Below are 114941 nucleotides of genomic sequence, written 5' to 3' on the forward strand. Positions count from 1 at the left end.
CCCGAGGAGTTTTCCGCAGAAGTGATCCTCCAAGCCCGCGCGAATGATCTGCTTGCCGTCGTAGAGGTACTCGGGACCGATGAAACCGACCACCGTGTTGACCAGCAGCGGCTCGAGATCTCGAGCCACGGCGTATGCCCTGGTCTCGAGTGTCTGCTGATCGACCGGGGCTCCGCCGGTGCCGTAGTGGGCACCTGAACTGAGGGCGGACCCCTGCCCTGTCTCGAGGTACATGACGTTGTTGCCGACCGTTCCGCGGTTCAAGGAGCGTCCGGCCTCGTTACCTTCGCGCAGTAGCGGAATGTTCACTCCGAAACCGGAATTGGCGCCTTCGGTACCGGCAATCGATTGGAAGACAAGATCGACCGGCACCCCCGATTCGATCAGTCCGATCGTGGTGGTCACGTGAGAGAGCACGCACGACTGAGTCGGGATCTCGAATCGCTGACGGATGTCGTCGAGCAGGTGGAGCAGATCCGAGGTGGCCTGGGGTGAATCCGTCGCGGGGTTGATGCCGATGACGGCGTCGCCACATCCCATCAGGAGACCGTCCAATGTGGCCGCCGCAATGCCGCGTGGATCGTCCGTCGGATGGTTTGGCTGGAGTCGGGTGCTCAGCCGTCCAGGCAGTCCGATGGTGGTGCGGAACCCCGCGGTGACCGTGATGGCCTTGGCGACGGCGATCAGGTCCTGATTGCGCATGATCTTGCTGACCGCGGCAACCATCTCGGGGGTCAGACCGGGACTCACGGCGGACAAGCGTGCTGAAGCTTCCGGCGCCGACGCAGTCTCGAGCAGCCAGTCCCGTAATCCGCCAACAGTCAGGTGGGCCACTGGCGCAAATGCGAGGCGATCGTGGCTGTCGATGATGAGCCGGGTGACCTCGTCGTCCTCGTACGGAACCAACAGATCTTCGAGGAACACAGTCAACGGAAGATCAGCCAGAACCCATTGGGCAGCAGCACGTTCGGCGTCGGAGCTTGCCGCGCAACCGGCTAGTTCGTCACCCGACCGCAGTGGTGTCGCTTTTGCCATCAGATCGACGAGACCGTCGAACGAGTAGTTGGTTCCGGATACCTGCTGGTGATACTTGGCCATCCCGCGACTCATCCCAATTCTTCTTCCGCCTGTGCAAGTACAGCAAACTCCTCGTCCGGCGAGTTGGCAACAAGGTGGTGACGACTGTAGAGACCGAAGTACGCCATCAGAACTCCGAAGGCGACCAACGTCAGCAATGCCGCAACGGGATCGACCAGGAAGGTGGCCACCACCGACACTGCCGCGATCACGAGCGCAAACGAGGTGGTGGCGATACCGCCGGGCGTGCGGTACGGGCGCGGCATGTTCGGCTCACGCTTACGAAGAACGATGTGACTCACCATCATCAGGACGTAGCTGACTGCCGCGCCGAACACCGCCATGTTGAGCAACATGGCACCTTCACCGGTGAGTGAGAGCGCGAAGCCGATGATTCCGGGAACGACGAGCGCGAGAGTGGGGGCCTTGCGCTTGTTGGTCACCGACAGGTTCTTCGGCAGGTAGCCGGCGCGGGAGAGCGCAAACGTCTGACGTGAGTAGGCGTACATGATCGAGAAGAAGCTCGCGACCAGACCGGCAAGTCCGATGTAGTTGACGGCCTTTGCCGCTCCGCTGTCCCCCAGAGCCTCGACGAGCGGATTTCCGGAGGTGGACAGGGCATCGGCGCCGAGCGCACCGGTGGCGAGGAAGAGAACCGTTGCGCCTGTGACGATCAGGATCAACATGCTGATGATGATGCCGCGGGGGACGTTCTTCTCCGGTTCACGCGCTTCCTCGGCGGCCAGCGGCACACCTTCGACGGCAAGGAAGAACCAGATCGCGAAGGGCACGGCGGCCCAGATTCCGAGCAGACCGAATGGCAGGAACGACGAGGATCCGACTGCGCTGGTGTCGACGGCGATATCGGTGAGGTTGGACGAATCGAAAAGGCCGACAGCCGAAACCGCGAACACGACCAGGCCGACGAGTGCAATGGCGGTGATGATGAACATCGCCTTGAGTGCCTCACCGGCGCCGGTGAGGTGAATGCCGATGAAGATCGCGTACACCGCGAGGTACACCCACCACCCGTCGGTGATCCCGAACAGGTTCAGGGACTCGACGTACGCACCGATGAAGGTCGCGATCGCTGCGGGTGCTATCGAGTACTCGATGAGAATTGCTGTGCCGGTGGCAAATCCGCCCCAGGGCCCCATGGCCCGTCTGGCAAACGTGTATCCACCACCAGCGGCAGGAAGTGCCGACGACATCTCGGCCATACCGAGCACCATCGCCAGGTACATCCCCGCGATGACGACGGCCGCGATGAGAAGGCCACCGAAACCACCTTCGGCCAGACCGTTGTTCCAGCCGGCGTAGTCACCGGAAATCACATAGCTGACACCCAACCCCGCAAGCAGCACCCACCCTGCTGTTCCCTTTCGGAGTGTTCGTTTCTCCAGATACGAATTGTCTTCCGCATGGAAGTCTGCGCCGTCGTGGTGTGCACCCGCGGCACCGGCGTTTTTGCCGGTTGCGTGGTCGGAAAGAGACATGTCCATCCTCTGAATCGGTCAAGAATGAGACGACGCACGGTGGATGCGTCGCGTGAAATGAACGGTATGTGGGCGATGTACGGAGAAGGTCGCGTGAAGATGACCGTGCTGTTAACTGGCTGTCATGTGAGCGGCCCCGAGTCTGTTCAGATCTTCTTCAGGCGGCCGTTCTCAGGATCGGGCGGCCGCGCCTGGCACCGGGCAGGCATCGACGGCCTCGGCGACGACCTGGGGAACCGTCGGGGGCGATGGACGCACGCCCGCTTCCCAATCAGCGCCCACGAGAATGCTCGACGCGCCGAGTGCTTCGTTTTCGTCCGGTGTGAATGCCCTTGCTCGACTGAGGAATCTGAATCCTTCAGGAGACTCCAGGCTGAATCCGCTGCCGCGGCCGGGCACGACGTCCAGCACCAACTGGGTGTGCTTCCAGGCTTCGAACTGTGATCCGGAAATCCAGACCTGTACAGCGTCGGTTCCGGTGGGAAGGTCTTCGGGAATCTCTCCGACAGCAAGTCGGAGATCGACGATTCCGAGTAGTACGTCACGGTCCCCGACGATGAATTCGCCTGAGGGATAACACATCGGGGCCGAGCCGTCGCAGCATCCGCCGGATTGATGCATCATCAGTTCGCCGTGAGTCCCGCTGAGGCGGCGTAGCAGGTCAGCCGCCCCAGCGGTGGTCACCAACCGGGGTGGAACGGCGCCGGTATCGGGTGTGTCCGTGGCGCTCATTCCAACCTCCGTGTGTTTGTGCAGGTTTCGCGTGTTGCAGTCTTGCGCACCGGCACCCGCAGCGAGGGGCTCACGGGTGCCGGTGGGTCGATCAGAAGAAGCCCTGAGCCTTCTGGGCGTAGCTGACCAGGAGGTTCTTGGTCTGCTGGTAGTGCGAGAGCATCATCAGGTGGTTCTCGCGGCCGATGCCGGACTGCTTGTATCCACCGAAAGCGGCGTGTGCCGGGTACTGGTGGTACGTGTTGGTCCAGACGCGACCGGCCTGGATGTCGCGGCCTGCTCGGTACGCGACTCCGCCGTCGCGGGACCAGACACCGGCGCCCAAACCGTAGAGCGTGTCGTTGGCGATTTCGATGGCCTCGTCGTAGTCCTTGAACGAGGTGACCGAGACGACGGGTCCGAAGATCTCTTCCTGGAAGATGCGCATCTTGTTGTTGCCGGTGAACACCGTCGGCTGGACGTAGTAGCCGCCGGACAGGTCTCCGCCGAGTTCGGCCCGCTCACCACCGGTGATGACCTTGGCGCCTTCGGCCTTGCCGATCTCGATGTACGAGAGGATCTTCTCGAGCTGATCGTTGCTGGCCTGGGCACCGATCATGGTGTCGGTGTCGAGCGGATCCCCTTGGCGCACAGCCTTGGTGCGAATGGCGGCCATCGCGAGGAACTCGTCGAAGATGTCTTCCTGGATCAGCGAACGTGACGGGCAGGTGCAGACCTCGCCCTGGTTGAGGGCGAACATCGTGAAGCCCTCGAGTGCCTTGTCCTGGTAGTCGTCGTTGGAGGCGAGGACGTCGGAGAAGAAGATGTTGGGGCTCTTGCCACCGAGTTCGAGGGTCACGGGGATGAGGTTCTGCGACGCGTACTGCATGATCAGGCGACCTGTGGTGGTTTCACCGGTGAACGCGATCTTCTTGATACGCGGGCTCGACGCGAGCGGCTTTCCGGCCTCGACGCCGAAGCCGTTGACGATGTTGAGCACACCGGCAGGCAGCAGGTCACCGATGATGCCGATGAGGTGCAGGATCGAGACGGGTGTCTGCTCGGCAGGCTTGAGCACGATGGCATTGCCGGCAGCAAGGGCGGGTGCGAGCTTCCACACGGCCATGAGGATCGGGAAGTTCCACGGAATGATCTGGCCGACTACGCCGAGCGGCTCGTGGAAGTGGTACGCCACGGTGTCGGAGTTGATCTCCGAAAGCGAACCTTCCTGTGCGCGAATAGCTCCCGCGAAGTAACGGAAGTGATCGATGGCGAGCGGAATGTCGGCGTTGAGGGTCTCGCGGATCGGCTTGCCGTTGTCCCACGACTCGGCGAGTGCGATGGATTCGAGGTTCTCCTCCATCCGATCAGCGATCTTGTTCAAGATGATCGCGCGCTCGGCGACCGAGGTCTTGCCCCAGGCCGGAGCTGCTGCGTGCGCTGCGTCGAGAGCGAGCTCGATGTCTTCTGCGGTGGAACGAGCCACATCACAGAAATTCTGTCCGGTCACCGGTGTCGGGTTCTCGAAGTACTGACCCTTGACCGGAGCAACCCATTCGTTGCCGATCCAGTTGTCGTATCGAGACTGGAAGGACATGATCGCGTCGGCGGTACCTGGGCGGGCGTACACGGTCATTGCAAGCTCCTATGTAAACGTGATCTTCCTGGGCGCACCCACCAATTCGGTGACTGCAATCCCACCCCCCGGTGGGGTGTGATTCACAACACTAGGAGTTGCAACGTTGCAAGTACGTTGCGTGCGAGAAACGCAGATGATTCTCAGATGCCCAATTGGCGGTCGAGGAGATCAATTCTTGCCTGGACCTGCGAATACAGCGGAGATTGAGGATCCAACGTGGACAGGTAGGCCTCCCACACGACGGAGTCTTCGCGCCCATGTACGGACGTGGTCCACCGGGCCAGAAGGTTGGCGTCACCTCCACGCAGCAGAGCCGCCTGAACCCTGGTGCGTAGTTCTTCCCGCACCTCTTCGATTCCCGGGGAGGCCGAGCCTGCCAGTACCGGGCCCGAATACAGTTTCATCGCCGTCGCCGCGTCTCCGCGATCCAACGCTGCCCGCACGTCGCCGACGTCTGTCGTGAACTCCGTGATGATCCGATAAGGACGCGAAGCCAGCCGGTCGGCGCCGAAAACCTTACGAAGCCGCGACATTTCCGCGCGAATGGTCACTGCGTCGAGCTCCCCCTCGTCGAGCAGGACCGCAAGGCGGTCGGAGCTCAGACCCTCCGGATGTTCGGAGAGCAGAAGGAGAATCTCGGCGTGACGCTGCGAAATCGGGATGCGGTCACCACCGCGAACCAGCGTCGGCCGGCCGGCACCGAATGTTTCGAGGCGCGGAGCCGTGGCGCTGAGCGGGATAGGCGAGTTCAAGAGGTGGAATCGCAATTCCGATTCGGCGGCCGCAACAGTTGCACGGATCAGCGACAGCACTTCGGGAACCGCGACCCTGGGACCACCGGTGATGTCGATGGCACCAAGGATTTGCCCAGTGGTGGGATCGTGGACGGGTGCGGCCGAACAACTCCAGTCGTGCACGGTTCGGTTGAAATGCTCGGATCCGAAAATCTGTACGGAGTGGTCGAGAGCAAGCGCCGTTCCCGGCGCATTGGTGCCGACACGATCTTCGCTCCAGTCGGCGCCTTCGACGAAGTTCATGGACAACGCTTTGTCCTTGGCCGAGTTGTCACCCTCCACCCAGAGCAGTCGACCGTGTGCGTCGCTGATCGCGATCAGCAATCCGGTCTCGGCAGCATCTTCCACCAGGAGTTTCCGAATCACCGGACGGATCAGTGACATGGGATGCGCGGACCGATATTTTTCGAGTTCCAACCCCTCGAGCATCTCAGGATTGCCGACAACGTCAGGATTTACTCCCTTGTTGCGGCTCCGCATCCAGGACTCGAGCACGACCGAACGGACATGGGAGTCGTCGGTCAGCCCTTGGCCGGGCACGCCGCGGGCATCGATGAACGACTGATGGGCAGACGAAAGTCGCCGCGCGAGTAACGCGACGTCATCGCCTGGCCTGACCGCCACCCACGGGTTGCCGGACACAGCCTGTTCACGTGCCATATTTTGCGTTCCTCCGCTCCGTGGACCACTGTAACGCCGATCACAGCCCATAGGCGAGAACGACCATTCGGTATGACTGTCGACCTAGCCTGCTGCCCCTCGCGGCCACTCGTCACCGAGCAGGATGGCGCTTGCTCGTTCCGCGACCATCACCGCGGTCGCGTGTGGGCCGCGGGTCGGGATCGTCGGCAGGATTGACGTGTCAACAATACTGAGTCCTGCCGCGCCGATCACACGGCACCGATCATCGACGACTGCGAACAGGTCCGATTCGGCACCCATCACGCAGCTACCGGACATGTGCAAGGACGTACCGAGGCGAGATTCGATCCACTCGTCTGTGTACTCCACGACGGGGCGATCGATCAACCCGGTGTCGGCGATCGACTCGAGAAGGTTCTCGGCGATCTGCATTCCTTCCCGAATGGCTGCTCGATCGTGCGTCGACGCGACGTAGTTGTATCGAATACGCGGTGCCCCAGCGGGATCCCCCGATGCCAGTTCGATGCTCCCACGACTGCGCGGCGCCATGAGGACCACCCCGACGCCGTGATCCATGCGAGGCACACCGGGAACCAAGTCTGTGAAAGATGCGGTGTACGGACGGATTTCAAGCTCGGCGAGATTGAGCGCAGTCTCCAGCACCGGTGTCTGCGAGCGAATCGTACGAGGCGTCGAAAAATGGTACGGCAGCAGCACTTCCGGATGGTCGACGAAGTTCTGGCCGACGCCAGGCCGATCGAGAATGACGGAAACTCCTTGCTCTGCAAGTTGTTCCGCCGGACCAACACCGGAATTCAAGAGAATGTGCGGCGTCGCCACCGCACCCGAACACACGATCACGTGGTCGGCACGAATGCGTCGGACGTTGCCGTCGTCGAGAACGTCGACGCCGATCGCACGGGTTCCCGAGAATACGATGCGAATGACGTTCACTCCGGATTCCACCCGCAAATTCGGGCGGTGCAACGCCGGCATCAGATACCCGATCGCAGTACTGATCCGACGATGATCCGCCACGTTCAGTGGCACTCGGCCGACGCCGAACGAGTCCGGCGCATTCTTGTCGACGTCGTCGGGAAAACCTGCTCCGAGCGCTGCCGCATGAAACTCACCGCTCAGTGGATGCAGTTGGTCCCACGCTCGACGCTCGACCGGGATCGGACCGGCGGTCCCGTGGAACTCGCCCTCGAAATCACGATCCGTCTCAGACTTCTTGAAGTACGGCAAGACGTCGTCGTATCGCCAAGCACTCGGCCAGTTCTCGAAATCTGCGCGGGTCGCTCGAGTGAAGTACGCACCGTTGACGGCCCCGGACCCACCGAGCGTCCGCCCGCGCGCAATCGTGGACGCCCGACGCGGTGTCAGTTCGACCGGATACGTCCACGTGTATTCGCTCGCAGGTCCGACCGGCAGTCGGTACGGATCACCCAGGACGTCCGGAAGTTCGAGCGCCGAACGATATCCGCTTCCCGATTCGAGGAGCATCACCGTGGCGGATGGATCTTCACTGAGCCTAGCTGCGACGACGCAGCCACACGTGCCACCACCGACAACCAGGAAGTCTGCGTAGTCGGCTTCTGTCACTTGGTGATTCGAGGTTTCAGCGCCGCCCAGTCGCGAGCGTCGAACGCGCCCCGCCAGAGTCCGACTCCATACGCGATGTCATCTGCTCGTTTGAAGAAGACGTACCGAACCGGACCCAGCCCGCCTGGCTCACGGTGGCGATACCAGTCCACCAAACCTTCGGTGACTGCCGCAGCGACGGCCAGTCGCCGAATTCGACGGGAAGCGATCACCGCCAGAAGAGTCACCGGCCAGTAGTGACGACACATCGCCGAGGCGAGTTGCCAGAATCCTCCGACAAACCCCTGCGCAGTGAGGATCGCTGCGATCCGGGTGGGCTGACTCAGCCCGTTGAACATCTTTCGCAGGCGATACACCGTGAAGAGCAGAGCACCCAGCGCACTCGCAAGACCGGAACGGGTCAGTGTTGCGGCGGCGATGCACGCGAAGAGCGTCGAGAACGACATCGCCATCGGCGGAACCGAACCCTCGTGTCTTGCAGCCAACGGCGCCGCGCCCGTGCCGTAGAACGCTCTCCTGGCGAACCACTTGTCGAACTGAACTCGATGATCGTGGGCGACATGCGCAACCGGTTCGTACCTCAGTCGCCAACCCGCAGCCTGCAGTCGCCAGCAGAAATCGACGTCCTCGGCCACTTCGAGACTCTCGTCGAAACCGTTGCATTCGAGTGCCACGTCGCGCCGGACGATCACGGCCGCGCTGGGAACATAGGCGACCGGACTTCCCGACTTCACCGCAGCTTCTTTGCGTCCGAGGTCGAGAGACGATCGCATGTTCTCGTACCGCGCCAGCGCCGTCCCGTACGGATCGAGGGCGACGATGCGGGGCGCAACAAGGGCAACCCCTGGATCGCTGAAGTGGCCCAACATCAACTCGAGCCAACCGGCACGCGGTATGACGTCGGAGTCGAGGAAAGCTACGAAACGTGTTTGGGCCGAACGCAATCCCGAGTTTCTCGCTGCCGAGGGTCCGCGGGCGCTCTCGTGCCGCACCACTGTGATGGTTCCGGTGCCCGGGCAGGCGCGACGGGGCTCCACCGGCACTTCCGAACCGTCGTCGACAACGATGACGGTCAGATCCTTGAGGACGGGCAGTAGGCGTTCGACGCCGGCCTGGTTGTCCTTGACCGGAATCACGACGGTGACATCTGCAGCAGACGGTGTCGACATCGGACGAGGATTCGCGACGCCTGAATCGAGAAGGTGACGAGCAACCGCAGCGCTCTGCTGGTCGACCACCTCGAGGAAGCCGTCACCGATCATCGCCGCAGCCGTCGGAGCCAGCTTGAGCATCCGTGTCGGAGAGCCGCCGATGAGCACCCGGCCGCCCGAGTACGTGCGCACCTTGGGGTCCAACCGAATGCCGAAGCCGTCGGGGAGTCTTGCTGGTCGCATCAGATGATCGTAAGGGACGTAGCCCGTCGTGCTGCAACTCGTCGCAGCCTCGAAAGCCGTCGCAGGTGGACCGTCCGCCCCCACTCGGTCGTGGTCGTCACCGAAGCCTCCCATCTGGACCAGGCTCCCACCGGGCCAGTCCATCCGTCACGCGTCCTACCAACTCACCGAAGATGTATGCGCCGTCTTCGGCGGTAGCCCCGACTGGATTGCCGAGAACGCCGTTTTGCGACACAGCGACCATACCGCCCGAACGCATTCCTGGCATCAGGTCCGCGATAGGAGACAAATTTCCTGTCTCAGCAAGGCTCATGTGCACCAAATCGGGCGAAAGGTGCAGCAATAGGCTCGTTTCAGTGTGCCCCGCGTGCGCATCGGCACCCGCAACAGCGCACGGCACCCAAGCGGCGTCACGTCCCTCGTATCGAAGAAGTGCCACAGCTTTGGCCAGCGCGGGACCATTTCCGCCGTGGCCGTTGACGAACAGCACCCGCTTCGTCCACCTGAACGCCGACCTTCCGTATTCGACGACGAGGGTTTCCATAGCCTCGGCACCGATCGAAATCGTGCCGGCAAACCCTTCGTGTTCGCCGCTCGCCCCGTATTCGATGGCCGGGGCCACGACGACGTCGGGCAGGGCCTGTGCGACTGCTCTCGCGATCCGGGTGTCGGTATCGAGAGGCAGGTGCGGTCCGTGTTGTTCGAAAGAACCGACCGGGACCACGACGGTGAGCGCAGTGCCCTCGAGCGCAGGACTCGGGATGGCAGCAAGGTCACGCGGAGAACTCATCCCCCGATCGTATTGGTGCCGGCTCCTCTCACCGCAACACAGCATGCGGATACACCGGGGCATGGTTGTGCCCCGGTGTATGAGTTTTCAGTTGTCGCGGTTCACGCCGCTGTCGGTGGACTGTTCCCGCCGATCGGATGCTGATACGGATCGATCGACATGGGCGGATAGAACACCGACTTCCGATCCGGACCGATCTCCACCCGCCACTCCGTGTGGTGCATCGTCCGATGATGATGACCGCACAACAAGATCAGATTGTCGAGATCCGTTGGGCCACCGTCATTCCAATGAACAATATGGTGAGCATCGCACCACCCCGACGGCGTCCCACACCCCGGAAACGCACACCCACCATCACGAACCGCCAACGCCCGCCTCTGCGGCACCGTCGCTGTTCTCGCTTCCTTGCCGCAGTCGAGCGGAACACCGTTCTCATCCAACAAAATCCGCGTGACCGTGCAGTCGCACGCCAGCATCCGTGCAGTGTCGATGCTGATCGGGCCCACCCAATCCGCCCACGCAAATCCCAGCTCCTCGGTGGACGGCAAGAGGTCTTTCAGAACTTTAAGGTCCGTCATGTCTTTCGCCGACGCAGTCACCGTGATGTGCGGTTTCACGCCGCCCTCGATCGGACCCAACCCCGCCCGCTCATACCGGCGCAACAACTCGCAAAACCCGTCCGCACGCCGTAATGCCGGAGTACGCGTGTCCTTGACACCGTCCTTCTCCGGCGTCGGCGCCGACAAACTCGACAACAACGTGATCAACCGCGCCCCGTTCACAGCATCCAGATCACCCTTCACAGTCACTCTGCCGTACAAGCCTTTCGAGGCGTAGAACTCATTACGCTCCGAATCCTCCCCGACCGGAACACCGTCCTCACGCTTGCCGTACTGCTTCTCGATCCGCCGAATCGCTGCCCGCACCGCATCACAATCGGCAATGTTCTTCGACGCCAACCCGAGCAGAATCCCGCGAGCCTTGTCCACATCCGCCAGGGTCATGTTCTTCGGCGGATGCTGACAAAACGACGCCACCTGACGCGCCTTCAACGCATCCACATCACCCCGGTGAAACGCATCCGCCACAACAGGTTCGAGCATCAACAACCGCGCCAACCCGACCAGCAGACTGCACTCACCGATCTCCAAATTCGTCGAACCATGCAACCACTGCGCGATCGCCCGAAAACCCTTCCCACCGAGAACCTCACGGGAAAACATTTCCACAATCAGCAACACCATCCGCGACTGCAACTCATGCCGGACACGCACCAGATCGAGAACCTCACCCTTGAGGCCCTCGCCATCCAGCTGCCATGCTTCCCGACTGTTCATACCGAAAGTTTAATCGAACATACTTTCGAGAACCAGAGACAAAACGGACGACTTATATCGCCAACGCAGCCCGATGCCCCTCAATGACCGCTGCGTGCGAACGTCTCGGAGACAAGGCGTCACCGATGCGAAATATCTCGAAAGAACTTCCCCGCAAGGAGTTCCACAACTCGTCTACAGGTTCCTGCTGTGTCGCGAAGACCACCCAGTCGACCGCAACTTCCTCGACCACACCCGTCGGAAGGTGAACCAAGCTCACGAGCGGCGAGGCTCCAGTGCTCACCGAAGTCACCATCAGATCCGTCCGTTGCACGATCGACTTCTCGAACGCCCGGCGGTTCCACCCCTCGAAATCCAGGGTGACGCTCAGATCTTGGGCAACCACCATACCGTTGGTCGCGATCGTGACAGCGCAACCTCGATCAGCCAGGAATTCCGCCACCGACGTACCTTGATGGAATCCCAACTCGTCGTATACGAGCACCGTTCCGCTCGGTAGAACCCTGCCGTCGAGCACGTCCCGTACGCCCGCCACTCGGCTCGACTCGCTCGCCCATGCTGGGCGCACGGGCCGCGCCCCGGTTGCGATCACTACCACGTCGGGCGCCCTTTCCTCCACAATCACAAGGTCAGCTCCAACACCCAGCTCGATCGTCACACCGCTTCGGCGACACTCCGATTCGAGATTTCGGACGAGGTCGGCGAGCTCCCGTCGAGCGGGGACCACCGAGGCGGTAAGAATCTGTCCGCCAAGTCTTCGTTCACGCTCGAACAGCGTCACCGCATGACCTCGCTGGGCCGCGGTGGCCGCAGCTTGCAGGCCGGCCGGGCCGCCGCCAACTACCATCACCGTGCGGCCCCGTCGCCGCGGCATCGGCAGTGGGACCGATTCCCGACCGGCGCGCGGATTTTCGGTGCACCCCAACCAACGCCCCAGACCCATCCGCCCGACGCATTCCTGGTTGCAGGACAGGCAGGTTCGCACCTGTGACGATTGACCGGCACGCGCCTTGTTCACGAAATCCGGATCGGCGATCTGCCCGCGAACTACGCCCACCAGATCGCATACACCGTCCTCGAGTGCAGCTTCGGCTTGCTCCGGCGTCTTGAAACGGCCGACTCCGACGACTGGAAGATCGACGACCTCCCTGATCGCAGACGGGACGAAGTTGGCGTAGCCGGTGGGTACAGCCATCGATGCTTCGACCAGATGCAGTGTTTCCGTGGCCATTCCGACGGTGGTGTTGATGTAGTCGACGTGACCGTCAGCTTCGATCAGTTGGGCGGTGGTTACCGCGTCGGACAGTTCGATGCCACCCCGCGTTCCTTCGTATCCACTCAGGCGCACACCGAGCACACGATCCGGGCCGATGGCCTTACGCAGTACCCCGAGCACTTCGAGAAGGAAACGCGCACGATTCGCCACGCCCCCGCCGTAGCGATCGGTGCGCAGGTTGGTCGAGGGTGCGAGAAACGCGCGCACGATGGACGACTGCGACGCCTGCAATTCCACCCCGTCGAAGCCACCGGCGACGCAGTTGCGCGCAACAAGGGCGAACCCTGCGAGAATCTCGGCGATGTCCGCGTCGTCGACAGCTTTGGGCACCTCGCGGAACAACGGATCCGCAACGGCGCTCGGCGCCAACAGCGGCGATCGCGAATAGGTTCCAGCGCCCTGACCCCCATTGTGGTTGATCTGCGCGAGAATCGACGAACCATGTGCATGAACGGCGTCGGTGATCCGCCGGTATCCCTCGATCGCTTCCGGCCGATAGCCCGCAATCATCTTCTCGTACGGTCGATCCGAAGGATGCGTCGAGTGCTCCTCGGTGATGATCAGACCCGCACCGCCGCGTGCCCGCGCCTCGTAGTAGCTCGCGTGCTGCTCCGTCGGCAACCCGTTCTCCGCGTAATTGGTCAGGTGTGCGGAGAACACGACCCGATTGCGGAGTGTCAGGTTGCCCAGGCGCAGTGGCGCGAAGAGGCGCGGGTACGGCGTCATCAGACCTTGGAGTTTCCTTGATCGAGAGCGATATGACTTGCCGTGACGGTGCGTGAACCGTCACCCGCGAGCCACAGAACGGTATCGGCGATCTCGTCGGGTTCGGCGAACGCGATGTCCGAGAGGATCGGAGTGAAGTTGGGAAGGTACTGCGGGAACTTGGCAAACACCTCGAGCGCACCCTGGTCGACACCCATCGGCGTATTTACTCCGTAGGGATGGATCGAGTTGACCCTGATCTTGTACTCCCCCAGTTCCTTTGCCGCGGCCTGTGTCAGACCGACGAGACCGAACTTGGCGCTCGCGTAGTGCGCCTGTCCGGGCAGCGCCTTGAGTCCGGCCACCGAACTGACCACGATGATCGATCCACCGCGCCCACCTTCGATGATCGCCGGCACCGATGCCTTCAGAGTTTTCCAGACTCCGGTCAGGTTGATGTCGATCAGGGTTTCCCACTGCTCGTCCGACATTTCCCAGAATCGATTCCAGTTACAGACCCCGGCGTTGGCGACCACGATGTCGAGGCGTCCGAACTGCTCGACACCGTCCTTGACCACCGCGGTGAGCGCTGCGCCGTCACGGACATCTACCTCGCGGGCGAGGATCTTCCCACCCTCCGCTTCGACCAGACGTATCGTCTCGGCAAAGTCCTCGGAAGTTGCTGCGTCGTAAGAATTGTCCGACGCCACCGACGCGCACACGTCGACTGCGATGATCGCTGCTCCCTCGCGCGCCATCTTGACTGCGTGCGCACGTCCTTGGCCGCGCGCTGCGCCGGTGATGAAAGCAACGCGACCTTCGAGCGAACGAACTGAACCCTGTGTCATGAGATAGCCCTCTCTGCAGAATTGAAACTCGTTCTAGTAGTAAACCCTGCAAAGCGCCCTTCGCGGATGGATTCGAGAACAGTTCTCGGGGCAACCGAGTCACCCACCTGGATGTCGGCCGCTTCCTTCAGCGTTTCGTTCGGCAGACGAGGCGAACAGTCGATCACCACTTCACACTCGAGCTGTGACCGCTCGCCGGTATGAGCGTGCTCGACGCAGACGGCCCCTGAGGCGATTTCGATGACACGGGACGCGAGCACCCTGGTGACCCCGGCCTGCTGGATGCGCGTGTTGGCGCCGACCAGATCCCCACTCGCACCGAGCCTCGAACCGACGATGCTGTCCGGGGTCACAATCGAGACGGAGACGCCCTCGGCCGCGAGTGCTTCTGCGAGCGCCACCGCGATCGGTCCACCGAGCGGATCGATCAGCGCGACCGGACCCGGCCCCACGGTGGTCAACTTCCCGAAGGCTTCCGACGCATCCAACCACCGAACCGAGTCGTCGACCGGATACGTCGGCGGCCGCGCAGCACTACCGGTGGCAACCACAACCAGCTCGCCCCGACTACGTGCATCACGCAGGTCCTGCGCGTCGACCGCCGCCCCGGTCCGCATCGTCACGCCGCTACGACGGCATTCGTCCTCGAGCCACTGTGCGAGGAGTGTGAACCGGCTGCGGCCGTCACCTCGCGCAAAAGTTCGGATCATGCCGCCGAACTGCGATGAACTCTCGACGAGTGTGACCGAGTGCCCCGCCACCGCCGAGATCCGCGCGGCTTCCATCCCGGCGGGGCCACCCCCCACGACCAGCACGGCTCCCGGTGCCGAAATCTGCTCTCGCTCATCGGGGTCCACCGTCTCGAAACCCGCGCTCGGATTCCCCACGCACGTCACGACCGGGTTGCGAGGATCACGCACGAGGCACGTCTGATTGCAGAGCACACACGGCCGTGGACGATCACCGCGCGCGGCTTTCACGACCAGGTCCGGGTCCGCGATCTGGGCCCTGGTCATCTCGACGAACTCGGCCACTTCCAGCGCTGCACGAGCGTCGGCAATGTCCACGACGCTCCCCTGCACGACAACCGGAATCGAGACCGCGGCCTTGATCTCACGGCACAGATCGAGGTTGAAGTTCGGCGGGCAGTGAAAGTCGGGTCGGTACCCCTCTGACGAATAGAGTCCGCCACGAACGACGACAAGGAGATCGAGTAGTGGCGACAGATCGCGTGCAAAACCGGCGGCGAGATCGGGTGTCAGTCCCGCCCATGGTGCTTCCTCGTCGCAGGACAACCGCAGGGAGACAACGTGGTCCGACCCGACTTCCTCGCGCACTGCCGAGATGATCTCGCGAACAAGGGCAACGCGATCAGTGCCGTATCGGTCTTGCCGAGTGTTGGTCAGACCCGAAAGGAATTGTCGCAAAATGCTTCGAGGACCGGCATCGAGTTCCACTCCGTCCATTCCCGAAGCGATGGCCATTGCCGACGCTTCACGAAATCCGGCTATCAGCTGGTCGATTTCCGGCTGCCCCATTGCCATCGGCAACTCACGCGTCACCGGGTCGGCCACTCTTGACGGTCCCCACAGCACCGACTGGGAGTAGGCGCTCGATCCCTGCATCCCGGTATGACCGAGCCCGGCAAGAACCAGCGTTCCGTACGGAGCACATGCAGCCGCGATCGACTGCCACCCCGGGCCGCACTCCGACGCCAGCGGTGCCCGCTCGTACGGCCAGTCGTTCTCCAATACCGAGGCCACTTCGGTGACGACGATTCCGGCTCCACCCTCGGCGCGGCGCTGGTAGTACGCACGGTGCCGATCGGAAAGTGATCTTCCCACAGCAAGATTGGTCTCATGCGGACCGAAAACAACCCTGGACCGGACGAAGCGTCCGGCCAGGGTTGTGTGTTCGTCGAGTGTCAATTCACAGCTCTATCGGAACCGCAATCTCAGCTGGCGCCCAGTGAGCGTGTGAAGCCTTCCGGGATCACCAGGTCTGCCGGGCTCAGTTCCGTGACGGACGAGTGGCCAAGGCCCATCAGCCCCGAGTCGATGCCCATCCGCATCAGGTCGAGCACGTTCTCGACACCGGCCTGGCCGTTTGCCGAGAGACCCCACAGGTAGGCGCGCCCGAGCATAACGGCCTTGGCTCCGAGTGCTAGCGCCTTGACGACGTCGCCGCCGCGTCGAATGCCGCCGTCGAGAACAACTTCCACCTGATCGCCCACGGCCTCGGCAATGCCCGGGAGCACGCGGATCGGCGCCGGGGTGCCGTCGAGGTTGTTACCACCGTGGTTGGAGACCGAGATAGCGGAGACACCGGCGTCGACAGCTCGCTTGGCGTCGTCGATGCGCATGATGCCCTTGAGCATGAACGGTCCACCCCACTGCTCACGAAGCCAGGCGATGTCTTCCCACGTCGGAAGCGGGGTCTGCATCCACTCGCCGTACGCGCCGAAGAACGTCGGTGCCGGCTGGCCGGGAGCCGCGAGGTTGGGTGTTGTCAGGTCGGGGATCTTGCCGGTCTTGGCGAACTCCAGCAACCACTTCGGGCGCATGATGCCCTCGGGAGCGAACTGGAACATCGCCTTGAGGTCCATCTTTTCGGGGATGGACGGGCTGCCCCAGTCGCGACCGTACGAGAAGGACCAGTCGGTGGTGATGATCAGGCCCTTGGCACCGGCAGCGCGAGCGCGCTCCATACGCTGCAGGAGCACGTCGCGGCTGCCGACCCAATACATCTGGAAGAAAACCTGCGGGTTGGCCGCGGCAACTTCTTCGATGGACTTGCTGGCGAAAGAACTCAGTCCGATGGCTGTTCCCCGTGCTGCAGCCGCACGAGCTACCGCTACCTCACCGTCGGGGTGCACTGCCTGCACACCTGTCGGTGAAATCATGACGGGCAACGAAATGTCCTGGCCCATAATGGTGGTGGACATCTCGCGCTTGTCCGACAGTCCCGCAGCGTGAGGAGCGAAACCCAGTTCGCTGAATGCCGCGACGTTGTCGTCGACCGTCAGCCCTTTCTCGGATCCCGCCACCAACGCCGCGTACACGGACTTGGGCAACCTCTTCTTCGCACGGCGCTGTGCTTCTGCCACCGTCTCGAAGAAAGCATTCTTAGCCATTGAACTGACCTCTCTGGGGTGCAGCTTTCGCCGCACTGTCGGTATCGCGCAGTAGTTACTGCATTCCCGCAAGCGGGTTTTCGTCACAAATCTTGGCGGGCGGACGCATCATCAGTGTCAGTGGCACCGATGCACGTGGGGTCTTACGTTGACCGGAACGGGAGTGATCGACGCTGGACTTCGGGACCTCTCCCGCCGACGCCAATGCCATTTCACCGTTGCCGATGACGCATTCGGGGTCAGGTCCGTCCATCGGCAGTCCGGTGAAGAACTTGGCTGCCATGCAGCCACCCCGGCAGGAGTCGTAGTGATTGCACTTGCTGCAGGCGCCACCGGTCTGCGGCGAGCGCAGCTCCTCGAACAGGTCCGAGTGCTGCCAGACTTCCTGGAATCCACCGTCTTTCACGATGTTTCCGGCGAGGAACTGCTCGTGAATCGCGAACGGGCATGCGTACACGTCACCGACCGGGTCGATCAGGCACACGACGCGGCCCGCGCCACAGAGATTGAGACCGGGCAGTGCATCGCCGAACGCGGAGAGGTGGAAGAACGAGTCGCCCGTCAGGACGCCTTCGCCGTTGGCCACCAACCAGTTGTAGAGCTCACGCTGCTGCTCCAGGCGTGGGTGCAGGTCGTCCCACACATCGGCGCCGCGACCCGAAGGGCGCAGTCGAGTGATGCGCAGGGTCGCGTCGTACTTGTCCGCGAGAGCCTTGAACTCGTCGAGCTGACTGACGTTGTGCCGCGTGACGACCACCGAAATCTTGGCGTCCTTGAAGCCGGCTTCCTTCAGGTTCGCGAGAGCCCGCTCGGCCATTGCGAACGAACCAGGCCCGCGCACAGCGTCATTGACCTCAGCGGTGGCACCGTCGATGGAAATCTGCACGTCGACGTAGTCACTGGCCGCAAGCCGTGCCGCGACCTTCTTGTCGATCTTCACGCCGTTGGTGGAGAACTTCACGCCAACCTGGTGGTCCGTTGCGTAATCGACGAGCTCCCAGAAGTCGGAGCGTACCGTCGGCTCGCCGCCACCGATGTTGACGTAGAAGACCTGCATACGTTGCAGCTCGTCGATGATGGACTTGCACTGTTCGGTGCTCAGCTCGTTGGGGTCACGGCGACCCGACGACGAAAGGCAGTGCACGCAGGACAGGTTGCAGGCGTAGGTGAGTTCCCACGTCAGGCAGATGGGGGCGTCGAGTCCGAGTTCGAACTGATCGACGAGGCGACCCACCTTGGCGGGCGGAGAGGGCTGTTCAAGAACTGAGGTCATGGCTGTGTCCTCGCGAAGAAATGAAGCGGGCGAACGTGCAGAAGGGCTGTTCCGCACGTGGGGGCGAGCGTCTGGCTCAGACAGGCACGATCATGTGCGAATCGGCGAGAGTGCTCAGCGCGCGGGCATATTGGGGAGCCGCGTCATCTTCGATGCCTTGCGCACGTAGTGCGGACCTGACATCAGGATGGTCTGGCAACGCCTTGACCACCGCAACGATGGTCGTGTTCTTCAGGAACGACAGCTTGCGCGTTCCGAAGTGGTAGAGCAACGCCCCGAAAGGTTCGGGGCGAAGCGCTACCTGCGGGTGGAGTTTCCACCCCGCATCGAGATCCAAAGCAGACACGGTCAGTACACGCCGCACATGCCGTCGATGGAAACTTCCTCAACGAGGGACTCCTCGACGAGGTCGTTCTCGAGCGCCTTGTTGTCACGATCTGACATGGATTCCTCCTGCGGTCGCACTCCGTCTGGAAGTCTGTAGATCAGACTTCCAACCTGGGAGTTGGTGGTCACTAGTGGGACTTCACTGTGACTCGGTTCACCACTGTAATGGCATCGAGTGCAGAATGACACACATGGAGCGAAAAAAGTATGCGTAGCCGCAAGAAACCGTCCGCTCGGATAGGTCGTCGCCCCTCCACAACGAGGGAGGGAATCAGCACGATCGGCATCGAACTGTTCTCCACCGTCGGCTTCAACGAGGTGAGCGTCGACCAGATAGCCGACGCCGCCGGCATCGCGCGCCGGACTTTCTTTCGCTACTTTCCGTCCAAGAACGCCGTCCCCTGGGGCGACTTCGACGGACATCTCGACGAGATGCGCGAGCACCTGGATTCACTGCCCGCTGACATACCGTTGGTCGACGCACTCGAATCCGCATTGTTGACGTTCAACACCTTCCCGCCGGAAGAGACTGCGGTACATCGCAAACGGATGGAATTGATCCTCGAAGTTCCGACGCTTCAGGCATACTCTGTGGTGATGTACGAAGGTTGGCGGCAGGTGGTCGCCGACTACGTCGCACGCCGAATGAATCTCGAGCCGACCGATCACGGCCCACGCACGGTCGGCTATCTTCTGCTCGGGGTCGCCATGTCGGCGTACGAACAGTGGCTCACCGACGATTCACTCGAGCTACCGGAACTCTTGAAAACAGGTACGCAGTCCTTGCGGACCGGCATCACCACCTGAGAAAGGCGATCATGTCCACCATCACGAACGAACCGGTCCTGGATTCACTGGCACCGTCGACGCCGGGCTTGTGGTCGTTCGGGCATGTCACCGTCGAACGTGTCGATTCCGGTCCGATCTCGCTCGATCGTCGAGGCGGCAGACTCCACGTCAGGCACTCCCTCACTCCCGCCGATCTGAGCGAGCGACTCGTAGCCGGAGTCACCTCGTCGATCCAGGACGCGGAGTTCGGTCAGGACGAATTCGAGTTGACGATGGTCGGACTGGTTCGGTCCACCGTGGACGGCGCTCTCGAATCCTGGACCACCTACTACCGGAACTCCCTTGCCGAACTACTGGACGGCACTGCAGATTTCGCGCCGATTCACGACAAAGCCGAAGAACTGGTTCGCGGTTCCGTACTCGATCTGGGTTCCTGCTTCGGTTTCCTGCCCCTGCGGCTCGCGCGCGCCGGAATGGACGTGACCGCCACGGACATCCTGCCCGGAACGATGATCCTGCTCGACGCGGTAGCCCCCGAACTCGGCATCACGATCGACACGGTGATCTGCGACGCGGGTGAAGTACCGGCACCGGACAACAGCGCCGACACCGTCACCGCAATTCATCTCCTCGAGCACGTCGACGACTCGGTCGGCGAAGCCGTGATCGCGCAGGCACTCCGAATCGCACGTCAACGGGTCGTCATAGCCGTCCCCTTCGAAGACGAAGCCACCGCGTGCCACGGCCACATCCGTACGTTCGATCTCGAGTCACTGCGTGCGGTCGGCCGGCAGACCGGTGTGCCGTTCGAGGTATTCGAGCATCACGGCGGCTGGTTGGTGCTGGACGCATCGGCCGCCTGAAAAGAACTAGCCTTCTTTCAGCGTATGGGCGACAAGTGCATTCGCGTGCCCATGCCCCATCCCGTGCTCCGACTTCAACCAATTCACCAATTCCATGTGCTTGGTGAGGTCTGAGCTTTTGATCAGCTCTTGCCACTCACCGATCGGCCGACCGTATTTCTTCTCGATCGACGGAAAATACGACGCCGGGCCTTTCACGGGTTCAGTCATGACCGGAATCTACCTCCACCGCCCGACAATATTCGCGCACCTGCGGTGCCCGCATGTCCGCACCTGCGGAATCGCTGGGTAGATACGCGACCATCGGATTATGGTCGAAGTACACCCACCCCAGAGCACAGGAGTTTCAGAGATGCGACTGTCCACACGAAATCAACTCACCGGCACCATCACCGAGGTCAACCTCGGCACCGTCATGGCAACGGTCAAGGTGAAGTTGGACGGCGGCAACCAGATCGTGACTTCGTCGATCACCCGCGACGCCGCACTGGATCTCGACCTCGAACCAGGCCAAGCTGCAACGGTATTCGTGAAGTCCACCGAGGTGACGATCGGCGTCGAATAACTGGTGATCGCTGCGATCAGGGCCGGGTGAGATGCGTGGTCATCGTGTAGTTCTTGCTCGGCCCCGTCACGGTCCAGACGACCGCCCAAGCCGATCCATCTACTGCAGTGACGTCGATTCGCCCGCGGTAGGTGTCCGCACCGCACAGGTGCTCGACTTCCTCCCCCGGTGCCCAGTCGTGGAACTCTCTGCCGTCTTCGAATGTCACGGCCCATTCGAGGCCGCGCTTTGCAATGAACAGAGTGCGGAACACTGGCAATTCCAGATCGCCGTCACGCAGAGTGCCACTCTCGTACCAGCGCATCCGACCGTCACCGGCGTCGGAGATAGTGGTCTCGCCGAAGACATGCTTGGTGGAACCGGAAAGGCGGTCGACTATGTCGCGCTCGAAGTGCCACGTTCCTGCCAGCGCCCTCGGCTCGATCTTCGCGTCGTCAACCATGTGACGATTCTAGTGACCCTGGACAAGGACTTGCGAAGGGGCCGAACGCACTGCGGGGAGTATGTTCCGAGTACATCCGGAACACGCAGGAGATTCACACAGACATGAACGATTCGGCCGCCCTTCACCAACGCACAGTGTTCGCAGAAGATCTCGAGATCGGCCAAGTGATCCCATTGGGCTCGTATTCGGTGACCGAAGAGGAGATCGTCGAGTTCGCAACCCAGTGGGATCCCCAGTGGTTTCACATCGACAAGGAAGCCGCCGGGTCCGGGGTCTTCGGCGGGTTGATCGCCAGCGGGCTGCACACCCTGTCGATCTGCCAGAAGTTGGTGGTCGCCAGTCTCTACGACCAGTGGAACGTGATCGCCGGAAAGTCCATGCGCGACGTGAGCTTCCTACGTCCACTTCGCCCCGGTGACACCCTGAGCGGAAAGGTCACCGTCGACAACGTCGTGTTCGACAATCGCGCGCGGGGATTGGTCACCATCACAGCGAAATTGGTCGATGCAGACGGCAATCGCGTTCTCGACGTAGTCACTGACGCCTACCTGCACTGTCGCCCGACTCGCGGACAGTGAATTATCGGTAAATTCCGCACCGCATTGTCTGAATTGCCGTACTTTCAGTGACGTTGCGACGCAACAGTACCCATCCCCGCAAACAGGAGTTCCTCACACATGAGCAGCCTCGGCGAGATCAATCCTCTCGGCATTCTTCAGATCCTCATCTACATGCTCTTCGGTGGGTCGTCCAGCACTCCCGAGTAGACCCTAGCTTGCCATAGCCATAGTCAGCATCTAGGGTGCTGACTATGGCAATTAATAGTCAGGCGTCCGCGACGGTATCGCCGTCGACCGACGCAGCGTGTCATCACACCGAATTCGACTCCAGCTGGCGGAGTTTCGACGGCATTCAGGGCGGACTCGCCGTTGCACGGATGCTGCGAGTGGCTGCCGACGCGTCCGGAGCCGAACCTCTGGCAGTCACGGCGCACCTGGACCGCCCCGTCCCTCCGGGGCCGGCCGAGCTGACTGTCGACGATATGCGGGGCGGGCGGACCGTCAGTTGCCACGTCACGCTGACCGGTTCGGGATCCGCTCTCGTTCGGCTAGCCCGCGACACAGGAGGCACAACGATGTCCGCCCCTGTCGCCGAACCGACTCCGGCCGACCCGTCAACCCTGCCGCCGCTGGAGATCCCGGTGGATTTTGTGCCGTTCTCCCAGCACCTCGACATCCGGCCGATCAATTCCGCGAGGCCGTTCGCCGGTGGCGACGCCCCGGAATTCGACGTCTGGATCCGATTGCTCACAGACCTCGATTTCACGGCCCAAGAGCGCGCCGCGGTCCTTCTCGACGCGCTTCCGCCCGGATTGTTCGCAACACTGACGATGCCCGTGGCTATACCCACTATCGAGTTCACCGCGCATTTCACACCGGAGCACCTCACGGCAGATCCCCGAACACTGTCACCGTGGTATCGCCTACGCCACGGGACCGCCTGGGCGACAGACACTCTCTGTGTTGACGAATCCGAACTATTCGACTCGACCGGACGGCTCGCCGCTCGGGCTCGCCAGCTTCGTCGAATTCTGGGTTGAACTCCCAATTGAGTTCAGTCCTACTACCCCTGGAGGTCGCGACGACGGAACGCAACAAGCGATGCTGTCGATAGCACTACTGCCACAACGATCATTGCCAGCAGCGGTAGAACTGTCACTGGCTCGGCGGGGGCACCCGGCACGTGGGTGAAGGGTGACAGATCCAGCACTAACTGTGGAAGCTTCAGCAACGTTCCGAGTTGCCCGAGCACGATGCATGCCGCCAAGATTCCCCAGGAGAGCGCCGACGCGTAGGTCGGAAACAGTCCGAAAGCCAACGACACCAACCCCACGACTACAAGCACTGCAGGTAGATAGGCCAAGGCAGCGCCTGTCATGCGAAGTGTGTTGCCGCCGATGTCGTCCGTGACGAGCCCGAAGGCAAATCCGGTGAAGGCACCCATCAAGACGTGCGCGAGGATCACCCCGCCCACAACCACACCCAGGTGGGAAAGCATCCACCTCCACCGCGACAAAGAGGTTGCCAGCAACGGTTCGAGCCGTCCCGATGTTTCCTCGCCCCGCATCCGGAGAAGACTCTGGACCGAATATGCCGCGATCACTATCGAGGTGAGACCGAGAGCAGTGGCCAAGTACGAATCCACCAGATCCGTACCGCCGCCACCAAGTTTCTCGAACATCTCCGCGGTCTGCTGCGACGATCCCACCATCGCGTCGATCTCGTTGCCCACAGCGCCGTAGGCGAACCCGAGAATGACAACGGCAAAGATCCACCAGAACATCGTCATTCGCTGCATGCGCCACGCCAGGCCCCAAGCCGACGGCAACCACGATGCTGCGGTCGGCGGGCCGGGCCGGGGCTGCACGAGCCCCGCTCCCTGATCGCGATGGCCGATGAGAACAAACGCCACCACCACGTGCACAACCGCAAATCCGATCAGCAACAGCAGGATCCACCAAGCGTCGTCGTCGAAAGGTCTGATCTGTTGCGCCCATCCGATCGGCGAAAGCCACGACAACCAACCGCTCACCACGCGAGTTCCGTCGTCGACGACCGTACTGTTCACGTCGCCGATCGCGCGCAGCATGAAGGCAACACCGATCGCGGCACCCGCCAGACCGTTGGCCGTACGAGCACCGTCGGTGATCTGCGCAGTCACCGCCGCCACGCCGGCAAACGCGATTCCGGCCCCACCTATCGAGGCACCCAACGCGAGCGAACCAAACACCGGCAAACCGACGGCGATCGATCCCAGCGCAATTCCCAATGTCAGAACCAGGTTTGCACCGACCGTGACAATCAGTGCGGACGTCAGAAGCGCTCGCCGACCCACCACCGCAGCACCGATCATCTCGGCACGGCCGGTCTCTTCGTTCTGTCGTGTATGACGAACCACCGCAAGGGTGCTCATCAATGCCGCCACCAACGCGAACACGAGCACCGACTGACTGGCGACTATCGCGCCCTGCGAATCGCCGGACACGATTCCGTTGGTCGCCAGCGCCACCGGCGATACCGCAGAACTGACTGCGATGTTTCGTAACTCCTCGGGGGTCGAGTACAGCCCGGTCACACTGGCGACAACCAGCAGCATGAACAGGACGATCGAGATGACCCACACGGAAAGCTGAATTCGGTCCCGTCGCAAAGCCAACCGGACCAGTCGGCGCGTGCCGGTGAATTGACTTGCCGAGGCCGGTACCGGTGGAGCGGCCTCGACAACAACGGTCATGGCCGTACACCGGTCTCGGCTCGCAGGTGGACCGAAGTCTCCCTGGCGCGCTCGTCACCGTAATGACGCAAGAAGAGTTCTTCGAGTGTCGGCGGAGTGGAAGTGAGCGCCACGATTCCGAATCCGACCAAGTACGTCATGAGTGGTCCGAGTTGCGCGCTGTCAACTTCGCAGGTGACGTGGTTACCGTCGATCACCGCGTCGTGGACACCGCCGAGCCCGTCGAGTCCGCCGATCTGGCGCTGTGTCTCCGCCGAGATGGACGTGCGCGTGAGATGCCTGAGTTCGGACAGCGTTCCCTCTTCCACCGTCCGCCCGTCGCGGATGATGCTCACGCGATCGCACAGCGCTTCGACCTCGGCGAGGATATGGCTCGACAGCAGGACCGTCTTTCCGGCGTGAGCCACCTCTTCGACGCAGTCCTGAAACACCGCTTCCATCAACGGGTCGAGCCCCGATGTCGGTTCGTCGAGTACGTAAAGGTCGACGTCGGACGAAAACGCCGCCACGAGTGCAACCTTCTGCCGATTACCTTTCGAGTACGTCCGCGCCTTCTTGGTCGGGTCAAGTTCGAAGCGATCGAGCAACTCGCTGCGGCGTTTTCGGTCCAAGCCACCGCGCAGACCCGCCAACAGATCGATAGCCTCCCCGCCGGTGAGGTTGGGCCACAGATTCACGTCGCCAGGCACGTAAGCGAGACGTCGATGCAAGGTAACAGCGTCTCGCCACGGATCGCCGCCGAGAACAGTTGCGTCTCCGGAGTCCGAGCGGAGCAGGCCGAGGAGCACCCGAATAGTGGTCGACTTTCCAGAGCCGTTCGGTCCCAGGAATCCGTGCACTTCACCTGCTGAGACTTCGAGGTCGAGGCCGTCCAGCGCGCGGGTGGTACCGAAGGTCTTGACGAGGCTTTTCACTGAAATTGCCGCACCCATGAATTTGACCGTACGCCGATTTCACAAATGTGTGAAGATAGAAAAGAAGAAAGATCGAAGGGTTCCGATGACCGACATCAGCCGCACCGTTGCACCGGACGAGAGCCGACATTTTGTCGAGCGACTCTCACTCGTTCTGAGCGACATGGGTTTTCCGCCGATGCCTGCACGCGTCTGGGCCGCGTTGATGACCAGCGAGACACCCTCGTCCACGCCAGGAGATCTCGGATCCCGATTGGGAGTGAGCCCCGCCGCCATTTCCGGAGCAGTCAGATACCTCCAGCAAGTCGGATTGATCGAGCGAGTGGCCGTCCCCGGATCGAGGCGTCAGCACTACTGCGTCAGCGTCGAGATGTGGGCCGACGCGTTTGTCACGAAACAATCGTCCCTCTACCAGGTCTCGGCAGTTGCGGACGAGGGCATTCGGGTCCTCGGTGAAGGCACTACGGCCGGCGATCGTATGGAAGATCTGCGCGACTTCTTCGACTTCATGGCCGCGGAAATGCCGCGCATGCTCGCGGACTGGCGCTCCCAGCGAAAAGACCGGACACCTGGAAGGTAACTTCAGGTTTACCCGCATTTTCGGTGGGGTACCTCAATTCTCGTTCCAGCATGATGAGGTGCGCTGTACCCGAGGAGTTGTTGATGAAGCTGTCGATCAGGGGCGCGAAGACTTCACCGACGCCACCCTCCGCACGAACCGCTTCACCCGAAACCTGTGAACAATCGATTTCCTTGAACCGCAACGCCGCCGGGGCATTCGCCGGCGATCATCACGCACTGTCGAAACTCCTGGCCCGATTGCACCCTCGCGTCGTTCTCTACTATCGCGCCAGGCTTCTCGGGACGCCTGTCGCAACATTCGCCGACGATCTCGCCCATCAATGCACCCTGGACGTCGTCACACGAATGTCCGAAACGATCTCGGCCGACACACGAATCGAGAACTTCGCCTACGAGTTGGCCTCGCAACGGATTGCGTCAATTCCCCAGTCACGCAACATCGACGGACAATTCAAATGCCCACGTCGCCTCACCGACGACCAACGTGAGGTCCTGGTATTGCGAATCGCAGTGGGTCTGACTGCCGAGATGACCGCGTCGACTCTGCGCACAACTCGATCGAGCGTGCTCCTCGTACAGCATCAGGCGCTGCGCGCCTGGGCGGTCTCCGAGCGGAGCTAGATCAGACCTTGCTTACTCGCGGCGTAGACGGCCTCTGCTCGCCGACTCACCTCGAGTTTGCGCATGATGTTGCTGACGTGGAACTTGACCGTGGTCGGCGAGATGAACAGTCGCTCACCGATCTTGATGTTGGACAAGCCGTTTGCGAGCAGTCTCAGTACTTCGAGTTCACGATCGGTCAATCGTTCTTTGGATGACGACTGCCCGTTGAGCGATCGGACGACAGCCGATGCGCTGCGAGAATCGAACGCACTCTCACCCCGCGAGACCGCCCTGATCGCACGCACCAATTCGGTGGTGTCGACGTCTTTGACGACATAGCCGCGAGCACCCGCGTGTACCGCTCGCACCACCAGTTGATCGTCGAGAAAGGTGGTGAGAACCAACAGTCCGAGCCCGGGATGCGCCGTAGACAACTGGCCACAAAGGGTCAGTCCCTCGTAGTCGGAACTGGCGGAGAGTTTCAGATCCATCAAGACGATGTCCGGACCCACCTTGTCGACCACGGCAAGCGCCTCGGCGAGAGACGAAGCCTCCCCCACGATCTCGAGGTCGCTTTCGCGCTCGAGAACCGAGCGGAGCCCTTGCCGCAAAATTGCATGGTCGTCGACCAGGACGATTCGAACCAATCCCTGAACCGGCGATGCTCCGCGGGTGATGACGGGACGCGCAGTGGTCATGATTCCTCGCTCTCGATTTCAGTGGTGGAGCAAAGATTGTCGACATCCGCCTGGAGCGGAAGTGCCTGTGGCAGTGGTAGTGGCAGTCGCACGAGAATCTGAATTCCACCGATCCGCGCGCGCCGAACTTCGAGCGCACCACCCAACTCGAGAGTTCGTGTCTGCATGTTCGCCAGTCCGCGATGACGGCCGTCGACGTCGTTGGTGGCTGCGAGTTTGAGGATCAGACGCATCCGCGCAGGGTCGCCGTCACCGTCGTCGGAAACCGACAGCAGCACCGTATCCGCTCGATAGGTCAACCGCAGGACCGCTCGACTCGCATGGGCATGCACCGCAACATTGAACAGCGCCTCCCCCGCGATCCGCAGAAGAGCGTGTTCGGCATCGCCTGGAAGCTCGGTCGGGGTGCCGCCGACGCGAACGCTGACCGCCAACTCGTCCGGCATGTGAACCACGCCGAGCTGCTCGAGCATCTCGGGCAGCGACGTCCGGTCCGCGTCCGAGGAATGATTGAGCGCGTAGATCGCCGAGCGAAGCTGCTCGACCGCCCGCCTGGTCAAATCCTTTGCCAAGTCCAGTCTTTCACTGCGTTCCGCCTCCGGGATGTCGCTCCGGCAGACCTCGATCTGCATGCCGGCCGACAACACCGCCTGTGTCACGCTGTCGTGAAGTTCGCGGGCGATCCGGTGCCGTTCGTCGTCGACCACCTGGTGCCGGTGAGCCACTCCGAGTTGACGCTGCGTGGACTCCAATTCACTGTTGCGCACCGCGAGGTCGGCTGCAGTGCGGTTGGCCTCCGCATATGCGTCTTCGGCTCGTTCGAGCAGTAGTTGTCCGCGCTGATAGAGCGCCGAGTTCTGCAGAGCCACGGCAGTCTGGCTGGCCAGAATGCTGAGCACAGCACCGTCCGTCGTGTCGAGCGTCCGGTTGGCCGGCGTCCAGGCCGCAAAGGCGCCGACCACACCGCCGCCGAGCACGATCGGCACAAACGCGTAGTGAGCGTCGATCACCGAGTTGGATTCGATTCTTCCGCAGCGGATGTCGTCGAGGCATTCGACTACATCCTCCGGAAGTGGTGGCCCCTCCACGTTGTCGACCAGAAATGGGGTGGCGTCCGGGCCGAGAACCAATCGCCGTGGTCCGGCGTCGGGCAATGTTCCGTCGGCCAAGGCGAAGACTATCCAGTTGGCACTCAGATGAGCACGGGCAGCTTCCGCCACCGCACAGACGAGGGTTTCCGGCCCCTCGACGGTCCGCACCAAAGCCCGCGAGATCAATTCCAACGCATGTACGACGCGTTCGAGACGCTCGGCAGCGCCGCGGTACTGCGGATAAAACGAACTCTTACCCGAACGTAAACCGGTGAGTCGCGACAGGTCCGCGGTCATCGTCTGCACCGCTTCACCCTGCACCGCATCACCCTGCACCGCATCACACTGTCCCTCTTCACAACGCACCTCGGAACAACGCCACCATCTGCTCCTGCGTCGCTTCCCTGGGATTGGTGGACATGCAGGCGTCGAGCAACGCGAAGCTGGCAAGTCGACTGAGGTCTCCCTCGCGAACACCCAACTCCCCCAGCCCCTTCGGAACCCCAACCTCCCGGGCGAGACGTTCGACCCGGTCGGCCACCGCCAGCGCTGCTTCCTCCGGGGTGCCGTGCTGTTCAGGAAGGCTCAGTGCCGCAGCGATGGCGACAAAGGGGGCAGCGTCCGTCGTGGAATTGAATCGGATGACGTGGGGCAACAGAATTCCGTTGATGACGCCATGTGGCAGATCAAGCATGCCGCCCACCTGATGGCTCATGGCGTGCGCGGCTCCGAGTATCGCGTTGGTGAACGCCAACCCGGCCTCGAGACTCGCCTGCGCCATCACCGATCGAGCTTCCATCTCCATCGGGTCCTGGATCGTGTTCACCAGATTCTCCGTCACGAGGCCGACCGCGCGGAGCGCGTGATGATCGGTCAACGGATTGTGCGCCAGTGAGACGAAGGCTTCGATTCCGTGCGTCAGTGCGTCCAATCCCGTTGCAGCATTGAGCCACTCGGGCATCGTCGTGAGCAACCGCGGATCGATGACCGTCACATCTGGCACGAGGGCACGGCCGATGATGGTGATCTTGGTGCCGCGGGTCGTGTCCGTGACGATGCAGAACTGCGACACGTCAGCGCCCGTTCCGGACGTGGTGGGAACCATCACCAACGGCGGGATCGGTTTTGTCGCCTGATCGACACCCTCGTAGTCGAGTATGTTGCCGCCGTTGGCAGCGAGGACGGCTACACCTTTAGCCGCGTCGATGACGGAACCGCCACCGAGCGCGATGATGACGTCGCACTCGCCTTCCTGGTACACCTCGAAACCGGCCGCGATCTCGAAGTCCTTGGGGTTGGGCGTCAGCCCTGACCACACTGTCGCGGTCAAGCCCTGCTCCGTGAGATGGTCCTCGAGTTCGCTGACCCACCCCGCGTCGATCAAGCCGGGATCGGTGACCAGAAACGGGCGGAACCCGCCGAACCGCAGAGTCGCGTGTGCTGCCTCGACCAGGGAACCGATACCGAAGACGATCTCGGGGGCGTGAAATTTGACCAGTCGAGCAGCAGTGCCGCGGCGATGAACACCGTGGTTCACAGCATCCGGATATGCCACGGACACGACCCCACTCTCCTCTCGCGCGGCACCGAGATCACCGCTTCGCGAATTCCCAGCTCGCTCGCCCGAGCACCAACTGGTGTGATCCACCTTACAAGTGCTGGCCCCGAGCCTACGCGGACAGCAGTCGGGGCACACCCACCGAAGGAGAGGCACTTACCTACCCGTTCGGGCAGGTAGTCGTCGCCGGAAAATAGATGGCGCGGCAATCAGATCCCGTTGTACTTTCGGTTCTGGCCAGAGCGGCCCGTAGTACCGATCCAGAAGGTGTTTATGACCCAGCCCGCGCCGAGCGCGCCTCTCGCCCCTGCACTGCCGGCAACCTCGAGGGTCACTTGCTGATCCCCGAAACGACGGACTGACAGCCGCGAGGCCCACTCGGCCTGCTCCTACCTGCTTTGTTCACTCAGCTAGGAGTTCTCCAGTGCCTCAATCACACAATTCCATCTCGAAAACCGACACCTTCTCGTGCATTCAGTGCGGACTCACCGTCATGACGTACGGCCCCGATGGTGATCGCCGAAACCACTGCCCCAGTTGCCTGCATTCCCGACACCTGTTCGACCAGGTGGAAGGTGGACCGTCGGACTGCGGAATGCGGATGGCCCCCATTTCGATCGCGGTGCTGCGAAGCGGCGATTGGATGATCATCCACCGCTGCGCACAGTGCCTCGAACTCACCTCCAACCCCGTCAGCCGTGACGACAACCAGTTGTTGTTGATGAGGATGGCGGTGCGGCCGCTCGCACAACCACCCTTCCCGCTCGAAGCCTTCGGCGACTTGTGAGGGGTGAGAAAGCAGATGCCACGTAGGAATCCCAGCACCCGCGCGCGGCGGGCACCGCAACGGACCAAGCACGTATTGCACGGAATCGGCGGCGAACAAGGATCGAGCTTCCGTTGTCTCACATGCCGTTTGGACATTTCCACTGCGGCCCCGGGTACCGCACATCGGAACCATTGCCCGAACTGTCTGGCCAGCCGCCACGTCGATGGTCGTGTTCCGGGTGACCGGGCACAACAGTGCAGAGGTGCCATGGCGGCGCTGTCCCTGTCGGTCCGGCAAGACGGTGAGTGGATGCTCGTTCACCAGTGCATCGAGTGCAATACGTTGAAAGTCAACAGGATCGCCGGCGACGACAACGCCCTGGTCTTGCTGCGGTTGGCGCTACGCCCGTTGGCGGATCCTCGACTGAGCTCGCGCGCGTTGCTAGCGCTCTGATCGATCGTCCGGCGTAATCGCGCGGTCCTGCGCGCGATTACGCCGGACGAACACCACGAACACGATCCCGGCAAGCAAGCCGACCGCCGTCGGTCCGAGGACCAGTCCCGAATACAGCCACGGAGCAGGTTCTGCCGGAAAGAGGTCCATGAATATGGGCCCGGTGTATGTCGGCTCGGCAAACGGCTCCCGATAGGACCCGCCGGTGAGAATGTGAGGTGATGCCAACGAGTTCCACCACCACTGAAACACGCCGAGCGCCACCAACCCACACACGGCGCCGAGCACTGTCAGCGCCGCGATCGGCCGCCAGATCGATCCCCTGATTTCGGACATGAGATCAAACTAGTTCACGACGGATCGCGCAGTGACATCGGTGAAGTGCAGTGACATCAGCGAAGTGCGTGCCCCAGTTCAGCGGCCTTTGCCATCAGTTGCGCGGCATCTCGGGCAACAACAACCTCGTCGCAGATCTCCGAATACTCCGGCATCGCGCACGATGCCTGGTTCCAGTAACGCTGAGGTTCAGGCGTGATCCAGGCCAGACGGTGAACCTTTCGGCGGAGTTCCTCGAGCTTGTCCACCTGTGGGGGCAACCCGTTGCACCGACCGTCGCCCACGATGATGACAGACGTCCGTGAGTTCAAGGCGTTTCCGTGCTCGTCCAACAATTCTGTGAGCACCCGCCCGTAATCGCTGCTGGCTTCCAGATCCAGACCCGGGTGCGCGAGTACCGCAGCCAGTGCGCCGTCACCGCTACTGGCGAGAAGGGTGTCGGTCACGTCGACCGGACGATCGACGAATGCGAGGACTTCACAACGATCTGCCCGGCGATGCATTGCCTGAGCCAACCGCAGAGTGAACGCGGTGATCGGGCGCACGGACAGCGACACGTCTGCGATGAGAAGTAGTCGAACACGATCGGGGCGAGGAGCTTTCACGACCAGATGGAAGGGAATTCCGTCGGTGCGCAGACTCGAACGCACCGTGCGTCGCATGTCGAGATGCCCACGAGAGCGCTCCCGAGGACGAGGCCTGGACGGTCCTCTCATCCGCCGAAGCACCTCGTGGCACGCGAGTTCGATGTCGTTGTGCGTTGCGCCCGCAGCAGATTCGCTGTCGGGCGCATCGGGAGCGCTTTCGGCGAGTGCAGCGGCCGAGAGTGCTTGCACGAACGCTTCGACCGCCTCGACGAGCCGGTTCAGTTGCGCCTGCGTCAGCGGCCCGTCGTCGGAGACGTCCGCATACGCTTTGCTCGGGTCGTATGCATCCAGCCAGGCGAGGATCGACGTCGGATCGTCCCAGGACAACGAACCGACTACTGCTGCAGCAACACTGGTGCTCAAGTCACCGACCACTGCCGATGCGGCACGGTCCACGTCGACCGTGTAACTGACTCCGCGTCGACCGGTCTCCGAACCGGTATCCACCGACAGTTCCGCATCGCTGGACGTCATCGACACATCGTCGTCGTCCTTGTGCGGGTTGAACCCCTTCTCCGCTTCCGGAGTGTCGAAGTAGTCGCCGACCTCGGCCGCGCGCTCGTTGTACTCGGCATACCGGCCTACTTCTTGATCCTCGTCGATCCCCAGCGCGGTGGGCAGACCGTCCGCCACCTCGGCGCGCGAAGCCATCCGCTCGGCGTGCGCTTTGCCTGCGGCCGGCCGGAACAGCGCGTCGAACGCCCGATCGAAACCGGCCTGTTCGTGAGAATACTTGGCGCACACTGCCCGAAGACATGCGCGCAACGTCTCACGATCCGAAGCTCCGACCATCGCGAGTACACGCCGAACCTCGATGACCTCGGCCGGTGACGCGGAAACCCCGGCTGCCCTCAGCAATCGGCCGAAACTCGCGGACACCACGTCGAGAACAAACGACGGTTGCCACACGGCGAGGCCACCGAGCGTCGTCATCGCGTCGAACGGATTCCGCTGCCGCCGCGGATTCCCTGTTGATGGGGGTCACGTCCACCCGTGCCCCGGAACACGGCCGTCGTCGTGTTGGCGGGTTTGCTTGCCACCGTGGATCGCTCGATCGGCTCACCACCGTCACGCGACGGCGATTCGAGAAGCTTTCCGCCGAATCGTTCCTTGGCCAGCGTCACATCCGACGAGTACTTGAGCAACGCCGTGAGCAGGATGTCGCGCACCTTGGCGTCGGAAGCGGTGTCGAATCCGCTGGCGGCGAGCACAGTTGCCGCTCTGGCCGCGTCGATGACCTCCGAGATGGACGGGCTCTTGCGCAGCGGGAGATCACGCAAGATGCGAGCCAATTCGACAACCTCGGTGGCCGTAGCCGTATCCACCTCCGGCGCTCGGGCCGTGACGATCTCGCGTTCACGCTCCGACGTCGGATAGCCGAGATGATAATGCAGACAACGACGCTTGAGCGCGGGTGAGAGCTCGCGGGTGTCGTTGGACGTCAGGATGACCCAGGGCTGCGAGCGGGCAACGAACGTACCGACCTCGGGAATGGTGATCTGCTGTTCGGCGAGAATCTCCAGGAGCAGTGCTTCCATCGATTCCTCGGTGCGGTCCACCTCGTCGACCAGAAGCACTACCGGATCGGGTGAGAGGATCGCTTCGAGCAGCGGCCGCACGGACAGGAAGTTCTCGGAGTACAAACCGAAATCCTGATCGGCCAAAAACTTCGACGCTTCGGCGACGCTGTCGAATTCGGAAACCTGATCGCTGATCCGGTCGCGGAGCATCTGCACGTGCAGGAGTTGCTTCGCGTAGTCCCATTCGTAGAGGGCCCGATTGTCGTCGAGCCCTTCGTAGCACTGCAATCGCACCAGTTTGCGGCCCCCGATCGCAGCCAGAGACTTCGCCAGTTCCGTCTTGCCGACACCGGCCGGCCCTTCGAGCAGGAGCGGACGCCCCAGCGCCGTCGCCAGATGAACGACTACCGCGAACTCGTCATCGGCAATGTAGTCCTGCTCTCGCAGAGCATCTTTCACTTCGATTCCGCTGGAGAAACTGGGACCGGACATGGAATACCTTTCGATAGGGGCACAGCCCCTGTGCGCGCTCGAGGAGTCTCTGGACTCCTTAAGCGCGCACGGGGCCGAAGGCCCTGCTAGAAGTACGACTTGTTGATCGCGTGATCGACAACCGGGATCATCGACTCCACAGTGACCTCACGGGGGTTACCCGGGGTGCACCAGTCGTCCTGAATGTGCTCGGAGATGGCGCGCACAGTCTTCTCGTCACCCTTGATGACATCACCACGACCCTCGTACTTCTTGGTGTTCATCTGGTTCTTCGCGTACGAGTCTGTGCGAACCTGACCGAAGTTGTCGGGGATACCGACGTCCTTGGCCAGACGGATGGCAGCCTCGACGGCAGCATCCGCGGCCTGAACCGTGGTGAGGTTGCGAGTGTCGACACCGAGTGCGCCGGCCAACTGGGCGTAGCGCTCGTAGCGCGAAGGCAGGTTGTACTCCCACACACGCGGCAAGGCGATGGCGTTGTTCAAACCGTGGTGGCTGTCGAAGAATGCACTGACCGCGTGCGAGATCGAGTGAACGATGCCGAGGCCACCGGAGTTGAAGGCCTGTCCGGCAATGTACTGCGCGTTCATCATTCCCTCGCGGGCCTTGAGGTTGCGCGGCTCGAAGACGGCCTCGCGCAGGTTCTTCGCGACCAACTCGACCGAGTAGATCGCGTTACCGAGCGAAGGCGCGAAATCGAGACGAGACACGAAAGGCTCACTGCCGTGCGCGAGTACGTCGAAGCCGCAGTACGCGGTGAAATGCTGAGGGCAGGTGTAGTAGAGCAGCGGATCGTCGATCGCCAACGTGACGATGGTCGCCTCGTCGAAGCCCACCCACTTGTGCGGGTTGTTCATGTCCGAGGTGTCAGTGATGACGTATGCCCACGACGTCTCGGAACCCGTTCCAGCCGTGGTGGATACGGCGATGTGCGGCGGGTTCTCCTTGTTGGTGGACTTGGCGAAGCCCTCGAACTCGTTGATGTTGCGACCGTCGTGTGCGATCACGACGCGAGCACCCTTGGCGGCGTCGTGGCTCGAACCACCGCCGATCGAGATGATCGAGTCGCACTTCTCCTTCTGATAGAGAGCCGCGGCCTCCATGACGTTGTAGTCCTTGGGATTCGACTCGACCTTGTCGTAGAGCACGACCTCGACACCCTGGTACTCGATCTTGCCGACGAGTTCCTCGATGATGCCCGAACCGCGCAGACCGGTCGTCATCAGAAGGGTGCGCTTGAAGCCGAGATTCTTGGCCTCCACACCGATGATGTCGTGAGCGCCCACACCCATCAGGGCGCGCGGGAAGGGGTGGAACTCCTTGATCGGAAAGTCCCAGATCTGGTTGAGCTCGATAGCCATCGGTATCTCCTCATGGATGTGCACGAATGTGACTGCGGGAGGGATTCGAGCCGATTCTTTGTGACCGGCGTCTCACCTGGTTCCCACTGTGTACCGACAAACACCCCGTGCACAGACTTCGGCAGCTCAACCGCCCGGACGCCGCCCGCGAACCGCCCGTTCGGGCAGGTCGTCGCCACCCCGGACCGCCAGGAAGGCCGGATCAGACTGCCGTGGTTCCCGCTGATCGGGAACGTGTTGCTCGGCGACTACGATCCCCAGTAGCTTTTCATCACTGCTAACATTGAACTAGAACACGTTCTAGATGTTGCACTTCACTGACCTGCGCTTTACCCAGCTTCACGAGAGGACTAGCTTCGCGATGACGACAGTCGAGGTACCGCACAGCTCGCGATCGGCGGTACTCACCGTGTCCGGAGTCATCGAAGAGACTTCCGACGCCCGGTCGCTGGTGTTCGAGATTCCCGCAGAACTGAAGGACAAGTTCGACTACAAGCCAGGTCAATTCCTGACCCTGCGCATCCCGAGTGATCAGACCGGCTCGGTCGCACGCTGCTACTCCCTGGCCAGTTCACCCTTCACCGACGACGCCCCCAAGGTGACCGTCAAGCGAACCGTCGACGGCTACGGCTCCAACTGGTTGTGCGACAAGCTCCAGGTCGGCGACACCATCGAAGTGCTGCCGCCGTCAGGTGTCTTCACGCCCAAGTCGCTCGATCACGACTTCCTGCTCTTCGGTGCAGGCAGCGGAATCACTCCGGTGATCTCGATCCTCAAGTCCGCCCTCACGCAGGGCAGCGGCAACGTCGTGCTGATCTACGCGAATCGCGACGAGAAGTCCGTCATCTTCGGCGCCGAACTTCGCGAGTTGGCAGCGCAACACCCCGGCCGCCTCACCGTGGTCCACTGGATCGAAACCGTGCAGGGACTCCCCGCCGTCTCACAGTTGGCGACACTGGCCAAGCCATTTGTCGCCTACGAGGCCTTCATGTGTGGTCCAGGCCCCTTCATGGACGCCGTCCACAAGGCACTGGCAGAAGCGGGCATGCCCCGCACGCAGGTTCACGCCGAGGTCTTCAATTCACTCGCCGGCGACCCGTTCCGTGACGTCGAGGTAGCCGAAGTCTCCGACGAGGAAGCTGCCGACGCCGCAACCGTCGAGGTCGAACTGGACGGTGAAACCCACACCCTCGTCTGGCCGCGCAAGCAGACGCTCGTCGACATCATGCTCGCCAAGGGTCTCGACGTTCCGTACTCCTGCCAGGAAGGTGAGTGCGGGTCGTGTGCCTGCACCGTCACCGAAGGCGAAGTTCAGATGGACAACTCCGAAATCCTCGACGCCGAGGACGTGGCGAACGGCTACATCCTCGGTTGCCAGGCGAAGCCGATCACCGATCGCCTGAAGATCGAGTTCTGAACCCTGCTTCGATGCATGACGGCCCCTGATTCCCTGCGGAATCGGGGGCTTTGTCATCTTCTGAGCCATCATCCGCGCCATCTTCCGAGTCCCGCCCCGTAATCCACTCCGGCGCCGTTGTGGGCAACCGCCACAGCGCAAGAATCAGCACCAGGGTCACGATCAGGAAGCCCTCACGAAGGACCAACCCCAGAGGAAGCAGCAGCGGCGACGTCTCGATGAACTGCTGCCCCATACTCGGCCCGCAATAGACGACGGCCAACCCCACAGCGGCCGCACCGAACTGCAGCGGCGATCGAAGCCGAAAGAGAACCGTGACGGCAGCAGGCACGAGATACACCCAGTGATGAATCCAGCTGATCGGCGAAAGGATCGGCGCACTCAATCCGATCACCAACGCCGCATCGACCGCACGACCGACGCGATGTACATCTCGGGCGACCCAGAGCGCTACCGCCGCGCACAGCACGGTCAACGGCATCGCCAGAGACGCCGTCCATGTGCCCAGTGCCGCAAGTCCGCCCTGCAGTGAACTGTTACCGGCACTCGCGATCGCCTGCCCGCTCAAGTCCACCCGGTCACTGAGGTTCCAGACGACGTCCGACCAGAAGGTCCAGCTGACGGCCGGGTCCACCATTGCTGCGACGGCGGTCGCCGCGGCAAATCCGATCGAACTCCAGATCGCGAGTCGCCACTGCTTCGTGACGACGAAGTAGACGATGAACAGCGCCGGCGTCAGCTTGATCGCGGCTGCGACGCCGATCAAAAGTCCTCGTGGAAACCACCGGCCGAATCTCGAATCGCCTCTGCGGGTCACGTCGAGCAGTACGAGCACCATCAGCACCAGGTTCACCTGGCCGAAGGAGATGTGCGCGCTGACGATGGGTGTCACCGACACGGCCAGGACCAATGCCGCCATGACGAGCGGCCGCTTGGGGACGCGAGCGGGAGTGAACTTGGCGACTGTCCACACCACCGCCGCGATGCACAACGCCGACCACAGCAGATAGGCCGTCCACCAGTCGGAGAGAACAGTCGGCCAGAGGAAGATCACCGCGAACGGGGTGTAGGTGAACGGCATGCCCTCGTCGACGATCAACGGGCCGACAAGGTTGCTCTCGTAGATGTTCGAGCCTGCGGCAAATGCCTGGGCAGCGTAGCGGTAGACGAGAAAATCAACGGGTTCGACGGCCCGAACGGAGTACACGAGATAACACAGAGCTGCGACGCCGGCAGCGATCAGTGAACCGATCGTCACAATTCGAGACGCCTCGACACGGGTGGCGGGCATACCGAGAATCGTCCCACAACCTACCGAGCGGTACTTCGCTAGCGGGCCGCCCGGAAGTGCGCTCGCTCGTCTGCGGTCAGGTGTTCGCACGCGTAGCTCAGCGCCGTGCGTCCCATGTCTGCTGCATTCTCAGTAAGGAAGCCGGTCAACAAATCCCGATCCACCCGCTTGCCCACCTCGCGGAGCATCCAGCCCATCGCTTTCTGGGTCAGGTCTCGTCGATCACCCAGCACCTGAGCGGCAAGCTCGAGCGTGGTCGACGCGTCGCCGCGAGTGATGAATCCGTACGTCGTCAGCAGCGCCACCCGTCGTCGCCACAGGTCACCCGAATCGGAAAGCTCGAAGATCAGCCGGCGATCTCGGTCGTACAGCCAGCCGCCGAGGATCTGTCCGGCGGACGAATCCACCAGATCCCAATTGTTGACCCGCCCGTCCTCGACAGCGGTCAGATAGAAACCTGCGATGCGAGCGCGGCCCTCGTCGTCGAAAAATTTTGGGCGACTGACTTTTTCGAATTGAGCGACCAGGATCAGCAGCCCGGCCAATCGGTGCTCGTGAACGTCACTGTCGAGAAGGAGACGTATCTGAGGCAACGCGAGTCCGACGTGCTTCTTCACCACCGATCGCGTCTTCGGTACTCGCACGCCGATGAATACGTCACCCTCGCCGTACTCCCCCGGCGCTGTCTTGAAGAACCGCTGCAAGTGGACGGCATCTGCGGGATCCGCGAGGTCGGCCAACTGCTCGATCACGTCCGGGGCACTCGATTGCGTCACCCCAGAACCTTCTCACGGGTCGTCTGTGCGGACTCTTCGATTCTCTCAGCGTCCTCACACCGTGTGCCCTGCTCGGCCACAGGTCGGCAGACGACACTCGAGGACAGTCAGTGAAAGGACCACCCATGATCACCGCCGCTATCGCATTCACCACTCTCACCCTCATGGCACTCTCGGGACAAATCGCGGCAAGCGCGCCGCGCGGGCTCGTGGCCATCCGGACGAATGGTCACAAATCTTGATATTCGAGCCTCCCCATCGCCTCTAACTGCAACGCGAATGCAATTGGCGGAGAGTTGATCTCGATCTTCCGCGGGCGTGTACTACAGGTGGACACACTCTCGTCTTTGGAGGTCTCGTCATGAAGTCGTGGAATCGAATGCAAGATGCCGTCGCGGTGGTTCTCGGCGTCTTTGCGGCTCTCTCGCCGATGTGGCTCGACACCACCGATCGGGCAATGTGGTCACTCGTCGTCCTGGGTGTCCTGGTTGCACTGTCGGGTCTGGCGCACATGGCACGTCCGGACATGACCATGGCGGATTACGCGATGGGTGTTTTCGGCGTCTTGATGTTCATTTCACCCTGGGTGATGAACTTCGACGCTCTGCGCGGTGCGTCGTGGACGGCCTGGGTGGTCGGGGTTCTGACCGTTGTGGTCGCGGTGAGTGCGATGCCGGTGATGAGTGCGCGGATGCATCACGGGGGTCACGGCGGCGTAGCCGCCCATTGACAGAGCGGTTTAGCCGCCCATTGACAGAACGGCTGGATCAGGCTTTGATCGCGCCCAACAACCGCCCGGCGTCGAAGGCTTCGGCGCTGGGCGGTAGTGCGCCCGGACGACCGCTCACAAACACCTCGACGGTTCCCGATCCTTCGCCCACGGCACCGAGCCCGTCGATCCGCCGCAGAGTCTGTCGTGCAACGGCTTCGGCGCTGTCGAAGAGTGTGACGCCGGCGGGTAGCCGTGCTGCGATCTCGTCGGCGAGCAGTGGGTAGTGGGTGCACCCGAGGACAACGCCGCTGACGTCGTCCGGCGTCCGGGCAACCGCGGAATCGATGGCAGCAAGTGCGGCTGCGCGATCACCGAGATCTATCGAATCGGCCAGGCCGTGGCACGGCACTCCGACGACCTTGGCGCCGTTGCCGAACTGCTCGATCAGATCGGCTTGGTACCGGCTGGCCGTCGTCGCGGCTGTAGCCCAGATCGCCACTGAATCGCACGCGGCAGCGGCGGGTTTGATCGCGGGCACCGTTCCGATGACCGGTACTTCCGGCCCGACCAGTTCTCGCACGTGTGGCAGCGCGGTGACGCTGGCGGTATTGCATGGAAGAACGATGACCTGAGCCCCACGATCGAGGCTCCGCCGCACCGCACCGAGTACCCGGTCGACGACCCACGGCTCAGGCTTGGGGCCCCAGGGGGCGCCGTCCGGATCCAGGGAGAGCACCAGATCGAGATCCGGGCGCAGGCGTCTGAGCCACGCAGAGGTAGGGAGCAGGCCCAGTCCCGAGTCGATGAGTGCAACGATCACCGCACAAATCTATCGCCTCGGAACCGGTCCTGCCTCATCCGTTCAGGCCGGTGTGGACTCCAACACGTCAGAGATGGGCGTGCCGGCTGCGATCTTGGCGCGCATCTTCATCACCGCTCCCGCGCTACCTCCGCCGACGACAGCTGCCAGCACACCGTCGCGCTCGTAGTAGGCGACGAACTTTCGGCCGTCGTCCTTGACGATGTGAACGGTGTCCGTGGGTGCGACGGTCCCCAACGCCTGGATCTTGACGTCGTACTGATCGCTCCAGAAGTAGGGAACCTGCGCCGGCGCATCGGGATCACCCGTTCCGGTGAGCGCTCCCGCCAGGATCTTGGCCTGGTCGCCCGCATTGGTCCAGTGTTCGACGCGCTTGCGTCGATCACCGATCTGCCAGGACGCGACGTCGCCGACGGCCCAGACGTGGTCGGTACTGGTGCGGCCGACGCCGTCGCAGAGCACTCCGTTGTCGAGTTCGATTCCCGAACCGTCGAGCCATCCCGTGACCGGCACCGAACCGACTCCGATCGCCACCACGTCGACCGGGATCTCCGAACCGTCGCTCAAGGTCGCAGTGGCAACCGCTCCGTCGCCGGACAACGAGGTCAAGCCCGTGCCGACGCGGACATCGACGCCCTCGTTCCGATGCAGACGTTCGACGAGGGCGCCAACGGTGGGGCCGAGCACCGACGCCAGCGGTGTCGGCTGGGGTTCGAGCAACACGACGTCGACGCCGTGAGACTTCATGCTGGCGGCCAGTTCGCAGCCGATGAAGCCGGCCCCGACGATCAGCGCACGCTTGCCGGGAGCCAGCTCGGCGCGAAGGGCCAGCGCCTCCTCGATGGAGCGCAGAACGTGCACTCCGGACAGCTCCGGAAGGCCGGCAATGCGACGCGGAGTCAGTCCGGTCGCGATGACCAACTCGTCGTAGTCGAGGGTGGATCCGTCCGCGAACGCCACCGACTTTGCGGCAGTGTCCACCGAGGTCGCGGGCGAACCGAGCTTGAGATCCACCTTGTTCTCGACGTAGAACTCTGCCGGACGCAGCGTCGTCTCGTCCTTGTCGCCGCGGATCACTTCCTTCGACAGCGGCGGCCGGTCGTATGGCAGATGTGTTTCCCCACCGGCGAGCGTCAATTCACCCTCGAAGCCTGCTCGTCGCAGTTCCTCCACGGTCCGCAGCCCCGACAACCCCGCACCCACGATCACTATCCGTGCCACCACGTACCACCCTGTCCGACCCACGTCACTAGCAGCGCTCACTATGAACGCCGTCACTATTTGCCCCCGACTCTGCCATACCAAATGCCGGAGTAGGTGTGGTGCATCCCGCATGGCCACCTACCAGTCACTACAGTTGGAGGTACTTCAGACGCACGCACTGACACATGAGCAGGGAGCCCCCATGACCAGCGATTCCAGTGAAAAGAACAGCGTCCGATTCGGCGCCGACGGTGGCGCGGAACTAGTCAGCACCCAGGGCAAGACGATCATCGCCGACGCCGTGGTCGCCAAGATCGCCGGTATCGCGACCCGCGAGATCAACGGCGTGTACGACGTCGGTGGGGGCACCGCGCGCGCGGTGGGGGCACTTCGCGACCGCATTCCGGGCGCCCGCGTCAACCATGCCCAGGGCGTCGCGGTGGAAGTGGGCGAGAAACAAGCCGCCATCGACATCGGCATTGTCGCCGAATACGGCGTCGCACTCCACGAATTGGCGGTAGGTATCCGCCGAAACGTTATTGCCGCAGTCGAAAGCATGACGGGTCTCGAGGTCACCGAGGTCAACATCACCGTCTTCGACGTCATGCTCTTCGAGGATGCAGAGAGCGGCGGCAGTACCGATCCGGAAGCCAAGCCGAGGGTTCAGTGAGTACCGCCGACGCCGGCCGCGAGATCGACGCGGCCGAGATCGTCGCCGACGCAGTTCTTGCGATCCCGGAAGTGGCAGATCTGCACGGCGGGCAATTCGGTGAGGTGGGAACCTACCTCCCCGGACGTCGAGTCACCGGCGTCGTCGTCGACGAAAACTCTTGTGCGGTACACATTTCCGTTCACTATCCGGCCGATGTTCGCGGCGTCGCCGAACGCGTCCGAGCGGTGGTGGCACGGTTGGTCGACGTACCGGTGAACGTGACCGTCGGAGACTTGTCGACAGCGGGATATCCACCCGAAAATTCCGAAGATGCAGTCACCGAGCTTTCCGCCGTCACCGAGATCGCACCGAACATTCGAGAAGGGAACTGACATGAACAGCACCACCGTCGGACTGCTGGTCGGTCTGCTCCTCGCGCTCGCCGGAATCATGGGCGGATTCAGCGGATTCGTCTTCGCCGTCCTGCTCGGCGCCGCCGGTATGGCGATCGGAGCACACCGCGACGGACATCTCGATCTCGGCGCGATCCTCCGAAGCCGTGGCCGTGGCTGAGCCGACCACTCCGAACGCGGCAGACGATCCCGGCCTACGAGGTTCACTGGTCATCAAGGACCGGGCGATGGCCAAGATAGCCACTGCCGCAGCGGTGAACGTCCCGGGGGTGGTCCGCCAGTCCGGCGGCTTGACCCGCCTGACCGGGCGCGACCTTCCGCGAGCCGACATCTCGATGGGCAGCGACGCCGTGGCCATCAATCTGTTCCTCGCTGTGTCCTGGCCATGTTCGGTCACCGAACTGACCGGTCGCGTGCGGGCAGAAGTCGGGCGCAGCGTCGAGTCGCTGACCGGCCTGCCCCTCCACGACATGAACGTCATGATCGCGGCAACCGAGGGTTCTGACGAATCCTGTGTTTCCGGCGTCGAAATCGCAGAAGGCCCCGCACAGGAGGCACTCTCGGATCCAATTCCACCCAGAGTTCCCTCCGCGAACCCCGCCGCCGCGGTGTCAGCCGTCGTCATCGCGTGCGGTCTACTCGCACTCGCTTTCGTGGTCTCGCGCGAATGGTTCATCAACCGCGGAACCTTCGATTCGGCGCCCTGGATCCGGAACTCCGTGGAGTGGACGTCGCGTCTGCACTGGCAACCGTGGCTGCTTCCGGTGGCGATCGCTGCCGTCGTCGCGGGCGTTGTCCTGATCATGTCCGCCCTCAAACGCCGGGCGAAAACCCATGTGCCGTTGGGTAACCCGAGTGCATCGACAGTGTGGATGCGACCGACGGACATTGCACGTCTGTGCAGTAGCCACGCAGCGGTCGTTCCCGGCGTCGACTCGGCCCACACCAGCGTCGACCGCAAACACATCAAGGTCCACATCGAATCCACCGGCGGCGATCGAACCGAACTTGCCGCGGCCGTCGACGCGGCAGTTCGGCCTCATCTCGCGATACTCCAGCAGCCACTGCAGCTTTCGGTAGTCGTGAGAGAAACGCCAGTACGACGAAAGGACGCCTCGTGAACCGCTGGATCTCCGCGGTCGATCGGACCATCGTCCTCATCGTCGGAATCGCACTCCTCGCGGCGGGCGCATACGCCATCGCGTGGGACGCGGGTGCCTCACTGATCAGGACCTGGGTGTCACGACTCGATCGTGAGGTCCTCTTCGGTCTTCCGGAGGAGCCTTGGTGGCACTGGGTGCTGTCGGGCACCTTCATCCTCTGCGTCTTCGCCGGTTTCGGGCTGTTGTACCTGAACCTTCGTCGACGCCGAACGAGCGCAGTCACATTGCGGCACAACGAGTCCGGTACCGACGTCAGTGTGGATCTGGGACCAGTCGCCGACGGCGTAGCGGCAGAACTCGCCCAGCTGAGCGGCGTGCGCAGCACCAGAAGCAAAGCGACGATCGATCGCGGACTGCCAACGCTGTCGATTGTCGTCACCGCAGACCCGGCGATCGATGTCGTCGGCTTCACCACTTCGGCCGAACACATCGCCCGTGCAACCAGGCGAAGCCTCGACGGCTCACCTGTCGCGGTACAGGTTCTGTTGCATCTCGACCGGGTAGAAGCCTCCAAGTAGAAGCACCCCGAACAACCGATCGCAGACCACCTGGCCATAGACACAGAAAAGGCGCTCACTCCCCGAAGGGAATGAGCGCCTTTCCTAGTGCTGTGAATCAGCTAGCGAGACAAGAGTCTCACTTGATGATCTTGGCAACCTTGCCGGCGCCGACCGTACGGCCGCCTTCGCGAATTGCGAAGCGCAGGCCCTCGTCCATGGCGACAGGCTGGATGAGCTTGACGGACATCTCGGTGTTGTCACCGGGCATGACCATCTCGGTGCCCTCAGGCAGCGTCACGACGCCCGTAACGTCCGTGGTACGGAAGTAGAACTGCGGGCGGTAGTTGTTGAAGAACGGGGTGTGGCGGCCGCCCTCGTCCTTCGACAGGATGTATGCCTGGCCCTCGAACTCCGTGTGGGGAGTCGTGGTGCCCGGCTTGACGACAACCTGTCCGCGCTCGACATCTTCGCGCTTGATGCCACGAACGAGCAGTCCGACGTTGTCGCCGGCCTGGCCCGAGTCGAGCAGCTTGCGGAACATCTCGATACCCGTGACGGTGGTCTTGGTGGAGGTCTCCTTGATGCCGACGATCTCCACCTCCTCGTTCACGTTGACCGAGCCACGCTCGATACGACCGGTGACAACCGTGCCACGGCCGGTGATCGTGAAGACATCCTCGACGGGCATGAGGAAGGGCTTGTCCGTCTCGCGGACCGGGTCCGGGATGGACTCGTCGACTGCAGCCATCAGGTCGAGGATGGACTGCGTCCACTTCGGGTCACCCTCGAGTGCCTTGAGTGCCGAGATCGGAATGACGGGGGCTTCCTCGTCGAATTCCTGAGCGGCCAGCAGTTCGCGGACCTCCATCTCGACGAGCTCGAGGATCTCGTCATCGTCAACCATGTCGGCCTTGTTCAGGGCGACGAGGATGTAAGGAACGCCAACCTGGCGAGCGAGCAGGACATGCTCGCGCGTCTGGGGCATCGGGCCGTCGGTAGCTGCGACGACGAGGATAGCGCCGTCCATCTGAGCTGCGCCGGTGATCATGTTCTTGATGTAGTCGGCGTGACCCGGTGCATCGACGTGCGCGTAGTGGCGCTTTTCCGTCTGGTACTCAACATGCGAGATGTTGATCGTGATGCCACGAGCCTTTTCCTCGGGAGCCTTGTCGATCTGATCGAAGGCCGAAGCCTCGTTCAGGTCGGGGAATGCATCCGCGAGAACCTTGGTGATGGCCGCCGTCGTCGTGGTCTTGCCGTGGTCGACGTGACCAATGGTGCCGATGTTCACGTGCGGCTTCGTCCGCTCGAACTTCGCCTTCGCCACTTTGTGTCCTCCTGGACTGTTGTTGCTTGCCGTATGCAGCAGTGCGGTTGGTTGTTACTTGGTCGTGCTTCGTGCCGGAAGCAACCGAGGTCACTTGCCGGCGCGGGCTGGGGAGCTCGCTGTGCTTACTCGCCCGTCGCCTTGGCGATGATTTCCTTCGAGACGTTCGCGGGAACCTCTGCGTAGGAATCGAACACCATGGAGAAGTTCGCACGGCCCTGGGTCTTCGACCGCAGGTCACCGATGTAACCGAACATCTCCGAGAGCGGAACCAGCGCCTTCACGACACGGGCACCACTGCGTTCCTCCATGGCCTGGATCTGGCCACGGCGGGAGTTGAGGTCGCCGATCACGTCGCCCATGTATTCCTCGGGCGTTGTGACCTCGACAGCCATGAGCGGCTCGAGAATGACGGGGCCGGCCTTGCGGGCGGCTTCCTTCAGTGCCTGCGAACCGGCAACCTTGAACGCCATTTCCGAGGAGTCGACGTCGTGGTAAGCACCATCGAGCAGCGACAGCTTCAGGTTCACGAGCGGGTAGCCGGCGAGAACACCGTACTGCATCGCGTCCTGCGCGCCGGCATCCACGGAGGGGATGTACTCGCGCGGGATACGTCCGCCGGAGACCTTGTTCTCGAACTCGTAGGTAGCACCGTCTTCGCCCACGAAAGGCTCCAGAGCGATGATGACCTTTGCGAACTGGCCCGAGCCACCCGTCTGCTTCTTGTGGGTGTAGTCGTGCTTCTCGACCTTCTTGGTGATGGTCTCGCGGTACGCAACCTGCGGCTTACCGACGTTCGCCTCGACCTTGAACTCGCGACGCATGCGGTCGACGAGGATGTCGAGGTGGAGCTCGCCCATACCGCCGATGACGGTCTGACCGGTCTCTTCGTCGAGTTCGACCGAGAAGGTCGGATCCTCTTCGGCGAGCTTCTGGATCGCGACGCCCAGCTTTTCCTGGTCGGACTTGGTCTTGGGCTCGATGGAGACCTGGATGACCGGCGCGGGGAACGACATCGACTCGAGGACGATGGGGCTCGCCTGATCGCACAAGGTGTCACCGGTGGTGGTGTCCTTGAGGCCGATCATTGCGTAGATGTGGCCGGCTACGGCCTCGTCTACCGGGTTCTCCTTGTTGGCGTGCATCTGGAAGAGCTTTCCGATGCGCTCCTTCTTGCCCTTGGTTGCGTTGAGCACCTGAGCGCCCGGATCGATACGACCCGAGTACGCGCGGACGAAGGTCAGCTTGCCGAAGAACGGGTGAGCAGCGATCTTGAAGGCGAGAGCCGAGAACGGCTCTTCCTTGCTCGGCTTGCGAGTGATCTCTACTTCTTCGTCACCGAGCTTGTGGCCGACGACCTCGCCGATGTCCAGCGGGTTCGGCAGGTAATCGATGACTGCGTCGAGCATGGGCTGAACGCCCTTGTTCTTGAACGCGGAGCCACAGATGACCGGGTACAGCTCGGAAGCGACCGTCATCTTGCGGATGGCGCCCTTGATTTCCTCGACCGTGAGCTCTTCGCCGCCGAAGTACTTCTCCATGAGAGCTTCGTCGGACTCGGCAACGGTTTCGAGCAGCTTCTCGCGGTACTCTGCAGCCTTCTCGACGAGGTCCGCGGGGATCTCTTCGATGGTCGGCAGTGCACCGGTCGGAACTACGCCGCGCCAGGTGATGGCACGCATCTCGACCAGGTCGACGACGCCGTCGAAGTCGTCCTCAGCGCCGATGGGCAGCTGGAGAACGAGCGGCTTCGCGCCGAGACGGTCGATGATGGTCTGGACTGTGAAGTAGAAGTCCGCGCCCATCTTGTCCATCTTGTTGACGAAGCAGATGCGCGGAACGTCGTACTTGGCAGCCTGACGCCAAACCTGCTCGGACTGCGGCTCGACACCTTCCTTACCGTCGAAGACAGCAACTGCGCCGTCGAGCACGCGCAGCGACCGCTCCACCTCGACCGTGAAGTCGACGTGGCCGGGGGTGTCGATGATGTTGATCTGGTTGTTGTTCCAGAAGCAAGTCACGGCGGCAGACGTGATCGTGATGCCGCGTTCCTTCTCCTGCTCCATCCAGTCCGTCGTCGACGCACCGTCGTGCGTCTCACCGATCTTGTAATTGACACCGGTGTAGAACAGGATGCGCTCGGTGGTGGTGGTCTTGCCGGCATCGATGTGCGCCATGATGCCGATGTTGCGGACCTTGTTCAGGTCAGTCAGCACTTCCTGTGCCACAGGTTTCTTCCCCGCTCGTTGCTTGGTTTTCGGGTGTCGGCCGTATCCGGTGTGTTCCACCGTCAAGGCCATGGTCTTTCAATTATGTCTCTGCCGAGGCGAACCTGGCCACCTGCGTCCGGAAACCGGCGAGATGATCAGGTCGCCAACGGCGACAAGCGTCGGAGCCCCACCCGATGGCAGTTGCTCCGACGCTTTACATCACCAGCGGTAGTGGGCGAATGCCTTGTTGGCTTCGGCCATCTTGTGAGTGTCTTCGCGACGCTTCACAGCTGCACCGAGGCCATTGCTGGCATCGAGGAGCTCGTTGGCGAGACGCTCGACCATGGTCTTCTCACGACGTGCACGCGAGAAGGTGACCAGCCAGCGCAGTGCCAGCGTGGTGGAACGACCGGGACGAACCTCGACCGGCACCTGGTATGTAGCGCCACCGACGCGGCGGCTACGAACCTCGAGTGCAGGCTTGACGTTGTCCAGGGCGCGCTTGAGAGTGACGACCGGATCGGTGCCGGTCTTCTCGCGTGCCTGCTCGAGAGCCTGGTACACGATTCGCTCTGCGGTGGACTTCTTGCCGTCCAGCAGGATCTTGTTGACGAGCTGCGTCACCAACGGGGAACCGTAAACCGGGTCGTTGATGAGCGGGCGCTTCGGAGCGGGGCCCTTACGTGGCATTAGCTCTTCTCCTTCTTGGCGCCGTAGCGGCTGCGTGCCTGCTTGCGACCCTTGACACCCTGGGTGTCCAGGGAGCCGCGGATGATCTTGTAACGGACACCCGGGAGGTCCTTCACACGACCGCCACGGACGAGCACCATGGAGTGCTCCTGAAGGTTGTGACCTTCACCGGGGATGTACGCGGTGACCTCGACCGAAGTCGTGAGGCGAACACGTGCGACCTTACGGAGCGCGGAGTTCGGCTTCTTGGGGGTGGTGGTGTACACGCGAGTGCACACGCCACGACGCTGCGGGCTGCCCTTGAGGGCTGCCGTCTTGACCTTGGCGGTCTTGTCGCGGCGACCCTTGCGGACCAGCTGGTTGATGGTTGGCATTTACCGGCTTTCTTGTGACGAACAGACTGCTCGAGCGAACTCGGGCCGTTCGAAAACGTGGCTGTTCTGAAATTAGGGATCTAGCAGTTGGAGCAAGAGAGCTGCTGCTCCTCACCCACCTCAGAGTCTGTACTCAGCACTTTCATGCCGCGCACTGCCCCCGAGGTCGGGCGTGTCGCATACCCCCACACAGGCAGCCGGATGCTCGTTCATCAGCAGTTTCTGCTCGAACGCGCGCACGGCAATACCTAGCTAGGCACACAGATCGGCCCGGGCATGCCGGACACGACCCATAACGATACCTGTCGGCGCGCCACGAGGTCAAAGCGAGGCCACGGTGATAGTGACCTCACGCTCTGACCAGACACTCTGGCTGCAAACTCAGACCACGCAGCCGGACCGGTCACGATCAGATGCTGCGGTTCAACGTCAACGCGCCGAGCTTTGCCGCGGCCTCGCACGGATCCGCGCCGCCCTGCGGCTCGGTGACCCACCACCCGAACACTCCCCCGGCCGGTGCGCTCGCGCTCACGCCGCAACTCTGCGGATCGGCCGGCTGGCGAACCTCGTAACCGCCACTACCGTTGATGTCGATTTTCGCCACCACGTATCCCAGATGTTCGAAAGCAGCGCGCTCGTGATCGAGGGTGCCCGTCTCGAACCAGTTGAAGGTGATCTTGATCGGACCCGCGGCCCCGATGCCGTCCCAACGGCAGATGGCGCCGAAGAACCCACGCCCGACGGCGTCGGCACCCACGGCACCGGCGATCTGCTCGTCGGTGACGGCTTCGCATTCTTGGAGGACGTTCGCGAATTCCTGGCTGTCACTACCGCCGTAGCTGCCCTCCGCACGGGGAGTCCCGGTGACCACGGAGCCGCACCCCGTGAGTAGAACCAGCGACCCAGCCAGGGCGAGCCCGATCCTTACGCGCTTCACGGCGCCCTCGAACTTCACTGTGCCCTCGAAACTGTTTTTTCCATCAGATCCCGCGCCACCGTGCATGGATCCGCGGTCGGTGGCAGCAAGCCGTAGGTGATCGACCAGTGCACGAAGTCTCCGCCGAACGCGATACCCAACTCGCACAACGAACCTGCCGTGGACGCGATGAAGCCTTGATGACCGCCGATCGTGATGTCGTCGGCAGGACGTCCGAGCAGGTCGGACCCTGCCCGTTCGCGGCCGATCGGGCTACCGCGGTACCAGGAGAAACTGACGCTCGGACCGCTCGAACCAGCGACCTCCCACTGGCAACCGACACCGTTGCGCGTCGTCGTCGCAAAAGCGCCGAGGTTGAAGGCATTGACAACTTCTTCGTCGGTCACCGAGCCGCATTCGGCGAACATCGGACCGGGATCGGTGGGTGCGAGTGCCTGCGAACCCGCGCCGTCGCCCGGCTGATCGACGGCCCCGTCGTCGGAGCTGCAGCCGACCACCGCCGAAAGCACGGCAGCCGAGACCAATACCGAAGTCCCGATCGAAGTGAGGGTGCGTGCGGCCATGGAGCCGACTGTACTTCTCGGTGGCCCCCGACACACGCCACGTGCGCACCTCGCTCATCGGTCCCGCCACGCCGCTACCGATTCAGGGAGTTGCGACCGGTACCCGAACCAGCGTGGAATCCAATTGCGCCGCCCACTGTTTGACCACCTCGGTGCGTCGACGCGAGTCGTCGGTCAAGACGTCTGCCAGCCCCAGCCCGCGGGCCAGGTCCAGGGTCGCCTGTACCAAACGGTGCGTCACCGGATCGGAGTCGTCGACGCCCAGACTCTCGACGGCCATGCGGTGCGCGATGCGCCCGAACCGTTCCTCGAGGGGCAACACGCGGGCCCGCAGGTCGGGGTCGGAGGCAGCGGCCGTCCACACCTGCAGTGCTGCTTTGAACAGAGTCCCGGTGTAGTACTCGACCAACCGCGAAATGACCGCCTCGGTTCGTCCGGCACCCACCGGAAGGTCGGTCGATTCCTTTCGTGCCTGATCCATCCTGGCGTCGAACATCACCTCGAGCGCCGCGGTGATGAGGTCCTCGCGGGTCGGGAAGTGATGCTGCATCGCACCGCGGGACACCCCGGCACGCTGGGCGACGACGCTCATCGTCGTTGCGCTCCATCCGAGTTCGGCGAGACACTCCACAGTCACTTCGAGCAGGTGGGAGCGCGTGACTCGACTTCGGTCCTGCTTGGGTTCTCGAGTCATCGCGCCGCCATCCTTTCTACCGCTGTGTTCCAGTGCGCAGTTCTACTGCGCCCAGGCTGCTGGACGCTTCTGCAAGAAAGACATCATGCCCTCACGAGCCTCGTCAGAGGAAAACAGCCGGGCCGACTGCGCGATCATCTCCTCGCCGTCACGGTCGAATCCGGCCAGGACCGAACGCGTCGTGATCCACTTCGATTCGGCAAGTCCCTGCGGTGAACATTGGCGCAAGGTGCCGAGCAGTTCGTTGATCGACTCCCCCGTGTCCTGCGACGCGGCGGTGACGAGTCCGATGGATTCGGCCTCGTGCTGGCCGAACTTCTCTCCGGTGAGCAGGTATCGGCTCGCAGATCGCTGGTCGAGCCTCGGTAGGACCGTGAGCGAAATGATGGACGCTGCCAAACCCAACCGTGATTCCGTCACCGCGAAGGTGCTCGCCGGTCCGGCGACGACGATGTCGCACGCCCCGACAAGACCCATACCCCCGGCTCGGACGTGACCGTCGATGCGCCCGATCACCGGCTTGGGAAGCTCGAGAATGCTGCGCAAGAGCGTCAGCATTCCCCGCCCTCGTTCTTTGACGGCCTCTTCCGGTGACGCGGACGATCCGGAAGCCTCGCTGAGATCGGCTCCCGCACAGAATGTTCCACCGGTGTGGGTGAGCACCACCGCTCGAACTGCCGGATCGGCGGCCGCTGACGTCAACCCCGCTTGTAACTCCGTGACCAACCGCGTCGAAATCGCGTTGCGGTTGTGGGGTGAGTCGAGAGTGATCGTGGCAGCACCGCCCGATACTTCGTACAGTACGTATGGCTTGTCCTGATCCGTCATGAATCTCCTCTTCAGTAGGACCGTTTAGTACGACCGCGGCAGACCGAGAGAGTGCTGCGAGACGAAGTTGAGGATCATCTCGCGGCTCACCGGCGCAACACGGGCGATACGAGCCGCACCGAGCATGGCGGCCAACCCGTATTCCTTCGTCAGGCCTGCGCCGCCGTGCGTCTGGATCGCCTGATCGAGCGCCTTGATGCTGGCTTCGGCAGCGGCGTACTTTGCCATGTTCGCGGCTTCGGCAGCACCGAAATCGTCGCCGCTGTCGTAGAGCACCGCGGCCTTCTGCATCATCAGCTTGGCGAGCTCGAGTTCGATCTTCACCTGCGCGAGGGGATGCGAAATACCTTGGTGCGCACCGATCGGCGTCTTCCACACCGTGCGCTCGTTGGCGAACTTCACCGCAGCGTTCAGGGCGTAACGGCCCATGCCGATGGCCATCGACGCACCCAGGATGCGCTCGGGGTTGAGGCCGGCGAACAACTGCATCAGGGCGGCATCGGCTTCGCCGACCAGAGCGTCGGCCGGCAGACGGACGTCGTCGAGGAACAAGATGAACTGGTGGTCCGGCTCGATGATGTCCATCTCCATCTGCGTCTTCACGAATCCGGGAGAATCCGTGGGGACGATGAACAGAGCGGGCTTGAGCTTGCCGGTCTTGGAGTCCTCGGTGCGCGCGACGATGAGGACCGCGTCAGCCTGATCGACACCCGAGATGTAGATCTTGTTGCCGCTCAGGATCCAGTCGTCGCCATCCCTGCGTGCCGTCGTGGTGATCTGATGAGAGTTGGAACCAGCGTCGGCCTCGGTGATTCCGAACGCCATGATCTTGGAACCGTCGGCGAGGCTGGGTAGCCACTGCTGCTTCTGCTCCGCCGTGCCGTACTTGCCGATGATGGTGCCGCAGATGGCCGGGGATACGACAACCAGGAGCAGACCGGCACCCTGTGCCGCCAATTCCTCCTGCACCAGCGCGAGTTCGTAGATGCCGGCACCGCCGCCGCCGTATTCCTCCGGCAGGTTGACGCCCAGGAATCCGAGTTTGCCCGCCTCGTTCCACAATTCGGTGAGCGGCTCACCCTTGCGCGCCTTGGGCAGCACGTAGTCGACGTAGTTGAAGCGCTCACCCAGTTTGGAAACGGATGCCCGCAGTTCCTTCTGCTCTTCGGTTTCGATGAAACTCATCATGCTTCCTCTTCTGTAGCGGGTTCTTCCACACGTGCGAGTACCGATCCGACTTCGACCTGCTGGCCGACGGCGACCGGAAGTTCTACCAGGACACCGGCAGTCGGCGCGGTGACGGTGTGTTCCATCTTCATGGCCTCTAGCCACAGAATCGGCTGGCCGGCAGTGACGGTGTCACCGAGTGCGGCACCGAGGCGGATAACCGATCCCGGCATCGGAGCGAGCAACGAACCGGCGGCGACTTCCGCCGACGGATCCACGAAGCGCGGTGCTGCCGTCAACGCGACCGGCCCCAGCGAGGAGTCGACAAAAATCTCACTCCCGTATGCCGCCACGTCAAACGAACGCTGTACTCCGCTCTGCTCGAGCACTACCCGGGCAGCAGTTGCCGATACCAGGCTCACGTCGTCGAAGCATTCTGCGTTCAACACGCCGCTTCGGCTCAGGGAGTAGTGGACGTCGTAGTCGCCCGACGCAGTGGAGTAGCTCTTGCTCTGCGGCTGCGACGGCAGGTTGCGCCACCCGCTGGGCAAGCGGCCGATGACGCGCGCCGACGCCCGGTTGTGCGCGGCATCGGCAAGTGCCGCCGCTAGCGCCGAAAGCCTTTCGGCGTCGGTGTCGGCCAGAGGCGTTGACAACTTCTCGAGGTCATGGGTCTCGAAGAACGCCGTATCGGTGTCCCCGGCAATGAAGGCGGGGTGAGCCAGGACATTGACGAGCAGATCGCGGTTGGTGCGCAGGCCGTGAATCCTGGTGCGCGCCAGCGTCGACGCGAGCAGCCGGGCAGCTGCGGTCCGCGTCGGCGCGTACGAGATGATCTTGGCCAACATCGGGTCGTAGTGGACGCCGACAACACTGCCGTCGACGACGCCGGAGTCGAGGCGAACGCCCTGCTCACGCAGAACACTGAATTCTTGCGGGTCACCGGGCAACTCGATGTGGTGAACGGTTCCACTCTGAGGCTGCCAGTTCTTGGCGGGGTCCTCGGCGTACAGTCGCACCTCGATCGAATGCCCCCGGATCTCCGGCTGTTCGTCCGGAAGTGCTTCACCTGAAGCGACCTGCAATTGCAGTTCCACCAGATCGAGTCCGGTGGTGCACTCGGTGACCGGATGCTCTACCTGCAAACGGGTGTTCATTTCCAGGAAGAAGAAGTCGCCTTTTTCGTCAGCCAGGAATTCAACGGTTCCTGCGCCTTCGTAGCCGATGGCGTTGGCTGCGAGCCGCGAGGCGTCGAACAGCTTCTCGCGCATGGCGGGGATGCGCTGCACGAGCGGCGACGGTGCCTCTTCGACCACCTTCTGATGCCGACGCTGGATCGAGCACTCGCGCTCCCCCACCGCCCACACCCCACCGCGGCGGTCGGCCATCACCTGGACCTCTATGTGACGACCGGTCTCGAGGTAGCGCTCACAGAAGACAGTCGGGTCACCGAAGGCGGACTGCGCCTCACGCCGCGCTGCTTCCAGTTCGCCTTCCAGCGCCGACAATTCACGAACGACACGCATTCCGCGTCCGCCGCCGCCCGCCGACGCCTTGATCAGCACTGGCAAATGAGCGTCGGTCACCGCAGCGGGATCGAGTTCGGACAGCACCGGAACTCCGGCCGCGTCCATGATCTTCTTGGACTCGACCTTCGATCCCATGAGCTCGATGGATTCGACGGGCGGACCGATCCACGTCAGCCCCGCGTCGATGACGCTGCGCGCGAACTCCGCGTTCTCGGAGAGGAATCCGTAGCCGGGGTGAATCGCGTCGGCGCCCGAAGCCTTGGCGGCGGCGATGATGAGCTCACCCCGCAGGTAGGTCTCGGCAGGCGTGTTACCCGGCAGGCGAACCGAAGCATCGGCTTCGGCGACGTGCGGGCTGTCGGCATCCGCGTCGGAAAAAACCGCAACCGTGCCGATTCCGTTCTTGCGGCAGGTTGCAAAGACACGGCGGGCGATTTCGCCACGATTGGCGACCAGTACTGAAGTGATTGTCACGGCGTGCCTCACATACGGAAGACGCCGAAGTTCTCGGTGCCTTCGATCGGGGCGGTGGCAATGGCCGACAGGCACATTCCCACCACGGTGCGGGTGTCTCGGGGATCGATGACGCCGTCGTCGTACAGACGCCCGGACAGGAACATCGGAAGTGACTCGGCCTCGATCTGGTTCTCGATCATCGCGCGCATGCCGGCATCAGCCTGCTCGTCGAAAACCTGGCCGCGGGCCTCGGCAGCAGCGCGTCCCACGATGGAGATGACGCCGGCGAGCTGCGCACCGCCCATGACGGCGGACTTGGAACTGGGCCAGGCAAAGAGGAATCTCGGATCGAATGCCCGTCCGCACATGCCGTAGTGACCGGCGCCGTACGACGCTCCGAGCAGGATCGAGATGTGCGGAACCTTGGAGTTGGCAACCGCATTGATCATCATCGATCCGTGCTTGATCATGCCGCCCTCCTCGTACTCCTTACCCACCATGTAGCCGGTGGTGTTGTGCAGGAACAGCAACGGCGTGTTTGAGCGGTTGGCAAGCTGGATGAACTGCGTTGCCTTCTGGGACTCTTCGCTGAAGAGAACTCCACGTGCGTTGGCCAGGATGCCGATCGGGTAACCGTTGAGTTCGGCCCAGCCGGTCACGAGGGAGGAACCGTAGAGCGGCTTGAACTCGTCGAAGTCGGAACCGTCGACGATACGGGCGATGACCTCACGCGGATCGAACGGAATCTTCAGGTCGGCCGGAACGATGCCGAGCAACTCTTCCGGATCCTCGAGCGGTTCGATGATCTCCCCGCGAGGCGCCGGCCCCTTCTTGGTCCAGTTGAGTCGCTTGACGATCGAGCGACCGATGCGGATCGCGTCCTGCTCGTCGGCTGCGAAGTAGTCAGCCAACCCGGACTTGCGAGCGTGCATTTCGGCGCCGCCGAGTGCCTCGTCATCTGATTCCTCACCGGTGGCCATCTTGACCAGCGGCGGGCCTGCGAGGAACACCTTGGAGCGTTCCTTGATCATCACGACGTGGTCGGACATGCCCGGGATGTACGCGCCGCCGGCAGTCGAGTTACCGAAGACCAGTGCAATGGTGGGGATACCGGCTGCGGAAAGCTGTGTGAGGTCACGGAACATACGCCCGCCCGGGATGAACACCTCCTTCTGCGTCGGCAGGTCTGCACCGCCGGACTCGACCAGCGAGATCACCGGGAGACGATTTTGCATGGCGATGTCGTTGGCGCGGAATCCCTTACGCAGCGTCCACGGATTGCTGGTGCCGCCGCGCACAGTGGGATCGTTGGCGACGATCAGGCATTCGACACCTTCGACAACGCCGATACCGACCACGGTGCTGGCGCCGACCGGGAAGTCACTCCCCCACGCAGCGAGGGGACACAGCTCGAGAAACGGCGAATCCTGATCGAGCAGGAGTTCGATCCGCTCGCGCGCCAGAAGCTTTCCCCGCTTGTGGTGCCGCTCGGTGTACTTCTCGCCGCCACCGGCAAGCGCCTTGGCGTGCTCGACCTCGATCTCGGCGAGCTTGGTGTTCATGGTCGATGTTGCGGTCTGATACACCTCGGAATTGGTGTCCAGCGTTGACCGGATGACACTCATGACTGATACCCCAATCGCTTGGCCGCGAGGCCGGTGAGGATTTCGGTGGTTCCGCCACCGATTCCCAGAATTCGCATGTCCCGGTACTGCCTCTCCACTTCACTTTCCTGCATGTATCCGAGGCCGCCGAACAGCTGAACGGCTTGGTTCGCAACCCATTCGCCCGTCTCGACTGCCGTGTTCTTCGCGAAGCACACCTCGGCGATCAGGTCGCCGTCACCGGCCATGTACCGCTCGATCACCGAGTGGGTGTACACCTTGGCGACGTCGATCTTGCGGGCCATCTCGGTGACGGTGTTCTGCACGGCCTGCCGGCTGATCAGGGGGCGACCGAAAGTTTCGCGGGCGCGGCACCATTCGAGGGTCAGCTCCAGGCAACGTTCTGCACTGGCATACGCCTGCGCGGCGAGCGCGACACGTTCGGAAACAAATGCCTGGGCGATCTGCGCGAAGCCGCTGTTCTCTGCGCCGACCAGATTCTCCACCGGAACCCGGGCATCGACAAAGGACAGTTCCGCGGTATCGGATGCACGCCAGCCCATCTTCTCGAGTTTGCGTGAGACGGTGAAACCCGGTGTGCCCTTCTCGATCACGAGCAGTGAGACACCACCCGCGCCGGGACCACCGGTGCGCACCGCTGTAACGACGAAGTCCGCTCGAACGCCGGAGGTGATGAACGTCTTGGCGCCGTTCACGACGTAATGATCGCCGTCGCGCTTGGCTGTGGTTGTCAGATGCCCGACGTCGCTGCCTCCGCCAGGCTCGGTGATGGCGAGCGAGCCGATCTTGTCGCCGCGCAGGGTCGGCTTGACCCACTTCTCGATCTGCGCCTCGTCGCCCGCTGCAATCAGGTGCGGCACCGCGATGCCGCAGGTGAAGAGCGAAGCGAACAGCCCGCCCGACGCACCTGCCTGATGCATCTCCTCACAGATCACGATGGAGTCGACGGCGTCGCCGCCCTCACCGCCCGCCGATTCGGGAGCACTGGCGCCGAGCAGCCCGAGAGCGCCTGCCTTGCGGTGCAATTCGCACGGAATCTCACCGTCACGCTCCCACTGCGTCAGATGCGGCAAAATCTCCTGGTTCACGAATCCGCGTACGGTCTCGCGAAGCGCAAGCCTTTCCGGTGTGGTCCACACGGTCACCGTGAATCCTCTTTCTCGTCAGTTACGGGGAGTAGCGAAATCGGGATGTCGATGTGGCGCGAACGCAGCCATTCACCAATTCCCTTGGCCTGCGGATCGAACCGCGCCTGCGAGGCAACACCCTGACCGAGGATTCCCTCGATCACGAAGTTGACGGCACGAAGGTGCGGAAGCTGGTAGCGAGTGACGTTCAGGTCTGCTGCTTCCGGTAGCAGTTCCTTGAGCATTTCGACGGTCAGATTGTGCGCCAACCACTTCCACTGATCGTCCGTGCGAACCCAGACGCCGACGTTGGCATTTCCACCCTTGTCGCCACTACGGGCACCGGCGATCGTGCCGAGTGGCACCGAAAGCGAAGACTGTGGCGGCAACGGCTCCGGACGCTCAGGTTCGTCGACGGCTTCGAGGTCCTGCGTCAGCGTCGACGGAGCGATGTCCACGCGAGTGCCGTCGGGCAGTACGGCCACGTGAGGCACCGATCCCGCGTCGACGTAGCCGGGGGTGAACACTCCGTACGGTTGTCCGTTGCTCGGCGGCGCGGTCAGCGAGAAGCCTGGGTAACTGGCAAGCGCCATTTCCACCGCAACCGCAGAGAAGGGACGACCGATCACCTTGGGATCGGAATCGCGAACCACGCAGCGCAGCAACGCACTCGCGGTTTCCTCGGTGTCGGAATCCGGGTGATCCGTGCGAGCGAGAGTCCAGACCAGTTCGGCGGGCTTCTTCGTCAGCCAGGATTCGAGTTGAGTCTTCGCCAGATCCGCTTTGGCCTCGATGTCGAGACCCGTGAGAATGAAAGTGGCCTCGTTGCGGAACCCGGCCAGCGTGTTGAGTGAGACCTTGTACTGCGGCGGCGGAGCCTCGCCCGTGACTCCGCTGATCAGCACCCGATCCGGGCCTTCCTGGGTGAGCACCGCGTTGTCGATGCGGGTGGTCACGTCCGGGCCTGCGTAGCGTCCACCCGTGATCTCGTACAGCAGCTGCGCCGTCACGGTGCCGACGCTCACCTCGCCGTCCGTACCGGCATGCTTGGTGATGACCGAAGATCCGTCCGCGTTGATCTCGGCGATCGGGAAGCCAGGACGGCCCAGATTCGGAACCTCGGTGAAGAACGCGTAGTTGCCGCCGGTGGCCTGGGTTCCGCACTCGATGACGTGGCCCGCCGCGACAGCACCGGCCAGCTGATCGAAATCATCTCGCTTCCAACCGAAATGGTGAGCGGCGGGACCGACGATCACCGAAGCGTCGGTGACACGTCCGGTGACCACAACATCGGCGTCGGCCGACAATGCTTCGACGATGCCCCAGGCGCCGAGGTACGCGTTGGCCGTCAGCGGGGAGCCGAGTCCGAGTTCGTCTGCCCGAGAGACCAGATCGTCGCCCTCGACGTGGGCGATCTTCGCGTTCAACCCCAACCTGGTGTTGACCTCGCGCAGCGCCTCGGCCAGTCCAGCCGGGTTGAGACCGCCGGCATTCGCGACGATCTTCACGCCCTTGTCGAGCGCAAGTCCGAGGGTGTCTTCCACCTGTCGCAGGAACGTCTTCGCGTAGCCGAGCGACGGGTCCTTCATCCGGTCCCGTCCGAGGATCAACATCGTCAGTTCGGCAAGGTAGTCGCCGGTCAGGTAGTCGAGTTCGCCGCCCTCGAGCATCTCGCGCATCGCCGAGACGCGGTCGCCGTAGAAACCGGAGCAGTTACCGATCCGTACCGAACTCATTTATCCACCTTCGCTTCTCGTGCGGCTCGTCCCTCGCCGCTGGGTCCGGCAAATGCCTGCGCGAACCCCAACCACTCGTCTGCGTCGGCACCAACGGCAACCAGATCGAGATCGGCGCGATTGGCGCGCTGGGTGACCAGCAGGCAGAAGTCCAACGCGGGCCCGGTCACCTTCTGCGGTGCATCTTCCGGCCCCCAGGTCCAGAGCGAACCGTCCGGCGCCGTCAACTCAACCCGGAAATCGTCGGCGGGCGGCGTCTTCTCGTTGACCGAGTACGCGAAGTTTCGCGTCCGCACACCCAGGTGAGCGATGTTCTTGATGCGCGCCGTCGGGGCTCGTTCGACGCCGAGTGCGTCGGCAACGTCCTGCCCGTGCGCCCACGTCTCCATCAGTCGCGCGGTAGCCATGGAGACACCGCCCATGGGCGGGCCATACCAAGGAAACTTGGTACCGGACGGGGCGGCGGTGAGAGCCTCGACGAGAGCGGTGCGCCCCGCTCGCCAATCGGCGAGCAACTCCGCCGGCGGGCGGGCCGCCTGCTCGGCAGCACCGTCGTCGACAAATCCCGCCGGATTCACGAACGCCGCCTTCAACTGCTCCGCAAACCCGTCCGGGTCGGTGATCGCCAGGATCGCAGCACTGTCCGTCCAGTGCAGGTGCCCGATCTGATGCGCGACGCTCCACCCTTCCGCCGGCGTCATTGTCGCCCACTTCTCCTCGGGCAGATCCGCAACCAGGGCGTCGAGGCTCTCGCCTTCGGCCCGCAAGTCATCGATGAACGTCTGAAGTTCGGCCATGCGACCAGCATCACACCCGGGTCCATAAAAATCAAGCACGAATGATTGTTATTGAGAAATCTTGTGGTGAGAGACTGAGCTCAACTGCCATCGACTACCAGGAGCACCCATGAGCGACGCCATACTGATCTCGCGAACCGGCGATGTGGTCACGTGGACCCTCAATCGCCCGGACACCCGCAACGCGATCTCCGAGATCGACATGATCGGGGCCCTCGAAGACGCGGTCACCGCAGTCAACCGAGATCAGAGTGTGCGAGCGGTCATCCTCACGGGGGCCGGGTCGGCTTTCTCCTCCGGCGGCAACGTCAAACACATGCGAGACAAGGAAGGCATGTTCGGTGGTGCTCCCGGCGAGATCCGCCAGGGCTACCGGCACGGCATCCAGCGCATTCCGCTCGCGCTGTACACATGTGAGGTGCCGACCATCGCAGCCGTCAACGGCCCGGCCATCGGAGCGGGCTGCGACCTCTCCCTCATGTGTGACCTCCGCATCGCCTCGACCGCCGCAGTCTTCGCCGAGAGCTTCGTCAAGGTGGGACTCATCCCCGGCGACGGCGGAGCCTGGCTGCTCCCCCGCGCGATCGGCAACGCCCGCGCCGCCGAGATGGCGTTCACCGGCGAACCCATCGATGCTGCGAAGGCACTCGACTGGGGTCTGGTCTCGCAGATCACCGAACCCGAGGAATTGCTTTCCGCAGCGCACGCTTTGGCAGCTCGAGTAGCCGCCAATCCCCCGCAGGTACTCCGCATGACCAAGAAACTCCTCCGCGAAGGCCAGCACCAGAGCCTCGAGAGCCTGCTCGAACTCTCGGCCGCCATGCAGTCGATCGCCCACCACACCCGAGATCACCACGAAGCCGTCGCCGCGATGCTCGAGCGTCGAAGTCCCGAGTTCACCGGAGAATGAAGGCGGGCAGTCAGCTACTGCCGGTCGGCGCGGTCCTCACCTCGATACTGTCGCTCCAGTTCGGAGCGGCATTCGCGACGACCCTGTTCTCGCAGATCGGGCCGGCCGGAGCCACGACGCTTCGGCTGACGATCGCCGCGATCATCCTCGGCGTCATCGTCCGCCCGCGATGGAGCAGGTGGTCGAACCGGCAACGCAAAGGCATCTTCGCGCTGGGCATCGCCCTCGCCGTGATGAACGGCGCCTTCTACCTCGCCCTCGACACGGTGCCCATCGGCACCGCCGTCACCATCGAGTTCCTCGGACCGTTGACGCTGGCCGCAGTTCTGTCGCGTCGGTGGGCCGACGGAGCGTGGGTGCTGCTCGCCTTCGGCGGAGTGTTGCTGCTCGGGTTGGGGGATCACGGCGAATCCGGATTGGACCCGATCGGGGTGATGTTCGCGTTGATCGCCGCCACTGCGTGGGCCGGATACATCGTGGCCGGTTCCCACCTGGCCGCGACGCTCCCGAGCGCCGACGGGTTGGCAGGCGCAAGCATCGTCGCAGCCGTATTGACGCTGCCCTTCGGCGTCGTCTCGGGCGGAAGTGAACTGCTGGATCCGAAGATGCTCGCCGCAGGCGCCGCCGTCGCCATCCTCTCGTCCGTCATCCCGTACAGCTTGGAAATGTGGGCGCTGCGCTCCTTGGCCAAGAAGGTCTTCGCGGTCCTCATCGCCCTCGAACCGGCAGCGGCCGCACTGGCCGGAGTCCTCGTGATCGGGCAAACGCTCGACGCTTTCACACTCGTCGCCATCGGACTGGTGGTGACCGCGGGTGTCGGGACGGTCGTCATGAATCGAAAGTCCACACCGAAATAGTCCAGGTACCGTCAGAGCACGTCATTCCAACGCACAGGAGAACCATGACCAACCCGATCATCGCCACCGTTCTCGGTAACACCCCGCAGATCGACGAAAGTGCATTCATCGCACCCAACGCCACCGTTGTCGGCGCTGTGACCATCGCTGCGGGAGCCAGCATCTGGTACGGCGCGGTTATCCGCGGCGACGCAGAATCGATCTCCATCGGCGCTGACACCAACATTCAGGACAACTGCACGGTGCACGCCGACCCCACGTTCCCCGCAGTGCTGGGCGAGCGAATCTCGGTCGGCCACAACGCAGTGCTGCACGGGTGCACCGTCGAAGACGACGTTCTCGTCGGCATGGGTGCCGTGGTGCTCAACGGCGCACACATCGGTTCGGGATCACTGATTGCAGCCGGTGCGGTCGTGTCTCAGGGGATGCAAATCCCGCCTGGGTCACTGGTCGCCGGCGTGCCCGCCAAGGTCAAACGTGAACTCTCCGAAGGCGAAAAGGCCGGTATCACCGCCAACGGCGCCGGCTACATCATGCTCGCGAAGGCTCACCAGGACATCGAACAGGCCTGATCGAGACGATGCTCGCGGACGGTAGCCGCAAGAGCACCGACTAGCCTCGGGGCCGCAACGTACTGTTCGGCAACTCGGGTGCCGGGAGCGCCGGGCCGTCGTATCCCGGCACGACGCCGAAACGCTGGTCCGGGACGCTGCCGTCGAATCCGGAGGCCAGCTCGGCCTGCCACTTGCGTCGATACTCGACGATCTCTTCGTGGGTACGACCCATGAAGTTCCACCACATGATGACCTGCTCGCCCAACGGTTTCCCGCCGAGAAGTAGCAGTCGAGCCGGTTCGGATCCCGGATTGCGCAAAGTCAGTTTTCCGAAACCCGGTGCTTGATAACCCAACTCGGCCCAGCCGACGGTGGTACCACGCAGAACAACCGATCCTTGATCGACGATCACGCCGTGCTCATGTGAACGATCGACATCGAGGGCGATCTCGGCCCCAGGATCGAGAATCACCTCGGCACCGAGCAATTCGGTGAAGGTAGACACCGGAGACGTGTCACCGGCGAGCGAGCCGAGGAACACACTGAGCGTGGCACCATCGGTGGTCACCGGCTCCGGTCGATAGTGAACGAACGCGGGTGCGGTATCGCGTGCCGCATCCGGCAGCGCCACCCACAACTGCATCCCGTGCAGAACCTTCGTATTCGGCGTCGACACTTCGGAGTGCGCGATCCCACTCCCGGCCGTCATCAAATTCAGTTCACCCGGCCGCACCATCGCATGGGAACCGATGCTGTCACGGTGCTCGATCTCTCCGGTGAACAGCCAACTCACCGTTTGCAATCCGGTATGCGGATGCGGCGGCACATGCATGCCCGGTCCTGAGCCGACGTCATCCGGACCGTAATGATCGGCAAAACACCATGCCCCGATCAGCGAACGCTCGCGTTGCGGAAGGGTGCGACGCACTCGCATCGCCCGCGGGCCACCGAGCGGTACGTCGCGCGGGGTGAGAATCTGAATCTCGCTCTCCGCCGGATGGCCTTCGCATTCCTGCTCGACGGGCTGCGCTTCGAGGTTGCTCATATCGTCCATCCTGCCTCTAGTCATGACTGCGCGAGACGCAGACGCGTGCACAATTCGGCCAACATTCGAAGTTCATCCGCGTCCAGGGCCGGTCCGACGTGGCGACGAATGCTCGCCGCATGACGACGGCCCACTGATTTCTGCAGCGCTGCACCCGCTTCGGTGAGTTGCACGATCGTCCCGCGGCGATCCTGTGGATCAACACTTCTCGATACCAGACCTTCACCCTCCAACCGTTCTACCAGGCGGCTGAGTGACGGCTGGCTCAACAGGATCTCGCGATTCAGGTCATGCAGGCGAAGTGAACTACTCGGTGTGAGGCTCAATGTGAACAGCACGTCGTACTCGCGCATCGACACCTGATCCCAGACGTCGTCGGCAGAGAGCCGCCGCAGCACCGACACCTGGGCGCGAAACAAGGCTTCCCAGGCGTCGGTGGCGAGTTCGGTGGTACTGACCGGAACCTCAGGCGGTTGCTCGTCAGGCAGTGACACTGCTTGCCTCACGAGCCGCCTTCATCGACGCGTGAGTGGGCGGGTTGTCCGGCACATGTGCTGGCCGCCTGGCCGCGAACTCACGGCGCAGAACCGGAACAACTTCCTCACCGAGCAGATCGAGCTGCTCGAGCACCGTCTTGAGCGGCAACCCGGCGTGATCCATCAGGAACAGCTGGCGCTGGTAGTCACCGAAGAAATCGGCAAACGCCAACGTCTTCTCGATGACCTGCTCAGGGGAACCGACGGTCAGCGGCGTCTGCTCGGTGAACTCTTCGAGTGAGGGCCCGTGGCCGTACACCGGAGCATTGTCGAAATACGGACGGAATTCCTTGACCGCGTCCTGACTGTTCTTGCGCATGAAGACCTGACCACCGAGACCGACAATCGCCTGATCCGCGGAGCCGTGGCCGTAATGCTCGTAACGCTGGCGGTAGAGATTGATCAGCTCGATGTAGTGCTCTTTCGGCCAGAAGATGTTGTTCGCGAAGAATCCATCGCCGTGATAGGCCGCGATCTCCGCGATCTCGGGGCTGCGGATCGAACCGTGCCACACGAACGGCGCGACGCCGTCCAGCGGGCGCGGGGTGGACGTGAATCCCTGCAGCGGTGTGCGGTGCTCCCCTTGCCAGTTCACGACCTCCTCGTCCCAGAGCCGGCGAAGAAGTTGATAGTTCTCGAGTGCCAACGGGATACCGGCGCGAATGTCCTTGCCGAACCACGGGTACACCGGCGCGGTGTTTCCGCGTCCCATCATCAGATCGACACGCCCCTCAGCGAGGTGTTGAAGCATCGCGTAGTCCTCGGCGATCTTCACCGGGTCGTTGGTGGTGATCAGCGTCGTGGAAGTGGAGAGCGTGATCTTCTCGGTCTGGGCCGCGATGTATCCGAGCATCGTGGTCGGAGATGACGGCACGAACGGCTTGTTGTGGTGCTCGCCGGTCGCGAAGACGTCGAGACCGACTTCCTCGGCGTGCTTGGCGATGGTCGTCATGGCCTTGATGCGCTCGTGCTCTGTCGGGGTCTTACCCGTCGTGGGATCAGTGGTGACGTCACCGACCGTGAAGATTCCGAACTGCATGGTTGCTCCTCCGCGAACTAGATCCATGCGTTTGCATGTAACTGATCAAACATTCAACCATCCAGCTGTATTCCACGGCAAAAAGATGAGGGCGGCACACAAGATGTGTGCCGCCCTCATCTGGACAAACGATCTACCGAAAAGCGGTCAGTGCATAACGATCGGCGTTGCCGTCTCGCCCTCGGCCACCGGCCTGGTGGTCTTGCTCCGCGGCAGGAAGAACGCCGGGATGAGGGTCAGGACGATCAGCACAGTGGCAACGAGGAAGGTGTTGCCGAAAGCGTCCGACGCCGCACTGAGAATCGAATTCGCAGCAGACTCCTGCGGACTTCCCGGCTCGGTCGGAATGTGCGACGCCGCACCGACCATCGTCGTATCGAGGCCACGATCGAGAAGCTGGTTGGTCAAGACCACCGACATCACGGCGGTACCGATCGAACCTGCAGTCTGCTGAACGATGTTCATCAGAGTGGAACCGCGAGCGATCTGCTCGTTGGAGAGCGTCACGATAGCTGCGGTCATCAGCGGCATCATGGTGCAACCCATACCGAGGCCCATGACGAACAAGGCGCCCATCAGCAGCCACGTCGGGGAATCCGAGGCAACCTGTGTGAACACACCCAAACCGATGAGAATCAGCGGCAAACCGGTCAGGACGATCTTGCCCGGGCCGATCTTGTCGACCAGTCGACCAGCGATCGGCATGGTGACCATAGCGCCCAGCCCCTGTGGAGCCATCAACAATCCGGCCGCGAGCGTGGTGTGCCCGCCGACCTGAATGAAGTAGCTCGGGAACAGCAACCCGGCGCCCATGAACGCGACGATGAACAGCGACGTCGTGATGACGGCGGTGGTCAACTGACGGTTCTTGAACAGGTGCAGGTCGATCAGCGGGTGATCCTTGTTGAGCGCGTGAAACACGAAGGCGATGATCAGTGCCAGACCGATACCGGCCGACACCAGAACTCGAGCCGACGCAACGGTTCCCACCTCAGGGATGGACGACACACCGAACAGGAACAGCGCCAGACCGGGCGACAGCAGGATCATGCCGAGGAAGTCGAAGGACTCCGAAGGCTTCGCCTTGTCGGACGGCAGAATGATGAACGCAGCAGCCAGAGCGATGATGCCGATCGGCAAGTTGATCAGGAAGATCCAGTGCCAGCTCGCGGCCTCGATCAGCCAACCACCGAGAATCGGGCCGCCGATGGGACCGAGCAGCATCGGGATACCGAGAACTGCCATGACACGACCGACACGGTCCGGACCGGCGGCCCGGGTCATGATCGTCATACCGAGCGGCATCAACATGCCGCCGCCGAGACCCTGGAGCACGCGGAAGCCGATGAGCGAGGTGATGTCCCACGCCATCGCACAAGCGACCGAACCGAGCACGAACAGCACCAGGGCCGTCATGTACAGGCGCTTGGTGCCGAAACGGTCGGCAGCCCAACCGGTAACCGGAATGACCGTCGCCAAGGCGAGCGTGTAGGCCGTCATCGTCCACGCGACGGTGGCGTACGAAGTTTCGAAGTCCTCGGCAAAAGTGGTGAGCGCGACGCTCACCACGGTTACGTCGAGAATCGACATGATGGCGCCGAGCACCACCACGGAAGCGATCTTGAGGACCGCCCCGTCAAGTTTGTCGGACGCCGGTGCCGGCGCGTTCGGCGATGTCATCGCGAAGTCTCCTGGTTAAGTGCTCGCAGATAGTCACCCGCGAGAATGGGCTTGAGAGCCTCGAACAAACGAATCCGCTCTGGCTCAGGAACACGCGACGCGAATTCGCGAAGCTGGCCGCGCTTGCACTCGATGTGGTTGGTCGTCACCTTACGACCGGCCTCCGACAAGGAAACCCGCTTGACGCGTCGGTCCCGCTCGTCTTCACGGCGATCGACCAGACCCATGTTCACGAGCTGATCGATGTTCCGCCCCGTAGCTGCCACCGAGAGCCGAAGCTCGTCGGCAACCTCGTTGATCGGGATCGCCGCATCACGTTGTGCAAGTACGAACAGCACACGCACCTGAGAGAACGAGAGATCCAGTTCGATCAACGCATCGATCGACTCCGAATCACCGGCGCTCATCAGGCGAGTGAACAACTCGTCGAGTGCTCCATACAGGTCATCAGAATCGGAAGCGATCACCTGGCAAATGGTAGTGCGGTTGCAACTATTGCCCAAATGAAAACATGTTGCAACTTATTATTTGGTGAGCACCATCACGTTGCGAAGAATCATTCCTGCAGCAAGATGGCCTTTCCGAGAACTTTGCCGCTTTCGAGATCAGCCAGGGCAACTGCTGCGTCGGCAAGCGGATACCGTGCCTTGACCAGCGGACGCAAGCCGTTCCGGACGTGTTCTACCAGCGATGCATGCACCTCGGCTACCGCTTCGGGATTGGTGCGCGTGAACTCGCCCCACGCCGCGCCGACAATGCTGATATTGCGGAACAGCACCCGGTTCACCTTGACCTGAGGAATGCCGCCGCCGGCAAAACCGATAACCACAAGACGCCCCTCCGGCGCCAGAACCCGGACCGCGTCGTCGAACGCATCCCCGCCTACCGGATCTACCACGATCTGAGCGCCGACGCCGTCGGTCAGTTCCCGAATCCGCTCTCCCCATCCCGGAGCCAGCGCGACAACCTCGTCGGCACCGAGCTCACGCAAGAAGTCCTCGACGCCTTCGCGTCGCACTACGGCAATCACCCGAGCCCCGTGTGCCTTGGCCAGCTGGATGGTTGCCGTTCCGACTCCGCCCGCAGCGCCGAGCACGACGACCGTCTCCCCCGCGACGATCTTCGCGCGACGAGCCAGCGCGAACTCCATCGTCTGATAGTTGATGATCAGAGAGGCCGCCTCGTCGAAGGCGAGTCCGTCCGGAATTCGGAGTACCTGCGCCGGGTTGACGGCAATCCGCTCTGCATAGCCGCCCAGATACGCGGCCGCGAGAACACGATCGCCCGGAGCGAAACCCGACCCTTCCGGCGCGGAGACCACGACGCCCGAGATCTCTGCGCCGGGAATGAACGGCGGTTCCGGGCGGATCTGATACTTGCCGTAGGTGATGAGTAGGTCCGGAAAGCAGACACCACTGGCCTTCACATCGATGAGAACAAGACCTTCGGCTGCGGGCTCGGGAACCTCCTGCGCGACAATTCCTTCGGGACCGGACAGTTCCGTAACCACCATGGCGCGCACAGAAAGCTCCTCTTCGGGACATCTGAAGTCTGGACCGGTAACCCGGTTTTCTCGACTTTAACCCGGTACTCACGTCAGATCATCGTTCGCTCCCGATGTGCAGACGTTCGAGTCCGTCGAGAATCAGATCAAGACCGAAAGCGAATTCGGCGGCGTAGCTGTATCCCGGAGCTAGGACGTGCTCGGTGGTCAGCTCGGCCAGGTGCGGATACTGACCGCTCTCGAACGAGCCCATGATCGCCTTCGCCAGTTCCGTCGTTTCCTGCGCTGTTTCGAACGGCAAGCTCACCTCTTGCAGCACGAAGCCGTAGATGTACGCATCCATGATCGAAAAGGCATGCGCAGCAAGGGCGACCGGAAAGTCGGCAGCGCGTAGTGTTCCGATGACGGCGTCGTGGTGGCGCAGGGTCGCGGGACCAGGCGTCGTTCGGGACTCCATCAACGGAGTTGCCCACGGGTGCCTCCCCAGCACCTCCCGAGTCGATACCGCTCGCGCGTGAACTTCCGTTCGCCACGGCAGTCCCGGCGTCGGAAGATCGATCTCCGCAAAGACCGCGTCGACCATTCCGTCGAGCAGATCCCCCTTGTCCGAAACATGGTTGTACAGAGACATCGCCTCGACGCCCAGTTCGGTCCCCAGCTTCCGCATGGTCATCGAATCGATTCCGACGGAATCTGCAAGCGCCACGGCAGCGCGTACAACATCATCTCGGGTCAATCTTGTGCGCTTCTCCACATTGACAGAACTTACACCGTAAGTGCAATACTTACGGTGTAAGCATTCGACGAACGGAGACTCGCATGCCGCAGGAACTGATGACCGCCGTCGTACAGGATCGCTACGGCGAAGCCGACGTTCTCTACCTCGACCACATTCCGCGCCCCACTGTCGCCGACAACGAAGTGCTGATTCGCGTCGAGGCCGCGTCCGTCGACCGCGGGGCATGGCATCTCATGGCCGGACTGCCATATCCGTTGCGCCTCGCGGGATTTGGACTGCGCAGACCTGAGAACCGGGTCCGCGGACTGGACGTTTCCGGCCGAGTGGAGGCCGTCGGCAGTTCGGTGACCCGCGTGGCAGTCGGCCAGGAGGTATACGGGATCGCGGTCGGTTCGTTCGCGGAGTACGCGTGCGCACTCGAGACGAAGATTGCTGCAAAACCTGCCCGGTTGTCGTTCGCACAAGCAGCAGCGGTGCCGGTCTCCGGCCTCACAGCGCTGCAAGCCGTGCGCGACCACGGCCGCGTGCAGGCCGGGCAATCCGTCCTCGTTCTCGGTGCATCCGGTGGCGTCGGGATCTACGCGGTGCAGGTGGCGAAAGCCATGGGCGCGCTCGTCACCGGCGTATGCAGCACCTCGAAAACCGATACCGTCCGCTCCCTCGGTGCCGACGAGGTTCTCGACTACCGCGTCGACGACGCCACCGACGGATCGCATCGGTACGACGTCATCATCGACACCGGCGGCAACCGCCGACTGCGAGATCTTCGACGGGCGCTCACACGCACCGGAAGGCTCGTGATCGTGGGCGGCGAGAACGGCGGACGGTGGCTCGGCGGAATCGATCGCCAAATCCGCGCACTGTGCTTGTCTCCGTTCGTATCTCAGAAGCTCGGGTCTTTGATGGCTTCGGAGAACGCCGAGGATCTGGAGGTGCTGACGGCAATGATCGACGCAGGTGTCATCACCCCGGTGATCGACTCCGTTCATCCCCTTGCCGACACCGCCGTCGCCGTGGCACGAATGGTCGACGGTTCCGGCTGCGGAAAGCAGATAATCGCCACTCGCTGAAAAGCCTGACAGAATCGGCTCACTCCAGCGAACAGGAATCTCACGTGAACCCAGATCTCACGCTCGCGCCGCAGCCAGACAGAGGACCGATCTTCGTCAAGTCCCGCCCGGTCCGTACCGGCGACATCGACGTCGCCAAGCAGGCCAGGCTCGACGCCGTCGCCCGTTATCTGCAGGACATCGGCAACGACAACATCGAAGCCGCCGGCGCCATCGACACTCATCCGCTCTGGATAGTGCGTCGTACGGTCGTCGATGTCGTACGCCCGGCGATCTGGCCGGAAGAGTTGACGATGACTCGCTGGTGCTCCGGCTTCTCCACGAGATGGGCGAACATGCGCGTGCGCTTCGACGGCAGCAACGGCGCGCTGATGGAAACCGAAGGCTTCTGGATCAACATCAGCGCCGAGTCAGGCATGCCCACCAGGATGAGCGACGACTTCATGCGGCCGTTGGAAGAATCCACCGACGAGCATCGCCTGAAGTGGAAGCGTGTCCTCGCCGAGAACGCACCGGAGGCAGACGACGCGGGTGTTCTGGACACGCCGTTCGCTCTGCGCGCCACGGATATCGACCCGTTCGACCACGTCAACAACGCCGTCTACTGGCAGGCAGTCGAAGAGGTCCTCAGCGCGCGCACCGAACTGCGTACAGTTCCGCATCGAGCACTGATCGAGTACCTCTCCCCCATCGTCTCCAGTGACGACGTCGTCCTGCGCAGCCGCGTCGACGACAAGACCGTCACGGTCTGGTTCCTGGTCGGCGAAGCGCTCCGCGCAGTTGCGCAGGTGAGCGCCCTCTAACGCAGTTTCTGGGTCGCGACAGCCGCGACACCGAACACCAACGCAAGAAGAATCGCGGCCCAGAAACCGAAGAGCCACCACACCACGCCGAACACGACCACTGCCGGGGCAACGGTGATGAAAGCGATGGTGGGGCTTTCGCGTACCACCTCGAGTGCAGTTCGGGCATTAGTTCGATCGAGCTTCTTACCGGCCATCGAAAACCTCCTTCAAGGTCCTGACCATCCAGAGTAACCGGACTGACGGGCACAAAGCGGATACCGTGAACGCATGGCCGACCACCGCACCCTCGTCCTCATGCGACACGGCAAGTCCACCTACCCCGAGGGCATCCGTGATCACGAGCGTCCGCTCGCCGAACGGGGCCTGCGCGAGGCCCGCATCGGCGGCGAATGGATCCGCGAAAACGTCCCGCCCGTAGACGCCGTTCTGTGCTCCACCTCCCGGCGCACCGTCGAAACCCTTGCCTCGACGGGAATCGAAGCTCCCGCCGGATTCGAGAAGTCCATCTACGGCGGCTCACCCGCAGACGTCATTGCAGCTGCGCGAACCACGTCCGACCACGTCAAGACGCTCCTGATCGTCGGACACGAACCCGGAATTCCCTGGACTGCACTCGATCTCGCATCGAACGAAAACTCCGAAGCGGCCCAACGTATCCGCGACAAGTTCCCGACTTCGGCGATCGCCGTCCTCTCCGTACCGGTGCCGTGGACCGAACTCGACGACTCCGTCGCCACTCTGCTCGAGTTTCACGTGCCCCGTTAGATCAACCACACCGCTAAAGCACCTCACGTAGCAGGCGGTCCGAAAGTGCAAGCGCGTCACGGTCGTACGTCGACGTCGACGCCAGCACTTCGTCGGCACCGGTCCGCTCGGCGAGATCGTGAAGCTGTTGTTTCACCTCGACAGGTGTGCCGTGCAGCGCCGACGCCATGAACGACTCGATACGCCTGGCATTTCGATCACTGCGCGGGGCGCGCCTGATCTCGTCCGGCGACGCGAGCGGCGGAAACTCCCCCGTCCGTGACGATTCTGCGAGCGCGTATGCCTCCGGGATCAGCAACTCACGCGCCGCGTCGGTGGTATCGGCAACCGCCACTTCGAGAGAAACCACCACATAGGGTTCGGGATGAGCGTCGGTGGCCCGGAAAGCTCGGCGGTACTCGTCCAATGCATCCACCCGGTCGGTGCTCCCGATTCCGAGTATCGGCCCACCCACGACCACCGGAAGCCCCAGTTGCGCTGCCACTTTCAAACCTGTACGCGTCGCGAGTACGAAGATCGGCACCCCGGTCTCCGACGCCGGCCGTGCCGTCACTGCCGCGGATCCGTCCAGATAGCGCCTCACCTCTTCGAGATCTGACGCAAACGTGTCCGGAGCATCCTTGCTGCGTCGTAGTGCCTGACGAACAGGTTCCGTGAATCCCAGCGATCGGCCGAGGCCGAGATCGATTCGCCCCGGGTACAGAGCCTCCAGCATCAAGAACTGCTCGGCGACGATCAGCGGTTGGTGATTCGGCAGCATGACCCCACCGCTCCCGAGTCTGATATCGCGCGTATGCGCGCCGATTGCGGCAAGCAGTACTGCCGGCGACCCGCTCCCGATCCCGGGCACCGCGTGATGCTCGGCCACCCAGAACCGGTGGTAGCCGAGACCGTCGGCGTGCGCGGCGCGTTCGACGGAATGCGTCAGAGCTGCGGAGTCGGGGTATCCGCTCCTGGTTCGGGATCGGTCGAGCAGTGAGAGAAGCACTCTCGGAGCAACAAGGAATTCGGAAAGTTTCATCCGGACGCCTAATGAGGACCGTTTCTGACCGCAATACCCGCAACACTGGACCTGTCGCCGGAATCCACCATCACATGAAGGGCACGTCATGGACATCAAGCTCGAACTGGTCGCCATTCCCGTCACCGACATCGACCGCGCCAAGGACTTCTACGTCCGCCTCGGCTTCAACGCCGACCACGATCACACGGTCAGCGAGGACCTGCGCTTCGTCCAGCTGACCCCACCCGGTTCGGCCTGCTCGATCTGCATCGGCAAGGGAATCACCGACGCAGAGCCCGGTTCCGTCGTCGGCATGCAGGTAGTGGTCAAGGACATCGAAGAGGCTGAGCGCGAGTTCAAGAGCCGCGGCATCGACATCAGCCCGATCGACGACCAGGCTTGGGGCCGATTCATCTACTTCGCCGACTCCGACGGCAACAAGTGGGCAGTCCAGGAGATCGTCATCCCGGACCTCAGCGGCAGCAACTCCTGAAGCGAGCGAGATGAAAAATCCCCCCACCTCTTTCGAGGTGGGGGGATTTTCTACGAACTAACGCTTAGCGGTAGTCGTCACATACGACTACCCGACTAGCGGTAGTCGTTGCTGAAGCCGTAGTCGTCCAGCGGAACTGCAGCACCGGTGTTCTGGCCGAAGCCGTCCGGGCTGTAGTACTGGTCGTCGTACGACGGCACTGCGTAAGCAGCGGCGCGTGCCTCTTCGGTGGGCTGAACCTGGATGTTGCGGTAACGGTTGATACCGGTACCGGCAGGGATCAGCTTGCCGATGATGACATTTTCCTTCAGACCGATCAGCTTGTCCGAGCGGCAGTTGATAGCCGCGTCGGTCAAGACACGAGTGGTCTCCTGGAACGATGCCGCGGACAGCCACGAATCCGTCGCGAGCGACGCCTTCGTGATACCCATGAGCACCGGACGGCCGGCTGCGGGCTCGCCACCCTCGGCGACAACGCGGCGGTTTGCCGACTCGAACTCGGCGCGCTCGGTGAGCGAACCGGGCAGGAACTCGGTGGCACCGGAATCGATGATCGTCACGCGACGAAGCATCTGGCGCACGATGACCTCGATGTGCTTGTCGTGGATCGACACACCCTGGCTCCGGTACACCTCCTGGACCTCGTTGACCAAGTGGATCTGAACCTGACGCGGGCCCATGACTCGCAGGACCTCGTGGGGATCGGCAGCACCTTCCATGAGCTGCTGTCCGACCTCGACGTGGTCACCGTCAGCCAAGAGGCTTTCGCGACCGTCGGCATGCTTGAAGACGCGCAGACGCTGACGCTTGCTGAGCTTGTCGTAGACAACCTCTTCGCCGCCGTCGTCCGGAACGATGGTGATCTTGTAGAAACGATCGCCGTCTTCGAGCTGTACCCGACCGGTGACGTCCGCGATAGGAGCCTTGCCCTTGGGCACACGTGCCTCGAACAGCTCCTGGACACGCGGCAGACCGCCGGTGATGTCATCTCCTGCGACACCACCCTGGTGGAAGGTACGCATGGTCAGCTGGGTACCGGGCTCACCGATCGACTGTGCGGCGACGATACCGACAGCCTCACCGATGTCGACCAGCTTGCCGGTGGCCATCGAGCGGCCGTAGCAAGTGGCGCAAACGCCGGTGCCGGTGGTGCAGGTCAGGACCGAGCGGACCTTGACCGTCGTGATGCCGGCTTCGAGCAGAGCATCGATCGCGGGGTCACCGAGATCGTGGCCACGCTCGACGATGACGGTGCCGTTCGCGTCGACTGCATCGGCCGCCAAGGTACGGGCGTACGTGCTGGTCTCCACGTGAGCATCGCGGATCATCGTGCCGTCGGCCTGCTTCTCGGCGATCGTGGTGACGATGCCGCGCTCTGTTCCACAGTCGACCTCGCGGACGATGACGTCCTGCGAAACGTCCACCAGACGACGGGTCAGGTAACCCGAGTCGGCGGTGCGGAGTGCGGTATCGGCCAGACCCTTACGAGCACCGTGCGTGTTGATGAAGTACTCGAGAACGGTCAGGCCTTCCTTGAAGGAAGACTTGATCGGACGCGGGATGAACTCACCCTTCGGGTTTGTCACCAGACCCTTCATACCGGCGAGCGAGCGAACCTGAGTCATGTTGCCGGCTGCGCCGGACTTCACGATCATCGGGATCGGGTTGCTGTCGGGGAAGTGAGCCTCCATGGCCTTGCCGACCTTGTCGGTCGCTTCCTGCCAAATGGTGACCAGAGCGCTGTTGCGCTCCTTCTTGTCCAGAGCACCACGCTGGTACTGCTTCTCGATCTTGTCGGCCTGAGCCTCGAAGTCCTCGATGATGGCAGGCTTCTCCGGCGGCACGAGCACGTCGGAAATCGAGACCGTGACACCCGAACGGGTGGCCCAGTAGAACCCGACGTCCTTGAGCTTGTCGACGGTCTGAGCAACCACGATCATCGGGTACCGCTCGGCGAGATCGTTGATGATCGTCGCCTGGCGCTTCTTCGGCATCTGCTCGTTGACGAACGGGTAGTCCGCCGGAAGCAGCTCGTTGAAGAGCACACGGCCGAGTGTCGTGGTGGCGGTCCAGCCGTCACCGTATTTCCAGCCCTCGGGGAACAGTTCGTTCTCGAGGTCGCGCGGCGGACGCTGCTGCGTCAGACGCACCTTGATCTGAGCCTGAACCGAGAGCGCGCCGCGGTCGACTGCCATCTGAGCCTCGGCGGGCGAGGAGTACACGCCCTGCTCTGCCTCGTCGTTGGTCGGAGCAACGAGCTCACCGGTGACACCCTCGTCGAGACGGGTCAGGTGGAACAGACCCGTGACCATGTCCAGACGCGGCATGGCGAGCGGGCGACCCGAAGCAGGCGAGAGGATGTTGTTCGAGGACAGCATCAGGATGCGGGCCTCGGCCTGAGCCTCTGCCGACAGCGGGAGGTGAACAGCCATCTGGTCACCGTCGAAGTCGGCGTTGAAGGCCTCACACACCAGCGGGTGGAGCTGAATGGCCTTGCCCTCGACGAGCTGCGGCTCGAATGCCTGGATACCCAGACGGTGCAGCGTAGGTGCACGGTTGAGCAGCACGGGGTGCTCGGCGATGACCTCTTCGAGGACGTCCCACACCTGGACGCGCTTGCGCTCGACCATGCGCTTGGCCGACTTGATGTTCTGCGCGTGGTTGAGATCGACCAGACGCTTCATCACGAACGGCTTGAACAGCTCGAGAGCCATCAGCTTGGGCAGACCACACTGGTGCAGCTTGAGCTGAGGACCGACGACGATCACGGAACGACCCGAGTAGTCGACGCGCTTACCGAGCAGGTTCTGACGGAAACGACCCTGCTTGCCCTTGAGCAGATCGCTCAGGGACTTCAGCGGGCGGTTACCCGGTCCGGTGACCGGACGTCCACGACGACCGTTGTCGAACAGGGCGTCGACCGACTCCTGCAGCATCCGCTTCTCGTTGTTGACGATGATCTCGGGAGCACCGAGGTCGATCAGTCGCTTGAGGCGGTTGTTGCGGTTGATGACGCGGCGGTACAGGTCGTTGAGGTCGGACGTCGCGAAACGTCCACCGTCGAGCTGAACCATCGGGCGAAGCTCCGGCGGGATCACCGGAACAGCGTTGAGGACCATGCCCATCGGCGAGTTGCCGTTGGTCTGGAATGCCGCAACCACCTTGAGGCGCTTGAGTGCACGCAGCTTCTTCTGGCCCTTGCCGCTGCGGATGGTCTCACGGAGAGACTCCGCCTCGGCGTCGAGGTCGAAGTTCTGCATCAGGATCTGGATGGACTCTGCGCCCATCGCACCCGTGAAGTACTCGCCGTAACGGTCGACCAGCTCGCGGTACAGGAGCTCGTCGATGATGAGCTGCTTGACGCTCAGCTTGGTGAAGGTGGTCCAGATCTCGTCGAGACGATCCAGCTCACGCTGCGCGCGGTCACGGAGCTGACGCATTTCGCGCTCGCCGCCGTCCTTGACCTTGCGGCGGACATCGGACTTCGCGCCCTCTGCCTCGAGCTCGGCGATGTCGGCTTCGAGCTTCTGCGCACGTGCCTCGAGATCGGCGTCGCGCTGATCTGCGACGGTCTTCTTCTCGACCTGCATCTCGGCTTCGAGGGTGGACAGCTCGTTGTGACGGAGCTCCTCGTCGACGCCGACGATGACGTAGGCAGCGAAGTAGATGATCTTTTCGAGATCCTTCGGAGCCAGGTCGAGCAGGTAACCGAGACGGCTCGGAACACCCTTGAAGTACCAGATGTGCGTGACCGGTGCGGCCAGTTCGATGTGACCCATACGCTCACGACGAACCTTGGCGCGAGTGACCTCGACGCCACAGCGCTCACAGATGATGCCCTTGAAGCGGACACGCTTGTACTTACCGCAGTAGCACTCCCAGTCCCGGGTGGGGCCGAAGATCTTCTCGCAGAAGAGGCCGTCCTTCTCGGGCTTGAGCGTGCGGTAGTTGATGGTCTCCGGCTTCTTGACCTCGCCGTAGGACCAATTGCGGATGTCCTCTGCACTGGCCAAGCCAATGCGGAGTTCATCGAAGAAGTTGACGTCGAGCACGTAACTTCCTTTCCCCGTTGGGGTTACGGTTGCCGGTCACCCGGCAACCTGACTGCCAATTCAAATGTGAACTACGCCCCCGGGCCGCTCTTTCAAGAGCAACCCGGGGACCGAAACCTAGTTCGCGAGGTCGTCGACCGTCGCAGCTTCGTTCCTGGACAGGTTGATGCCCAGGTTCGCTGCGGCCCGCTCCAAGTCCTCGTCATCGCCGTCCGCCATCGTGATGGCCGCGCCGTCCGAGGACAGCACCTCCACGTTGAGGCAGAGCGACTGGAGCTCCTTGAGGAGCACCTTGAACGACTCGGGGATGCCGGGTTCGGGGATGTTCTCGCCCTTGACGATGGCTTCGTACACCTTGACTCGACCGACCACGTCGTCCGACTTGATGGTCAGCAGTTCCTGCAGCGTGTAAGCCGCGCCGTAGGCCTGCATCGCCCAGCACTCCATCTCACCGAAGCGCTGGCCACCGAACTGGGCCTTACCACCGAGAGGCTGCTGCGTGATCATCGAGTACGGACCGGTCGAACGAGCGTGGATCTTGTCGTCGACCAAGTGGTGCAGCTTGATGATGTACATGTAACCGACCGAGACCGGGTACGGGAACGGCTCGCCGGAGCGGCCGTCGAACAAGGTGGCCTTTCCGTCGGGTCCGACCATCTGCTCGCCGTCACGGTTCGGCAGCGTCGCGCCGAGGAGACCGGTGAGCTCGTCTTCCTTCGCACCGTCGAACACCGGGGTGGCGATGTTCGAGTCGGCCGGAGCGGACAGCATCTCTTCCGGCAGGGTCGCAGCCCAGTCGGGACGAGTGCCGTCGGACGCGATCTGAATGTTCCAGCCGGTCTTGCCGATCCACCCGAGGTGGGTCTCCAAGACCTGACCGATGTTCATACGACGCGGGACACCGTGCGTGTTCAAGATGATGTCGACAGGCGTGCCGTCCGAGAGGAACGGCATGTCTTCCTGCGGCAGGATCTTGCCGATGACGCCCTTGTTACCGTGGCGGCCGGCGAGCTTGTCGCCGTCCTGGATCTTGCGCTTCTGTGCCACGTAGACGCGGACCAACTCGTTGACACCGGGAGGCAGATCGTCGTCTTCGTCACGTGAGAACACGCGGATTCCGATGACCTTGCCGGTCTCACCGTGAGGAACCTTGAGGGACGTGTCACGAACCTCGCGAGCCTTCTCACCGAAGATGGCGCGAAGGAGGCGCTCTTCGGGGGTCAGCTCGGTCTCGCCCTTCGGCGTGACCTTTCCGACCAGCACGTCGCCGTCACGAACCTCGGCACCGATACGGATGATGCCGCGCTCGTCGAGGTCGGCAAGGACCTCGTCGGAGACGTTCGGGATGTCGCGAGTGATTTCCTCGGCACCGAGCTTGGTGTCGCGGGCATCGATCTCGTGCTCCTCGATGTGAATCGAGGTCAGGACGTCCTCTTCCACGAGACGCTGCGACAGAATGATCGCGTCCTCGTAGTTGTGGCCTTCCCACGGCATGATCGCGACGAGCAAGTTCTTGCCCAGCGCCATCTCACCGTTCTCGGTGCAAGGGCCGTCGGCCAGAACCTGGCCGGCCTCGACACGCTGTCCCTCGTCCACGATCGGACGCTGGTTGGCGCACGTGCCCTGGTTGGAACGCGCGAACTTGCGCATCCGGTACGTCTTGCGGCTTCCGTCGTCAGCCATCACCGTGACGTAGTCCGCGGAGATCTCCTCCACGACACCGGTCTTCTCGGTGATGATGACGTCGCCGGCATCCACAGCTGCACGCAGCTCCATGCCGGTTCCGACGAGAGGTGCCTCGCTGCGAACCAGCGGGACAGCCTGACGCTGCATGTTCGCGCCCATCAGGGCACGGTTTGCATCGTCGTGCTCGAGGAACGGAATCATCGCGGTTGCGACGGACACCATCTGACGCGGCGAAACGTCCATGTAGTCGATGTCGGAGGACGCGACGAACTCGACCTCGCCACCCTTACGGCGGACGAGAATCTTCGAGTCGGTGAAGCGACCCTCGCGGTCGATGGCCGAGTTGGCCTGCGCGACTACGTGGCGGTCTTCTTCGTCAGCGGTCAGGTAGTCGACCTCGTCGGTCACCTGTCCGTCGACGACGCGACGGTACGGGGTCTCGATGAAACCGAACGGGTTGACGCGGGCGTAGACCGACAGCGAACCGATCAGGCCGATGTTCGGGCCTTCCGGGGTCTCGATCGGGCACATGCGGCCGTAGTGCGACGGGTGAACGTCGCGAACCTCGAGGCCGGCGCGCTCACGGGACAGACCACCCGGGCCGAGGGCGGACAGACGACGCTTGTGCGTCAGCCCCGACAGCGGGTTGTTCTGGTCCATGAACTGCGACAGCTGGGAGGTTCCGAAGAACTCCCTGATCGCAGCGACGACGGGCCGGATGTTGATCAGTGTCTGAGGCGTGATTGCCTCGACGTCCTGCGTGGTCATGCGCTCACGAACCACACGCTCCATGCGGGACAGGCCCACGCGGATCTGATTCTGGATGAGCTCGCCGACGGTACGCAGACGACGGTTGCCGAAGTGGTCGATGTCGTCGACCTCGACGGGAACCTCGACGCCGCCCGGAGCCGTCATCGAGGTGTCACCTGCGTGCAGACGCACGAGGTACTCGACGGTGGCGACGATGTCTTCTTCGGTGAGCGTGGATGCAACGATCGGCTGACCCGCGTTCAGGCCGAGCTTCTTGTTGATCTTGTAACGACCCACGCGAGCGAGGTCGTAGCGCTTGTCCTTGAAGAACAGGTTCTCCAGCAGGGTCTGCGCGCTCTCCTTGGTGGGGGGCTCGCCCGGACGCAGCTTGCGGTAGATGTCGAGCAACGCCTCATCGGTGCCGGCGGTGTTGTCCTTCTCCAGCGTGGCCATGAGGATCTCGGAGAAGCCGAAGCGCTCCGTGATCTGCTCGGTGGTCCAGCCGAGTGCCTTGAGCAGGACGGTGACAGGCTGACGACGCTTGCGGTCGATACGGACACCAACGGTGTCGCGCTTGTCGACGTCGAACTCGAGCCATGCGCCGCGACCCGGGATCACCTTGACGCTGTGCAGATCCTTCTCGGTGCTCTTGTCGACGCTCATGTCGAAGTACACACCGGGGGAACGCACGAGCTGCGAGACGACCACACGCTCGGTGCCGTTGATGATGAAGGTGCCCTTGTCGGTCATCATCGGGAAATCTCCCATGAAGACCGTCTGGCTCTTGATCTCACCAGTGTTGTTGTTGATGAACTCCGCGGTGACGAACAACGGCGCCGCGTAGGTCATGTCCTTGTCTTTGCACTCGTCCGTCGAGGCCTTGACCTCGTCGAATCGAGGGTCGGAGAAGGACAGCGACATAGTGCCGTTGAAATCCTCGATCGGAGAAAGCTCCGCGAGGATGTCCTCGAGACCACCGGACACTGCATTGTCGCCGAGTGCCGCTGCTCGTTCACGCCAACTCTGCGCGCCGATCAGCCACTCGAACGAATCTGTCTGTACGTCAAGAAGCCCGGGAACTTCGAGGGGTTCGCGAACTTTCGCGAACGAAACCCTCTTCGGGGCTCCGGGGATTCCGGAAACTGCCTTGGTCTGGCTAGAGACTGCCAAGATGCGTCCTTCCAGCACCTCACGCGGGCCGCTCCGTGCTGTTGCGACCGCCGCTGTATCTGCTTCGAATTTCGCTGGTTACAACCCGAACGAAACCCGTCGCAGAAAGCAAGAAGTACTTGACTTCGCAGCGGTTGAGACGAGGGGTGGACAGGAGGCAGCCAGCGCAACGTCCAAAAGTACACCCTTACTCTGGAAATGTCGAGTCGGGTGTAACTGAGGGTCGAATTCAGATACTGACGTGAGACTGCCGATCACTCGTCCGTGCATGTTCACCGATCAGAGTGGACCTTGCGGACCGCTCCGTCAAGGGCGAGAGCGCGTGTCGCAGCATTCGAACATTCGTGACGCGCATTCGAACACTGCCACCGGAAGTGTAGCCAGCAACGGCGTCACATACGAAAAATCTGGACCGACATCGTGCGTCGGTCCAGATCTTCGCGCTGGTACGCAGGTGCTACTGGTCGCGAATCTCCGAGCTACTGGTCGCGAATCTCCGAGCTACTGGTCGCGAATCTCCGAGCTACTGGTCGCGAATCTCCGAGATCAGCCAGTTTCCGTCCTGCTTCTCCAGACTCACGATGACCATTCCGGAGCGAGAGTCTGCCGCCACGCCGTTCTGCGTCGAGCTGACGTTCAGTTGGGCGAGCAACTGCGCCCGGTCCTTCTCGAGTCGTGTGATCCCGATCAGCGGGACATCAGCGGTCGTTGCCGTCTGAGTTTGTTCGACGCCGGCCTTCTGCGTGTCCTTGTACTGGGTCAGCTGATCGCGCATCGACTGGTTCAGGCCCTGGACACCCTTGTCGAAATCGGCGTCGAAGGTGTCGGGAGAAAACGTGAAGACTGCAGCCAACGCCGACGGCGTCACACGAAGAACCTCAGCCGTGGCGCCTTCGTCCACCCAGGCGATGTCGTCCGTCTTCGCGCCGACTTTGAAGAAGGCGATGCCGGCGAGGATCGCGACGATGACCGCTGCGGCCCCCAGGATCGCGACCAGGCGCCAACCGGTCTTGGATTGTGTAGCTGTTGTCGCCGACTCCCCCGCGCCCGTCTCCGGGGTAGCAGGGGCCTTGGGTTCGTCTGCGACGGTTTTCGCCGGTTTGGTCAGATCGGGGCCTGGTGTGGATTCCGGAGCGTCGGTTTCCGTCTTCGGCGGCTCGATGTCGCCGGACTCGGCCTTCGTGAGCGTCGGCTTCGCAACCTTCGGCTTCGCAACCTCTGGCTTCACAGCCTCCGGCTTCACAGCCTCCTGTGTCTCTTCTTCCGGCTGTTCGATCGTGGGCTCGACCGGGTCCGAGTCGGACGTCCCCGCGGGGACGTTGAGCGAACGAGCGCTTCCAGCGATCTTCGGCCGACGGTTCTGAGGGGAGGACGGTCCGCCGGTACGACGTTTGGGTGGCATTACGCGCTTCTCCTTCGAGGGATGTCGGTGTGCAGGTTCGACGAACTACTGGCCACCGGAATCACCACCCTCGGTTGCCGGTGCAGGAGCACCGGATGCCGGTGCTTCGGTCCCCGAACCGGGTGCGGGCGTTGCGTCAGGAGCAGGCGTGGAGCCGTCGGCAGCCGGCAGAGTGCCCGAGCCGAGATCGAGCCGCGATCCGATCGGATCAGCGGACTGCGCCTTCCAGACCCCGTCGACCTCGACCATGCCCAGCCGCATGCCGAGCTGATTCTTGACGAACTGGTTGCCCTGGGTCGTGGTGACTCGAACGACGACCAGTGCCGTGGCGGTCCGGTCATCGGTATTGAGCTCGGTCAGCGCGGACTGCACAACTTCGGTATCAGCCTTCGAACCCGAGTTACGCAACTCGTCGGTGATGGAATCCTGAACGGTCTGCAGATACGTCGTCATCTCGTCACCGGTCACCGAAGAACGCATGTTCTCGATCGACTGGTCGAGATTGGCCGAATCCGCATTGTTGAGGTTGATCGCGACTTGCTGCGCACCGATCAGCGCGTCGTCACGCATCTCGGCGGTGGTGCGGTCGGTGGTGAGCGCCCGAACGTACGGGACGCCGAACACACCGAGCGCAACCACTGCAGCCAGAAGCAAGACACCGACCGCAATCAGAGACGCTGTCAACCCCTTCGGTCTACCGGTTGTCGGCGCTCCCGATTCGACTTGCTCGGGCCCGCCGGACTGCGGGGAACTGTTTCTCTGAATCACACTCACTACCCTACTTACCTGTTTTGCCCAGCCTCTGGCCGCGAATCGTCAACTGCCACAACTCAGTAGCCTGAACTGCACAAACTCGACCACATTCGGATCGGTCTACTTCGGTGTCACTCCGAGCAACGGCGCCAACTGCGTCGCGATCGGGTTGAGGTTCAACTTGTCCGGATCGACCTTCGGCTTGAAGTCCCAAGGCTGGATCGTGTCGGGATCGGCGTACACCACGCGGTTGGCACTGCGGACGCCCGTCTCGCTGCCCAGCGGCGTCTCACACGACGCGGCGGTGTTGAGCGGGAAGTCCTGCTGGGTGTCGTCGAAATTGGGATTCTGACGCTTCATCTCGTCCAGGATCGCCATGGTGCCTTCGTAACCCACCGTGCACGAGAGCGGATTGTTGGTCTCGAGCACCAAGCCCTGATGGACCGTTCCGTCGCCGGGAGCAACCGTCGGTGCGGCAGCGGCCAGGCCGGGAAGGAAGATCAGGAACGGCTGCAGCGCGATCGTTCGGGGTGCAAGCGTCTTGGTGGTCGCGGCAAGATTGGTCAGGTCAGTCGTCAGGCTCGGGCCCGCCTCGTTGATGAGGGCACCGATCTGATCGCTGGCCGGGATGCCGTTGTCGATCAAGCGACGGATGTCCGGATCGCTGGTCCGCAACTGCGCCGTGACAGCATCGAGATCGGTACTGAACTGCTTGATCGCGGAGGACTGATCCGACTGCGTCGTCAGTACCGTCTCACTGTTCCGAATCAGCGCGAGCGTCTGAGGCAGAGTGTCGAGCCCGGACTGCGACAGACCGGACAGCGAATCGGCCAGGACCTGAATGTCCTCGCCCTTGCCGTTGAATGCGGCACCGAGTTCGACGGCGACGGTGTGGAGCGCGTCGACCGGCACGGACTTGACCAAGCCGTTGGCGCTGGTCAGCACATCCTCGATCGGGATCGGAGTTGTGGTGTCCCCCACCGCGATCACCGAGCCGTCCGCGAGGAACGGTCCCTGATCGGTATCGGGCTGAAGGTCGACGTACTGCTCACCGATGGCGGAGCGGTTGGCCACGACTGCACGGGCCGACGCGGGAATCTCCGGAGCACTGTTGTCGATCTTCAGGTCGACCTGAATTCCGTCCTCGGTCAACGACATGTCGCCCACTCGACCGACCGGCACACCGCGATACGTCACCTCGGCGTTGGTGAAAATTCCACCGGACGTGGCCAATTCGGTCTTGACCGTGTACTGACCGAACCCCATGAGGTTGTCCAGACGCACGTACTTGGCGCCGACGTAGATGAGACCCAGAAGCGCGACCACCACGAAGCCGACGAGCTGCCATCTGACCAGAGCTGATCTCACTGTCCATCACCACCGATTCCGAACTGTTCCAGCATTCCCTGGATGGGGTTGAGTGGGTCCGCTGCCGGAGCCGGTGTTGCCGGGTCACCGGCGGTGGTGGCGGGTAGACCGGCGACGACGGGGATCTGCGGCAGGATCGGAGCGATCGGCAGCAGCGACACCGTCGGCCAACCCGGCCGCGGTCCGTTTCCGTTGTAGTACGGGTTGGACGGATCGACTACCGGCTTGGGATTGCCAAACTTCGGCTGACGGTATTCCGGTTCACCCTGTCCGACACCGAGACCCGAGAGAGTGTTGCCGATCTGCAAGTCGACGCTCAGGAAGAGGTTCACGGAACCACCCTGCGCAATCTTCTCGACACCGTCCGGGAACGGGAACGTCGGAAGGAAAGGAAGTGCCCCGACGAAGTCGTCACCGGAGTCTGCGAGCGCCTGCAGCGTTGGACGCAGAGCCTGAAGATCAGCGATCAGATCGTCCTTGGACTGCGTGAGGACGTCGGTTCCCACTGTTCCGAGTCGATCCACCTGAGCAAGCATCTGCGTCAGCTGCGGGCGCTGCTCGTTGAGAACCTGTGTCGCAACGGGGAGTTCCTCGAGAATCTTCCCGATCTTCTCGTTCTGATCGTTGACGCGGGTCGAGAGCACATCCAGGCCGTCGAGCGCGCGGGTGATGTCGTCACGCTGTTCGTTGAGTCCACCGATGAGTGTGTTCGCCTGCTCCAGAAGACTTCTCGTCTTGCCCTCGCGACCGTCGAATGCGGCCCCGAGTTCTTCGACGATGGGTTGCAACTGGCCCACACCGCCGCCGTTGAGCAGCAGCGACAATGCGCCGAGAACCTGCTCGATCTCCGTGGCGTGGCGAGTGCGATCGAGCGGAATCAGGTCTCCGTCGGCCAGCTTCGCAGAGTCCGGTCCGGACGGCGGGGCCGACAACTGGATGAACTTCTCGCCGAGCAGGTTGGTCTGCTCGACCGCGGCAATTGCGTTGGCGGGTAGATCAACCGACGAGTCGAGGATGATTCCGACGTCCGCGGTCCATCCGTCCGGTCCGACCGACACGTCGTCGACTCGACCGACCGGAACACCGTCGACCTTCACAGCGGACTGCGGAACAAGGTCCAAGACATCGTCGAACTGAATGGTCAAGTGCATCGGATCAGAACCCACATCGGGACCGCCGGGAAGCGGAACCGCGTAGATTCCCTCGGACGAGCAGGCTGTTGCCGAGATCAGGACGGCGCACAAGCCGGCGCCGACTATCAATGAACGCTTCACTCGCCCTCCCCGTTTCCACTGGTCAGTCGCGGTGACACGACGCCGGGCACAGTGCCCGGAACTACCTGCATCTGTCGTTCGGAACCGGCAAGGATGCCGAAGGGAAGGTTCAGGCCTGCAGCCTGATTGGCTGCGTCGGTCATCGCCGCGACGTTTGCGCACTGGTCGATAGCCGGTTGCATCTGCCTTCCCAATGCCTCGAACCGAGGATCACCGGGCAACAGCTTGCCGAGGTCCATCAACTTGCAGAGCACGCCGGCCGGGTTCTGAAGATCAGGGAACGCCAGACGTGAAGCCAGCACACCTGATTCGGCGTCGTACGAGTTGACCAGGTTGGAGATCGCCAACGGAAGCATGGTGAGCGTGTTGGCCAGGGCTTCCTTGTTGTTCGCCAATGTCTGTGTCGGTTCGACGAGACCCTCGGTTGTCTGGACCAGTTGATCACGGTTGTCTGCCACGAACTTCGCGACGTCGCCGAGAGCAATCGAGAGCTGGTTCAGAGCGGCACCGAGATCGTCGCGCTCACCTGCCAAGAATCCGGTCAGGTCCGACAACTGAGTGTTGAACTGGCGCACCTGCTGATCGTTGGCCGCGAGAGCGCCCACGAAAGTATCCAGGTTCTTGATGGTGAGCGAGATGTTGTCACGCGAATCGTTGAGCGTCCGTGCGGCATCCGAGAGGTTGGTGATGCTGTCTCCCAACGCTTCACCGTTGCCCTCGAGGTTGGCCGCACCTGTCTCGACGAAATCGGACAGTGCTCCGTTCTTGTTGGCACCTTCAGGACCGAGCGCCGACGCGAGTTCGTCGATGCTGGAGTACAACTGGTCGACCTCGACGGGCGTCGCCGTCTTCTCGATCGGAATGACTGCACCGCTGGCCATCTTGTCGCCGCCGGTGAAGACCGGTGTCAGCTGGATGTAGCGGTCGGCAACCACCGAAGGCGTGATCTGAGCGGCACTGGCGCCGGCGGGGATGTCGATCCCACGATCGACGCGCAACTCGACCTTGACCTGATCTCCCTGAGGTTCGACGGATTCGACGGTGCCGACCTTGACACCGAGAACACGAACGTCGGAACCGTCGTAGATGCCCACCGACTTGTCGAAGTAGGCGGTGATCTTGGTGGTACCGGCGCGAGTGAACACCCACCACAGCGCGCCACCGATTACGAGTAACCCGATCAGAACAGCGGCGATGATCGCGACCGAGCGCTTCTTGGAGCCGCTTCCGGCTTCGGCAGTATCAGCCATCAGTTGCCTCCCAACGTACGAACGGGGTCACGGTAGCCCGGTATATCCGGCAGACCCGGCGGAAGGAGGTTCACGACGACCTGGTCGAACCAACGGCCGTTGCCGACCACGTTGGCGTACAAGCGAATGAAGGGTTCGTAGAGCTTCAGTGCCTTGTCCAAGTTCTCGTTGTTGGCCTTCAAGATGTCGATGACGCCGTTGAGCTGCGTCAGCGCCGGCCCGATTGCCGCCTCGTTGTCACGAACGAGACCGGTGAGCTGCTGAGAGACGCGCTGAGTTCCGGTGAGCAGCTGCGAAATCGCTTGCTGGCGATTGTTGAGTTCCTGCACCAGAAGTCCGCCGTCACGGATCAGCTGGGTGAATTCCTTGTTGCGATCCGCAAGAATCTGCGACGTCTTCCCGGTGGCGGCGAAGAGCTTCTGCAGGTCCTGATCGCGGCTCGCGATCGTCTGCGACAGCCGGCTGACACCGTCGAGCGAAGCGCGGACGTCGCCAGGTGTCTCGGAGAATGCCTGGGACAACGTCTCCATGCTCTTCGCCAACTGGTCGGTGTCGATGTCGCCGACGGTGTCCGCCGCTGCCGAGAAGGCCTGAACGACGTCGTACGGAGAGGTGGTGCGCTCGAGCGGAATCCGGTCCTTGGGATCGAGGTTGTCGGTTCCGCGCGGATCGAGTGCGAGGTACTTCTGTCCCAGAATCGTCTTGATCTGAATGGACGCAGAGGTTTGATCTCCCACCCACGCGTCACTGACCTTGAAGTCGACGAGAACACGGTCACCGTCGAGATCGACGGAAGTGACCTTGCCGACCTTCACGCCGGCGATACGAACCTCGTTGCCAGGCTTGAGACCCGCAGCTTCGGAGAACTCGGCGGAGTAGGACGAGCCTGCTCCCACGAACGGAAGCGAATCGAGGAAGAACGCGGACAAAGTGGCCAACAGCACCACGAAGATACCGATGGCTCCGGCCATTGCCGGACTGCGACGTTTACTCATCGACCTTGCAACTCCCTCATACCGTCTTGAGTGCATCGCGTGGCCGCGTTGGTGTAAATCGGCTGATTGACCGTCGGCAGGCCGGTGGGCAGATTCAGCGAGGCAGACTGTCCTGGACCGGCAACGATGTCGATTCCGCACAGGTAGAACTGGAACCAGGAACCGTAACTGGCTACGCGAGCGAGCTTGTCGAGCTTGACCGGCAAGGTCTCGAGCACCGCGTTCACGTCGTCACTACGACGGTTGAGTGTGGTCGCCAGCGTGTTGAGCGCCGTGATCGAGCCCTGAATCGACGGCCGCGTCGGCTCGAGCAGATCTGCCGTGGCATCGGTCAACCCGGCGAGTGAGGTGACGGCCGAACCGACGACACCGCGCTCGTTGGCCAACCCGGTGACGAGTTGCTGGGTGTTGACGATCAGCGAATCGAGGTTCTTGTCGTTCGCGTTGACGGTGTCGAGAACGTCGTTGAGGTTCTTGATCACCGCCCCGATGACGGCGTCCTTGTCCGCGACGGTGTTGGTCAAACTCGCTGTGTTGCGGACGAGTTCGCTGATGGTGCCGGACTCCCCCTGGAAGACCTGGATGATCTGGTAGGACAGCTTGTTGACGTCGTCAGCGCTCAGGGTGGTGAAGAGCGGCTTGAATCCGTTGAACAGCGTCGTGAGATTGACTGCCGGGCGAGTCTGCGCCAACGGCAGGGTATCGCCGCCGGTGATCTTCTGTCCCTGGCTGCCTTCACCTTGCGAGAGCGAAATGTATCGCTGCCCGACCAGGTTGCGGAACCGGATCGTGGCGATGGAACTGGCAGGCAACCAATCACGGTCGGACACCGAGAACTGCACCTCGGCCTGGTTGTCGTTGACGATCGCGATCTTCTCGACCTGTCCGACACGAACACCGGCGATGCGCACCTCGTCACCCTCGTTCAGCGAAGTGACGTCGGAGAAGACGGCGTTGAACTTGGTGCCTCCGCCGCCGCCGAGGTTGGCGATGCTGGCGGCCAGCAATCCTGTTGCCAGGACGGTGACCACCACGAAGATGATGAGCTTTGTCAGTGGAGCTGCGAGTCCTCTCATTGGACGCTCACCTCCGCACCGGAAAATGCCGGAGCACTGACCATCGTGGTCCACGCCGGAACATCGTCCGGCGCAACACCGTTGGCCTGTCCGTAGATCACCTTCAACGTATCCTCTTCGAGTTTCGAGCCCGCGTAGCCGGCCTGCTGAGCAGGGCCGCTGTTGTTGGTCGAGAACAACTGAGGTCCTGAGCCCTCGGGTGCAGGCAGGAATTCCATGGTGGCGGGACCGGGATTGCGGGAAGGAACCTGGTAGGAACCGTCACCGTACGAACCACCGGGGTACTGCGGGAACGGACGACCTGGCTCGGTGACGTTGTCGTAGCAAACCGGGCCGCGGTTGTCGACGAGCCGTGGCTCGTCCTGGTTGGGCAGGTAGCGACCCTTGGGGTTCACGATCTGAATACTCGCACGCACACCAGGATTGGGCGCGTCGGTGGACAGGATCTTGGCAGCTTCCGGGGCGGTGTCCGAGAAGCCCTTGAACGTGCACCCGAACGTCGGTGAGTACTGAGCCAGAAGCTGGAGAGCTTCCTTCGAATCCGCAGCGAGCGTGATGATCGAGGACGAGTTCGCTTCGAGGAAGGCTGCGGTGTCCGACGATGTCACGGTGAGCGACGCCAGCAGAGTCCGCAACTGGTCCTGCTTCTGAACCACCGTGTTACCCGTGGTCCGCAGATTGTCGAGAGCGTTGATCAGATCGGGCGCAGCGTCCGAGTACGTCTGGGAGAAGTCCGCGAACTTGCGCAGATCCTCTTGCACCGCGGGCAGCTCGGTGTTGACGCCGCGGAAGATCTCCTCGAGACGATCGACCGTCAGACCGAGCTCAGCGCCGCGTCCCGTCAGACCCTGCGCGAGAGAACCGAGAGTGTTCGCCAGATCCTGCGGCGGAATCGCCTGCAGAAGTGGGAGCAGTCCGTCCAGAACGTCGCCGACCTCGACAGCGTTTCCGCTCTTGTCCTGCTGGATCACCGTTCCCGCGGAAATCGGCGCAGCGGTGGTTCCCTCCGGAATGATCAGGGAGACGTATCGCTCACCGAAAAGCGTCTTCGGGAGCAGACGTGCCGTCACGTTCGACGGAATCAGATCAGCCTTGTCCGGTTCGATCGCGAGGACCGAGGTGACCTGGCCGTCTTTTGTCGACGCGGATCGCACCTCGCCGACCAGCAGACCACGAACCTTGACGTCCGCGTTGGGTGGCAATGCATTTCCGACGGTGTCGGTGACGAGGTCGATCTTCACGACGTCCTTGAACGTCTTGTTGAAGGTTCCGATGGTGAAGGCCAGGAACAGTGCCAACACCACGAAGAACACGAGTCCGAGCACACGGCGGCGCAGGACTGACGGAGCCTCGATCATCCGGCCACCCTCACTGTCGTCGTGGTGCCCCAGATTGCGAGGCTGAGGAAGAAGTCGAGAACGGCGATCGTGACGATTGCGGCGCGAACAGCGCGGCCGACGGCCACGCCGACGCCTGCGGGACCACCCGAGGCATGGAACCCGTAGTAGCAGTGGATCAGAATCAGCACGAAGGCGAAGACCAGGACTTTCGCAAACGAATACAGCACGTCCTGCGGTGGCAGGAACAGATTGAAGTAGTGGTCGTACGAGCCCGTCGACTGCCCGTTGAACACGGTACTGATCACTCGCGACGCGAGGTACGCCGCAAGCAGACCCACGATGTACAGCGGGATGACGGCGACGAAGCCGGCGATCATGCGGGTCGTGACCAGGAACGGCACTGATGGAACTGCCATGACCTCCAGTGCGTCGATCTCTTCGGAGATTCGCATGGCACCGAGTTGAGCGGTGAAACCACAACCCACCGTCGCCGAGAGCGCAAGAGCCGCAACGATCGGAGCGATCTCACGGGTGTTGACGTATGCGGACAGGAAGCCGGTCAGGACCGAGCTACCCAACTGCTCCAGAGCGGCGAAGCCCTGCAGACCGACGACGACACCGGTGAATCCCGACATCATCGCGATGACACCGATCGTTCCGCCGATGACTGCGAGCGCACCGCTACCGAAGGTCACTTCGGCGAGCAGCCGAAGCGTCTCCTTCCGGTACCGATGCAGGGTGCGCGGGGTCCATGCGATGGCGCGCGCGTAGAACGACATCTGCTCGCCCGCGCGGTCCAACGCGTTCACTGGAATTCTGGCAATTTTGCGGCTCTTCAGCAGGAACTGATCGCCGCGGCCTCGTGCGATGGTCATTTAGGTCAAGATCCCTTCGCCGGCACGATCTGGAGGTACACCATCGTCAGAATCAGATTGGCGAAGAACAACAGCAGGAACGTGATGACGACGGCCTGGTTCACCGCCTCACCGACGCCCTTCGGGCCACCGGATGGGTGGAGTCCCTTGTACGCGGAGATCACACCGGCGATGACACCGAACACCGCGGCTTTGATCTCACCGCTCCAAATGTCCGGTAGCTGCGCAAAAGCTGAGAACGACGAGATGTAGGCACCGGGGTTACCGCCCTGCAGGATCACGTTGAAGAAGTAACCACCCGCGATACCGACTACGGACACCAGTCCGTTGAGCAGCACAGCGATCAGCACCATCGCGAGTACACGCGGAACCACCAGGCGCTGAATCGGATTGATTCCGAGGACTTCCATCGCGTCGATCTCTTCGCGAATGGTTCGTGAACCGAGGTCGGCCGTCACGGCCGATCCGGCCGCACCGGCGACCAACAATGCTGTCACCAGAGGGCTACCCTGCTGGATCACCGCCAGGACGCTGGCAGCGCCGGTGAACGATTCTGCACCCAACTGCTTGATCAGCGAACCGGTCTGCAGTGAGACGACGGCGCCGAAAGGAATGGCTACCAATGCCGTCGGCAAAATTGTCACGCTGGCGATGAACCAGGCCTGCTCGATGAACTCACGGAACTGAAATGGACGCCGGAACGTATTCCTGACGACGTCGACAAACAGTTCGACGATGTTTCCGGCCTGAGTTAATGCTCCGTTGACCGGACTCAGAACCGAGTTGCGGGTAACCCCCATCCGATATGCCTACCCTTGCCCGTGTGTCGTGTTTCCGTAGGGATCGCCCTCGTATGCAGGAATGACCTGCGTGTCTTGCGAGTTGTCGTTCCACTCCCCCTGATAGCCGCTCGCGTCGGCGTACTGGGGAGCGTACTGCCCAGTTCCGTCAACCTCGTCGAGGCTGTCCTGAATTGCCGCCTGAGCGTTAGCTGGGAGGGTGTGCATGATCTGGCGGACGCGCTCCTGGCGACGACGAACAGCCTGACGCTCCGGGTTTCCGGGGGTGGCCTTCATCTGCGGCACGATGCCCTCGACGTCGTCGACACCACCGGCGTGGTGACCGGCGTCGACGAGCGCCTGCTCGTGCGCCATCTGAGCCTCGTCCTTTTCCTCCGACATACCGATCGGACCGATCATCGTTCCGTTGAGGAACTGCTTGACGACGGGCTCGTCAGAGGTGAGCAGCACCTCACGAGGACCGAACATCACCAACTGACGACGGAAGAGCATGCCGATGTTGTCCGGCACCGTGCGTGCGAGATTGATGTTGTGCGAGACGATCAGAATCGTCGCGTCCGACTGGGCGTTGATGTCGATCAGCGTCTGGCTGATGTACGTCGTACGCACCGGATCCAGACCGGAGTCAGGCTCGTCGACGAGGATGATCTCGGGATCGAGAACGAGTGCACGCGCAAGACCGGCACGCTTGCGCATACCGCCGGAGATCTCACCGGGAAGCTTGTCCTCGGCGCCGACCAGACCCGTGAGATCGAGCTTCTCCATCACGATCTTGCGGATATCGGATTCCGACTTCTTGGTGTGCTCACGAAGCGGGAATGCGATGTTGTCGTACAAGTTCATCGAGCCGAACAGTGCGCCGTCCTGGAACAGAACGCCGAACAGCTTGCGGATCTCGTAGAGCTCCTTGGAGGAGCACTGCAGGATGTCCGTGCCGTCGATGACAATGGAGCCTTGTTCAGGGCGGAGCAGTCCGATCAGGGACTTCAGGAACACCGACTTACCGGTACCCGAAGGCCCGAGCAGTGCGCTGACCTCACCCGCGGGAAGTGTCAACGACACGTCCTGCCAAATCCTCTGCGACCCGAAAGACTTTGTCAGTCCTTGTACCGCTACCTCGACTCCCACCATTACCTCCGCGACGTCCGTTGCATGCATGCACCCGTGTGGGTTGGGTCACTCTATCGCATGGGAGTGGTACCCGTGACTGCGAATACTACTAACGAGTAGGGAAGAAGCATAATTCAGGTCACAGCCTAGTTCGGGCACCCCTCCCACCTGCATGGATTCCGACATATCACCCGTGAAAAAAGTTCAAAAAAAGAGGGCCACTCCCCGTGGGGAGTGGCCCTCTTCGTTACTACTCGCGAAGAGCAGCGGGAAAACCGTCTTACTTGATGACGATCTTTGCGCCGGCAGCTTCGAGCTTTTCCTTGGCAGCCTCTGCGGCGTCCTTGGCAACCTTCTCGAGGATGGCCTTCGGAGCGCTCTCGACGAGGTCCTTGGCTTCCTTCAGGCCGAGGCCGGAAACGACCTCACGGACGACCTTGATGACCTGGATCTTCTTGTCGCCAGCCGACTCGAGGACGACGTCGAACTCGTCCTGCTCTTCAGCAGCTTCTGCGCCGGCAGCCGGTGCGCCTGCAGCGGCGACGGCGACGGGAGCAGCAGCGGTGACCTCGAAGGTCTCCTCGAATGCCTTAACGAACTCCGAGAGCTCGAGGAGGGTGAGCTCCTTGAACTGGTCCAACAACTCTTCGGTGCTGAGCTTCGCCATTGTGGCGGTCCTTCCTGTAAGTCCCATGTCGCTGATCCGCGACCGGGCGGGGTTATAGCAGTGATGCGCGGGTGCGGATCAGCTTTCGGCTTCGGCCTCGGCCGGAGCCTCGGTGGCAGCCTCTGCGGGGGCCTCTGCGGCTCCGCCTTCTGCGGCCTTCTTCTCCTGCAGGGCAGCGGCCAAACGGGCCATCTGCGAAGCGGGAGCATTGAACAGGCCTGCGGCCTTTGCCAAGTTGCCCTTCATCGCGCCGGCAAGCTTTGCCAACAGGATTTCGCGGGATTCGAGATCCGCGATCTTGTTGACCTCTTCCACGGACAGCGCAGCGCCGTCCATGTAGCCGCCCTTGATGATGAGCGCCTTGTTGTCCTTAGCGAAGTTCTTCAGAGCCTTCGCAGCGTCGACCGGTTCGCCCTTGATGAATGCAATGGCGGTCGGACCAACGAACAGGTCATCAAGGCCCTCGATGCCAGCCTCTGCGGCGGCACGCTTGACCAGGGTGTTCTTGGCGACGGAGTAGGTGGCACCTTCTCCGAGAGCGCGTCGCAGTGTCGTGATGTTGCCAACCGAAAGGCCACGGTATTCCGTGACCACAGCGGCGGTCGAACCCTTGAACTGCTCGGTGATTTCCGCAACTGCGGAAACCTTCTCAGGCTTTGCCATACTTCGCCTCCTCTCGTGACAGTCGTTGTCCCACTCAGGAACCGCTGCACCTCATCGGGTGAACCCGAGAAGACACAGTCCGCGACATGCAAAACGCCCCGGCGCAAGCGCACGGGGCGTACAGAGGAAACATGAAGAAGAGGCTTACGAATCAGCGTAACGATGCAACGCAAAGCAGTGCATAACCAGGCAAACTGTAGAACCACTACATCAAGCTATCCCCCTACCTCGTTCACCTACGTGGGCCGCCGGGCACTCCCGGACTTTCAACCACACTCATTACTGAGTGCAATCACCAACGGTCTTGGGTAGAACATGATTTTGGGGTGAAGTTCATATCCAGCACTGAACTCCGCGTCGAAGACTACCTGACTACTCGCTGCATAACCAAATCGGCCTCGTCACGCAGCTGGTTTCTTCAAGCACCGATGGCCCTGGCGATCTTGTGTTCGATCTCTGCCCGAGCTCGGTCCGGCAGCACCAGCAGCCCGTCGAGTTCCTTGTGAGCCTTCCGATACGCACTCTGACGTTCCTGTGGCGTCGCGCCATCGTCCATGGCCAGGCGCAGCAGACGTTGCGCCCTTACCAGGCGCTCTTGTTCGTCGAGGGTGAATCCGCTCCGTCGGCGACGCTTCGCCTCCGCTTCCGCGATCTCGAAGGCGATCGAGTAAGTGTGCACCGCCTCGCGGTACTCGGTTTGCGCCTGCTGGTTACCGATCATCGTCTCCGGATTGCCTGGACGGAGCAGATCGGCACGATATTTGGCTCGATGAAAATCGGCCGTCAAAGGCTCACGCATGTCCGTCATCATCGGAGTGTCGAGCAGTGTGACCGGATCGAGCTCGTACGAGAACCATCGGGCGTCGACCGCATCGTGCTGCTCGATGGCCTTGGCCAGCTCTCGGCGTTGTGTTTCTTCGTCGGCGTGATGTTGTGCGTTGGCCTGCGCGATGGCGACCTTGGTCTCCTGCTTGAGCCGGAAGCGCTCTTGCCGGCGCTCGATCCGCCTTTCGTTGGCAACCGCGACACCTTTCAGCGCCCCACCGATGGTGCCGCCGAAAACGAAGATCAGCCACCAAAAGTTTCCGAGGAACTGGAACGCTTCGTGCATACCCCGATGATGCCACCGTTAGATCGATACCACCGTTGGACCGATACCACCGTTGGACCGATACCACCGTTGGACCGATACCACCGGCAGGGATCACCCTCTCCCGAAACAGACAAGAAGGCCGGCAGGGAGTGATCCCTGCCGGCCTTCTTGTTCGTATGCGGACTGCTTACGCGTCTGCAGCATCCTCGAGGAGGTTGCGAGTACGGTTCGGATCCACCGGGATGCCCGGACCGGTGGTGGTCGAGACCGTGATCTTCTTCACGTAGCGACCCTTGGCCGACGAGGGCTTCGCACGCAGGATCTCGTCCAGGGCTGCGCCGTAGTTCTCCACCAGCTTCTCATCGTCGAACGATGCCTTGCCGATGACGAAGTGCAGGTTGGCCTGCTTGTCGACGCGGAAGTTGATCTTTCCGCCCTTGATGTCGTTGACAGCCTTGGTGACATCCGCCGTGACGGTGCCCGTCTTCGGGTTCGGCATCAGGCCACGCGGTCCGAGGACACGGGCGATGCGGCCGACCTTGGCCATCTGATCAGGAGTCGCGATTGCGGCGTCGAAATCGACCCATCCACCCTGGATGCGCTCGATCAGGTCTTCTGCACCGACTACGTCAGCGCCTGCAGCCTCGGCTTCTGCTGCCTTCTCGCCAACAGCGAACACGATGACGCGAGCGGTCTTACCGGTGCCGTGGGGCAGGTTGACCGTTCCGCGGACCATCTGGTCAGCCTTACGGGGGTCGACGCCCAGACGAACTGCAACCTCAACGGTTGCATCCATCTTGGTGGACGACGTCTCCTTGGCGAGCTTTGCAGCCTGAAGCGGGCTGTAGAGCTTGTCTGCGTCGATCTTCTCAGCGGCGGCGAGGTACGCCTTGCTGCGCTTTGCCATTTGTTCTGTCCTTACTTATCACTGCAGCGAATTACCTGTGCAGTGGTGAATGGTTCAGTTGTGGTCGGGGCCTGGCCGGCCCTCCCACGTAGTGCTGTGGAGCGGACTATTAGCCCTGGACCGTGATGCCCATGGAACGAGCGGTGCCGGCGATGATCTTCGCGGCCTGCTCGATGTCATTGGCATTGAGGTCTTCAGCCTTGGTCTTCGCGATTTCGCGCACCTGATCCATGGTCACCGAGGCAACCTTGGTCTTGTGCGGTTCGCCGGAGCCCTTGGCGACGCCGGCTGCCTTGAGGAGCAGCTTGGCGGCGGGAGGGGTCTTCAGCTTGAAATCGAAGGTCCGGTCTTCGTAGACCGAGATCTCGACCGGCACAACGTTGCCGCGCTGGGACTCAGTCGCCGCGTTGTAGGCCTTGCAGAACTCCATGATGTTCACGCCGTGCTGACCGAGCGCGGGACCCACGGGAGGTGCAGGGTTAGCCTGACCTGCCTGGATCTGCAGCTTGATGAGCCCGGCGAGCTTCTTCTTCTTTGGGGGCATCTCTAGTTCCTAGTTTCTAGCTTGGGTGTGTGTCTTGCGTCGAACAAATTGCAAGTTTTGGGGTGGTCAGATCTTCGCGACCTGGTTGAAGTTGAGCTCAACCGGGGTTTCACGACCGAAGATCGACACGAGAACCTTGAGCTTCTGCTGCTCGCCGTTGACCTCGCTGATGCTGGCCGGAAGGGTTGCGAACGGGCCGTCCATGACGGTGACCGACTCGCCGACCTCGAAGTCGACCTCGATGAGGGGCTTGCCGAAGGACTCGGACGGTGCCTCGCCTGCTGCGACGGCGGCCGCTGCAGCCTGCTGCTTCTTCTGCTCCTGCTGCGGGAGCAGGAACTTGACGACCTCGTTGAGGGTCAGCGGCGAGGGACGCGACGTGGCACCGACAAAACCGGTGACGCCAGGCGTGTTGCGCACTGCGCCCCACGACTCGTCGTTGAGCTCCATGCGAACGAGGATGTATCCGGGCAGAACCTTGCGATTGACCTGCTTGCGCTGGCCGTTCTTGATCTCGGTGACCTCTTCGGTGGGAACTTCCACCTGGAAGATGTAGTCACCGACGTCGAGGTTCTGAACGCGAGTCTCAAGGTTGGTCTTGACCTTGTTCTCGTAACCGGCGTACGAGTGGATGACGTACCAGTCACCCGGGGCGCGACGCAGCGCAGCCTTGAGTTCGGCAACGGGATCCTCGACCTCGAGCTCGGCGGCGGGAGCGGCCTCGTCGGAGTTCTCGGCATCGTCGGAGATGACGTCCTCGGTCGCTGCAGCGTCTGCATCAGTGCCTTCGGCAACGTCTGCATCGGTGCCTTCGGCAACCACGACGTCTACTTCGGCTGCCGCCTCGGCAGAAACACGCTCTTCGGCCAAAGCCTCATTCGTGTCGTTCTCGGGGGTGCTCACTGGGGCACTCGCTTCCTCTCGTTACTCGGACCCGGGTCGGGTCTTGTCGCGCTCGCAGGCAAAGACGCCCGACTGCTACGGCGATCAGCCGAACAGCCAGGTGACACCCTTGATCACAGCGATATCGACGCCGCTGATGAAAGCGACCATGAAGACCACGAACGTCAGCACGACGCTGGTGTAGGTGATCATCTGCTTGCGGTTCGGCCAGATGACCTTACGGAGTTCTGCGATGACCTCGCGGAAGAATTTGCGCAGGCGCTTGAAGATGTTGTCCTTCTTCGCCTTGGGCTTCTTGCCGGGGTTCGTTGCAGTCGGCTTGGCCGAAGATGTCCGGGATGCCGTCCGGGCCGGAGTCTTCACGGTGGACGCGCTGACCGAGGCGCCGCGTGCAGCGCGCTTGCCGGTCGGCTTGTTGGAAACCCCACTGGATGCGGAGGGAGCCTTCTCGGCACCGTCCTTGTCCAACGACAGATCGGAACGCGTAGTCGCGTCAGCTGCAGTGTCGTCGACACCGGTCGAATCGGCAGACGTTGAAGTCTCCGCATCCGAAGTGTCGGCGTCGCGCTTGGCGCGCTCCTCGCTCACGTCGTTCCTCTCAGTCGCTGGCATCCGGGGGCAGGGGCGACAGGACTTGAACCTGCAACCTGCGGTTTTGGAGACCGCTGCTCTGCCAGTTGAGCTACGCCCCTTTGGTTGACATCGACAGGTGGACCCTGCCTGAATCAACCGTTCTGCGATCACACAACATACGCGCTACCCGAGGTGAATGTCTTGCAACATTCAGGGCAGCGCGCAGCGCTGAGGAATCCCAGAAATCTCAGTGTACTTCAAAGCCCCGGAACAAACACAATCCGCCCTGCGATCAGGCTAGACGGACCGTGGCGGTGGCACGACCGAAGATCTTCTTACCTTCGGACTTGGCCACGATTGCCAGTACTGCGGTCTTGCTTTCTTCGTCGATCGACTTCACCTTGGCGGTGAACTCGATCTCGGCAGCCTTGTCGGCTGCCACGATCACCGGGCTCGTGAACCGTACGTTGTACTCGGTCACTGCACCCGGATCCCCCAGCCATTCGGTGACGTAGCCGGCACCGATGCCCATGGAGAGCATGCCGTGCGCGACGACGTCCGGCAAGCCGGCAAGTCGTGCGACCTCGTCACTGAAGTGAATCGGATTGGGATCTCCCGAAACACCCGCGTAGTTGGCGAGGTTTCCACGCGTCAGGGTGACGGACTTCTCGGGGAGAAGTTCGCCGACACTCACGTCGGAAAATTTACGAAGCGACATGCATCATCACGTCCTTGACTGCGTGGGCGATGTTCTCGTCCACTTCCCCACCCGTTCGAGCAACAAGCGTTGTCCACGTGGTGACAACTGCTTCGTCGTTCTGATCGGTGATGATGTTCTTGGTCACGATGATGTCGCTACCTGCGGCCTGCCTGAACGAATCCAGGAAAACATCGCAGAAGAGTCGGTCACCGACCTGCATGGGCTTGTGCAGCACCAGTCGCTGATCGGTCTGAAGAATCTGACTCAAGTCGTAGCCGGTGACGATCTCTTCGAACAGACGTCGCTGAGCAATGGCACCCACGATGGCGACGAACGTAATGGGAGCAATCAGGCCGTCGTATCCGAGGCCTTTGGCTGCCGATTCGTCGTAGTGCGCAGGATGCGCGTCCTGGACGGCGCGAGCGAACTCGCGCACCTTCTCGCGTTCGACCTCGTAGAAGTCTTCGACACGATAGTGGTGACCGACCATCTGGACGGCATGAGCGGCCGGGTCCGTAGGGACCTCGGCCGCTGCCTGGTTCTCTTGCAAATCTGTCACGCGGTGAGACTCTCTTCTAGCTAGGACCCGAAGACGCAGGCCCAGAGAGGGTCTTCCGCGAAAATCGTCGTCCTGTTAAGGACTTACTACTTCGACTCGCGATGCGACTGGTGGGTTCCGCAGTTGGGGCAGAACTTCTTGAGCTCCAGGCGATCGGGGTCGTTGCGCCGATTCTTCTTGGTGATGTAGTTGCGGTGCTTGCATACCTCGCAGGCCAAGGTGATCTTGGGCCGAACGTCGGTCGAGGAGGCCACGGGATGCCTTCTTTCGGGTGTATCTGATTACGAGCAATCAGGGTGGATCATGCATATTGTGTAGCGGTGACCGGACTTGAACCGGCGACGCAACGATTATGAGTCGTTTGCTCTACCAACTGAGCTACACCGCCTCGGTGTCGAGTGTCGCGCGGAAAGCACGGCACCACAATCCAGCGAGCCCCCTAACGGAATCGAACCGTTGACCTTTTCCTTACCATGGAAACGCTCTACCGACTGAGCTAAGGGGGCGTGGCTCAGGAGTGCGTTGCCGCTCTCTTGAAGCCTCCGAAAGATTACACACGAACGAGCGCCAGCACCAAATCCGCTGGTCATCGGGGCAAAAATGGTGCCGGAGCCCATTGTTGCACCGATCGGGGCCGCTGGCGAGGGCTTTGCGGGAACCAACTTGGCCCCGCACTCCCCCGAAGCCATCCCCAGAAGCACTCCCGAGGCCCCTGAGCCGCAGCCGACGCCGGCGTCACCAACGCGCACCCGACCTCGGAACAAGCACAAAAAAAGTCAGCCCCGACTCTCGTAAAGAGAATCGGGGCTGACTTGGTGTGGCAGATGTAGGATTCGAACCTACGTAGGCATAAGCCGACGGATTTACAGTCCGCTCCCATTGGCCGCTCGGGCAATCTGCCGTGCTTGCACCAGGCTTCGATCCGGCGCATTCGCAAGTATATCGCGACGTGCGGCGGCCGAAAACGGCTTCCTCGGTGCGGTGAGAAGAATACAACGAACACACCCCCATTTTGCAAACCGGGTGGTAACGGGCGGTGCCGACCCGATAACGTCGAGGTGTCCACCGGTATGGAAGGTGGGCAGAACTCGATGTTCGTGAACTACCGGAAAGCGGGAGTGTGAAGTGGCTGATTCGTCCTTCGACGTGGTGAGCAAGGTTGACCGTCAAGAGGTGGACAACGCCCTGCATCAGGCTGCCAAGGAGTTGACCACGCGTTTCGACTTCCGAAACACGGGAGCGTCGATCGAGTGGTCTGGTGAAGAGACGATCACGTTGAACGCCGACACCGAGGAGCGACTGCTTGCCGCCCTCGACGTGTTCAAGGAGAAGTTGATCCGTCGTGACATCTCGCTGAAGGCATTCGATGCCGGCGAGCCGGCGCAGTCCGGAAAGATCTACAAGCTGTCCGGAACCTTGGTCCAGGGCATCAGCAGCGAGAACGCGAAGAAGATCACCAAGAAGATTCGCGACGAGGGCCCCAAGGGCGTCAAGGCGCAGATCCAGGGTGAGGAACTTCGTGTGAGCAGCAAGAAGCGCGACGACCTCCAGGGCGTCATCTCCCTGCTCAAGGGTGAGGACTTCGGGATCGCCCTGCAGTTCGTGAACTACCGGTAGTAGGGGCTGCGCCCCTGTGCGCGGTTAAGGAGTCCTGGGACTACCTAACCGCGCACAGGGGCCGAAGGCCCTACATCCCGGCCATCTTCTCCAAACGCTCGATCCTGTCCGCCATGGGCGGATGCGTCGAGAACAGCTTGCTCACCTTGTCCCCCGCTCTGAAGGGGTTGGCAATCATCAGGTGGGACTGCGCCGCGAGCTTGGGCTCAGGCGGCAACGGCGCGGCTGCCACGCCCGACTCGAGCTTGCGCAGCGCCGACGCCAACGCCAATGGGTCACCGGTGAGCTCGGCTCCCGATTGATCAGCCTGATACTCGCGAGAGCGCGAAACGGCCAGCTTGACCACGGTTGCCGCGATCGGTCCCAGTAGGGAGACGAGCAGCAAGGCGATCGGATTACTTCCCTGCCCGTTCCCTCGGCCACCGAAGATGCTCGCGTACATCGCGAAGTTGGCCAGGCCAGAGATGACGCTGGCCATCGCGCCGGCCACGGACGAGATCAAAATGTCCCGGTTGTAGACGTGGGAGAGTTCGTGCCCGAGTACGGCGCGCAGCTCGCGTTCGTTCAGGATTTGCATGATGCCGCTGGTCACGCACACCGCGGCGTGACGAGGGCTACGACCGGTGGCAAACGCGTTCGGGGCGTTCGTGGGGCTGATGTACAGCCTGGGCATCGGTTGGTGCGCCGTCGTGGCGAGTTCGCGCACGATCCGGTAGATCGCCGGTGCCTCGACCTCGGTGATGGGCTGGGCGCGCATCGATCGAAGCGCCAGCTTGTCGCTGTTGAAGTACACGTAGGCATTCATGCCGACGGCAAACAGAACGGATCCCCACAGAAGGAACGGGCTGTTGAACAGCGAGCCGATGAAGACGATCAGCGCCGACATCCCCACCAACAACCCGAATGTCTTCGCACCGTTCGCGTAGCCGTGCAAACTGCTCACCTCTTGCCTCGCTGGAGCCGAAGGCTCACCCGAACTCCCGGCGTATGCACCGGTTGTGTTCAGTCAACGAAGGACAGGGTCATCAGGGTTCCCACCCAGTGTCGTCAGGGTTTCACCCCAGGTGTCAGCCGACTCGTTCGATCGTGTAGTCCACGAGACGCACGAGCGCTTCATTCGCCGGTCCCTGCGGGAGCTCGGCCAACTGGGCCTTTGCCGAGACTGCGTACTCGCCCAGCTTTGCCTTCGCCTTGACCATGCCCGGCGAACGCTCGAGCAGTTCGAGAGCTTCTTCTACCAAAGCGTCTTCGGTGACCGGGCCCGCGAGCAGCTCCCGCAGGCGATCTGCGTCGGCTCCTTCTTCGCGGAACGCGTACAGGACGGGCAGGGTGTGGACACCCTCGCGCAGGTCGGTGCCCGGAGTCTTTCCGGACTGCGCCGATACGGAGGAGATGTCGATGATGTCGTCGGAGATCTGGAACGCGGTGCCGACGGCGTCACCCAGGCGCTCGAGGCGCTCGATGTGAGCTGCGTCGGCGCCGGAGAAGGTGCCGCCGAATCGTCCGGATGCAGCGATGAGCGAACCGGTCTTCTCCCACACGACCTTGAGGTAATGCTCGACCGGATCCTGTTCCTTCTTGACGCCGATCGTCTCGCGCATCTGGCCGGTGACCAGCTCGGCGAAGGTTTCGGCGATGATCCGAACGGCTTCGGGTCCGAGCGTCGATACCAGGCGTGATGCGTGCGCGAACAGATAGTCGCCGGCCAGGATCGCCACGCTGTTTCCCCAGCGGGCGTTGGCGCTGGGTGCTCCGCGCCGCATGGAGGCCTCGTCCATGACGTCGTCGTGATAGAGCGTCGCCAGGTGAACGAGTTCGGTGACAGTCGCTGCGGTGATGATCGACGGATCGTTCGGCACCGGTCCGAGTTGCGCGGTCAGGATCGTGAACAACGGACGGAAGCGCTTTCCACCGGCTCGCGCGAGATGCAGCGCGGCCTCGGTGAGGAAGTCTTCGCCGTCGGACAGCTCGCTGACCAACAACTCCTCGACATCGGAGAGTCCACCACGCACTACTGCGGCGAGCTGTTCGTCGCCCAGGTCGATGCCTGCAACGACGGTGCTCGATGCGGTTGCGTCGGCAGCAGTCTTTTCGGTGCTCACGATGTCAGTACCCATTCCTGTCGTCAGTGACGGCTCGGTTCCCACGGTAGTGAACCTAGCGGTTCGCACTCGGGACGGCCTCGCCACGGTGGCGATCGCGAGCCTGGGAAGATGTGAGTGTGTCCGTAGAAGAGCAGTCCCCCGTCGTCGATTCGCTTCCGGCCGAAACCGACATTGTGGTCATCGGCGCAGGTCCCGCGGGTTCTTCGGCCGCGGCATGGGCCGCCCGCAGTGGCCGAGACGTCGTGCTGGTGGACGCTGCCGTGTTCCCGCGAGACAAGACTTGTGGTGATGGACTCACTCCGCGCGCCGTGGCCGAACTGGATCTCCTCGGCCTCGGCGAGTGGGTTCGGTCACATACGACGAACAAGGGACTACGGTTGTCCGGCTTCGGCCAAGAACTCGAACTCGAGTGGCCAGGGACGTCGTTCCCGCCGATCGGCAGTGCGATCCCCCGGACCGAACTCGACGACGCCATTCGCCGGTGCGCCGTCGAATCCGGCGCGGTCATGGTCGAGGGCACCAAGGCTGTCGACGTCGAACTCGACGGTGATCGAGTAGCCGCCGTCGTACTCGCCGGCCCCTCGGGACGCAGCACTCTTCGTTGCCGGACGCTGATCATCGCCGACGGCGTTCGCTCGACGCTCGGCAAGAAGCTGGGACGGCAGTGGCACCGGGACACCGCGTACGGCGTCGCGGCACGCGCTTACGTCGCGACGCCGCGCAGCGCCGACCCGTGGATCACCTCGCATCTGGAACTGCGGGACGCCGAGGGCACGTTGCAGGCGGGATACGGCTGGATCTTCCCGCTCGGCACCGGCGAGGTGAACATCGGCGTCGGGACACTGGCGACGTCCAAGCGCCCGGCGCCGGGTGCCCTGCGTCCCTTGCTCGACTTGTACACCGACCAGCGCCGAAGCGAGTGGCAGTGGAGCAGCGAAATTCATTCCGTCGCTTCGGCTTTGCTACCCATGGGCGGCGCCGTCTCCAACATCGCCGGACGCAACTGGGCCGTGATCGGCGACGCCGCAGCGTGCGTGAACCCGCTCAACGGTGAGGGCATCGACTACGGCCTCGAAGGCGGACGTCTGGTGGTCGAACAGCTCGGCGCCGACGACCTCACGGAGCTGTGGCCGACCGTGCTTCGGGAGCATTACGGGCAGGCGTTCTCGGTCGCGCGCCGGCTCGCAGGCCTGCTGACGGTTCCGCAATTCCTGCCCGCCTCGGGCCCGATCGCGATGCGCTCACGGGCACTGATGACGGTCGCCGTTCGGGTGATGGGGAACCTCGTCACCGACGCCGACGCCGATCTGACGGCGAAGGCATGGCGTGCGTCGGGGGCCGCGTCGAGAAAGATCGACTCCCGACCGCTGTTCGGCTGAGCAAGTGCTGTGCGCCTTTATTAACCGCCCGCGGTTAATAAAGGCGCACAGCAGTTCAGGCAGTGGCGTAATGCAGCGCCACGATGCCGCCGGTGAGGTTGCGCCACTTGACGTTCTTCCACCCGGCGGCCTCGATCTTGCGAGCCAGCTCTTCCTGGGTCGGCCAGGCGCGGATCGATTCGGCGAGGTAGACGTAGGCGTCGGGGTTGCTGCTGACGGTGCGTGCGACCTGCGGGAGCGCCTTCATGAGGTACTCCATGTAGACCGTGCGGAAGGGCCCGAAAACGGGCGTCGAGAACTCGCTGACGACGAGACGTCCGCCGGGCTTGGTGACGCGGGCGATCTCGCGCAGTCCGGCTTCGAAGTCGGAGACGTTGCGCAGGCCGAAGGAAATCGTCGCGGCATCGAACACGTTGTCGGCATAGGGCAGGTACATCGCGTCACCTGCGACCATCGGAACTTTGCGCGAGATTCCGGCCTTGAGCATTCCCTTGGAGAAGTCGGTGGCGACGCACCAGGCACCGGAGCGCCCCAGTTCGACGGTCGAGACTCCGGTTCCGGCGGCGAGGTCGAGTACCTTCTCGCCCGGCTTGAGGTCGAGAGCTTCGCGGGTGGCCTTGCGCCAACCCTTGTCCTGGCCGAAGGACAGCACGGTGTTGGTGAGGTCGTATCGCTCCGCGACGTCGTCGAACATCGACGCGACTTCGTGCGGTTGCTTCTCGAGAGTTGCTCGGGTTCCGTGTGTAGTGGCCACACCCGAAACGCTACCAACCCTCGGGCAGCGAGGGCGTTCAGGCTGCTCTGGCACCCGTTCGCCGCCCGAGGCCCTGCACGTCCTCGTAGTGACGGAGCAACTCTTCGCAGATTGCCGGCCAGGTCCGGTGCAGCACCGAGCGCCTCGCCGCGGAGCCGAACTGCACCCGCAGATCACGCTGACGAAGTGCGTCGACGGCGCTTGGCAGGAGTTCGGTGAACCTGTCCGTCGGCAGGAGGTAGCCGTTGCGGCAATGCGAGATCAGGTCACGTGGTCCGCCGGCGTCCGGTCCGACGACAGGTACACCGCTCGCGAGGGCTTCCTGAACCGCCTGGCAGAAAGTTTCGTGCTCGCCGGGGTGAACGAATACGTCCAGGCTCGCATAGGCGTCGGCCAGCGCGGTACCGCCGAGTTGTCCGGTGAAGATCGCATCCGGCATCAGTCGTCGTAGGTTCTCGCGATCCGGGCCGTCTCCGACGATCACGATCTGCACGCTCGGATCGGCCGCCAGCACGGCCAGTCGCTCGACGTGTTTTTCGGGCGCGAGGCGACCGACGAAGCCGACCACCAACTGGTCGCTGTCGCCGATCCAGGACTGCCGCAACGCCGAGCTACGACGCGAAGGCGCGAATCGTTGTGCGTCGACGCCGCGGGCCCACCGGTGCACGCGCGGAATGCCGTGCTCTTCGAGGGCGTCGACTGCCGACGTGGATGGCGCAAGGGTCCTGTTGCAGCTCTTGTGGATTCGACGGGTCCACGCCCACGCGGCGCGACTGGTGACGCCGAGACCGTAGCTTTCGGCAAATCCGGCGACGTCGGTCTGATAAACCGCGACGGTGGGTATCGCGAGCCGCTTGGCGACGGCCACTCCCCCGGCGCCGAGCAGGAACGGCGACGCCAGATGGACGACGTCGGGCGCGAAGGTCCGCACGGCCGTCGTCAGACGCGGTTGTGGCAGGCCGACGGGGAGTGAACTGACTTTGGGCACCATGACGGCGGGCACCCGAACCACCTGAACACCTTCGTGTTCGGTGGCGGCAGAGGTGTCGGATCCGACAGTGTCCGGCGCAATGACCATGGCGTCGTGGCCAGTGCGATCGAGGTGTTCGAGCACGCGTAGTACCGAGTTGGTGACGCCGTTCATGTTGGGCAGGAATGACTCCGCAACGATGGCTACTCTCACACCGAGAACGGTGACAGGGCCAGGAAAAGTCCACGTCATGTTCGTGTGAAGTTCCGGCGAAGCGCGAACTAACTCGAGGCGACCGGCGCCGATCCCGGAGCTCCCGCTTCCCGCTTGCGCAGGTACCAGATCGACGGTCCAGCCAGGAGCCACGTCACGACGATCACCGATCCCGCCGGGATCAGCGCCACCGTCGCGTTGCGTCCCGCTACCCGGACCAAATCAGGGTCGGCTTTGGAGTACTCCACCTCGATGCGTTGTCCCACAGTCAGATTGGTGGGGTAGAGCACGCCGAGTTCGGGGTTGTGGTTGGCGCCGTCCGGTGTCACGAAGCTGATCGCCGAACGTAGCGAGCCTGCCGAGAGCACCTCGGCAGTTGCGGTCCCCATGTTCGATTCGATGGTCCGATCGTTGCGCCAGGCACCGAGAACCAGGATCACCGCGAGCACCGAAATGCCGACCGCAACCACCAGTACGCCGATGCGGAGGCGACGCAGAACCGTTTGCGTCACAGCTGTGCTCGCACGGAAGCGTGGAGTTCGCGCAGTCCACTGCGATCTGTCGCGACTTCGAGCACACGAATGCCGTTTGCGGGTTGCGCCAGCGTCGTTGCCAGGGCGTCGACGGTGACGGCTGCGTGCGGCACGCGGTAGGCCGCGCACAGCGCAGCGAGGTCCATGCCGTGCGGTGTTCCGAACACTCGCTCGAAGACGCCGGCGTACTGCGGGTCGCCTTGTTCGAGGAGCTCGAAGATGCCGCCGCCGTCGTCGTTGGCCACGACGATGGTGAGGTCGCTCGGCCTCGGCTCACCGGTCCCGATCAGCAGCCCGGACGCGTCGTGCAGGAAGGTCAGGTCGCCCATGAGAGCGACGGTCCGGCCGCCCTCGTACGCCAATGCGGCACCGACCGCCGCCGAGACGGTGCCGTCGATACCTGCGACGCCGCGATTCGACAGCACCCGGACAGCGGGCTTGGGATAGCTCACGAGGGCCGCGTCGCGAACGGGGTTGGAGGCGCCGAGCAGAAGCTGGTCGCCGTCCGCCAGCGCGTCCATCACGGCAGCTGCCACGTGCAGGCCGGTGGCCTTGGGGTGGGCGTCGAGTTGCTTGCGGACGGCAGTTTCGGCGTGTTCGGTCAGCGCGGCGCATCGAGCAATCCAGGCGGGATCGGGCGTCCCGGTGACCACTGCCCTGGTTCCGGTGGCGAGTACGTTGCCGGATACGTCGGGCCAGCGCGGCCCGGTGGTCAGCGCGTAGACGTCGACGCTCGGATCGGCCAACACCTTCGAGACCTGACGATGCAACGTCGGGCGGCCGGTGATGATCGCCTGCTTTGGCTTGAGTTGCGAGAGCGCGAGTGGATGCAGTGCGATCCCGTGCATCGGAGCCGTCGGCTCGGCCACCGTCGGCAGGCCGGCCAGCTCAGGCCGAAGTGCGCTGCCGTGTCCGGAAATGACCACCGTATCTGCGGTGAGGTCCAGATCGACCGGAACATCGAGCGTCGCGTTCTGCGTGGTGGTCCAGGCTGCACCGCCTGGACGGCCCTCCGGAACCGGGCCATGGACGTGCACGTCCGGCACCAGCGGCTCACGGAGCGGGATGTCGAAATGCACCGGACCCGCGTTTCCGGATCTGGTTCCGCGGGCAGCGGCGAGGACCCGGCAGACCGCCGAGCGCCACTGGCTGTTCTGCGTCGAATCGTCCTCGGCCAAGCCCAGGCTGATGGTTGCGCGAACCTGACTGCCGAAGAGCCCGAGCTGCTCGACGGTCTGGTTGGCGCCGGTGCCGAGCATCTCGTAAGGCCGGTTGGCGCTCAGGACCACCAGCGGCACTCGCGCGTAGTTCGCCTCGAGGACAGCCGGTCCGAGGTTTGCGACGGCGGTCCCGGAGGTCATCACGATGGGGACCGGTCGTTTCCCGGCGATTGCCAGTCCGAGTGCCAGAAAGCCTGCTGTCCGCTCGTCGATCCGCATGTGCAGACGCAACCGGCCGTCGAGATCGGCGGCCTGGAGGGCAAATGCGAGGGGCGCGTTGCGAGAGCCTGGACACAGCACGACTTCACGCACGCCACCACGAACCAGTTCGTCGACGACGGCTGTGGCTTGTGCAGTGGACGGATTCACGCCTTCAAGAGTGTCAGATGTTCGGGTGCAAGCATGCCCAGGGGCGGGGACAGCGGCATTATGTGTGGGTGCGCACACTCTTCGATCCAGCCGAGCTCGAACCCCGCCGGTTCTATCAGTTACTCACCGCTTCGGTGGTCCCCCGGCCGATTGCCTGGGTGTCCACCCTGTCGGCGGACGGCGTCGGCAATCTGGCTCCGTACAGCTTTTTCACCGTGGCAAGTTCGGCGCCGCCGATCGTGCAGTTCACGTCGGTCGGACGCAAGGACAGTCTGCGCAACATCGAAGCGACCGGCGAATTCGTGATCAACCTGGTGACCGCCACGCTCGCAGACGTGGTGAACAAGAGTTCCGCCTTCTACGACGCCGAGGCCGACGAATTTCTCGAGTTGAACATCCGTAGCGAACCGAGCGAGCGGGTTCGCCCTGTCCGGGTCGCCGACTCCCCGATCGCCATCGAATGCACGCTCCACCAGGTCATCGAGGTCGGTAATTCATTTGTCGTGATGGGAAATGTGGTCGCGGTCGCAGTACGTCCCGAGGCTGTCGCCGACGACGGCCTGCCGGACTTCGCGGCAATCGCACCGATGAGCCGACTTGGCCGAGCGCAGTGGGGTCTTCCTCCCGAAGTCGTCGAAAAGGACAGACCCACCACTCCACACCGGCCGTAAATCAGGTTAGGGTTACCTGATTAGGTACGAGTAACAGCTAATCAGGGAGCAACCAGTCATGGCCAAGCGCGCCAAGTTCGTGAAACCGGCCTCACGCAGCATCGTGTCGGCGCAGGTCGTGGCGAACAAACGAATCAGCCCGAGCTTCATCCGGGTGACCATTGCCGGCGAAGAGCTGTCCACCATCGCACCGATGGGTGCCGATCAGTGGTTCCGCATGTTCATCCCGCAGGTCGGCCAGAGCGAACTCCGGTTGCCGAGCGCGGCAAGCAATCTCTGGTACGCGCAGTACCTGATGATGTCCAAGGACACGCGACCGGTCGTGCGCAACTACACGATTCGCGCCTACCGTGCTGCCGGAACCGGTCTCTTCGGCGAGACCACGGAGATCGACATCGACTTCGCCTATCACGGTGACATCGGCCCGGCATCCGCGTGGGCGGACACCGCGTCGACCGGCGACAATGTCGCCCTCCTCGACGAAGGCTGCATCTACAACCCCACACCCGAGGCCAAGTGGCAACTGCTCGTCGGCGACGAGAGTGCACTTCCGGCGATCATCGGCATTCTGGAAACCGCGCCGGCAGACCTGCGTGCCGAGGTCTTCGTCGAGATTCCGAACATCGAAGACAAGCAAGACATTCCGGAGTTGGCGAACGTCAACGTGCATTGGCTCGTTCGCGAGGACGAACACGCAACGCCGGGTGTTCTGACCCTCGAGACCGTCCGCGCCGCCGAACTGCCCGAGGGGCCGTCCTACACGTTTGTCGCCGGCGAACAGGCACTCACCACCGGGCTGCGTCGGCATCTGGTGAACGACCGAAAGTTCGCCAAGCCCGACATCACCTTCACCGGCTTCTGGCGCCACGGACATTCGGCTCACTGACAAACGAATGCAAAAAAACGAGCGGCCCGGGAGAAACTCCCGGGCCGCTCGTTTTTTACGTTCGCTTATGCAGCGTGCTTCTGGATCACATCGCCCAGACGCGGCAGAGCTGCAGTCACATGCTTCTTGGCCGAACCGCGCAGCTTCGAGTACATCGACTTGACGACGGCCTTGTCGCTACCTTCGATACGCTCGTCCGTCACCTCGAGGAGGGAATCGGCAACCGCGTCGCCGCGGGCGCTGATGAAATCGGCGAAGCTGCCTTCACCGGAAGCCGAGAATTCCTGCCAGTACGGCTCGAGCTTTGCCACGAAAGCCGGCAGAAGCGCGGTGACGGCGTCCGGCACGATGGACGGGCTCACCTTCTTGACCGCGCCGTAGCCACCCTTGAGAGCCAGCCCTGAGGCCCCCGACTTATCCGAAACCTCTGCGTCGATCAAGGTCTGCACGTCCGCGACGACCGCGGGAACCCGTGATTCCTCGAGCAGGGTTTCGTTCAGAGCTGCAACCACTTTCGATCCCTTCATTCTTCACTGATGTTCATCAGGTCGCGCCCGAGACTATACGAAATTCGGCAGGTCTCTACTGCCGAGTATCCGATGGCAGCGCCTGGCCCTCTCCAACCACCAGTCGCGCCGGTCCGCGGGCGCGGCCAGCGTCTCGAGCAGAACCGGATCAGGCTCGACGGCACCAACGGACAAAGCGCCGTCGACGGCTGCTCCGGTGACCGCGACATCCCGGACGAACAGGCCGCCCGTGCCGAGGCCGCAGGCAAACGGAAGCGTGGGCAAGGCTGCCGCGGCCGCCAGTCCCGCGGACATCCCCACAGCCGTGTCCAGCGCACTCGAGACCACCACCGGCACCCCGTAGTCCGCCAGCTGCGCCGACAGCGCCACCACAGCACGCATTCCGCCCAGCGGCGGCACCTTCACGACGGCTACGTCCGCTCCCCCGGCTCGTACGACGCGCAACGGGTCCTCGGCACGGCGAATGCTCTCGTCGGCAGCGATCCGCACACCGGTCCCCGCGGCGCGGACGCTGACCAGTTCCTCGACGCTTGCACACGGCTGCTCCGCGTATTCGAGTTCACCGTCTTCGGTGATCGCTCGCAAAGCCGTGATCGCCTCGTCCACACTCCAACCGCCGTTGGCGTCGACGCGCACGTTCGGGATGTGCCGACGCACCTCGTTCACCCGGGCGACGTCCTGCGCCAACGACTGCCCCTTCTCGGCGACCTTGACCTTGGCGGTCCGGGCCCCGGGGAAGCGCTCCAACAATTGCGGAACGGCAGAGGCGTCGATCGCCGGCACGGTGGCGTTGACGGGAACGGCGTGACGAAGCGCAGGCGGCGGACCCAGCCACGCCGCCTCGATCCCGGCGAGCAGCCACTGCGACGCCTCGTCGTCGTCGTACTCGACGAACGGTGCGAATTCTCCCCACCCGGCCGGGCCACGAACGAGCAGAGCCTCACGAGTCGTGATGCCGCGAAAGCGAACTCGCATCGGCAGCGCGAGCACCACGGCGTCCGAGATCAGATCGTCGAACGAGGGGAACATGTCAGGGCTGTCCTGGAAGCAGTTCGATCATGAGCGCCTCACCGTCGGCGAGGAGCTTGCCGTCGAGGTCGGTCAGGCGTGCGCTGACAAAGGTCTTGCGACCCTCGACCCGATCCACCTTCCCTTCGATCACCAGTTGCGTGTTGAGCGGAGTGATCGCACGGTAGTTGATGTGGAGGTAGCCGGTCCGGGAAATCGGACGACCACCCGCGTGGACCGTCATCCCGAAGACGTCGTCGAACAGCAAGGGCAGGACGCCGCCGTGAGCGGCACCGTTGCCGCCCAGGTGGTAGCGGCGGAAGACGCCGGTACTGCGGACTCCTTCGGTGTCGAACTTCTCGACCATCCACGGGAGCATGAGGAGGCTGCCGCGTCCGGGCAGTTGGATGTTCGAGCCCGCGGGCGACTTGCCCTCCGGCACCTCGTACGGAGTCAACCGATCGGCAAGCTCCTCGGCCTGCGTAGCGATGTCAGCGAGTACGTCGTCGGGAACATTGGTCGAGACGGCAAGGTCCTGCAACCTGCGCATCGCTTCGACGAAGCGGCCGAAGTCCGGACCTGCAGGAGTGTGCCGGAACCGTGGAAATCCGCCCCGCTTCTCACCGTCTGTGACGATCTCCGTGCCGTCTGCGGTTTGTTCGCTCATGACCTGCACGTTAGCGCGCCCGGGAACGTGTTCTACCTCAGGCATCCGTTAGACACGCGAGGCGTGCCTCTATCGTGACTGAGGTGACCTTCAACCCGCAGCTCTGGCGCCCTGTTCCCGGATTCGAGAACCTCACCGACATCACGTACCACCGGCACGTCAGTCAAGGCACCGTTCGCGTCGCCTTCGACCGACCGGAAGTACGTAATGCGTTCCGCCCGCACACCGTCGACGAGTTGTACCGCGCGCTCGATCACGCCCGTATGACCTCCGACGTGGGAGCGGTCCTGCTCACCGGCAACGGACCGAGCGAGAAGGACGGCGGCTGGGCGTTCTGCTCGGGCGGAGACCAGCGCATCCGTGGGCGCAGTGGCTACCAGTACGCCGAAGGTGAAACGGCGGACACCGTCGACAAAGCACGCGCCGGACGCCTTCACATCCTTGAGGTCCAGCGCCTGATCCGCTTCATGCCGAAGGTCGTGATCTGCCTGGTCAACGGTTGGGCTGCGGGCGGCGGTCACAGCCTGCACGTGGTGTGCGACCTGACGCTCGCCAGCCGCGAGCACGCACGGTTCAAGCAGACCGACGCCGACGTCGGAAGCTTCGACGGCGGCTACGGCAGCGCCTATCTGGCAAAGATGGTGGGCCAGAAGTTCGCTCGCGAGATCTTCTTCCTGGGTGAGACGTACACCGCCGAGGAAATGCATCAGATGGGCGCGGTCAACAAGGTTGTCGACCACGCGGAACTCGAAAACGTCGCGATCGACTGGGCAGGCAAGATCAACGGCAAGTCGCCGCAGGCACAGCGGATGCTCAAGTACGCGTTCAACCTGCAGGACGACGGGTTGGTCGGCCAGCAGCTGTTCGCCGGTGAGGCAACACGTTTGGCGTACATGACCGACGAGGCCGTCGAGGGTCGCGACTCGTTCCTCGAAAAGCGTGATCCCGATTGGTCACCATATCCCTGGTACTTCTGAGACAGTAGGTGCGAGAGGGAGGTCGGACGTGGAGATTCTGAGTAGCCGTACGATATTGCGCCCGAGCGAGTACGAACGAACGCTGAGCTTCTACCGAGACACCCTCGGTCTGGCGATCGCTCGTGAATATCCCGGCGGCACAGTCTTCTTCGCCGGCCAAGGGCTGATCGAAGTCGCTGCGCACGGCGGCACCGGCGAAGGTGGCTTTCGCGGCGCGATCTGGCTGCAGGTCCGTGACCTCACTGCCGCTCAGACCGAACTGGTTCTCGCCGGAGTCAAGATCGCCCGCGAGGCCAGGCAAGAACCGTGGGGTCTGCACGAGATGTGGATCGCCGACCCGGACGGGACACCGATCGTGATGGTGCAGATCCCGGAGGACCATCCCATCCGACGCGATTCCCGGCCACCGTCCGCGTAGTCGAGACACCACTGTAGCC

At 62.7% G+C, this 114941-nt stretch carries 115 protein-coding genes and 4 tRNA genes; 29 read left to right on the forward strand and 90 right to left on the reverse strand.

Annotation, left to right across the window (positions count from 1 at the left end):
* The 16 genes from eutB to mftA form a co-directional block, all read right to left on the reverse strand.
* Positions 1-1110, reverse strand: a 1110-nt coding sequence (eutB, locus tag ABX74_RS22240; protein WP_223257984.1) for an ethanolamine ammonia-lyase subunit EutB, incomplete at its 3' end; no start/stop codon positions are given.
* Positions 1107-2579: an ethanolamine permease gene (gene eat, locus ABX74_RS22245; RefSeq protein ID WP_003941913.1), complete on the reverse strand. Its 1473-nt coding sequence runs from the start codon at positions 2577-2579 to the stop codon at positions 1107-1109. The genes eutB and eat, both read right to left, overlap by 4 nt.
* Positions 2580-2744: 165 nt before the next feature.
* Positions 2745-3305, reverse strand: a complete 561-nt coding sequence (locus ABX74_RS22250; protein ID WP_019744244.1) for a DUF779 domain-containing protein — start codon at positions 3303-3305, stop codon at positions 2745-2747.
* A 91-nt stretch (positions 3306-3396) separates the two neighbouring features.
* On the reverse strand, positions 3397-4920 hold the full coding sequence (gene adh / locus ABX74_RS22255; protein WP_007730158.1) for an aldehyde dehydrogenase: 1524 nt from the start codon (positions 4918-4920) through the stop codon (positions 3397-3399).
* Between the two features lie 143 nt (positions 4921-5063).
* Entirely contained in the window at positions 5064-6377 is a 1314-nt protein-coding gene (locus ABX74_RS22260) for a helix-turn-helix domain-containing protein (protein ID WP_047889729.1), read from the reverse strand.
* Between the two features lie 84 nt (positions 6378-6461).
* Positions 6462-7964: a mycofactocin system GMC family oxidoreductase MftG gene (gene mftG, locus ABX74_RS22265; protein ID WP_047889730.1), complete on the reverse strand. Its 1503-nt coding sequence runs from the start codon at positions 7962-7964 to the stop codon at positions 6462-6464.
* Positions 7961-9358 carry a mycofactocin biosynthesis glycosyltransferase MftF gene (mftF, locus tag ABX74_RS22270; RefSeq protein ID WP_047889805.1) on the reverse strand — a complete coding sequence of 466 codons (1398 nt, stop codon included), beginning with the start codon at positions 9356-9358 and terminating at the stop codon, positions 7961-7963. The genes mftG and mftF overlap by 4 nt, the downstream gene beginning before the upstream one ends.
* Before the next feature lie 97 nt (positions 9359-9455).
* Complete coding sequence (gene mftE / locus ABX74_RS22275; protein ID WP_019744248.1) at positions 9456-10148, reverse strand: mycofactocin biosynthesis peptidyl-dipeptidase MftE; 693 nt, start codon at positions 10146-10148, stop codon at positions 9456-9458.
* A 101-nt stretch (positions 10149-10249) separates the two neighbouring features.
* Entirely contained in the window at positions 10250-11488 is a 1239-nt protein-coding gene (locus ABX74_RS22280) for an HNH endonuclease signature motif containing protein (RefSeq protein ID WP_047889731.1), read from the reverse strand.
* Between the two features lie 52 nt (positions 11489-11540).
* Entirely contained in the window at positions 11541-13490 is a 1950-nt protein-coding gene (locus ABX74_RS22285; protein WP_047889732.1) for a mycofactocin system FadH/OYE family oxidoreductase 2, read from the reverse strand.
* A complete protein-coding gene (locus ABX74_RS22290; RefSeq protein WP_003941966.1) occupies positions 13490-14317 on the reverse strand; it encodes a mycofactocin-coupled SDR family oxidoreductase in 828 nt (275 codons plus the stop codon). Before ABX74_RS22290 ends, ABX74_RS22285 begins: the two co-directional genes overlap by 1 nt.
* Positions 14314-16245, reverse strand: a complete 1932-nt coding sequence (locus ABX74_RS22295) for a mycofactocin system FadH/OYE family oxidoreductase 1 (RefSeq protein WP_047889733.1) — start codon at positions 16243-16245, stop codon at positions 14314-14316. Before ABX74_RS22295 ends, ABX74_RS22290 begins: the two co-directional genes overlap by 4 nt.
* 26 nt (positions 16246-16271) lie before the next feature.
* On the reverse strand, positions 16272-17450 hold the full coding sequence (mftD, locus tag ABX74_RS22300) for a pre-mycofactocin synthase MftD (RefSeq protein ID WP_020969000.1): 1179 nt from the start codon (positions 17448-17450) through the stop codon (positions 16272-16274).
* Positions 17451-17505: 55 nt separating this feature from the next.
* On the reverse strand, positions 17506-18723 hold the full coding sequence (gene mftC / locus ABX74_RS22305) for a mycofactocin radical SAM maturase (RefSeq protein WP_047889734.1): 1218 nt from the start codon (positions 18721-18723) through the stop codon (positions 17506-17508).
* A gap of 76 nt (positions 18724-18799) precedes the next feature.
* Entirely contained in the window at positions 18800-19087 is a 288-nt protein-coding gene (gene mftB, locus ABX74_RS22310) for a mycofactocin biosynthesis chaperone MftB (RefSeq protein ID WP_007728309.1), read from the reverse strand.
* A complete protein-coding gene (gene mftA, locus ABX74_RS30030) occupies positions 19072-19167 on the reverse strand; it encodes a mycofactocin precursor MftA (protein WP_063836238.1) in 96 nt (31 codons plus the stop codon). Before mftA ends, mftB begins: the two co-directional genes overlap by 16 nt.
* A 150-nt stretch (positions 19168-19317) precedes the next feature.
* On the opposite strand from mftA, the gene mftR reads away from it, so the two are divergent.
* Positions 19318-19917: a mycofactocin system transcriptional regulator gene (gene mftR, locus ABX74_RS22315; protein WP_019744253.1), complete on the forward strand. Its 600-nt coding sequence runs from the start codon at positions 19318-19320 to the stop codon at positions 19915-19917.
* Positions 19918-19928: 11 nt separating this feature from the next.
* Positions 19929-20762 carry a mycofactocin oligosaccharide methyltransferase MftM gene (gene mftM, locus ABX74_RS22320; RefSeq protein ID WP_019744254.1) on the forward strand — a complete coding sequence of 278 codons (834 nt, stop codon included), beginning with the start codon at positions 19929-19931 and terminating at the stop codon, positions 20760-20762.
* A 6-nt stretch (positions 20763-20768) separates the two neighbouring features.
* Here the strand turns inward: mftM and ABX74_RS22325 are convergent, their stop codons facing one another.
* Positions 20769-20972 (reverse strand): DUF4287 domain-containing protein, encoded by a 204-nt coding sequence (locus tag ABX74_RS22325; protein ID WP_019744255.1) that lies wholly within the window; start codon positions 20970-20972, stop codon positions 20769-20771.
* 142 nt (positions 20973-21114) lie between these two features.
* On the opposite strand from ABX74_RS22325, the gene ABX74_RS22330 reads away from it, so the two are divergent.
* Entirely contained in the window at positions 21115-21327 is a 213-nt protein-coding gene (locus ABX74_RS22330; RefSeq protein WP_003942061.1) for a molybdopterin-binding protein, read from the forward strand.
* A gap of 16 nt (positions 21328-21343) precedes the next feature.
* Here ABX74_RS22330 and ABX74_RS22335 read toward each other — a convergent pair whose 3' ends face one another.
* The gene (locus tag ABX74_RS22335; RefSeq protein ID WP_019744256.1) at positions 21344-21769 is read right to left on the reverse strand and encodes a DUF6314 family protein; all 426 of its coding nucleotides are present in this window, start codon (positions 21767-21769) and stop codon (positions 21344-21346) included.
* Between the two features lie 104 nt (positions 21770-21873).
* Here ABX74_RS22335 and ABX74_RS22340 point away from each other — a divergent pair, with 104 nt between their 5' ends.
* On the forward strand, positions 21874-22350 hold the full coding sequence (locus ABX74_RS22340) for a MaoC/PaaZ C-terminal domain-containing protein (protein WP_029254883.1): 477 nt from the start codon (positions 21874-21876) through the stop codon (positions 22348-22350).
* 233 nt (positions 22351-22583) lie between these two features.
* A complete protein-coding gene (locus ABX74_RS22345; RefSeq protein ID WP_029254882.1) occupies positions 22584-23372 on the forward strand; it encodes a thioesterase family protein in 789 nt (262 codons plus the stop codon).
* A 23-nt stretch (positions 23373-23395) separates the two neighbouring features.
* Here ABX74_RS22345 and ABX74_RS22350 read toward each other — a convergent pair whose 3' ends face one another.
* Together ABX74_RS22350 and ABX74_RS22355 are read right to left on the reverse strand one after the other, a co-directional pair.
* Positions 23396-25066, reverse strand: coding sequence for an ABC transporter permease (locus tag ABX74_RS22350; protein ID WP_047889735.1), 1671 nt, complete (start codon positions 25064-25066; stop codon positions 23396-23398).
* Complete coding sequence (locus tag ABX74_RS22355) at positions 25063-25998, reverse strand: ATP-binding cassette domain-containing protein (protein WP_020968998.1); 936 nt, start codon at positions 25996-25998, stop codon at positions 25063-25065. The genes ABX74_RS22350 and ABX74_RS22355 overlap by 4 nt, the downstream gene beginning before the upstream one ends.
* Positions 25999-26065: 67 nt before the next feature.
* On the opposite strand from ABX74_RS22355, the gene ABX74_RS22360 reads away from it, so the two are divergent.
* Both ABX74_RS22360 and ABX74_RS22365 read left to right on the forward strand, forming a co-directional pair.
* Positions 26066-26560: a GbsR/MarR family transcriptional regulator gene (locus ABX74_RS22360; protein WP_020968997.1), complete on the forward strand. Its 495-nt coding sequence runs from the start codon at positions 26066-26068 to the stop codon at positions 26558-26560.
* 83 nt (positions 26561-26643) lie between these two features.
* Positions 26644-27183, forward strand: coding sequence for a hypothetical protein (locus ABX74_RS22365; protein WP_020968996.1), 540 nt, complete (start codon positions 26644-26646; stop codon positions 27181-27183).
* On the opposite strand, the gene ABX74_RS22370 is transcribed toward ABX74_RS22365, so the two are convergent.
* From ABX74_RS22370 to ABX74_RS22380, 3 genes are read right to left on the reverse strand one after another with little or no spacing between them, the layout of a single operon-like run.
* Positions 27180-27863, reverse strand: coding sequence for a MadR family response regulator transcription factor (locus ABX74_RS22370; protein ID WP_019744264.1), 684 nt, complete (start codon positions 27861-27863; stop codon positions 27180-27182). The genes ABX74_RS22365 and ABX74_RS22370 overlap by 4 nt on opposite strands.
* The gene (locus ABX74_RS22375; protein ID WP_024487311.1) at positions 27860-29251 is read right to left on the reverse strand and encodes a MadS family sensor histidine kinase; all 1392 of its coding nucleotides are present in this window, start codon (positions 29249-29251) and stop codon (positions 27860-27862) included. The genes ABX74_RS22370 and ABX74_RS22375 overlap by 4 nt, the downstream gene beginning before the upstream one ends.
* 58 nt (positions 29252-29309) lie before the next feature.
* Positions 29310-30515, reverse strand: a complete 1206-nt coding sequence (locus tag ABX74_RS22380; protein WP_020968994.1) for an iron-containing alcohol dehydrogenase — start codon at positions 30513-30515, stop codon at positions 29310-29312.
* Between the two features lie 421 nt (positions 30516-30936).
* On the opposite strand from ABX74_RS22380, the gene ABX74_RS22385 reads away from it, so the two are divergent.
* Complete coding sequence (locus tag ABX74_RS22385) at positions 30937-31299, forward strand: RNHCP domain-containing protein (RefSeq protein WP_003941922.1); 363 nt, start codon at positions 30937-30939, stop codon at positions 31297-31299.
* 15 nt (positions 31300-31314) lie between these two features.
* Positions 31315-31734 (forward strand): RNHCP domain-containing protein, encoded by a 420-nt coding sequence (locus ABX74_RS22390; protein WP_046378238.1) that lies wholly within the window; start codon positions 31315-31317, stop codon positions 31732-31734.
* Here the strand turns inward: ABX74_RS22390 and ABX74_RS22395 are convergent.
* The 4 genes from ABX74_RS22395 to mdo all read right to left on the reverse strand — a co-directional run bounded on the left by ABX74_RS22395 (position 31723) and on the right by mdo (position 36090).
* Complete coding sequence (locus ABX74_RS22395; RefSeq protein WP_020968992.1) at positions 31723-32070, reverse strand: hypothetical protein; 348 nt, start codon at positions 32068-32070, stop codon at positions 31723-31725. The genes ABX74_RS22390 and ABX74_RS22395 overlap by 12 nt on opposite strands.
* Positions 32071-32126: 56 nt before the next feature.
* Positions 32127-33650 carry a MadC family VWA domain-containing protein gene (madC, locus tag ABX74_RS22400; protein ID WP_020968991.1) on the reverse strand — a complete coding sequence of 508 codons (1524 nt, stop codon included), beginning with the start codon at positions 33648-33650 and terminating at the stop codon, positions 32127-32129.
* A complete protein-coding gene (locus ABX74_RS22405; protein ID WP_046378237.1) occupies positions 33647-34729 on the reverse strand; it encodes a MadB family AAA-type ATPase in 1083 nt (360 codons plus the stop codon). Before ABX74_RS22405 ends, madC begins: the two co-directional genes overlap by 4 nt.
* Before the next feature lie 86 nt (positions 34730-34815).
* Entirely contained in the window at positions 34816-36090 is a 1275-nt protein-coding gene (gene mdo, locus ABX74_RS22410; protein ID WP_003942095.1) for an NDMA-dependent methanol dehydrogenase, read from the reverse strand.
* A gap of 361 nt (positions 36091-36451) precedes the next feature.
* On the opposite strand from mdo, the gene ABX74_RS22420 reads away from it, so the two are divergent.
* Positions 36452-37507 (forward strand): ferredoxin--NADP reductase, encoded by a 1056-nt coding sequence (locus ABX74_RS22420; RefSeq protein ID WP_020906844.1) that lies wholly within the window; start codon positions 36452-36454, stop codon positions 37505-37507.
* On the opposite strand, the gene ABX74_RS22425 is transcribed toward ABX74_RS22420, so the two are convergent.
* Complete coding sequence (locus ABX74_RS22425; RefSeq protein ID WP_047889736.1) at positions 37479-38798, reverse strand: glycosyltransferase 87 family protein; 1320 nt, start codon at positions 38796-38798, stop codon at positions 37479-37481. The two genes, ABX74_RS22420 and ABX74_RS22425, sit on opposite strands and share 29 nt — an antisense overlap.
* Positions 38799-38836: 38 nt before the next feature.
* Entirely contained in the window at positions 38837-39574 is a 738-nt protein-coding gene (locus tag ABX74_RS22430; RefSeq protein WP_019744275.1) for a DNA alkylation repair protein, read from the reverse strand.
* 361 nt (positions 39575-39935) lie between these two features.
* Between ABX74_RS22430 and ABX74_RS22435 the strand changes: the two genes are divergently transcribed.
* Complete coding sequence (locus tag ABX74_RS22435) at positions 39936-40304, forward strand: SPW repeat protein (protein ID WP_029254873.1); 369 nt, start codon at positions 39936-39938, stop codon at positions 40302-40304.
* A gap of 37 nt (positions 40305-40341) precedes the next feature.
* On the opposite strand, the gene ABX74_RS22440 is transcribed toward ABX74_RS22435, so the two are convergent.
* Positions 40342-41106, reverse strand: a complete 765-nt coding sequence (locus tag ABX74_RS22440; protein WP_029254872.1) for a glutamate racemase — start codon at positions 41104-41106, stop codon at positions 40342-40344.
* Between the two features lie 42 nt (positions 41107-41148).
* On the reverse strand, positions 41149-42327 hold the full coding sequence (locus ABX74_RS22445) for an NAD(P)/FAD-dependent oxidoreductase (RefSeq protein ID WP_223257985.1): 1179 nt from the start codon (positions 42325-42327) through the stop codon (positions 41149-41151).
* A gap of 184 nt (positions 42328-42511) precedes the next feature.
* Here ABX74_RS22445 and ABX74_RS22450 point away from each other — a divergent pair, with 184 nt between their 5' ends.
* From ABX74_RS22450 to ABX74_RS22470, 5 genes are read left to right on the forward strand one after another with little or no spacing between them, the layout of a single operon-like run.
* A complete protein-coding gene (locus ABX74_RS22450; protein ID WP_003941912.1) occupies positions 42512-42979 on the forward strand; it encodes an Asp23/Gls24 family envelope stress response protein in 468 nt (155 codons plus the stop codon).
* The gene (locus tag ABX74_RS22455; protein WP_047889738.1) at positions 42976-43353 is read left to right on the forward strand and encodes a hypothetical protein; all 378 of its coding nucleotides are present in this window, start codon (positions 42976-42978) and stop codon (positions 43351-43353) included. Before ABX74_RS22450 ends, ABX74_RS22455 begins: the two co-directional genes overlap by 4 nt.
* A 1-nt stretch (position 43354) precedes the next feature.
* Positions 43355-43534 (forward strand): hypothetical protein, encoded by a 180-nt coding sequence (locus ABX74_RS22460; protein ID WP_003942043.1) that lies wholly within the window; start codon positions 43355-43357, stop codon positions 43532-43534.
* Positions 43521-44495 (forward strand): DUF6286 domain-containing Asp23/Gls24 family envelope stress response protein, encoded by a 975-nt coding sequence (locus ABX74_RS22465; RefSeq protein WP_019744281.1) that lies wholly within the window; start codon positions 43521-43523, stop codon positions 44493-44495. Before ABX74_RS22460 ends, ABX74_RS22465 begins: the two co-directional genes overlap by 14 nt.
* Positions 44492-45055, forward strand: coding sequence for a hypothetical protein (locus ABX74_RS22470; protein WP_019744282.1), 564 nt, complete (start codon positions 44492-44494; stop codon positions 45053-45055). The genes ABX74_RS22465 and ABX74_RS22470 overlap by 4 nt, the downstream gene beginning before the upstream one ends.
* 118 nt (positions 45056-45173) lie before the next feature.
* On the opposite strand, the gene tuf is transcribed toward ABX74_RS22470, so the two are convergent.
* From tuf to ABX74_RS22540, 14 genes are all read right to left on the reverse strand, one after another.
* A complete protein-coding gene (tuf, locus tag ABX74_RS22475) occupies positions 45174-46364 on the reverse strand; it encodes an elongation factor Tu (protein WP_019744283.1) in 1191 nt (396 codons plus the stop codon).
* 125 nt (positions 46365-46489) lie between these two features.
* Positions 46490-48592, reverse strand: coding sequence for an elongation factor G (gene fusA, locus ABX74_RS22480; protein ID WP_047889806.1), 2103 nt, complete (start codon positions 48590-48592; stop codon positions 46490-46492).
* Between the two features lie 201 nt (positions 48593-48793).
* Positions 48794-49264: a 30S ribosomal protein S7 gene (rpsG, locus tag ABX74_RS22485; RefSeq protein WP_003941856.1), complete on the reverse strand. Its 471-nt coding sequence runs from the start codon at positions 49262-49264 to the stop codon at positions 48794-48796.
* Positions 49264-49638: a 30S ribosomal protein S12 gene (rpsL, locus tag ABX74_RS22490; RefSeq protein ID WP_003941908.1), complete on the reverse strand. Its 375-nt coding sequence runs from the start codon at positions 49636-49638 to the stop codon at positions 49264-49266. The genes rpsG and rpsL overlap by 1 nt, the downstream gene beginning before the upstream one ends.
* A gap of 409 nt (positions 49639-50047) precedes the next feature.
* Positions 50048-50593 carry a DUF3558 domain-containing protein gene (locus ABX74_RS22495; RefSeq protein ID WP_019744285.1) on the reverse strand — a complete coding sequence of 182 codons (546 nt, stop codon included), beginning with the start codon at positions 50591-50593 and terminating at the stop codon, positions 50048-50050.
* Positions 50590-51138, reverse strand: coding sequence for a DUF3558 domain-containing protein (locus tag ABX74_RS22500; protein WP_020906837.1), 549 nt, complete (start codon positions 51136-51138; stop codon positions 50590-50592). The genes ABX74_RS22495 and ABX74_RS22500 overlap by 4 nt, the downstream gene beginning before the upstream one ends.
* 82 nt (positions 51139-51220) lie before the next feature.
* Positions 51221-51832, reverse strand: a complete 612-nt coding sequence (locus tag ABX74_RS22505) for a TetR/AcrR family transcriptional regulator (protein ID WP_047889739.1) — start codon at positions 51830-51832, stop codon at positions 51221-51223.
* A 42-nt stretch (positions 51833-51874) separates the two neighbouring features.
* Entirely contained in the window at positions 51875-52660 is a 786-nt protein-coding gene (locus tag ABX74_RS22510) for an enoyl-CoA hydratase family protein (RefSeq protein ID WP_047889740.1), read from the reverse strand.
* A gap of 24 nt (positions 52661-52684) precedes the next feature.
* Complete coding sequence (locus ABX74_RS22515; RefSeq protein WP_029536739.1) at positions 52685-53845, reverse strand: acyl-CoA dehydrogenase family protein; 1161 nt, start codon at positions 53843-53845, stop codon at positions 52685-52687.
* A complete protein-coding gene (locus ABX74_RS22520) occupies positions 53845-55830 on the reverse strand; it encodes a biotin carboxylase N-terminal domain-containing protein (RefSeq protein ID WP_047889807.1) in 1986 nt (661 codons plus the stop codon). The genes ABX74_RS22515 and ABX74_RS22520 overlap by 1 nt, the downstream gene beginning before the upstream one ends.
* 8 nt (positions 55831-55838) lie before the next feature.
* A complete protein-coding gene (locus ABX74_RS22525) occupies positions 55839-57437 on the reverse strand; it encodes an acyl-CoA carboxylase subunit beta (protein ID WP_021334058.1) in 1599 nt (532 codons plus the stop codon).
* Entirely contained in the window at positions 57434-58582 is a 1149-nt protein-coding gene (locus ABX74_RS22530; protein WP_047889741.1) for an acyl-CoA dehydrogenase family protein, read from the reverse strand. Before ABX74_RS22530 ends, ABX74_RS22525 begins: the two co-directional genes overlap by 4 nt.
* Positions 58579-60300 carry an acyclic terpene utilization AtuA family protein gene (locus tag ABX74_RS22535; protein ID WP_047889742.1) on the reverse strand — a complete coding sequence of 574 codons (1722 nt, stop codon included), beginning with the start codon at positions 60298-60300 and terminating at the stop codon, positions 58579-58581. Before ABX74_RS22535 ends, ABX74_RS22530 begins: the two co-directional genes overlap by 4 nt.
* Positions 60297-61097, reverse strand: coding sequence for a TIGR03084 family metal-binding protein (locus ABX74_RS22540; protein WP_020968976.1), 801 nt, complete (start codon positions 61095-61097; stop codon positions 60297-60299). The genes ABX74_RS22535 and ABX74_RS22540 overlap by 4 nt, the downstream gene beginning before the upstream one ends.
* Positions 61098-61206: 109 nt before the next feature.
* Here ABX74_RS22540 and ABX74_RS22545 point away from each other — a divergent pair, with 109 nt between their 5' ends.
* Genes ABX74_RS22545 through ABX74_RS22555 form a run of 3 tightly spaced genes read left to right on the forward strand, consistent with a single transcriptional unit; the run spans position 61207 to position 63436 of the window.
* On the forward strand, positions 61207-62007 hold the full coding sequence (locus tag ABX74_RS22545) for a crotonase/enoyl-CoA hydratase family protein (protein ID WP_047889743.1): 801 nt from the start codon (positions 61207-61209) through the stop codon (positions 62005-62007).
* A complete protein-coding gene (locus tag ABX74_RS22550) occupies positions 62004-62864 on the forward strand; it encodes an EamA family transporter (protein WP_020906830.1) in 861 nt (286 codons plus the stop codon). Before ABX74_RS22545 ends, ABX74_RS22550 begins: the two co-directional genes overlap by 4 nt.
* Before the next feature lie 44 nt (positions 62865-62908).
* Entirely contained in the window at positions 62909-63436 is a 528-nt protein-coding gene (locus tag ABX74_RS22555) for a gamma carbonic anhydrase family protein (protein WP_003941993.1), read from the forward strand.
* Between the two features lie 40 nt (positions 63437-63476).
* Here ABX74_RS22555 and ABX74_RS22560 read toward each other — a convergent pair whose 3' ends face one another.
* The 7 genes from ABX74_RS22560 to ABX74_RS22590 all read right to left on the reverse strand — a co-directional run bounded on the left by ABX74_RS22560 (position 63477) and on the right by ABX74_RS22590 (position 69976).
* Complete coding sequence (locus ABX74_RS22560) at positions 63477-64463, reverse strand: pirin family protein (protein WP_029254865.1); 987 nt, start codon at positions 64461-64463, stop codon at positions 63477-63479.
* A 20-nt stretch (positions 64464-64483) separates the two neighbouring features.
* A complete protein-coding gene (locus ABX74_RS22565; protein WP_020906828.1) occupies positions 64484-64957 on the reverse strand; it encodes a MarR family winged helix-turn-helix transcriptional regulator in 474 nt (157 codons plus the stop codon).
* Positions 64944-66038 carry an LLM class flavin-dependent oxidoreductase gene (locus ABX74_RS22570; RefSeq protein ID WP_047889808.1) on the reverse strand — a complete coding sequence of 365 codons (1095 nt, stop codon included), beginning with the start codon at positions 66036-66038 and terminating at the stop codon, positions 64944-64946. The genes ABX74_RS22565 and ABX74_RS22570 overlap by 14 nt, the downstream gene beginning before the upstream one ends.
* A gap of 147 nt (positions 66039-66185) precedes the next feature.
* Positions 66186-67718, reverse strand: coding sequence for a DHA2 family efflux MFS transporter permease subunit (locus ABX74_RS22575; RefSeq protein WP_003942006.1), 1533 nt, complete (start codon positions 67716-67718; stop codon positions 66186-66188).
* Entirely contained in the window at positions 67715-68185 is a 471-nt protein-coding gene (locus tag ABX74_RS22580; RefSeq protein WP_003941890.1) for a MarR family winged helix-turn-helix transcriptional regulator, read from the reverse strand. Before ABX74_RS22580 ends, ABX74_RS22575 begins: the two co-directional genes overlap by 4 nt.
* Before the next feature lie 89 nt (positions 68186-68274).
* The gene (locus ABX74_RS22585; RefSeq protein WP_019744299.1) at positions 68275-69240 is read right to left on the reverse strand and encodes an NADPH:quinone oxidoreductase family protein; all 966 of its coding nucleotides are present in this window, start codon (positions 69238-69240) and stop codon (positions 68275-68277) included.
* A gap of 79 nt (positions 69241-69319) precedes the next feature.
* The gene (locus ABX74_RS22590; RefSeq protein WP_021334063.1) at positions 69320-69976 is read right to left on the reverse strand and encodes a TetR/AcrR family transcriptional regulator; all 657 of its coding nucleotides are present in this window, start codon (positions 69974-69976) and stop codon (positions 69320-69322) included.
* Between the two features lie 65 nt (positions 69977-70041).
* Here ABX74_RS22590 and ABX74_RS22595 point away from each other — a divergent pair, with 65 nt between their 5' ends.
* Entirely contained in the window at positions 70042-71031 is a 990-nt protein-coding gene (locus ABX74_RS22595; protein ID WP_029254864.1) for an NAD(P)-dependent alcohol dehydrogenase, read from the forward strand.
* 44 nt (positions 71032-71075) lie between these two features.
* The gene (locus tag ABX74_RS22600; protein ID WP_081098388.1) at positions 71076-71834 is read left to right on the forward strand and encodes an acyl-[acyl-carrier-protein] thioesterase; all 759 of its coding nucleotides are present in this window, start codon (positions 71076-71078) and stop codon (positions 71832-71834) included.
* Here ABX74_RS22600 and ABX74_RS22605 read toward each other — a convergent pair.
* The gene (locus tag ABX74_RS22605) at positions 71831-72031 is read right to left on the reverse strand and encodes a hypothetical protein (protein ID WP_003941897.1); all 201 of its coding nucleotides are present in this window, start codon (positions 72029-72031) and stop codon (positions 71831-71833) included. The two genes, ABX74_RS22600 and ABX74_RS22605, sit on opposite strands and share 4 nt — an antisense overlap.
* A 73-nt stretch (positions 72032-72104) precedes the next feature.
* Here ABX74_RS22605 and ABX74_RS22610 point away from each other — a divergent pair, with 73 nt between their 5' ends.
* Positions 72105-72602 (forward strand): SixA phosphatase family protein, encoded by a 498-nt coding sequence (locus tag ABX74_RS22610; protein WP_047889744.1) that lies wholly within the window; start codon positions 72105-72107, stop codon positions 72600-72602.
* 13 nt (positions 72603-72615) lie between these two features.
* Here ABX74_RS22610 and ABX74_RS22615 read toward each other — a convergent pair whose 3' ends face one another.
* Positions 72616-73623: an LLM class flavin-dependent oxidoreductase gene (locus ABX74_RS22615; RefSeq protein WP_047889745.1), complete on the reverse strand. Its 1008-nt coding sequence runs from the start codon at positions 73621-73623 to the stop codon at positions 72616-72618.
* 88 nt (positions 73624-73711) lie between these two features.
* Between ABX74_RS22615 and ABX74_RS22620 the strand changes: the two genes are divergently transcribed.
* Positions 73712-74098 carry a glyoxalase superfamily protein gene (locus ABX74_RS22620; protein WP_047889746.1) on the forward strand — a complete coding sequence of 129 codons (387 nt, stop codon included), beginning with the start codon at positions 73712-73714 and terminating at the stop codon, positions 74096-74098.
* A gap of 95 nt (positions 74099-74193) precedes the next feature.
* Here the strand turns inward: ABX74_RS22620 and ABX74_RS22625 are convergent, their stop codons facing one another.
* From ABX74_RS22625 to ABX74_RS22755, 27 genes are all read right to left on the reverse strand, one after another.
* The gene (locus ABX74_RS22625) at positions 74194-78150 is read right to left on the reverse strand and encodes a DNA-directed RNA polymerase subunit beta' (RefSeq protein WP_019744304.1); all 3957 of its coding nucleotides are present in this window, start codon (positions 78148-78150) and stop codon (positions 74194-74196) included.
* Between the two features lie 117 nt (positions 78151-78267).
* Positions 78268-81774, reverse strand: a complete 3507-nt coding sequence (rpoB, locus tag ABX74_RS22630; RefSeq protein ID WP_019744305.1) for a DNA-directed RNA polymerase subunit beta — start codon at positions 81772-81774, stop codon at positions 78268-78270.
* 505 nt (positions 81775-82279) lie between these two features.
* Positions 82280-83158: a hypothetical protein gene (locus ABX74_RS22635; protein ID WP_047889747.1), complete on the reverse strand. Its 879-nt coding sequence runs from the start codon at positions 83156-83158 to the stop codon at positions 82280-82282.
* 45 nt (positions 83159-83203) lie between these two features.
* Entirely contained in the window at positions 83204-83932 is a 729-nt protein-coding gene (locus ABX74_RS22640; protein ID WP_047889748.1) for a hypothetical protein, read from the reverse strand.
* 99 nt (positions 83933-84031) lie between these two features.
* Entirely contained in the window at positions 84032-85279 is a 1248-nt protein-coding gene (locus ABX74_RS22645; protein ID WP_019744308.1) for an MCE family protein, read from the reverse strand.
* A complete protein-coding gene (locus ABX74_RS22650; RefSeq protein ID WP_020906821.1) occupies positions 85276-86553 on the reverse strand; it encodes an MCE family protein in 1278 nt (425 codons plus the stop codon). Before ABX74_RS22650 ends, ABX74_RS22645 begins: the two co-directional genes overlap by 4 nt.
* On the reverse strand, positions 86550-87803 hold the full coding sequence (locus ABX74_RS22655; RefSeq protein ID WP_003941941.1) for an MCE family protein: 1254 nt from the start codon (positions 87801-87803) through the stop codon (positions 86550-86552). Before ABX74_RS22655 ends, ABX74_RS22650 begins: the two co-directional genes overlap by 4 nt.
* The gene (locus tag ABX74_RS22660) at positions 87803-88798 is read right to left on the reverse strand and encodes an MCE family protein (RefSeq protein WP_003942053.1); all 996 of its coding nucleotides are present in this window, start codon (positions 88796-88798) and stop codon (positions 87803-87805) included. The genes ABX74_RS22655 and ABX74_RS22660 overlap by 1 nt, the downstream gene beginning before the upstream one ends.
* A complete protein-coding gene (locus ABX74_RS22665; protein ID WP_019744310.1) occupies positions 88795-89874 on the reverse strand; it encodes an MCE family protein in 1080 nt (359 codons plus the stop codon). Before ABX74_RS22665 ends, ABX74_RS22660 begins: the two co-directional genes overlap by 4 nt.
* The gene (locus ABX74_RS22670; protein ID WP_019744311.1) at positions 89871-91232 is read right to left on the reverse strand and encodes an MCE family protein; all 1362 of its coding nucleotides are present in this window, start codon (positions 91230-91232) and stop codon (positions 89871-89873) included. The genes ABX74_RS22665 and ABX74_RS22670 overlap by 4 nt, the downstream gene beginning before the upstream one ends.
* Positions 91229-92089 (reverse strand): MlaE family ABC transporter permease, encoded by an 861-nt coding sequence (locus ABX74_RS22675; protein WP_047268907.1) that lies wholly within the window; start codon positions 92087-92089, stop codon positions 91229-91231. The genes ABX74_RS22670 and ABX74_RS22675 overlap by 4 nt, the downstream gene beginning before the upstream one ends.
* Positions 92090-92094: 5 nt before the next feature.
* Positions 92095-92889 carry an MlaE family ABC transporter permease gene (locus tag ABX74_RS22680; protein ID WP_003942038.1) on the reverse strand — a complete coding sequence of 265 codons (795 nt, stop codon included), beginning with the start codon at positions 92887-92889 and terminating at the stop codon, positions 92095-92097.
* A gap of 9 nt (positions 92890-92898) precedes the next feature.
* Entirely contained in the window at positions 92899-94020 is a 1122-nt protein-coding gene (locus ABX74_RS22685; RefSeq protein WP_024487305.1) for an ABC transporter ATP-binding protein, read from the reverse strand.
* A gap of 259 nt (positions 94021-94279) precedes the next feature.
* Positions 94280-94666 (reverse strand): 50S ribosomal protein L7/L12, encoded by a 387-nt coding sequence (gene rplL / locus ABX74_RS22690; protein WP_003941857.1) that lies wholly within the window; start codon positions 94664-94666, stop codon positions 94280-94282.
* Positions 94667-94744: 78 nt separating this feature from the next.
* On the reverse strand, positions 94745-95329 hold the full coding sequence (gene rplJ / locus ABX74_RS22695) for a 50S ribosomal protein L10 (RefSeq protein ID WP_003942074.1): 585 nt from the start codon (positions 95327-95329) through the stop codon (positions 94745-94747).
* A gap of 418 nt (positions 95330-95747) precedes the next feature.
* On the reverse strand, positions 95748-96440 hold the full coding sequence (locus tag ABX74_RS22700) for a hypothetical protein (protein WP_042951226.1): 693 nt from the start codon (positions 96438-96440) through the stop codon (positions 95748-95750).
* A 169-nt stretch (positions 96441-96609) separates the two neighbouring features.
* The gene (gene rplA, locus ABX74_RS22705) at positions 96610-97329 is read right to left on the reverse strand and encodes a 50S ribosomal protein L1 (protein WP_003941982.1); all 720 of its coding nucleotides are present in this window, start codon (positions 97327-97329) and stop codon (positions 96610-96612) included.
* Between the two features lie 109 nt (positions 97330-97438).
* Positions 97439-97873, reverse strand: coding sequence for a 50S ribosomal protein L11 (gene rplK / locus ABX74_RS22710; RefSeq protein ID WP_003941896.1), 435 nt, complete (start codon positions 97871-97873; stop codon positions 97439-97441).
* Positions 97874-97939: 66 nt separating this feature from the next.
* Complete coding sequence (nusG, locus tag ABX74_RS22715) at positions 97940-98776, reverse strand: transcription termination/antitermination protein NusG (protein ID WP_003942049.1); 837 nt, start codon at positions 98774-98776, stop codon at positions 97940-97942.
* An 84-nt stretch (positions 98777-98860) separates the two neighbouring features.
* Positions 98861-99364: a preprotein translocase subunit SecE gene (secE, locus tag ABX74_RS22720; protein ID WP_020968963.1), complete on the reverse strand. Its 504-nt coding sequence runs from the start codon at positions 99362-99364 to the stop codon at positions 98861-98863.
* A gap of 31 nt (positions 99365-99395) precedes the next feature.
* Positions 99396-99468, reverse strand: a tRNA-Trp gene (locus ABX74_RS22725).
* A 173-nt stretch (positions 99469-99641) separates the two neighbouring features.
* Complete coding sequence (gene hadB / locus ABX74_RS22730) at positions 99642-100067, reverse strand: (3R)-hydroxyacyl-ACP dehydratase subunit HadB (RefSeq protein WP_003941909.1); 426 nt, start codon at positions 100065-100067, stop codon at positions 99642-99644.
* On the reverse strand, positions 100054-100608 hold the full coding sequence (hadA, locus tag ABX74_RS22735) for a (3R)-hydroxyacyl-ACP dehydratase subunit HadA (protein ID WP_047889749.1): 555 nt from the start codon (positions 100606-100608) through the stop codon (positions 100054-100056). The genes hadB and hadA overlap by 14 nt, the downstream gene beginning before the upstream one ends.
* 86 nt (positions 100609-100694) lie before the next feature.
* Entirely contained in the window at positions 100695-100862 is a 168-nt protein-coding gene (gene rpmG, locus ABX74_RS22740) for a 50S ribosomal protein L33 (protein WP_003941903.1), read from the reverse strand.
* A gap of 61 nt (positions 100863-100923) precedes the next feature.
* Positions 100924-100996: transfer RNA gene (locus ABX74_RS22745), tRNA-Met, on the reverse strand.
* Between the two features lie 45 nt (positions 100997-101041).
* Positions 101042-101114, reverse strand: a tRNA-Thr gene (locus ABX74_RS22750).
* Between the two features lie 312 nt (positions 101115-101426).
* Positions 101427-101509, reverse strand: a tRNA-Tyr gene (locus ABX74_RS22755).
* Between the two features lie 224 nt (positions 101510-101733).
* On the opposite strand from ABX74_RS22755, the gene ABX74_RS22760 reads away from it, so the two are divergent.
* The gene (locus ABX74_RS22760; protein WP_003941854.1) at positions 101734-102225 is read left to right on the forward strand and encodes a YajQ family cyclic di-GMP-binding protein; all 492 of its coding nucleotides are present in this window, start codon (positions 101734-101736) and stop codon (positions 102223-102225) included.
* A 70-nt stretch (positions 102226-102295) separates the two neighbouring features.
* On the opposite strand, the gene htpX is transcribed toward ABX74_RS22760, so the two are convergent.
* Together htpX and ABX74_RS22770 are read right to left on the reverse strand one after the other, a co-directional pair.
* The gene (htpX, locus tag ABX74_RS22765; protein ID WP_029254860.1) at positions 102296-103159 is read right to left on the reverse strand and encodes a zinc metalloprotease HtpX; all 864 of its coding nucleotides are present in this window, start codon (positions 103157-103159) and stop codon (positions 102296-102298) included.
* Positions 103160-103292: 133 nt separating this feature from the next.
* Entirely contained in the window at positions 103293-104342 is a 1050-nt protein-coding gene (locus ABX74_RS22770; protein WP_020906817.1) for a polyprenyl synthetase family protein, read from the reverse strand.
* A 104-nt stretch (positions 104343-104446) separates the two neighbouring features.
* Between ABX74_RS22770 and ABX74_RS22775 the strand changes: the two genes are divergently transcribed.
* The gene (locus ABX74_RS22775; protein WP_397510097.1) at positions 104447-105709 is read left to right on the forward strand and encodes a geranylgeranyl reductase family protein; all 1263 of its coding nucleotides are present in this window, start codon (positions 104447-104449) and stop codon (positions 105707-105709) included.
* A 55-nt stretch (positions 105710-105764) separates the two neighbouring features.
* On the opposite strand, the gene ABX74_RS22780 is transcribed toward ABX74_RS22775, so the two are convergent.
* The 4 genes from ABX74_RS22780 to menD form a co-directional block, all read right to left on the reverse strand.
* On the reverse strand, positions 105765-106463 hold the full coding sequence (locus tag ABX74_RS22780; protein ID WP_003941879.1) for a demethylmenaquinone methyltransferase: 699 nt from the start codon (positions 106461-106463) through the stop codon (positions 105765-105767).
* Between the two features lie 37 nt (positions 106464-106500).
* Positions 106501-107646: a glycosyltransferase family 4 protein gene (locus ABX74_RS22785; RefSeq protein ID WP_024487303.1), complete on the reverse strand. Its 1146-nt coding sequence runs from the start codon at positions 107644-107646 to the stop codon at positions 106501-106503.
* 68 nt (positions 107647-107714) lie between these two features.
* Positions 107715-108158, reverse strand: a complete 444-nt coding sequence (locus tag ABX74_RS22790; RefSeq protein WP_020906814.1) for a DUF3592 domain-containing protein — start codon at positions 108156-108158, stop codon at positions 107715-107717.
* Positions 108155-109768 carry a 2-succinyl-5-enolpyruvyl-6-hydroxy-3-cyclohexene-1-carboxylic-acid synthase gene (gene menD / locus ABX74_RS22795; protein ID WP_020906813.1) on the reverse strand — a complete coding sequence of 538 codons (1614 nt, stop codon included), beginning with the start codon at positions 109766-109768 and terminating at the stop codon, positions 108155-108157. The genes ABX74_RS22790 and menD overlap by 4 nt, the downstream gene beginning before the upstream one ends.
* A gap of 68 nt (positions 109769-109836) precedes the next feature.
* Here menD and ABX74_RS22800 point away from each other — a divergent pair, with 68 nt between their 5' ends.
* Together ABX74_RS22800 and ABX74_RS22805 are read left to right on the forward strand one after the other, a co-directional pair.
* Complete coding sequence (locus ABX74_RS22800) at positions 109837-110439, forward strand: flavin reductase family protein (protein WP_047889750.1); 603 nt, start codon at positions 109837-109839, stop codon at positions 110437-110439.
* A gap of 58 nt (positions 110440-110497) precedes the next feature.
* Positions 110498-111325, forward strand: coding sequence for a siderophore-interacting protein (locus ABX74_RS22805; protein ID WP_047889751.1), 828 nt, complete (start codon positions 110498-110500; stop codon positions 111323-111325).
* Positions 111326-111390: 65 nt separating this feature from the next.
* On the opposite strand, the gene ABX74_RS22810 is transcribed toward ABX74_RS22805, so the two are convergent.
* The 3 genes from ABX74_RS22810 to ABX74_RS22820 are packed head-to-tail and all read right to left on the reverse strand — an operon-like array spanning position 111391 to position 113527.
* A complete protein-coding gene (locus ABX74_RS22810) occupies positions 111391-111837 on the reverse strand; it encodes a DUF6918 family protein (protein ID WP_003941973.1) in 447 nt (148 codons plus the stop codon).
* Positions 111838-111885: 48 nt separating this feature from the next.
* A complete protein-coding gene (locus ABX74_RS22815) occupies positions 111886-112881 on the reverse strand; it encodes an o-succinylbenzoate synthase (protein WP_020906810.1) in 996 nt (331 codons plus the stop codon).
* A 1-nt stretch (position 112882) separates the two neighbouring features.
* Positions 112883-113527: a PaaI family thioesterase gene (locus ABX74_RS22820; protein WP_024487302.1), complete on the reverse strand. Its 645-nt coding sequence runs from the start codon at positions 113525-113527 to the stop codon at positions 112883-112885.
* An 83-nt stretch (positions 113528-113610) separates the two neighbouring features.
* Between ABX74_RS22820 and ABX74_RS22825 the strand changes: the two genes are divergently transcribed.
* Together ABX74_RS22825 and ABX74_RS22830 are read left to right on the forward strand one after the other, a co-directional pair.
* Entirely contained in the window at positions 113611-114504 is an 894-nt protein-coding gene (locus ABX74_RS22825; protein WP_024487301.1) for a 1,4-dihydroxy-2-naphthoyl-CoA synthase, read from the forward strand.
* A gap of 28 nt (positions 114505-114532) precedes the next feature.
* Entirely contained in the window at positions 114533-114922 is a 390-nt protein-coding gene (locus ABX74_RS22830; RefSeq protein WP_019744328.1) for a VOC family protein, read from the forward strand.
* The last annotated feature ends 19 nt before the right edge of the window (positions 114923-114941 follow it).

It is taken from the genome of Rhodococcus sp. ARP2 (genome assembly GCF_001029585.1).
In the GTDB taxonomy this organism is placed as follows: Bacteria; Actinomycetota; Actinomycetes; order Mycobacteriales; family Mycobacteriaceae; genus Rhodococcus_F; species Rhodococcus_F erythropolis.

Coding starts and splice junctions, on each gene's coding strand:
- eat (WP_003941913.1), bottom strand. CDS start 2,579: ATGGACATGTCTCTTTCCGACCACGCAACCGGCAAAAACGCCGGTGCC.
- ABX74_RS22250 (WP_019744244.1), bottom strand. CDS start 3,305: ATGAGCGCCACGGACACACCCGATACCGGCGCCGTTCCACCCCGGTTG.
- adh (WP_007730158.1), bottom strand. CDS start 4,920: ATGACCGTGTACGCCCGCCCAGGTACCGCCGACGCGATCATGTCCTTC.
- ABX74_RS22260 (WP_047889729.1), bottom strand. CDS start 6,377: ATGGCACGTGAACAGGCTGTGTCCGGCAACCCGTGGGTGGCGGTCAGG.
- mftF (WP_047889805.1), bottom strand. CDS start 9,358: ATGCGACCAGCAAGACTCCCCGACGGCTTCGGCATTCGGTTGGACCCC.
- mftE (WP_019744248.1), bottom strand. CDS start 10,148: ATGAGTTCTCCGCGTGACCTTGCTGCCATCCCGAGTCCTGCGCTCGAG.
- ABX74_RS22280 (WP_047889731.1), bottom strand. CDS start 11,488: ATGAACAGTCGGGAAGCATGGCAGCTGGATGGCGAGGGCCTCAAGGGT.
- ABX74_RS22285 (WP_047889732.1), bottom strand. CDS start 13,490: ATGACGCCGTACCCGCGCCTCTTCGCGCCACTGCGCCTGGGCAACCTG.
- ABX74_RS22290 (WP_003941966.1), bottom strand. CDS start 14,317: ATGACACAGGGTTCAGTTCGTTCGCTCGAAGGTCGCGTTGCTTTCATC.
- mftD (WP_020969000.1), bottom strand. CDS start 17,450: ATGGCTAAGAATGCTTTCTTCGAGACGGTGGCAGAAGCACAGCGCCGT.
- mftC (WP_047889734.1), bottom strand. CDS start 18,723: ATGACCTCAGTTCTTGAACAGCCCTCTCCGCCCGCCAAGGTGGGTCGC.
- mftA (WP_063836238.1), bottom strand. CDS start 19,167: ATGTCAGATCGTGACAACAAGGCGCTCGAGAACGACCTCGTCGAGGAG.
- mftR (WP_019744253.1), top strand. CDS start 19,318: ATGCGTAGCCGCAAGAAACCGTCCGCTCGGATAGGTCGTCGCCCCTCC.
- mftM (WP_019744254.1), top strand. CDS start 19,929: ATGTCCACCATCACGAACGAACCGGTCCTGGATTCACTGGCACCGTCG.
- ABX74_RS22325 (WP_019744255.1), bottom strand. CDS start 20,972: ATGACTGAACCCGTGAAAGGCCCGGCGTCGTATTTTCCGTCGATCGAG.
- ABX74_RS22330 (WP_003942061.1), top strand. CDS start 21,115: ATGCGACTGTCCACACGAAATCAACTCACCGGCACCATCACCGAGGTC.
- ABX74_RS22335 (WP_019744256.1), bottom strand. CDS start 21,769: ATGGTTGACGACGCGAAGATCGAGCCGAGGGCGCTGGCAGGAACGTGG.
- ABX74_RS22340 (WP_029254883.1), top strand. CDS start 21,874: ATGAACGATTCGGCCGCCCTTCACCAACGCACAGTGTTCGCAGAAGAT.
- ABX74_RS22345 (WP_029254882.1), top strand. CDS start 22,584: ATGGCAATTAATAGTCAGGCGTCCGCGACGGTATCGCCGTCGACCGAC.
- ABX74_RS22350 (WP_047889735.1), bottom strand. CDS start 25,066: ATGACCGTTGTTGTCGAGGCCGCTCCACCGGTACCGGCCTCGGCAAGT.
- ABX74_RS22355 (WP_020968998.1), bottom strand. CDS start 25,998: ATGGGTGCGGCAATTTCAGTGAAAAGCCTCGTCAAGACCTTCGGTACC.
- ABX74_RS22360 (WP_020968997.1), top strand. CDS start 26,066: ATGACCGACATCAGCCGCACCGTTGCACCGGACGAGAGCCGACATTTT.
- ABX74_RS22365 (WP_020968996.1), top strand. CDS start 26,644: ATGAAGCTGTCGATCAGGGGCGCGAAGACTTCACCGACGCCACCCTCC.
- ABX74_RS22370 (WP_019744264.1), bottom strand. CDS start 27,863: ATGACCACTGCGCGTCCCGTCATCACCCGCGGAGCATCGCCGGTTCAG.
- ABX74_RS22375 (WP_024487311.1), bottom strand. CDS start 29,251: ATGACCGCGGACCTGTCGCGACTCACCGGTTTACGTTCGGGTAAGAGT.
- ABX74_RS22390 (WP_046378238.1), top strand. CDS start 31,315: ATGCCACGTAGGAATCCCAGCACCCGCGCGCGGCGGGCACCGCAACGG.
- ABX74_RS22395 (WP_020968992.1), bottom strand. CDS start 32,070: ATGTCCGAAATCAGGGGATCGATCTGGCGGCCGATCGCGGCGCTGACA.
- madC (WP_020968991.1), bottom strand. CDS start 33,650: ATGACGACGCTCGGTGGCCTCGCCGTGTGGCAACCGTCGTTTGTTCTC.
- ABX74_RS22405 (WP_046378237.1), bottom strand. CDS start 34,729: ATGTCCGGTCCCAGTTTCTCCAGCGGAATCGAAGTGAAAGATGCTCTG.
- mdo (WP_003942095.1), bottom strand. CDS start 36,090: ATGGCTATCGAGCTCAACCAGATCTGGGACTTTCCGATCAAGGAGTTC.
- ABX74_RS22420 (WP_020906844.1), top strand. CDS start 36,452: ATGACGACAGTCGAGGTACCGCACAGCTCGCGATCGGCGGTACTCACC.
- ABX74_RS22425 (WP_047889736.1), bottom strand. CDS start 38,798: ATGCCCGCCACCCGTGTCGAGGCGTCTCGAATTGTGACGATCGGTTCA.
- ABX74_RS22435 (WP_029254873.1), top strand. CDS start 39,936: ATGAAGTCGTGGAATCGAATGCAAGATGCCGTCGCGGTGGTTCTCGGC.
- ABX74_RS22450 (WP_003941912.1), top strand. CDS start 42,512: ATGACCAGCGATTCCAGTGAAAAGAACAGCGTCCGATTCGGCGCCGAC.
- ABX74_RS22460 (WP_003942043.1), top strand. CDS start 43,355: ATGAACAGCACCACCGTCGGACTGCTGGTCGGTCTGCTCCTCGCGCTC.
- rpsG (WP_003941856.1), bottom strand. CDS start 49,264: ATGCCACGTAAGGGCCCCGCTCCGAAGCGCCCGCTCATCAACGACCCG.
- rpsL (WP_003941908.1), bottom strand. CDS start 49,638: ATGCCAACCATCAACCAGCTGGTCCGCAAGGGTCGCCGCGACAAGACC.
- ABX74_RS22500 (WP_020906837.1), bottom strand. CDS start 51,138: ATGGCCGCACGCACCCTCACTTCGATCGGGACTTCGGTATTGGTCTCG.
- ABX74_RS22505 (WP_047889739.1), bottom strand. CDS start 51,832: ATGACTCGAGAACCCAAGCAGGACCGAAGTCGAGTCACGCGCTCCCAC.
- ABX74_RS22510 (WP_047889740.1), bottom strand. CDS start 52,660: ATGACGGATCAGGACAAGCCATACGTACTGTACGAAGTATCGGGCGGT.
- ABX74_RS22515 (WP_029536739.1), bottom strand. CDS start 53,845: ATGAGTTTCATCGAAACCGAAGAGCAGAAGGAACTGCGGGCATCCGTT.
- ABX74_RS22525 (WP_021334058.1), bottom strand. CDS start 57,437: ATGAGTGTCATCCGGTCAACGCTGGACACCAATTCCGAGGTGTATCAG.
- ABX74_RS22535 (WP_047889742.1), bottom strand. CDS start 60,300: ATGAGTTCGGTACGGATCGGTAACTGCTCCGGTTTCTACGGCGACCGC.
- ABX74_RS22540 (WP_020968976.1), bottom strand. CDS start 61,097: ATGGCCGAACTTCAGACGTTCATCGATGACTTGCGGGCCGAAGGCGAG.
- ABX74_RS22545 (WP_047889743.1), top strand. CDS start 61,207: ATGAGCGACGCCATACTGATCTCGCGAACCGGCGATGTGGTCACGTGG.
- ABX74_RS22550 (WP_020906830.1), top strand. CDS start 62,004: ATGAAGGCGGGCAGTCAGCTACTGCCGGTCGGCGCGGTCCTCACCTCG.
- ABX74_RS22555 (WP_003941993.1), top strand. CDS start 62,909: ATGACCAACCCGATCATCGCCACCGTTCTCGGTAACACCCCGCAGATC.
- ABX74_RS22560 (WP_029254865.1), bottom strand. CDS start 64,463: ATGAGCAACCTCGAAGCGCAGCCCGTCGAGCAGGAATGCGAAGGCCAT.
- ABX74_RS22570 (WP_047889808.1), bottom strand. CDS start 66,038: ATGCAGTTCGGAATCTTCACGGTCGGTGACGTCACCACTGATCCCACG.
- ABX74_RS22575 (WP_003942006.1), bottom strand. CDS start 67,718: ATGACATCGCCGAACGCGCCGGCACCGGCGTCCGACAAACTTGACGGG.
- ABX74_RS22595 (WP_029254864.1), top strand. CDS start 70,042: ATGCCGCAGGAACTGATGACCGCCGTCGTACAGGATCGCTACGGCGAA.
- ABX74_RS22605 (WP_003941897.1), bottom strand. CDS start 72,031: ATGGCCGGTAAGAAGCTCGATCGAACTAATGCCCGAACTGCACTCGAG.
- ABX74_RS22610 (WP_047889744.1), top strand. CDS start 72,105: ATGGCCGACCACCGCACCCTCGTCCTCATGCGACACGGCAAGTCCACC.
- ABX74_RS22615 (WP_047889745.1), bottom strand. CDS start 73,623: ATGAAACTTTCCGAATTCCTTGTTGCTCCGAGAGTGCTTCTCTCACTG.
- ABX74_RS22620 (WP_047889746.1), top strand. CDS start 73,712: ATGGACATCAAGCTCGAACTGGTCGCCATTCCCGTCACCGACATCGAC.
- ABX74_RS22635 (WP_047889747.1), bottom strand. CDS start 83,158: ATGCCACCCAAACGTCGTACCGGCGGACCGTCCTCCCCTCAGAACCGT.
- ABX74_RS22655 (WP_003941941.1), bottom strand. CDS start 87,803: ATGGCTGATACTGCCGAAGCCGGAAGCGGCTCCAAGAAGCGCTCGGTC.
- ABX74_RS22660 (WP_003942053.1), bottom strand. CDS start 88,798: ATGAGTAAACGTCGCAGTCCGGCAATGGCCGGAGCCATCGGTATCTTC.
- ABX74_RS22665 (WP_019744310.1), bottom strand. CDS start 89,874: ATGAGAGGACTCGCAGCTCCACTGACAAAGCTCATCATCTTCGTGGTG.
- ABX74_RS22670 (WP_019744311.1), bottom strand. CDS start 91,232: ATGATCGAGGCTCCGTCAGTCCTGCGCCGCCGTGTGCTCGGACTCGTG.
- ABX74_RS22675 (WP_047268907.1), bottom strand. CDS start 92,089: ATGACCATCGCACGAGGCCGCGGCGATCAGTTCCTGCTGAAGAGCCGC.
- ABX74_RS22680 (WP_003942038.1), bottom strand. CDS start 92,889: ATGGGGGTTACCCGCAACTCGGTTCTGAGTCCGGTCAACGGAGCATTA.
- ABX74_RS22685 (WP_024487305.1), bottom strand. CDS start 94,020: ATGGTGGGAGTCGAGGTAGCGGTACAAGGACTGACAAAGTCTTTCGGG.
- rplL (WP_003941857.1), bottom strand. CDS start 94,666: ATGGCGAAGCTCAGCACCGAAGAGTTGTTGGACCAGTTCAAGGAGCTC.
- rplJ (WP_003942074.1), bottom strand. CDS start 95,329: ATGGCAAAGCCTGAGAAGGTTTCCGCAGTTGCGGAAATCACCGAGCAG.
- ABX74_RS22700 (WP_042951226.1), bottom strand. CDS start 96,440: ATGCACGAAGCGTTCCAGTTCCTCGGAAACTTTTGGTGGCTGATCTTC.
- rplA (WP_003941982.1), bottom strand. CDS start 97,329: ATGGCAAAGCGCAGCAAGGCGTACCTCGCCGCCGCTGAGAAGATCGAC.
- rplK (WP_003941896.1), bottom strand. CDS start 97,873: ATGCCCCCAAAGAAGAAGAAGCTCGCCGGGCTCATCAAGCTGCAGATC.
- hadB (WP_003941909.1), bottom strand. CDS start 100,067: ATGTCGCTTCGTAAATTTTCCGACGTGAGTGTCGGCGAACTTCTCCCC.
- ABX74_RS22770 (WP_020906817.1), bottom strand. CDS start 104,342: ATGGGTACTGACATCGTGAGCACCGAAAAGACTGCTGCCGACGCAACC.
- ABX74_RS22805 (WP_047889751.1), top strand. CDS start 110,498: ATGGCCAAGCGCGCCAAGTTCGTGAAACCGGCCTCACGCAGCATCGTG.
- ABX74_RS22815 (WP_020906810.1), bottom strand. CDS start 112,881: ATGTTCCCCTCGTTCGACGATCTGATCTCGGACGCCGTGGTGCTCGCG.
- ABX74_RS22820 (WP_024487302.1), bottom strand. CDS start 113,527: ATGAGCGAACAAACCGCAGACGGCACGGAGATCGTCACAGACGGTGAG.